The sequence below is a fragment of the Amycolatopsis sp. w19 genome (assembly GCF_051373225.1).
GTDB lineage: Bacteria > Actinomycetota > Actinomycetes > Mycobacteriales > Pseudonocardiaceae > Amycolatopsis > Amycolatopsis japonica.
On the sequence record NZ_JBPQFM010000012.1, the window covers coordinates 109948 to 222468 of the forward strand.

The following is a 112521-nucleotide window of genomic DNA, read 5'->3' on the forward strand; positions in this document are numbered from 1 at the left end:
GGACGTGTTCAACGCCGTCGCCGGTGAAGACGGCCAGCCGTACCCGACCGCGATGGAACTGGGCAGCGGCACCGGTTTCTTCCTGCTGAACCTGATGCAGGGCGGGGTGATCAAAAAGGGTTCGGTCACCGACCTCTCGCCGGGCATGGTGCAGGTCGCGCTGCGCAACGCCGAGAACCTCGGCCTCGACGTCGACGGCCGGGTCGCCGACGCGGAGCGGATCCCGTACGAGGACAACAGCTTCGACCTCGTCGTCGGGCACGCGGTGCTGCACCACATCCCGGACGTCCGCGCGGCGTTCGCCGAGGTGCTGCGGGTGCTGAAGCCGGGCGGCCGGTTCGTCTTCGCGGGCGAGCCGACGAAGGTCGGCGACTTCTACGCGCGCAAACTCGGCCAGATCACGTGGTACCTCACCACCAACCTGACGAAGATCCCGGTGCTGAACGGCTGGCGCCGTCCGCAGGAGGAACTCGACGAGTCCTCCCGTGCGGCCGCACTGGAGGCCGTGGTCGACATCCACACCTTCGACCCGTCCGACCTCGAGTCGATGGCCCGCGGCGCGGGCGCGCAGGACGTCCGCGCGGTCACCGAGGAGTTCGCCGCGGCGCTGGCGGGCTGGCCGATCCGCACCTTCGAGGCCGCCGTGCCGCAGGAGAAGCTGACCCTGCGCTGGCGTCTGTTCGCGTACCGGCTGTGGCTGCGGCTGTCCGCATTGGACAAGAAGCTGCTCGCCAAGGTGCTGCCGCGTGAGCTGTTCTACAACGTGATGATCACCGGTACCAAGCGCTCGTAGGTTGCCGTACCACTTCACGCTCGACGACGTCGCCTTCCTGCGCTCCGGCGCGGGAAGCGCGGCGCTCGCCGCATGCTCGTCCCTGCCGCTGACCGACAAGACCCGCATCGCCGACGTCGCCGCCGTACGCCGGATCGCCCCGGACCACGCGGCCGCGGTGCTGGAAACCGTGGTGCTGCGGCGGAAGTCGTCGGCCAAACTGGACTCCGCGCGTTCGTGGCTGTTCACCGGCGACGCCCTTCAACAGGCCAGCGCCACCCTGGTCGCCCGGCACCGGGCCGCACGGCTCACCGGCCGTGACGTCCATGACGTGACGTGCTCGGTCGGCGCGGACCTGGTCGAGATCGCCCGCGTCGCCGCGAAGGCGCTGGGTTCGGATCTGGACGAGGTCCGGCTGGCGATGGCGCGGCACAACGCCGCCGAGGCCGGGGTTTCGCCCGCGTTGCTCAGGGCCGACGCGCTGCGGCCGGTCAGCCGGTCTTCGGTCGTCGTCGCCGACCCGGCTCGCCGCGACTCCGCCGGGCGCCGGGCGTGGAAGCCCGCCGACTTCCTGCCGCCGCTGGACGGCCTGGTCGAGGCGTATCGAGGCCGCGAACTCTCGGTGAAATGCGCGCCGGGGCTCGATTTCTCCATCGCGCCCTGGGCGGACGAGGTCGAACTGGTCTCCCTGGACGGTCAGGTCCGCGAGGCGTGCCTGTGGCGCGGCGTGGATTCGACGGTGTCGCGCCGCGCGACGGTGTTGCGTTCGGACGGTGCACAGTGGACGGTCACCGACGCCGATCCCGACGAGATCCCCGTGCGCGAGCCGGGTGAATGGATCGTCGACCCCGACGGCGCCGTCGTCCGTGCCGGACTCGTGCGGCATTACGCGGCACGGCACGGTTTGTGGCAGCTCGACGAACGCATCGCGTACCTGACCGGCGACACTCCGCCGCCGGGAATCCGGGCGTTCCGGGTGTTCGAGCACGGACCGTACAGCGAGAAGAATCTTCGTGTACTGCTGAAAAAACACGATATCGGTCGATTGGAAATCCTCGTCCGCGGTCTCGACATAGACCCGGATGCCTTGCGGCGCAAGCTGAAACCTCGCGGAGGTGAAGAAGCTACTTTGGTTCTGACCAGAATCGGTCGTTCTGGAGTAGCGTTCCTTTGCCGCGCACAGCTGACGTGAGGAGCATTTCCATGAGCCGGTTCACCGGTCTGCTGAAACTGGCCGCCGCAGCGGCCGCCGGAGCCGTCCTCGCGGGCGGCGCCACCGCCGTCGCGAACACCGACGACGCCACCTGGCGGCGCGGTCACGAGCCCGCGAACATCGGCCAGGTCAAACTCGACGTGAAGGCCTACTACGGCGATGTCGTCGGCAGCGACGGCAAGCACGGGTATTCCGAGGGCAGCCGGTTCGTCTCCGACACGAAGCGCCAAGTCGAGGACGCCAAGCGCTATCTCTCGCGGCGGCTGGACCGCGGCGTGAAGAACCCCGCCGTCGTGTTCGACGTCGACGACACCGCCGAGGTCACCTACGGCTGGGAAGCGGACAACGACTTCGGCTTCGACCCGAAGAAGCAGCAGGAAGCGATCGACAAGGGCACGTTCGTCGCGAACAAGCCGGTGCTGGAGCTGGCGAACTGGGCCGCGCAGCGCGGCGTGAAGATCTACTTCCTGACCGGGCGCAACGAGTTCCAGGGCCCGCAGTCGCTCAAGAACCTCGCGAACGAGGGCTACCCGGCGCCGGCGGGGGCGTTCTTCAAGCCGAAGACCACCGCGCCGGACTACCTGCCGTGCGGGCTGACCTGCACCACCGTCCAGTACAAGGCGGGTACGCGGAAGCACATCGCCTCGACCGGGGCGACCATCCTGGCCAACTTCGGCGACCAGTTCAGCGACCTCGAAGGCGGATACGCCGAATTCCCGGTCAAGCTGCCGAATCCGATGTACTACCTGCCCTGAGGAGGAATATCCGCGTGTTCGGCGTCGCTGTGCCCGGTATGTCTGACAAAAAGGTGTTGAAGCCCAGCGCGGACCACCCGATCACGGTGGCGCCGAACGAGGCGCGAGTGGTCGTCACGATCGGCGGCAAGGTCGTGGCGGACAGCGCGAACGCGCTCACCCTGCGGGAGGCGAACTACCCGCCCGCGCAGTACATCCCGCGTGCCGACGTCGACTTCGACCTGCTGGAGCGGACGGACCACTCGACGTACTGCCCGTTCAAGGGCGACGCGTCGTACTACAGCATCCGCACCGGCGACGGCCTCGCCGAGAACGCCGTCTGGACCTACGAGGCGCCGCACGACGCGGTCGCCGAGATCAAGGACCACGTGGCGTTCTACCCGACGAAGGTCGACTCGATCGAAGAGCGCTGAACCCCTCACGGGAGCTGGTTGATCCGGTCCCCGTCGGCCGCGAGCGAGGTGTCGGACTCGATGCGCCAGGCCTCCAGGCCCGGCGCGTCGAGTAGCGCGTCGATCAGGGCCTCGTCACCCGCGACGAGGGTCGAATCGAAGTCGACCTCGGTGGCGACGCACCACGCGCGGTCGTCCGGCCAGAACAGGTTGGGCGACTGCGCCTCGAACCAGTTCGGCCGGGGCCGCCAGCCGAGTTCGGTCGCGGCCGTCAGTGGCCCGTGGAACAGCAGGTAGTCCCGGCCGGGATGGCGCAGGCGAGGCGCGGCGAGGTGTTCGCGGGACAGCGTCGCCTCGTCGGCCCAGCCGTAGCCCTCCCAAAGGCAGAACCAGCCGTTCGGTGTGCTCGTGTGCCGGCCGAGCACGGCCAGCAGCGCGGTGAGGCTGTGCGACGGCAGACTGCCCCGCTCTGGCGGGGAGCCCCGCCAGAGCGAACCGGTGAGATTCACCGGATCCGGGGAGCCGACGAGCGCGTGCCACTGCATGGCGGCATGGGCCCGGCGCCCCGTCTCGGCCGCGGCTTCGCGCCAGCTCGCCCAGCCGCCGCGATCACGCTCGGCGGGATGGCAGACACGCGCGTACGCGGCGTAGCCACGCGGAACCGTGCGGCCCGCCGCGCCGAACGCCCCACCGAGCCTGGGGGAGATCCACTCGGCGGGGGACGGGTCGAGCACCGGCAGCAGCACGACGGCAAGTCTTCAGCAAGATCAAGTGAAGCGCATCTTGTCGGTGGCCGGGGGCATACTGCCGGACGTGGGTGTTCCGCTGCGTCGACGGTCAGGTCGTTCGGTGTACCGCGAAAGCAGGCCGGTCGCGGCGGTGGCCGGCGTCGTCGAGAGCGTCTGGACGGGTTTGGTGGGCTGCCGTCGTCCGCTGAGGGTGTTCCCGGACGGCTGTGTCGATCTCGTCTGGGACGGGACGGTGCTGGCCGCGGTCACCACGGTGCGCGGGGTGCTGCGGCACGAGCTGCCGTCGGCGGTGTGGACCGTCGGGCTCCGCCTGCGGTGCGGCGTCGGCGGTGCGGTGCTGGGCCTGCCGATGACGGACCTTTCCGCGGGCGCCACCCCGTTGCGTGACCTGTGGGCCGCCGGGGCGCGTCGTGCGGAGTCCGAGCTGGCCGGATGCGGGACGCCCGGCGAGGCGCGGTCGGTGTTGGAAGCGTTGGTCGCCGAGAGGCTCCGGGACGTCGAGGTGGACGGGCTGTCGATCGCGGCCGCTCGCGCGTTGAGCGCGCCCGGCGCCCGCACTGATCGGGTAGCGGCTCGGCTGGGTGTGAGCGAGCGCGGTCTCCGGCGGCATGTCCGGCACGACGTCGGCGTCGGCCCCAAGGAGTTGCAGCGGGTGCTGCGCTTCCACGGGTTCCTGAAGCGGGTGGAGGCCGTGGCGCGCGACCAGGCGTTGCTCGCCGACGTCGCCGCCGATGTGGGCTACGCGGATCAGTCGCATCTCGGGCGGGAATGCCGCCGCCTGTCAGGCGCTTCGCCCGGCGCGCTCGTGCGGTCCTGGACTGGCCGAAACGTTCCAGACTGAGGCTGCCCGCCGAGGCGAAGATCGGGAAGTGCTCGAACCTTTCCGCGTCACCATCGACATCCGTACGGACGATCTCGACCTCAACGGCCACGTCCGCGGCCCCGCCTACCTCGCGTACGCCGATCACGCGCGCTGGGAATGCGTGTGGGCGGCCGGGGTGGACCCGCTGGCTTTGAAGGCGGGGAATCTCGGCCCGGTCAACCTCGAAACGACGATCCGGTTCCGCCGCGAGCTCCGCGCCCGCGCGCGGATCGACGTCCTGACCCGGTTCGTCTGGAAGCCGGGCAAGGTGTCCCGGGTCGTCCAGGAGTTCGTGGCGCCGGACGGTGCCGTCGTGGCCGAGGTCGAAAGTGTCTCCGGACTGCTGGATCTCGAGTCGCGGCGCCTGGTCCCGGAGCCGGGACGGCATTGGCGGAAATACGCTTCACGGCCGGAGGTTCTGGGCTTGCCGTGACTCGGTCACCCGCTTTTCGTAGAGGCTGGTGGGCCATTTCGCTTCAGGCGGGTCCGCGACGTGCTCGAATCCCGCGCGCTCGTAGTACCCGCGCAAGGCCGGGTTGTCCCTCGCGGTCGCCACGCGGACAAAGGTCTTGTGGTGAGCCGCGGCCTTCTCGCCGACCCAATCGACGATCCGGATCCCGAGCCCGGCCGCTTCCCGCGCCACCGCGAGGCGGCCCAGATAGTAGGCCGGTTCCGTGGTTTCGCCCCAGAGCCCGGGATCCGCCTCGGCCACCGCACAGGTCGCGACCGGCCCGCCGTGACCGACGATCAGCAGCGCCTCGCCCGCCTGGATCTGGTGCCGCACCGAATCCACGGGAAAGCGTTGCGGCCATTGGTGAATCCCGCGCGTGGCCAGCCAGGCCGCAGCTTCGGCGAGAAGGTCGAGTACGACGTCCTCCTCGCCCGCCCGAGCCGGGCGGATGGTGGCCTCTGGGGCGAGCGGCTCGGGACCGGCGAGGATCGGCATGCCTCGATGATGCCCCGGCGGTGGTTGGATGTCCGTCGTGGTCGACGAGAACCTCGTACGGAAGCTGATCGCGGCACAGTTCCCCGGGTGGGCCGGGCGGGCGATCGAACGATGGCCCTCCGGTGGCACGGTCAACGCCATGTTCCGGCTGGGCGACGACCTGGTCGTGCGGTTGCCCCTGACCAAGAGCGGCGCGAAGGACGTCGCGTTGGAACAGAAGTGGCTGCCCCGGCTCGCACCGAAGCTGCCCACGCCGATCCCGGAAGTGCTCGGGGCAGGGGTACCCGCCGACGGATACCCGTGGCCATGGTCGGTGTACCGCTGGCTGCCGGGTGAGAACCCGCGGCCGGAAGCACTCCGCTCGCCCGTGCCGCTGGCCGAAGACCTGGCGGAGTTCGTGCTGGCGATGCGCCGTGTCCCACCGGTACCCGCGCCTTCCCTCGCACACCGCGGCGGACCGCTCGCGACGTTGGACGCGGAGACCCGGTCGGCGATCGAAAGCCTTCGCACGATTCCGGAAGAGAACGTCGACTGCGACGCCGTCCTCGCGCTCTGGGAGGAGGCTTTGCGGATCCCCGCGTGGGAGGAGCCGGCGGTGTGGCTGCACGCCGATCTGATGCCGGGCAATCTGCTGGTGGATGGTGGCCGCCTTTCCGCGGTGATCGACTTCGGTTGCCTGGGTGTGGGCGATCCGGCCTGCGACCTGTTTCCGGCGTGGAACCTGTTGCCCGCCGACGCGAGAGGCGTGTTCCGGGATGCAGTGGGCGTGGACGACGCGACCTGGAGCCGCGGCCGCGGCCGGACACTTTCGCAGGCGCTGATCGCACTGCCGTACTACCGCACGACCAACGAGGCCATGGCGGGCAACGCGCGGCACGTGATCCGGGCTGTGCTGGAGGAGGTGGGGTGGGCGTGACTCCCCGACTGGCCGAGGTGACGGCCGCCGACTTCGACGCCGCGATCGATCTGAAGGTCCACCCGGCGCAAGAGCATCTGGTCGCGCCGGTCGTGAAGTCTCTTGCCGAGGCATTCGTGTATCCCGGCATCGCTTGGCCACGCCTCATTTTCGACGGCGACCGGCTGGTGGGGTTCCTCATGGCCTTCCTGGACATCGACTTCGCGGGCGACGGCACGGGCACCGACATCCGCTCCGGTCTGTGGCGCCTCAACATCGCGGCGGGCGAGCAGGGCCGGGGCTACGGCCGTTTCGCGGTCGAGGCCGTGGCCGCCGAGATCCGCCGCCGGGGCGGAAACCGCCTCACCGCCACCTGGCACTCCGGCGAGGACGGTCCCGAGCGCTTCTACCTCAGGCTCGGCTTCCGGTTGACGGGAGAGATGAGCGGAGACCAGGTCGTCGGAGAGCTGGCGTTGGATTAGGAGTGCCTGATCGGTGGGCAGGGACGAACCCCGGCCGTGAGTTCTCAAGGTGGCCGGCTGTTCGGTCTCGGAAGCTTCACGGTCCGGCCTATGTCCTGAGGTGCATGGTGTTCCTCCTTGGCGTTCCGGTCGGGTCAAGGTAGGCGGGCGGTGTGAATTCGGGGAGTCCGTCTTGGGCGATCTGGACTTTCCATTCGCTGCGGTGGATGAGTCGGTGGTGTTTGGTGCAGAGGAGTACGAGGTTGTCGATTTTGGTTTCGCCGTGGTGTCGCCAGAAAACGATGTGATGAGCCGTGCAGCGGGGTACGGGCATGTCGCATCCGGGGAAGGCGCAGCCTCCGTCTCGGAGGGTGAGGGCGTATTTCTGGGCTAGGGAGACGGTGCGTTTGGAGCGGCCGATGTCGAGGGGTTCGCCTGCGGTGCCGAGGACGCCGGGTCTGACGCGGGCGTCGCAGGCGAGGATGCGGGCGTCGGTGGCGCTGATCGGTCCGACGAGGTCGAGGTGGGCTTCGCCGATGTCGCGGATGAGGTCGTCGTAGGACATGGTGATGAGGATGTGGGTGGCTTCGCCTGCTTGGCCGGGGAGGTTCCGGCTGGTGGTCTTCAGGCGGACGTAGTCGGTGAAGGCGTCGCCGTAGCGTTCGTCCTGAGTGCGGGGATCCCGGATTCCGTCGATGGCTTTGTGGGGTTTGGCCATGGGGTCGAGGTCGGATTTGAGGCGGGCGTAGGTTTCCAGATCGAGCCTGGCTTTCAAACCGAGGGTGCCGTCGCGGTGTTTGATGAACCGTAGTTCCGGTCGGGTGTCTTTGGGGTCGTCGTTGCGGGGTTCTTTGCCGTCGGGGTCGAGTTCGTCAAGTAGGCGGCGTCCGGCGCGGGCGATTTGGCGTGGTCCCGCATGTCTGGCTAGTTCGACGAGGATCTTTTCCCCGGCCCGCACGTCCGCTTCGGGGACACTCGACGGGATGCGGGCGAGGGTCTTGATGATGGCGTCGATCTGGCCACCACCGATCGTGCCCTCCGCGGCAGCCTCGGCCGTCAGCGGAGCCAGCGGCGGCTCGGGGTCGCCACCGATCGCCGGACCTGCATGTAGAGCCAGCACTCGGTCGGCGCGGGCGGCGGCTTCCTTCTCCGACACCAGGAAATCTTCGAGTATCAGCCCCGCCAGCGTCGAATGGCCGCTGCAGCCACGGATCCCGCGGGAGTTGATTTCGGCGAGGATCGCGTTCTGTTCGGCATCCATCTGGCGCTTAAGAACTTCGAGTTCTTGTTTACGCGCGTGCAGCGTCGCCGTGTCGACGCGCCACCACTCGGTGGTCGTCTTGGGGGCTGCATCGTCGCTGGACACAAGATCAACGTTACGCCGATTCGAACACCTGTGCTATAGCGTATTCAGACTATATCGAAAGGTGTAGGGCGCCTGAAGGTAATGCGGAGGGTGTGAGTGGCCGCATTTAGTCGACTAAATGCGGCAGGGGAGAGCAAGGTGGGTGCGCGTCGGCTGGGGCCCGTGCTAACGTCGTCGCCGAGCCCCGTATGGGCCTACGCATGGAGGTAGCGGCTACTCGGCCACCAGAGACCGGCACACACCGTCTCTCCTTTCACTCATCCCCGCGTCGTGGGATGACGCCTCCATGTGGTGCGCCCGAAAACCGGGCGTATGTGTGCTCCTCCGGTGACGGTTCCGCGCCCTCCTGTCGACACGGCGATGGGAAAGGAACGCAGTGACCTTCAATGATCAAGTGGCCGAAGAATTCAGGCAGGGCAAGGGAGGCATGCTCGAGGGCTGGAAGCTGATCCTGCTCACCACCACCGGCGCCAAGACCGGTAAGCGGCGGACGAATCCGTTGGGGTATCTCGAAATCGACGGCAAGACCCTCGTCGTCGCTTCGAACATGGGGGCGCCGGCGCATCCGGGCTGGTACCACAACATCCGGCGTGACCATCGGGTCACGATCGAGACGGAGACCGAGACTTACGAGGCCATCGCGTCCATTCCGCCCGCCGCGGAGCGTGACGCGCTGTTCGCGAAGATTGCCGCCGAGGAGCCGGGATTCGCCGAGTACCAGGCGAAAACGACACGCGAGCTGCCTGTCGTGATCCTGCATCGGATCGACGGCCGGGTGCGAGGGATGGGCGACTTCCTGGTGGAAGTCCATGGGTGGCTGCGGGAGGAGCTCAGGACGTTACGCGCCGGGGTGGAAGACATCGTGGCCGGCCGCGCCGATGCGCTCGTCATGGAGAAATCCCTGAAGGCGCACTGTGTTTCGTTCTGCGAGGCGCTGACCAAACATCACACCGGCGAGGACATGGGCGCGTTTCCCCTGCTGGCGCAACGGTTTCCCGCGCTCGCGCCGACGTTGACGAAGCTGGGGGAAGACCACGTCGTCGTCGCGGCGACGCAGAAGCGGATCCGTGACCTCGTGGAGGGCTACGTGCACGGCGAGAGTGATCCGGCACGCTTGCGTGACGAGTTCGACGCCCTCGCGGGGAAGCTCGAAGCGCATTTCGCCTACGAAGAGCGGAGCGTCGTGGCCGCGCTCAATGTGACAGTGACCGGCTGATCAGGGTGGACGCCCTGGGGTTTCGGCCCCGGGGCGTGTACCGTGAGAGGTGGCGACGCCCTCGGCGTGACGCCGCGAGGCGGGCGGAAATCGTCCCCGGCCTCGCCGAAGACCGCGAAACAGCGGTCCCCCTCGAAAGGTTTCACCGTCAAAACTCACAGCACGGACAGTGCGCTGTTCAGCCACCCGCTCGCAGCTCAGGACGAGCCCCACGAGCCGACCACCCCCCAGGGTGAGCGATACATGGATCTTTTTCGCGAACCTTCTTATCCCGCACCGGAGCCATCGGCCGACGTCGTTCGTTGAGCTGACCAGTCCAACGTTTTGGGTGTCGTGTTGTCCCAGCACGCTCGCGCAGAATTCGTCGCGGACATGCCTTTCGTGCGCAGCGACGTGCCTCAGGCTCCAGCAGCCGGCACATGCCACGGCCATCGACAAGAAACGGCGACATGACCTCAGTTCTCAGACCCCCGGACAGTGACGAGCGGTAGTCGCCGCAACCCCTCCTGTCGGGGGAGAGCAGTCCCGCACCGAAAACCTTCTCGTCAAGCTGTTCGCGGTGGTGGCACTGGCGGCCTCCGTCCCCTTCGCGTGGGGCTGGGGCCTCGGCTGGGTGGACCTCGGCCTCGCCGCCGGGTTCTACTTCCTCACCGGCCTCGGCGTGACCATCGGATTCCACCGTTACTTCACCACGGTGCGTTCTAGGCCAACCGCGGCCTGCGGATCGCCCTCGCGGTCGCGGGCAGCATGGCCATGCAGGGCCCGGTCATCGGCTGGGTGGCCGACCACCGGCGGCATCACGCCTTCGCCGATCGCGAGGGTGACCCGCATTCCCCATGGCGGTTCGGCACCACCCCGGCCGCGCTGGCCCGCGGCTTCTGGCACGCCCATATGGGCTGGCTGTTCGACCGTGAGAAGACCAACGCGCGGCGGTTCGCCCCGGATCTGCTCACTGACCGTGACATCGCCCGGATCGATCGCTTGTTCCCACTGCTGACCGTCGTGACGTTGCTCGCGCCGGCCGTCCTCGGCGGCGTGATCACCTTGTCCTGGTGGGGCGCGGTCACCGCGTTCTTCTGGGCGAGCCTCGTCCGGGTGGCGCTGCTGCACCACGTCACCTGGTCGGTGAACTCGCTGTGCCATCTGATCGGCGACCGCCCGTTCGCCGCCCGCGACAAGTCCGCGAACTTCTGGCCGCTCGCCATCGCCTCGATGGGCGAGTCCGGGCACAACTCGCACCATGCCGACCCGACCGGCGCCCGGCACGGCGTCCGCCGCGGCCAGCTCGACATCTCCGCACGGCTGATCTGGCTGTTCGAGAAAGCGGGCTGGGCGACGGACGTCCGGTGGCCGAAGGCCGACCGCCTCGGTCGCAAACTCAATCCCGGCCACTCGTTGTCGCTGCGCCGTCGTACGCAGCGGGCCTGAGCCGTCAGCGGATCGCGCCCGCGATGGCGTCGATCAGCTCCGGCCCGTCGGAGAACACCGGGTCGTTGTGATCCGCGCCGGGGACTTCGATCGTCCTGGCACCGGCGGCCCGTGCCACCTCACGGCTCTGCTCGGCGGGGACGATCGAGTCCTCGGCGCCGAACACGACGGTCACCGGCGCCTTCACCCGGGCGACGGCGTCCTTCGTCGGGAACTCGTCCCGCAGCAGCCGGCGGACCGGCAGGAACGGGTAGTGCCGTTGTCCGACCGACGCGAGGTCGACGAACGGCGAACGCAACACGAGCGCGGACGGCGGACGTTCGGTGGCCAATTCGGTGACGACCGCCGAGCCGAGGCTCTCGCCGAAATAGATCATGGGCGTTCCGGCCTCGCGCGTCAGGAAATCCTGTGCGGCGCGGACGTCGAGCGCGAGCCCGTCCTCGGACGGCTCGCCGGGATTGCCCCCGTATCCGCGATAGTCCAGGAGCAGCACCGAGAGCCCGCGCGCGGTCAGCGCGCGGGCCAGCGGCGCGCGGAACGACCGGTTCCCGGCGTTGCCCGGCGCGACCAGGACGGTCGCTTTCGCGCCGGCGACCGGGAAGTACCAGCTCGCGAGGCCCAGTCCGTCCGAGGTGGTGATCGTGACGTCCCTGCCGCCGGGCAAGACCGTGGCCGCACCGGGAACCGGACCCGCCTCGGGCAGGTAGATCAGCTTGCGCTGGAAGGCGAACGCGCCACCGAAGACCACACCGACGAGGGTGACGGCCATCGCCAGCGCGATCAACACCTTCTTGCGCACGCTCAAGGCTTCGTCGGGGGCAGGCCGAACCGTGCGAACAGGTCCGCGTCGAGGAACGAGGTGAGGTCGCGGATCCGATCGTCACGAAGGGACAGCACGGTGATCGACCAGGGGGTGTGGACGGCGTCCGCCGACTCGCCGAGGTAGCAGGCGACGGCGGGCTGCCCGTTGGCGGTGACGATCTCGGTGCGCCAGCTCGGGCACCGGCCGAGCGGGACCTCGGCGGCGAAGCCGGAGACCGCCTCGATGCCGCTGTACCACTGCGCGAGCGGCGGCATGGACCAGGTGACGTCCTCCGTCAGCAGCGCCACGAGCGCGTCGGCGTCACCACGCTCCAGCGCGGAGGCGAAGCCCGCGGCGATCTCGCGCGTCCGGGTGTCGTCCAGTTTCCGCTGCTCGCCGGGCGGCGGGACCTTCTCCGCCACGATCGCCCGCGCGCGTTGCAACGCGCTGTTCACCGCCGCCACCGAAGTGTCCATTATGGACGCGATTTCGGCGGCCGGGAAACCGAGGACGTCGAAGAGCACCAGTGCGGCCCGCTGGTTGCCCGGCAGGTGTTGCAACGCGGCGACGAACGCCAGCTCGATGGCCTCGCGCCGCTCGTACCGGGTCTCCGGGCCGTCGGGGTACGGGCCGAGCCACGCCATTTCGGTCAGCGGGGCGTGTTCGAGCACGACCCGCTCGCTCGACGGGCCGAGGTCCATCGGCAGCGCGCGTTTCCCGCGCGCCGCCGCGATGTCGAGGCAGGTGCGGGTGGCGATGGTGTAGAGCCAGGTGCGCATCGAGCTCCGGCCCTCGAACCGCTCCATCCCCCGCCAGGCCCGCAGAAGCGCGTCCTGCAGGGCGTCGTCGGCGTCGTGGGCCGAGCCCAGCAGGCGATAGCAGTGGGCATGCAACTCGCGCCGCAGCGGCTCGACGAGCCGATCGAACTCCACGTCGTCGGTGCGCACGACGGCTACTTGGCGCGAAGCGCGGTGACGGCGGGGGTGAACATCGTCGTCTTGATCGCGGACAGCGTGCCGCGGTCCTTCCCGGCCAGCGGGCGCACGAGATCGGCCGCGTACTCCAGCAGCGCGGGCTTCTCGGCGACGGCGTCCACGAGCCCGAGGTCGCGCGCGTCGGTGCCGCCGAACCGCCGTCCGGTGGTCATCGACGCGATCGCGGCGGCGGGGGTGAGCTTGCCCTGGATCAACGCCGCCATCCCCGGCGTGAACGGGATGTTGATGTCCGCTTCGGGGAAGCAGAAGAACCCGCGGTCGGCCCGCATCACCCGGAAGTCGTGCGCCATCGCCAGCATCGCCCCGGCGCCGAAGGCGTGCCCGTTGATCGCGGCGACCGTGTGCACGCCGAGGGTGAGCACGCGGGCCAGCAGTTCGTGCACGTCGGCGACGTACTGCGCGGCCTTGGCGGGGTTGCTGGTGAGCCAGTCGAGGTCGAGGCCGTTGGAGTAGAACTTCCCGGAGCCGACGGTGACCAGCACCGCTGGATCCGGATAGGCGACGACGGTGTCCAGCTGGGAATGCACGGTTTCCAGCCAGGACGGCGAGAAGCGGTTCTCGTCGTCCCCGAGGTCCAGCAGGAACACCGGGGCGTCGTGGCGCAGAGTGGGCATGTCAGTCCTTCCGTGGGGGTGGGAGCAGGAGTATGGCGTGGACCGCGGCGGACAGCCGGGCCCGGGAGTCTTCGGAGATCGGCTCGCCCGCGGTGAACGCGCGGCGGAACAGGGCCGTCGGCAGGTCGACGACGCAGGTCGTCAGAACTTCGACCGCCTGCGCGTCCCGCCTGCTCCAGAGCCGTTCGGCGAGCGTGACGAGGAGCCTGACCAGGCGTTTGTCGAGCGCGAGGAGATCGCCGGCGAGGTCGTCGGGGATCTGCGGGCCGAGCAGATGCTCCTTTTTGACGGTGATGAGCAGGCGAGCCGCCTCCGGACGGCGGTCGGCGAATTCCGCCGGCGCGTCCGCCACGGCCGCGACCGCCGCGGCCGGGTCTTCCGCTTGATCGGCCAGCTCCGTCTGGAGGTCGAGAAAGGCGCCCGCCGCGCGGAGCCAGACACGGGCCAACAGTGCGCCGAGCGAGCCGAAAGCGTGGTAGATCGTCCCGTTGGACACGCCCGCGGCGGCCGCGAGGGACCGGACGGTGACACCCCGGGCGCCGACTTCGACGACGAGGCGCTCGGCCGCGTCGAGCAGCCGGTCCAGGTCGTGCACGCGGGGCCGGGGCATGCGGCGAGGATAACAGAGCGCTTGCTCTAAAACGACGAAACCCCTGTGACGCGCTTCACCCGGCGTGCTGTCACACCGGCCCGGTGGCCGGGGTCAACCCCGCGAACCACCGAGAAGCCAAGGAGAGACCGAAATGACCACCGCTCATGTCATCGTCACCGTCGTCGGAGCGTTCATGGCCGCGTTCTCGGCCGCCTCGATCTTCCTTCGCGCCAAGTGGGTCGTGCGGCCGCTGGCCGACTACGGCGTTCCCCGCGCCTGGTGGACTCCGCTCGGGGTCGCCAAAGCGGCGGGCGCGCTCGGCCTGATCGCCGGCCTGTGGGTGTCCGCGCTCGGCGTCGCGGCCGGGATCGGCCTGGTGCTCTACTTCACCGGTGCCGTGATCACCGTGCTCCGCGCGCACTGGCCGTCGCACGTCGCGTTCCCGCTGATGTACATGGCGCCTGTCGCCGCTTCACTCGTGCTGGGTTTCGCGGCCTGATGTCAGGAGTCCGGGGACCACACCGCGAGTTCGGCGCCGCCGGGCTCGCGGAAGTGGAACCGGCGCCCGCCGGGGAACGAGAACGGCTCGACCGTGACGATTCCGCCCGCGGCCTCGACGGAAGCCCTCGCCTGGGCGAGGTCGTCGGTGCGGATCGTCACCAGCGGCGCGGCCGTCTGCTGCGCGGTGTCCTGCTGGAAACCGAACGAGACCGCGCCGCCGCTCTGGACGTCGGTGTACGCCGGGCCGTACGCCGTCGCCGTCCACCCGAAGGCCTTTTCGAAGAACCCGCTCGAGCCCGCCGCCGAACTCGACGGGAACTCGACGAAGTCGATTTCGTACATGGGCCGCAAGCTACTCCGGCCCACCGACAAAACCGCGTCAGACGCTGCGCAGCACGGAAACCACGACGCCGAGCACGGTCGCGCGGTCGCCGTCGATGACGTCGTAGGCGGGGTTGCGCGGTTCGAGGTACACGTGGCCGTCGCGGCGGCGGTACACCTTGACCGTGGCCTCCTCGTCGATCATCGCGGCGACGATCTGGCCGGAGTGCGCCTCCTGCTGCTGTTTCACCACGACGATGTCGCCGTCGCAGATGGCCGCGTCGATCATCGAGTCACCGCGCACCCGCAGGCCGAAGACGTTGCCCCGCCCGGTGAGTTCACGCGGAAGGGTCATCACGTCGTCGACGTGTTCGACGGCGGAGATCGGCGTGCCCGCGGCGATGTCACCGACGACGGGGACCGGCACGGAGTCCTCTGTGGACTCCTTCGACGCGGTGCCGTGCAGGAAGGCACGCACGTCGATGGGGCGCGAGATGGAGCTGCTGCGGCGGAGGAAACCCTTCTCCTCCAACGCCGCCAGATGCTTCGACACCGAGGACGTCGAGCGCAGCCCGACCGCTTCGCCGATCTCGCGCGTGCTCGGCGAGTAGCCGTACTCCACCACCCATTCGCGGATGGTCAGCAGGATCTTCTGCTGCCGCTCCGGCAGGGAAGCGGCTTCCTCGAACAGCTCAAGATCGTGGTAGGCGGTCATCAGCGGAATGGTAGTTCGTGCAGGCCGCCGCGATCGCCGCGGTGTCCCAGTAGAACGGCCGCACCTCGGTGATGCGCCCGTCCGCGACGGTGATCGTCTGCAGGATCGGGAAATCCAGCTCACGGCCGGTCGCCCTGGCCCGGACGTGCACGTGGGTCAGGATCACCAGCGGATCGGTCTCGCTCAGGAAGCTCTGGTCCAGCATGTCGAAGACGTCCCACGTGTCGCTCATGGCGACGAAGAACCGCTCCATGCCCTCGTGGCCGCGCCAGATCCCGCCATAGGGCAGGCCGTCCGCCTGGTGCAGCACCACATCGGGGGAGAAGAACGGGGCGAGCGACGCGAAGGACGCCTTGCCGGGGCCGCCCGCCGCGAAGTACTCGGCTTCAGCCGCGTACATGCCCTTGAGTACGGACAGGGCGTCTGTTGTCGTTGTCACGACGATCACTCTGTCGCGCGACGTGACCGATCGCTGGCGGTTATCCGTCGTCGAGATCGGCCGGATGGCGGCACGGCCGGGCCGAAAGTCCGATCCCGTGGGCGTTTCCGCGAGGTTGACTCGATCGTATGAACACGAAGATCACCGCGGCGGTGCTCGCCGCCGCGACGGCCACCATCGCCCTGTCCGGTTGCGGGCTCAAGGAAGGTCTGACCGAAAAGGCGAACGGACACGTCAAGACGGTCGGCTACGCGACCGGCGCGGAGGGCAAGCGGGACAAGGACGCCCGGCTGCCGGACTGGGTTCCGGACGGGGCGGCGTCGGTCACGGAGGTCATCCGGACGACGGGTTCGGAGCGGCTCCTGAAATTCACCGGCGGCACGCTGCCCGCACTCTGCGTGCCGGGGGCGGCCGCGACACAGGCGGCCACGCTCGCCGCGCAGTGGTGGCCGCAGGGTCAGGAGGGCAGGACCGACAAGGTCTGCGGCGAATGGCACGTGCTGGTCCAGGGCTCCGACGTGTACGCGTTCAAACCGGAGACGTTGGTGAGCACGAGGTCTTGAGTCATTCCCCGGGTGTGAGCGCGTCGGCGCAGACGGCGAGGTCGTGCACCAGCCGTTCCCGGCCCGCCTCCGAAAACGGGGCGAGCATGCGGTCCTGGACCTCGCGCACGAGGCCGCTCGCGGCGCGGAGCTGCGCGCGTCCGGCGGGAGTGAGCGTGCTGGGCAGGGCGCGGCCTTGCGGCGCGGTCGTCGGCCGGGTGACCAGGCCGCGGTCCTGCAGACCGCGCAGGACCAGGTTCATCGACTGCCGGGTGACGAACACGGCCCTGGCCAGTTCCGCGTTGGACAGCCCAGGGCGCTGCGAGAGCACTTCGAGGCAGGAGTACTGCGGCACGGTCAGATCGAGGGGGCGCAACGCGGTGTCCATCGCCGTCCGGAGCGCCGTCGCCGCCCGCTTCAGCAGGTATCCCGCCGATTGGTCCAGTGGTCCGACCGTCATGTCAGCATCATGACATAACAGCGCCTGCCAGACCGGTGCCAGTGTCGTGTGCGGCGTCTGACAGCGGCCCCCGACACGCTCTGGAATGTCATTCCAGAAGCGACCGAGGGGTCACCATGAACACACCTGTCACGATCATCGGCGCCGGTCTCGGCGGGCTCACCCTGGCCAGGGTCCTGCACGTCCACGGCATCCCGTCCGAGGTCTACGAAGCCGAAGCGTCCCCGACCTCACGCCTGCAGGGCGGGATGCTCGACATCCACGACTACAACGGCCAGCTCGCGCTCGAAGCCGCCGGGCTGATGGACGAGTTCCGCGGCATCGTCCTGGAGGGCCGTCAGGCGCTGCGAGTGCTCGACACGGACGGGACCGTCCTGTTCGAGCGGGGCGACGACGGCACGGGCGGCCGCCCCGAGGCGCAGCGCGGGGATCTGCGGCGGATGCTGCTCGACTCGCTCCCCGAAGGCACCGTCCACTGGGGACGCAAGGTCGTCGGCGCCCGGGCGCTCGGCGACGGCCGCCACGAGGTGACCTTCGACGACGGCTCCACCGTCGTCGCGGGTCTCCTGGTCGGCGCCGACGGGGCCTGGTCGCGGATCCGGCCGCTGCTCACCGGCGCCGTTCCCGAGTACTCCGGCACGTCGATCATCGAGACCTACCTGTACGACGCGGACACCCGGCACGCCGCCGTGGCGAAGACGGTCGGCGGCGGATCGATGTTCGGGGCCGGGACCACGGAGGGCATCGGCATCAACGCCCACCGCGAAAGCGGCGACACCCTGCACGTCTACGTGGAGCTCGGCAAGCCGTTGGAGTGGTTCGACGCCATCGACTTCTCCGACGCCGATGCGGCCAAGGCGGGGATCGCGGCGGAGTTCGGCGACTGGTCGCCGGAGCTGACCGCGCTCATCACCGAAAGCGACATCGCACCGATCCACCGACCCGCCTTCACCTTGCCGTTCGGGCTGCGCTGGGAGCGCGTGCCCGGCGTGACCTTGCTCGGCGACGCCGCGCATCTCGCGCTGGCGAACGGGGAAGGCGCCAACCTGGCGATGCTCGACGGCGCCGAACTCGGCAAGGCGCTCGCCGCGCGTCCCGACGACGTCGAGGCCGCTCTCGCCGAGTACGAACACGCCATGTTCGTGCGCTGCGAAACGCCGATCGAGGAGGACTTCCTGCTCGAAAGCATCTTCGGCGAGAACATCCCCGAGCAGGTGCTGAACATGTTCGAGGAGCGGAAGGGCTGAGTCAGGCCTTGCCGCCGGCGAGGGCCTCCAGGCCGCGGACGATCGTTTCCGCGCTGGGGGCCCGGTCGGGGGCGACGAGGTGCTGCATCATCACGCCCGCGATGAGGGCGAACTGGACGGCACCCGCCGCCTCGGCGTCGGTGGCGGACAGCCGCTCGCCGAGGACCTTGCGCGCTTCGTCCTGGGCGTCGGCGAGCCGTTCGCGCAGTTCCGGGAAGCGGATGGCCTGGGTGGCGCTCTCCAGGACGGCGGTCCACAGGTCGCGCTGCTCGCCGAAGGAGTCGACAAGGCCCTGCCAAGTGGTGGTGAGCGAAGCGTCCTCCGGCTCGCGCAGGCGCTCGACCACTTCGGTGGACAGCTCGATCATGGCCTCGTTCATGAGGGCCTCTTTGGAACCGAAGTGGTACCCGATGGAGCCGAGGTTCGCTCCCGAGGCCGCGGTGATGTCCCGCGCGGTGGTGTGCGCGTAACCGCGTTCGATCAGGCAGCGCTTGGCTCCGTCGAGGAGGTCCTCTCGTTGTCCCATACGTCGATCCTAGCGCCCCGCTGTGACAAGCGTCTTATACAAATGTATTATACAAATGTTCAAGACGCCTCGCAGTAAGGAACCGACGATGAATCGCTACGTCCTGGGCAACTTCGCCCCGGTCACCGAAGAGATCACCGCCTTCGACCTGCCCGTCACCGGGAAGATCCCGGACGACCTCGACGGCCGCTACCTGCGTATCGGCCCGAACCCGCTCGGCCTCGAAGACGCGTCGGCGCATATCTGGACCCTCGGGGAGGGCATGGTCCACGGCGTTCGCCTGCGCGACGGCCGCGCCGAGTGGTACCGCAACCGCTGGGTCCGGTCGGCCTCCGTGGCCGACCGGCTCGGGGAACCGCGGCGCGGGCAGGTCGCCGACGAGCGCCTGGACTTCGCGCCGAACGTGCAGGTCGCGGGCCATGGCGGCCGCCTCTACGCGCTCATCGAAGGAGGTCTGGCGCCGTACGAGCTGACCGACGAACTCGACACCGTCGGGCCCGCCTCCCTCGGTGCGACGGAACAGGGTTTCTCCGCCAACGCGCACAGCAAGTACGACCACGCAACCGGCGAACTGCACTCGCTGGCCTTCCGGTACGGCGCGGATTTCGTGCAGCACATCGTGATCGGCCCCGACGGGCGCAACCGGAGCGTCACCGACATCAAGGCGCCCACGTTGCCGTACATGCACGACTTCGCGCTCACCGAGCACTACGTGGTGTTCTACGAGTCCCCGATGGTCTTCATGCCCGAGCGCCTGGCGACGGGCGTGCCGTTCGGCTGGAACCGGGAACTGCCGTCCCGGCTGGGGCTGCTGCCGAGGGCGGGCGGGACGGTGCGGTGGTTCGAGACCGCGCCCGTCATGGTCGGTCACACCTTGAACGCCTTCGAGGACAACGGAACCGTGGTGGTGGACGTGGTCGTGCATCCCCGGCCGATCGACTTCGCCGACGTCGGCGCCTCGAAGCCCGTGCTCGAACGCTGGACGGTGGATCTCGCGGCCGACCGGGCCACCCGCTCGCTGCTGCACGACCGTCCGCAGGACTTCCCGCGCCTCAACGGCCGGTTCGGCGGAAAGCCTTACCGCTACGGCTATTCGGCGGCGGCCGAGCTGTACGCCACCCCGAGCGCCACGGAACCGGACCGCCCCGACGAGGGTTTCAGCAGCGCCCTGCTCAAGCATGACCTCCTGACCGGCGTCACCGAAGCCCACGAATTCGGCCGCGACGCGAGCGCGGGCGAGACCGTGTTCGTCCCGTCGGCCCGCGCGGCCGCGGAGGACGACGGCTACAACCTGGTCTACGTCCACGACCGCGACCGTGGTGCGGCGGATCTGGTGATCCTGGCGTCGCAGGACTTCACCGGCGAGCCCCTGGCGAGGGTCCACCTGCCCGCCCGTGTCCCCTTGGGACTGCACGGCAGCTGGATCCCCGCGGCCTGACTCCGATGGCTAATCTGAGGTGATGCTGACCGGTGCGCGCGAGGTCGAGGTGTTCGAGGCGGCCCGTGGCCGGTTGGAGGCGATCGCGTATCGCCTGCTGGGGTCGGCGAGCGACGCCGAGGACGCGGTGCAGGACACGTTCCTGCGCTGGCAGTCCGCCGATCGCGAGTACGTCGAGACGCCGGAGGCGTGGCTGACGAAGGTGCTCACCAACCTCTGCCTCAACCGGCTCACGTCGGCACGGGCCCGGCGGGAAACCTATGTGGGCCAATGGCTTCCCGAGCCGGTCATCGCGGGAGACCGGATGCTCGGCCCGTCCGACACCGTCGAGCAGCGCGAATCGGTCTCCATCGCGATGCTCACGCTGATGGAACGGCTCTCGGCCAAGGAACGCGTCGTGTACGTGCTGCGCGAGGCGTTCGGGTACTCCCACGCCGAGATCGCCGAGGTCCTCGACGTCACCGAGTCGAACTGCCAGCAGATCTACCGGCGGGCCAAGCAGCATCTGGCCGCAGACCGGCGGCGGGTGGAAGTCGACACGGCCGCGGCCCGCAAGATCGTCGAGGAGTTCCTCGCCGCGGCGCTCAGCGGCCGGACCGACGCGCTGGTGCGGCTGCTGGCCGACGACGCGATCAGCGTGGGCGACGGCGGCGGCGTGCTCTTCTCGCTGCCGCGGCCGATCACCGGCGCGGTCCGGGTGGCGAGGTTCCTGCGCGGCCTCTTCAAGCCGAGCGCCGCCAAGTGGTCGTTGATCGGCGGCAAGCCCGAGCTGTTCTCCACCATCGCCAACGGCGTTCCCGCGCTGGCGCTGATGGTGGAGGGCAAGCTCGTCGGCGTCGTCTCCTTGGAGGTCACGGCCGACGGTATCGCCGCGGTCCACGCCCAGGTGAACCCCGCCAAGCTCGACCGCGCGGCGGGTCAGTGGGGCATCTCCGGGCACGGGGAGCCGCTCACCGTCCCCTGGTGACCCGGATCACAGTCCGCCGCTGTCAGGTTTCGTGTCGCTGCCCGGTTCAGGCAGCGAACACCGACCGGACAGGAGTGAGACCATGAAGCACCGAATCGTCGTTCTCGGAGCCGGATACGCCGGGGCCAACGCCGCCGGGCGGCTGGCCAAGCGGCTGCACCCCGCCGACACCGAGATCACCCTCGTCAACGCAGACGCCGAGTTCGTCGAGCGGGTCCGCATGCACCAGCTCGCGACCGGCCAGGACCTGAAACCCCGCCTGCTGACCGAGGTCTTCGCGGGTACGGGCGTGCGGGTGCGGACGGCGTGGGTCAGCGCGGTCGACACCGAACGCAAGACCGTCGCCCTCGACGACGGGGACATCGCCTACGACACGCTCGTCTACGCCCTCGGCAGCGCCGCCGCGGACAGCGGTGTCCCCGGTGTCGCCGAGCACGCCCACCACATCGACGGCAAGGGTTCCGCGCTGCGGCTGCGGGCGCGGTTCGCCGACCTCGACGCGGGCGGGACCGTGCTCGTCGTCGGCGGCGGCCTCACCGGCATCGAAACCGTCACGGAAATCGCGGAAGCCAGGCCGGATCTCGAAGTCGCGCTCGCGGCCCGCGGCGGTCTCGGCGACTGGATGAGCGAGAAGGCGCGGCGCCACCTGCGCGGGACCTTCGAGAGGCTCGGCATCACCTTGTACGAGGACACCGACATCACGCGTGTCGGGCCGGACGGCGCGACGACCGCGGCCGGCCGCGAGATTCCCGCCCAGGTGACCGTCTGGACGGCCGGTTTCGCCGTCCATCCCATCGCCGCCGCGACGACATTGGACGTCTCCGTGACAGGACAGATCGTCGTCGACGACACGATGCGGTCGGTCTCGCATCCGGACGTCTACGCCGTCGGTGACGCCGCGTTCGCGACGGGCGCGAACGGGACGCCGCTGCGGATGTCCTGCGCCTCGGGCGTTCCCACGGCCTACCGCGCGGCCGACGCCATCGTCGCCGACCTGACCGGAGGCTCGCTCCCCGAGAACAAGATCGGGTACACCGGCCAGTGCGTCAGCCTGGGCCGCCGCGACGCCGTCGTGCAGTGGGTGACCCCGGACGACCGGCCCAAGGACTCGGCGCTCACCGGCAAAACGGCCGCCCGGCTCAAGGAGATCATCTGCAAGGCCGCGGCCTGGAGCATCTCGCACCCGACGTCGATGCGTCCCGTGCGTCGCCGCCGCATCCTCCAGGCCGAAGAACTCGCCGGCGTCTGACCATCCGCACGCCGAACAAAGGAACGATCATGATCCTGATCACCGGAGCGAACGGCGTCGTGGGACGTCAGGTGAAGAATGTCCTGCTGCGCCAAGGTATCGACGTCACCGCGATCACCCGCGGCGACGGGGACCTGTTCAGTCCCGCCTGGATCGAACCGGCGCTGGAAGGGGTCGAAGCGATCCAGATCAGCCCGCGGGCGACCGGCCCCGGCCTCGAAGAGCTGCTGAAGCTGGCCGCCGGACGAGGGGTGCGGCGGGTGGTGCTGCTGTCGGCCACCACCGTCGAGTACCCGGCCGGGGAGGCGCGTTTCGCCGCCCAGTTCAAGAAAGCTGAAGAGCTCGTCACGCGCTCCGGTCTGGAGTGGACGGTCCTGCGCCTGGCGGATTTCGCCGCCAACGCGCTGGCCTGGGTGCCCCAGCTCCAAGCGGGTGACGTGGTGCGCGGCGCGTACGGCCGCGCCGCCACCTCCCCGATCCACGAAACCGACATCGCCGAGGTCGCCGCGCGAGGCCTTCTCGGCGACCTCCCGGCGGGGTCGGTGTCCACGCTGACCGGTCCGGGATCGGTGGACCAGCACGAGAAGGTGCGGCACATCGGCGCCGCCGCCGGCCGGGCACTGTCCTTTCAGGAGCTTCCGCCCGAGCGGGTACGGCAGGGAATGCTCGCGCAGGGACTACCCGAGGAGGTCCCCGACCGCCTGCTCGGTTCCCTGGCCGACTACTGCGAACGCCCCGGGCCCACGACCACCACGGTGGAAGAACTCCTCGGACGGCCCGCGCTCACCTTCGCCGACTGGGCGCGCGACAACGCGACGGCCTTTCAGGCCCAGCCGATCCGCTCGTAGAACGGCGTGATCCACGCCCGGAACCGATCACCGTGGGCTTCCCGGGCGGCGGCCACGACGGCGTCCGGATCCTCGGACGGCGTCAGGCCCCGCCCCCGGAGCCACTCGACGAACAGCTCGTGCGAGCCGCTGTGGTCGTCGTCTTCCGCCCGGTAGTAGTAGGCCGAATCGTGGTCGACCATGATCTCCGCGTCGAAACCCAGCAGCCGCAGGAAATCCGTGAAGTCGCGGGCGACGACGTGCTCGCCACCCTCGTCGCCGAAGACGACGATGGGCGCGAGAGCGAGGTCCGTCTCGTCGTCGGCTCGCCAGATGGCGTAAGTCGAGCCGCTCCCGTTCGCCTGGGCGAAGGGGATCAAGCGCGAGAGGAACGCGGAGTCGTCCAGCTCCTGGGGGAAGCTGCTCTTGTCGTCGTAGTCGTACAGCTCGAAACCGTCGGCGAGGTAGTCGCGGGTCGAGTCGTAGAGGTCCTTCAGCTCGTTCAGGACCGGAATCGGTGAGTACACGCGCTCACCCTATGTCGCGACGGGCTTCGGCGGCGTCGAGTGCGGGCGCGAGGGGTGCGAGTGCGCCGCGGAGCAGGTCGGGCAGTGAGCCGGACGGCACGACGAGCCCGCCGGCCGTACTCGGCTGGAGCCACCGCTGGAGCGCGATGCGCACCGCGGCGGTCACGCCCGCCGCGAGCACCAGGGCGATGTGCGGGGGGATGTCGCTCTGGCGTTGGGCGATCGCATCGGCGAGGGGGACTTCGAGCGCGCTCGTGGTGTCGGCGAAGGCGTCGCGCAGTGCCGGCCGGGTGGTGATCAGCAGCAGCGCGTCGCGCTGATGCTCGCCCGGGTCGGTGTACTGCTCGACGATCGCCTCGGTCACAGCGTCGGCGAGGCCGGCTTCAGCGGGCTGAGCCGCCACCGCGGCCGCGATCCGCGCTTCCCGTTCGGCGGAGATGGCGGCGACGATGGCCTGTTCGCGGCTGGAGAAGTAGTTGTTGTAGGTCCGGGGCGAGACTCCGGCGGCTTCGGCGATGTCGTCGACGCGCACGTTTTCGGGGCCACGCTCCAGGGCCAGCCGCAGCGCCGCCTCGCGCAAGGTCTTCCGGGTGGCCTGCTTCTTCTGGTCGCGCAATCCGGTCACCGGCCGAGTATTCCAGCGAACTTGCGTGAGCGCAAACTTGCGCGTACGCAAGTTTCTGCCTAGTCTCGGTCACCACATTCCGACAAGAGAGGACCGAACCCATGCGTGCCAAAGGCATCGCCTACGACACCGGCTTCGTCCGGGGCGGCGCGATCTCCCGCGAGAACTTCGATCTCGGCCTGGTGAAACGCGAGCTGGCCGTCATCCGCGACGACCTGCACTGCAACGCCGTGCACCTCGTCGGCGGCGATCCGGAGCGGCTGGAGCAGGCCGCTCACCTCGCCGCGGAACTCGGGCTGGAGGTCTGGTTCTCGCCCTACCCGCTGGAGCTGACGCCCGAGGAGATGCTGGCGTTGTTCGCCGACTGCGCTCAGCGGGCGGAACGGGTCCGGCAGGCGGGAGCGGAGGTCGTGTTCGTCACCGGCGTCGAGCTGACCCTCATGGACCACGGATTCCTGCCCGGTGCCGACATCACCGAGCGGCTCGAACGACTTTTCAGCAGGCCGGAAAGCCTGGGCGGGCGAACCGCCGAGGCGAGCGCGCGCCTCAACGACTTCCTCGGCGACGCCGTGGCGGCGGTCCGCCGGCACTTCCACGGGAAGGTCACCTACGCCTGCATCCCGTTCGAGAGAGTCGACTGGACCCTCTTCGACATCATGTCGGTCGAACTCATCCGGTCCGCGGAAGTGGCCGACCGATTCCAGGAGGGGGTGCGAGCCCTTGTGGCGCAAGGAAAGCCGGTCGCGATCACCGGCTTCGGCACGGCCACCTGGCGCGGCGCCGGCGATCAGGCGCCGCGCAGTATGGAGATCGTCGAACACGACGAGAACGGCGACCCGGTCCGGCTGAACGGGGAGTACGACCGCGACGAGGCCGGTCAGGCCGCCTACTTGCGTGAGCTGTTGGAGATCTTCGACGCCGAGGGTGTCGACGGCGCCTTCGTCTACCTTTTCGCGCTCTCCAACTACCCGCACCGTCCCGACGACCCTCGCCGTGACTTGGACTTGGCCAGTCTCGGGATCGTCAAAGTCTTCGAAGACCGCGACGGCGACACTTATCCAGGCATGCCTTGGGAACCCAAGGCCGCGTTCACCGCCCTCGCCGACTACTACCGCGGCTGAACCGGCGGCCCCGTCCCCCGGGGGGAACGGGGCCACCGGTCATGCGGTCACCTGACGTACACCGAGTAGCCGATGCCACCCGACTTGCCGCCGTCGGCCGTGTTGCCCCGCACGTGGACCGAGTAGATGCCCCGGTCCGGTGGGGTCCACGTCATCGTCCCCGTACCCGAACCGTCCGCCGGTACGGTGATCTCCTCCGTCACGGCACCCCAGTCGTTCCGGACGGAGTAGGTGTACGAGACCATGCCCGGCATACCCGGCGTGAAGGTGAACGTCCCCGGCACGCCGGCACCGCCCGACCACTCGCTTTCCGGGTATTCCTTCGACGACACGTACGGCGCGCTCAAAATGTTGAAGTAATACGTCTTCTCCTGCGAGGAGACGTTGTCGGCGGTCACCGTACGCACCCGCAGGTTGTGGTAGGCCGAGCCTTCCGGTGGCAGCGGGGGAGTCCACGCCAGCACGGCGCGCCCGTTCTCGGCGGCCGTCCGCTGGAACGGACCCCAGTCGAAGGAATACTCGAACGCCACCGCGCCCGGCTGGCGGGCGTCGAACGTGAAGGTGCCGGGGAACACCCGCCCGTTCAGCTGGAATTCCTTGGAGGTCACCGCCGGGTCATTCGTCGCCGTCCAGGTGAGGTTGCCCGTCGACGACCACACGCCCGCCGCGTTCTTCGCGCGCACCAGCATCTCGTAGTCGCCGATCCTCGGCAGGGTGTAGTTCACCGTCGCGGTGTTCCCGCTGACCGGCACGGTCCACCTCGTCGCCGGGTCCGCCGCCAGCCAGTACTCGAACTCCACGGCGTTCGGCATCGGAGTGGTGAACGTGAACGCGACGGCCGCGCCCTCCGTCGCGATGTCGCCCACGTAGCCGACCGTGGGTCGCCAAGTGTTGAGCCACAACCGTTTCTCCGTCACCGGGGACAGGCCGCCGGAAGCGTCGCGGGCCTGGACCCGCAGCAGGGTCTGCTCGGTCGAGGTGACTTCGACCGGCAGCGCGGCGGTTCCGTCGGCGTTCGCCTTGACCGTCCACTTCGTACTCTCAGCACTCGCGAACCAGTAGTCGTACTCGACGATGTGCGGCATTCTCGGTTTCGCCGTGTACGTGACCGAGGCGCCGAGGTCGACGTTTTCGGGCCCGCTCACCACCGGTGACGCGTCGACGAGGAAGCGGTACTCCCGTTCCGGCGACTTCACGCCCGAGGCGTCGGTGCTGCGCACGAACAGCACGTGATCACCGCCGGTGGCCGGCGTGATCGTCACCTCGGCGACGCCGTCCTGGCCCGCCGCGACCGTGGCGGACGCGCCGTCGTTCAGCCGGTAGTCGTACGCCACGACGTTCGGTGCCGCCGGCGCGAACCGGAACACGCCAGGCACGCCGATACCGCCGTCCGGGCCGCCCTGCGGCGGGTAGCGGTCGGACGTGACCGTCGGCCGCGTCTCCTTGACGATGAACGAGTGGTAGGTGCTGAGCGAGAGGTTGCCCGCCCGGTCCCACGCCCGTACGACCACCGAGTCCCAGCCGTTGGTGGTGGGGGTGAAGCTGATGGTGGCCGTGCCGTCGGGGCCCGCGGCGATCTCCCGCATGTCCCCGCCGAAGTCGTAGTCGTAGCGCACGACGTCGGTGGAACCGTTGGGGGAGAAGGTGAAGTCGCCCGCCACGCCGACCCCGCCGCCCTCGGTGCCCGCCGGGTACGTCGCGGAGGCGACGGCGGGCGCGTTCGGATTCGTGCGGTCGACGGTGAACCGGCACGGGCCGGTCGTGGACGACTTCGCCCCCCAGCTGTCCTGTGCGTACACCTCCCACGCGTAGGTACCGTCGGCGAGGCCCGAGGCGTCCACGTACGCCTCGGCGGCGGTGGCCGTACGCCGTTGTGACGGGTCCGCCACCGGCCACCAAGTGAACTGCCCGAACGTGGTGTCGCCGTTCGGGTCGGATAGCCGTGCGCTCAGCTTCGCCTGGTGATTCACCAGCGGTCCGGTGCCGTCCTTGGCACAGGTCTCGTCGTTGGTGCGCAGATCGGTCGGCGTCGCGGGCGGAGCGTTGTTCACCACCCGCAGCGTCGCCGGGGACTCGATCCTCCGATAGAACGCAGGGTCCGCCTCGTGGGCTTCGGCGACGCGGATGCCCAGCGTGAGGTGACGGGCCTTCTGTGCGATCGCGTCCCGCACCGCGGCGGTGACGTCGAACGTGGCGTGGTTGTCGATGCAGGTGCTGTCGGCACTCCTGGACGCGACCCGTGTCCGCTCCTCCGGGCGGCTCTGCCAGGTCGACTGCTTGGTGTAGGCGGAGGTCCGCCACACCTCGGTGGCCCGGCTGTCGCAGTTGACGTAGTGCGTCTCGCCCGCCGACAGCAGCACCGTCGTGAACGGCACACCCCGCAACGAGCCCAGGTCGAAGTTCACGTAGGAGCGTTGAAGGTGCGGTGTGGTGTCCCAGGTGCCGACCGGCAGGCTGCCGGACGGCTTGAAGTAGGCGGTGGCCGGTGTCGCCGAGTCGACGTAACCCCAGGACGTCGCGGACAGCGTCACCTCTGAACGCTGGTGATCGGTGGCCGCCGCCGTCCCGCCACCGGTGACGGTGAGCGCGACGGCGAGCGCGACAGCGGGCAACGTCAGTGATCTTCGTAAGGTCATGCTGGCCCTCCCTTGTGGCATGCACGACGTACACGCCTCAAGGGGAGGGTTGGTTGCCCTCGTCTTAAGCCGTCGGGCGGCCCGCTCCGGCGTAGTCGTCGCCCTGTTTCCGGTAGGTGTGCACCTGCACCGCCTGCCCGGTCTGCGGGGCGTCGATCATCTGCTGGTTCCCGATGTACAGCCCGACGTGGTGGATCTTCGTGTTCGGTTCGCCGTAGAAGATCAGGTCGCCCAGCTGGGGATCGGTCACCCTGTTCACGCTGTGGTACTGCGTGTGGGCGGTGCGCATGAGCTTGACGCCGGCGCTGGCGTACGCGGCCGTCGTCAGGCCGGAGCAGTCGAAACCGGGGTCACTGCCGCCGGTGCCGTTGCCGCCCCAGACATACGGCAGCCCGATCTTGTCGATGGCGAAGTTGACCGCGCTCAAGGCGGCCGCGTTCGGCGGCTGCGGGTTCTGGCCGACCGTGCCGTAGACGTTGACCGTCGCGAGCGTGCGGTGCATCAGCAGCGGCGCGGGTTGCAGCGTGCTCACGGCGTTCCACCACGTCTGGCCCTGACCGAGGTCGCGGCCGCCCGCGCACAGGGCGCGCCCGGCGGTGAGCGTGGCGTCGTCGATGTTCTGCGGGTCCGGTTTCCCGCCGTTCGCCGAAGCCTTGAACCGGTCCCACACCGACGGCGTCAGCTGCAGCGGGCCGCTCGCGTTCGCGGACGAGACGACCTTGTTGTAGAAGTCGCGGACCTCGACCGCGCCGAGCGGCTTGGTCAGCACGCCGTCGGCGTTCAGCCCCGAACCGGCGGCGCGGCCGTGATCGGAGGCGATCTTCCCGAGCGCGGCCAGCGTCACCCAGGAAAGGCGGCAGCCCGGTGTTTCCTTGCTCAGCGCCACGGTGGTCTTCGCGTACCCGGTCATCGCGCGCAGCGGGATGTCGAGCCAGCCGCTGGTCTTCGACACCCAGGCGTCGAACTCCTGCCCCATCTGCTGCGGGACCTTCGGCTGTTCCTTCGGCATTTCCGCCGGGGCGGACGACGGCGGCGGCGTGGGCGGGGCCGAGGACTCGACGGCGGCGGCCTCCGTCTTCGGCTCCTCCTTCGGCGCGAAGGTGATGGCGGCGACCAGTGCGGCACCCGCGACGACGACCGCGGCGATGATCACCGGGAGTCTGCGGCGGCGCGAGGTTTCCTGCTCCATCACCGGCCCCCGGTGATCCGGCCGAGGACGAACTCGCGGAAGGCGTCGACATCGGTGGTCAGCGCGACGTCGATGGTGCGGCCGGGCACGGCCTGCGGATCGGTGCTTCGCAGCCTTCGCCGGTCTACCAGCGTCGCGCCGCGGGCGGGGCCGAAGCCGCACTCGACGTCCACGGGGTACGACTCGACGTCGAGGATGCCCGGCCGGATCGCCTCGGCCACCGCGACCGCGTCGTGCATGACCATCCCCGGCATGCCGAGGATCGGGGTGTAGTGCTCGACGTAAGTGGGCGTCAGCGCTTCGAGCGCCGCGCCGAGCGGTCCGGACGCGGCGAGTTTGCCGAGCCAGCCGGTGTCGACCGAGCACTGATGGGTGATGTCCAGCGGGACCAGCACCGTCGGGATGTCCTCGTCGACCAGCACCCGGCGCGCGGCCTCGGGGTCGCTCCAGATGTTGAACTCGGCCGCGGTGGTGGAGTTCCCCTTGGTCACCCCGCCGCCCATGACGACGATCCGGCCGATCTTCTCGCGGATGTCCGGATGCGCCGCCAGCAGCAGCGCGATATTCGTCAGCGGGCCGATCGGGGCGATGGTCACCGGTTCGTCGGCGGCTTCCAGCAGATCCACCAGCAGGCGGACGGCGCCGCGTTCGTCGAGCGGGCGCTTCGCCTCCGGCAGGATCCCGGCGTGGCCGGACAGACCGTCCTCACCGTGGACGAACCCGGCGGGCTTGGCGTTGTCGTAGACCATCGGCCGCGCGGCACCGGCGGCGACAGGGACGTCGTCGCGGCCGAAGAGCTGCAGCAGACGGCGGGCGTTGGCGGTGGTGTGGCTCAGCGGGACGTTGCCGAACACCGTGGTCACGCCGAGCAGGTCGACGTCCTCGGATTGCGCGGCCAGCGCCAGCGCGAAGGCGTCGTCGACCCCCGGGTCGGTGTCGATGATCAGCTTGGTGCCCATGCGCGTGCTCCCCTTTGCGGTCGACGGCCTGTTCACAGGTTACGGTCACCGGTATGACGTCCATGTGGGGTGCGCCCGCGTTGTCGCGGCTCCGCGCCTGGGGCCAGGCCCGTCGTGATCCGCGTCAGGCGAAGTTCCTGACCAAGGACTCGCTGCGCTGGGTGCTGCGAAACCGCGCGTACACGCCTTGGTACCTCGTGCGGTACTGGCGGCTGCTGAAGTTCCGGATCGCGAACCCGCACATCATCCTGCGGGGGATGGTGTTCCTCGGCAAGGACGTCGAGATCCACTGCCGTCCCGGCTACGGGCGGCTGGAGATCGGCCGCTGGGTGCACATCGGCGACGGCAACGCGATCCGCTGCCACGAGGGCTCGCTGCGCATCGGCGACAAGGCCGTCTTCGGGCGGCAGAATGTGCTCAACGGCTACCTCGACATCGAACTCGGCGCGGCCACGCTCGTCGCGGACTGGGTGTACATCTGCGACTTCGACCACGTCACCACCGACATCACCGTCCCGATCAAGGATCAGGGCATCGTGAAGTCGCCGGTGCGGATCGGCCCGGACACCTGGATCGGCACCAAGGTCTCCGTGCTCAAGGGCACCCGGGTCGGCCGCGGCTGCGTCCTCGGCGCGCACGCCGTGGTGCGGGGCGAGATCCCGGACTACTCGATCGCCGTCGGTTCGCCGGCGCGCGTCGTCCGGAACCGCCAGGACGACTACGCCGCCGACGCCGCCCGCCGCGAAGCCGTCGCGGACATGGCGCGCAAGGCGAACAAGGCGCTGCAGAAGACCCTGGGCGTCGACTCGTAACTCGCGTGCTTGAGGACGTGACTCGCGTGATCAGAGACGTGACTCGCGTGATCGGAAGCCGCACACACGAGTTCCGCCTTCAATCACGCGAGTTCGGTCTCCAAGCACGCGAGTGCGGTCTCGGATCACGCGAGAGCTAGCCGCGCAGCTGTTCGCGGACCTCCATGAGCGCGAAGCCCAGGAGGTTCTGCCCGCGCCAGTAATCGGGGCGGGTGGCGTTCTTGTCCTCGCGGGCGAGGCCGCTGCCCCAGACCAGGTCCATCCTGGACGCCTCGACGATCACCTTGTCGCCCGTGCCCAGCAGGAACTCGCGCTCCTCGGCGTGCTGACGGAACTTCTCGAGGTTGCCGTCGATGACGATGTCGAAGCGGTGCCGCTCCCACACCTCGGCGTCGAAACCGGAGACCTCGCGCCCGAGGATCTTGGCGGTCTTGGGATCCGGCGCCTGACGGATGTTCGCCGCCGCCTCGTGATCGCCGAACAATTCCGCCTTGCTCGCCATCATGTAGTGCTCGGCCGTCGGGTACCGCTCGCCGCCCGCGACGAACGGCGCCTGCCACCACTGGCTCAGGCAGGCCGCGTTGACCCGGCCGCTCTTCAGCGGGGTGTGGCCGTAGAAGAGCTGGTACTCGGGCTCCGCGCCGCTGTGGACCAGCTCGCGCAACGCATCGAGACTCCGGACTCCGTCGACCTTGCTCACCATGGCGACCAGTGGACCACAGGCCACCGACAACCCTGTGAAGCACCCACTGGACCACTCTCCGCCGTGGCCGGGGGCGGTCAGTACATTCAGCATTCGTGCGAGGGATCGAAACGGTGAGCGCCCGAACGGTCGAAGAGGCCGCCAAGCGATTGGCCGGGGTGGTGACCCGCACGCCGCTCGAACCGAACGAGCGGCTTTCGGCGCGGGTGGACGCCCGGGTCTGGCTCAAACGCGAAGACCTGCAGACCGTGCGTTCGTACAAGATCCGCGGCGCCTACAACTTCATCGTCCAGCTCGACGCGGAGCACCGGGAGCGCGGCGTCGTCTGCGCGAGCGCGGGCAACCACGCGCAGGGCGTCGCGTACGCGTGCCGCCGCCTCGGCGCGAACGGCCGCGTCTACGTCCCCGGCACGACCCCCCGGCAGAAGCGCGAGCGCATCGCGACGCTGGGCGGCTCCCATATCGAGGTCATCGTCGTCGGCGAGACCTATGAAGACGCCTTCAGCGCCGCGAAGCAGGACGCGGAGAGCACCGGCGCGACGTTGGTCCCCGCGTTCGACGCGCCGGAGACGGTCGCCGGGCAGGGCACGGTCGCGATGGAGGTCGTCGCGCAGCTCGGATTCGTCCCGGACGTCATGGTGGTGCCGGTCGGCGGTGGCGGCCTGCTCGCGGGCATCGCCGCGTGGGCCGCGGAACGCGCGCCGGAGATGCGGATCGTCGGGGTCGAGCCGGCGGGCGCGACCTGCATGGCGGCCGCGCTGGCGGCGGGGGAGCCGGTGCGGCTCGAGAGCGTCGACACCTTCGTGGACGGTGCGGCGGTCGCGCTGGCCGGATCGGTGACGTATCCGCTGGTCCGCGACGGCGGTGTCGAGCTCACCGACGTCGCCGAGGGCGCGATCTGCACCGAGATGCTCGCGATGTACCAGTCGGACGGCGTGATCGCCGAACCCGCGGGTGCGCTCGCGACCGCCGCGCTGGGCACGACGGTGAAGATCGAACCCGGCCAGATCGTGGTGTGCGTCGTCTCCGGCGGCAACAACGACGTCAGCCGCTACGGCGAAGTGCTCGAACGGTCGTTGATCCACGAAGGACTGAAGCACTACTTCCTGGTGGGATTCCCGCAGGAGCCCGGCGCGCTGCGGCGGTTCCTCGACGAGGTCCTCGGGCCGGACGACGACATCACGCGGTTCGAGTACGTGAAGCGCAACAGCCGCGAGACCGGCCCGGCGCTGATCGGCGTCGAACTCGCGCGGCCCGGCGACCTGGAAGGCCTGCTGCACCGGCTGGAGGCCAGCCCGCTGCAGGTGGAGCGGGTGGAACCGGGCAGCCCGCTGTTCCACTTCCTGGTGTGACCCCTCCCGCATTTCGTCCTCTGAATGCGGTCCTTGTGCGCGCAAAGACCGCATCCAGAGGACGAAACGCGGCTAGCGGAAGGCGGCCAGATGCGTCCGGGCCCAGGTCGCGAACGGCCGTGGCTCCCGCCCGGTGAGGTCCTGGACGGCACCCGTGACCTCGGAGTCGTCGAACTCGCCCTCGGCGAAGAAGCGGAAGAAGGCGTCGACGTACTTCGCCGGCATCTCCGCACTCATCGTCACGCGGGCGTCGGCGTCCGAAAGCGGATCCAGCCGTAGCTCCCGCCCCAACAGTTCACTCAGGACGCGGAGCCGGTCGGCGGGCCGGAGCGACCCCGGACCGGTGATGGCGTACGCCCGGCCTTCGTGTCCCGGCGTGGTCAGCGATTCCGCGGCGACGGCGGCGATGTCGTACGGGTCGATCGCCGCCACCGGCACGTTCGCGAACGGCTCGCGCACGACGTCCCCCGCGCGAAGCTGCGCGACCCATTGGAGCGAATTCGACATGAACCCGCTCGACCGCAGGAAGGTCCACGGCAGCTTCGAAGCACGCACCGCAGCCTCGGCCGCCATGTGCATCCCGGCGACGGCGTTGTCCGCGTGCCCGCCGACGACCGAACGGGACGACAGCAACGTCACCTGCTCGACACCCGCGTCCCGCATCACCGCGAGCGCGCCGGGCATGTCCTCGTAGCCGCCGAGCAGGAAGACCGCCCGGACACCTTCCAACGCGGGTTTCAGGCTCGTCGCCTCGTTGAGATCGCCCACCACCGCTTCGACGCCGTCCGGCAACGGCCGCGGTGTGCGGACCAGCGCTCGGACGGGATGCCCGCCGCGCGCCAGGATTCCGGTCAGTTCCGAGCCGACGTTGCCGCCTGCCCCGGTCACCAAGATCATTCGGTTCTCCCCAGTGCGGTGGCCGCCGTCACGCCGGCGGCCGTCGACGGCAACCCTGCCAGGGAGATCAGGACGGCTCAAGGCGCCTTCGGCACCGCCGGGTACGGGACGAAGGTGCTCGTGTTCTCGTCGACGGTGAGCTGCTTGCCGATCGTCGGGAACGCGCGCTGCGAACAGGCCGGACGTTCGCAGACTTTGCAACCCATGCCGATCGGGGTGGCCGCGGCGCGGTCGTCGAGGTCGAGCCCGGTCGAGTAGATCAGCCGTTTCGCGTGCCGCAGTTCGCAGCCGAGGCCGACGGTGAACGTCTTGCCGGGGCTGCCGTAGCCGCCGATGTTGCGCGAAACCGTCCGCGCGACCCAGAAGTAGCTCTTGCCGTCGGGCAGGGTCGCGATCTGGGTGAGGATCTTGCCCGGCTGGGTGAACGCCTCGTAGATGTTCCACAGTGGACACGCGCCGCCGACGCGGGAGAAGTGGAAACCGGCCGCGGACTGGCGTTTCGACATGTTCCCCGCCCGGTCGACGCGCACGAACGAGAACGGCACGCCGCGGTTCTTCGGCCGCTGCAACGTCGAGAGCCGGTGGCAGACCGTCTCGAAGCCGACCCCGAAGTGGTCGCACAGCCGTTCGATGTCGTAGCGGAAGCGTTCCGCGGTCGACAGGAACGGTCCATAGGGGAGGATCAGCGCGCCCGCGAAGTAGTTCGCGAGCCCGACCCTGGCCAGCGAACGCGCGGCGGGACCGGAGAACGCCCACGAATCGGCGAGTTCGGTGATCAGGTCGTCGTATTCGAGCAGGGCGATCTGCGAAGCCATCCGGAACGCCTGCTGCCCGACGCGCAGGCTCGGCGCCAGCCGCAGCACCCGCGGCCCGGGTTCGTACCGGTGCTGTTCGCCGTTGGCCTCGTCGATGCCTTCGCTGGTGACGTCGACGCCGTAGCGCTGGATCAGCGTTTCCTTCAGCGCCGCGAGCACCTGGCCACGCTGCAGCGGGATGTCGTGCGCCATGCGTTCGGCGCGTTCGTCCAGCTCGGCGACGTAGTTCTCCCGCTCGTAGAAGAAGTCGCGGACCTCTTCGTGCGGCAACGAGCCTGCCGCGCTGCCGTGCATGCCCAGCCCGTTTTCCGTGGTCAGCGCGGCGGTGTTCTCCACGGCGTTGCGATAGCTGCGGTGCAGTTTGACCAGGGCCTGGGCGATCGTCGGCAGATTCGTGGCGAGGTCGTTGAGCTCGCTCGTCGTGACGTCGACCCCGAGGACCTCGTCGAGCAGCGCCTCCTTCACGTCAGCGACTAGGCGGGCGGTGTCGTTGTTCGCGAAGAACTCGGTGTCCACACCGAACGCCTGCGTGATGCGAAGGAGCACCGGGACGGTCAGCGGACGCGAGTTGTGCTCGATCTGATTGAGATAACTGGGTGAGATCTCCAGCACACGAGCGAGATCGGCCTGGCTCATCGACCGGCTTTCGCGCAGATGCCGCAGCTTCGCTCCGGCGAAGGTTTTGTCCACTGAGGCCTCTCTGTCCGCAAGGTTTCCGGGCCTGAACGATTCAGTGAACGGTCAAGCCCGTGGATTTTGCCTCTGGTTGCGAATCTGCGATTCGCAACCTTTGCAAGATGCTACGGAAGCTTCGCAGAAATTGGCAAATTGGAGGCCTGGATCGGATTTCCCCTGTCATGTCAGGGTCGGATCAGGAAAGGCGATCACTCGCAAACTTCGCAACACCGGGAGAATCCGATGACTCAGCACGCGCAGCAGCTGGAGCAGGCGGCCGCCGAACTGGCCAAGCAGTGGGAGACCGACCCCCGCTGGGCGGGCGTGAAGCGTTCGTACTCCGCGGCTGACGTGGTCAAGCTGCGCGGCAGCGTGGTCGAGGAGCACACGCTCGCTCGCCGCGGCGCCGAGAAGCTGTGGGACCTCCTGCACAACGAGGACTACGTCCACTCGCTGGGCGCCCTGACCGGTAACCAGGCCGTGCAGCAGGTGCGCGCCGGCCTCAAGGCCATCTACCTGTCGGGCTGGCAGGTCGCCGCCGACGCCAACCTCTCCGGCCAGACCTACCCGGACCAGAGCCTCTACCCGGCCAACTCGGTGCCCGCCGTCGTCCGCCGCATCAACAACGCGCTGGGCCGTGCCGACCAGATCAACTGGGCCGAGGGCAACACCGACATCGACTGGTACGCCCCGATCGTCGCCGACGCCGAGGCCGGCTTCGGTGGCCCGCTCAACGCCTTCGAGCTGATGAAGGGCATGATCGCCGCCGGTGCCGCGGGTGTGCACTGGGAGGACCAGCTCGCTTCCGAGAAGAAGTGCGGTCACCTCGGCGGCAAGGTGCTGATCCCGACCAAGCAGCACGAGCGCACGCTGAACGCCGCCCGCCTCGCCGCGGACGTGCTGAACGTGCCGTCGCTGATCGTCGCCCGCACCGACGCGCAGGCCGCCACGCTGATCACCAGCGACGTCGACGAGCGTGACCGCAAGTACGTCACCGGCGAGCGCACCGCCGAGGGCTTCTACAACGTCACCAACGGCATCGACCCCTGCATCGACCGCGGTCTGGCCTACGCCGAGTACGCCGACCTGCTGTGGATGGAGACCTCCAAGCCGGACCTCGAGGTCGCCCGCCAGTTCGCCGAGGCGATCAAGGCCAAGTACCCGGACCAGATGCTGGCCTACAACTGCTCGCCGTCGTTCAACTGGAAGAAGCACCTGGACGACGCGACGATCGCGAAGTTCCAGCGCGAACTCGGCCACATGGGCTACAAGTTCCAGTTCATCACCCTGGCCGGCTTCCACGCCCTGAACTACTCGATGTTCGACCTGGCGCACGGTTACGCCCGCGAGGGCATGACCGCCTACGTCGACCTGCAGGAGCGCGAGTTCGCTTCGGAGGACCGCGGTTACACCGCCACGAAGCACCAGCGCGAGGTCGGCACCGGCTGGTTCGACAACGTCGCGACCGCGCTGAACCCGGAGAGCTCGACCACCGCGCTCGCCGGTTCCACCGAGGCCGAGCAGTTCTGATCCCTCGCATGTAGATGCCAGGTGGCGGTCTCCGGACTCCCAGCGGAGACCGCCACCTCCCATCCCTTCTATCTCTCTCGCGAAGCCCAGCGGAGGCACACCATGGTTGAGAAGCTGAACTACCGGATCGACGTCTGCGGACCCGCCGGTGACCGGTTCGCCGAGATCCTCACCCCGGCCGCGCTGGACTTCGTGGCCAAACTGGACAACGCGTTCGCCGGCCGCCGCCGCGAACTGCTCGACGCGCGCCGACTGCGCCGCGAGAAGCTGCAGTCCGGTGAGGAGCCGCTGGGCTTCCTGCCCGAGACGCACGCGATCCGCGACGACAGCAGCTGGTCGGTCGCCCCGGCCGCGCCCGGTCTCGAAGACCGCCGCGTCGAGATCACCGGCCCGACCGACCGCAAGATGACGGTCAACGCGCTCAACTCCGGCGCGAAGGTCTGGCTCGCCGACTTCGAGGACGCGACGTCGCCGACCTGGCACAACGTGATCGACGGGCAGCTCAACCTGTTCGACGCGATCCGCCGCAACATCGACTTCACCACCGAGGCAGGCAAGCGCTACACGATCGGCGACGACCCCGCGACGATCGTCGCCCGCCCCCGCGGCTGGCACCTGGTGGAGAAGCACATCCGCATCGACGGCCGCCCCGTTTCGGCGAGCCTGGTCGACTTCGGCCTCTACTTCTTCCACAACGCGCGCCAGCTGCTGGCCCGCGGCAGCGGCCCGTACTTCTACCTGCCGAAGCTCGAGAACCATCTCGAAGCGCGGCTGTGGAACGACGTCTTCCTGCTGGCGCAACGGGAACTCGGCATCCCGCGCGGCACGATCCGGGCCACCGTGCTGATCGAGACGATCACCGCCGCGTTCGAGATGGAGGAGATCCTCTACGAACTGCGCGAGCACATCGCCGGGCTGAACGCCGGCCGCTGGGACTACATCTTCAGCGTCATCAAGAACTTCTCCTCGCACGGCGCGGACTTCGTGCTCCCGGACCGCGCGCAGGTGACGATGACCGTCCCGTTCATGCGGGCCTACACCGAACTGCTGGTGCGCACCTGCCACAAGCGCGGGGCGCACGCCATCGGCGGCATGGCCGCGTTCATCCCGAGCAAGGACCCGGAGATCAACGCGACCGCGCTGGAGAAGGTCCGTCAGGACAAGGAACGCGAGGCGAACGACGGTTTCGACGGCTCGTGGGTCGCGCACCCCGGCCTCGTCCCGGTCTGCCGCGAGGTGTTCGACAACGTCCTCGGCGGCTGGCCGAACCAGCTCGGCAAGCTGCGTGAAGACGTCGTCGTGACGGCCGAGGATCTGCTCGACGTCGCCAGCGCGGGCGGCGAGGTCACCGAAGCCGGTGTCCGCGCCAACATCAACGTCGCGCTGCGCTACATCGACGCTTGGCTGCGCGGCACCGGCGCGGCGGCGATCCACAACCTGATGGAGGACGCCGCCACCGCCGAGATCGCGCGCTGCCAGGTGTGGCAGTGGATCCGCAACGGCACGAAGCTCGAAGACGGCACCGCGCTCACCCGCGAACTCGCCGTGTCCTATTTGGACGAAGAGCTGGCGTCGGTGCGGGCCGAACTGGGCGAGGACACCCGGCTCGGCGACGCCTACGAGATCTTCACCGAGACCGCGCTGGGCGAGAAGCTGCCGAGCTTCCTCACCACCGGTGCGTACGCGCGATACCTGACCACGCACTGATCGAGGCTCCGGCCGCCCCTACCTGACGCGGGGCGGCCGGGTTCCACACCGGTTTGGGACGGTGTGGCCCAACGGGTCCGGTGGCGGAGGCTCCCCGCCACCGGACCCGCTTCACGCGCGCGCTCTGCCGGTAGCGCTGTCGGGCGTGCGCCTCGCCGCGGGGACCCCGCTCACCCCCACACCGCAGTGGGCGGGGTCTCCGCGGCTTCAATCACGCGAGTTCCGGCTTCAATCACGTGTGGTACGGCTCCGAGCGCACTCACGGGACCGGACGAACCGGTCACGGACCGCGATTAGGTAGGGGTACCTGGTGATACCCCCGTTGTTTCGGCGGCGGGTCGCGCGGATGCTCGGCGCCGGGCGGGAAATCCGCCCGTTTCCCCGAGGAGCCAGCATGAAGAAGCAGTTGAGAACGCTCTTGGCCGCGACCTTCGCCGTCCTCGCCGTCGCCCTCGCCGCCCCCGCGGTGTCCGCTTCGGCCGGGGTCTCGGTGCAGCCGGACTGTGTTCGGCCCTGCCACTTCTGATCTTCGCCACCTAGAGCAGCTCCGGGGGTCGCGCCCCTCGCGACCCGCGACGCTCGTGAAGGGGGATCCGGGTCCCCCGACGTCCCGGATTCCCCTTCGCCCCCGCAGCGGTAGCGCGTGAAGGCCCCCTTCCCTCGGCTCAGCCGAGGAAACTCGACCTTCACGCCTCGCCGAGTACATGAAGGCCCCCTTGCTTGCGCCAGGCGCAAGCAAGGGGGCCTTCATGTACTGCGGGCGGTTTCGCGTGACGGGAGGGACGACTCACGTGACCAGACGGACGACGCACGTGTCTGGATGGACGACACGCGTGGCGTCCGTCCAGGCACGCGAAAGTGCCGAATTCGGTCACCCGACCCAGGCCTGTCCCAGCGCGTTTAGTCCTCTGAATGCGATCAGGGCTCGAAGGCGTTACCCGTCGCGATCTTCGGCCGACCCAGTTCCACCGGCTCGGCGACGCGAGCCCGCCGGTAGACCGCCACGGTCGCCTCGGCGATCCGGCCCCAGTCGAAGTCCGCCGCCAGCCGCGATTGCGCGGTCAGCGCCCGCCGGGCGGCGGCGACCTCGTCGTCCAGCACCGCCTCGACGGCGTCCCCGAGGGCGTCGACGTCGCCGGGGCTGAACGCCAGGCCGGTCTCGCCGTCGACGACGACCTCGCCGAGCCCGCCCGCGGTCGAAGCCACCAGCGGCGCCTTCGCGGCGGCGGCCTCCAGCGCGACGATCCCGAACGGTTCATAGCGGCTGGGCAGCACGACGGCGTCGGCCGCGGCCAGCACTGCGCGCAGTTCGCGGTCCGACAGATGCCCGACGAAGTCCACCGCGCGCCGGACGCGCAGCTTGCGGGCCTGGTCGACCAGTTCCTCCAGATGCCGTCCCTTGCCGGCGACGACCAGCCGCGTCCCCGGTTTGGCGCGGCGGATCCGGGGGAGCGCGGCGAGCAGATCCTGCACGCCCTTCTCCCATTCCAGCCGTCCGAAGTAGAGCAGCAGCGGCGCGCCGGAGGGGCTGTAGACCTCGCGCGCGTGCGCGACCTCCTCCGCGGGCACCTGCCAGGTGCGTTCTTCGATGCCGTTGTGGATCACGGTGACCGCGTCGCCGTCGACCTCGAACAGATGCGCCACCTCGCGGCGCATGGCCTGCGAGCAGGTGATCAGCGCGTCCGAGCGGTTCGCGAGCCACCACTCGACGGAGTGCACCTGCTGGTTCAGCGGATGCGACAGCCAGCCGGAGTGCCGTCCGGCCTCGGTGGCGTGGATCGTGCCGACCAGCGGCACCCTGGCGGCCTCCGCGATCGCGATCGCGGGATGGGTGACCAGCCAGTCGTGCGCGTGCACGACGTCCGGCTGCCAGCCGCGCAGCAGGTCGGTGGCGGCGCGGACCATCGCGTGCCCCATGGCCAGCGTCCACGCGACGAGGTCCCGTTCGAAGGTCACGTGCATCGGGTCTTCGGCGACCCGGATGATCCGGACGCCCTCGACCACGCGATCGGTCCTCGGGTGGGTCTCGGCGTCGGTGCCCGCCGTGTGACGGCACAGGACGACCACGTCGTGCCCCTGCCGGGCGAGATGCCGGGCCAGGGCGTGGACGTGCCGTGCGAGTCCGCCGACGACCACGGGTGGGTACTCCCACGACAACATCAGCACGCGCATGGGTGGAGGTTACTCGTGAGTCGGTCGGCGCCGGGACGGGGCGATCACCCCCACAGGTGACGCCGATCGAGGGCGACGGGGCGGCGATCTTTGCCGCCATCGGGTCGATGACGTCTTCGGTGAACGCGGCCGGACCGGCCTTCGAGTCCGTCGAACCGGTGCTCTCGACGCCGTGGTCCGCGCAGGTCGGACCCGGCGACGCGCTGCCGAGTACCCGCGTCCCCGGCTGGTCCGCGAACGCTGGCTGAACCTCAACGGCGTCTGGGAGCACGCGGGCAGCGGCGCGCCCCGCCGCGACGGGGTACGGCGAGCGGATCCTGGTGCCGTTCCCGCCGGAGTCGGCCCTCTCCGGCATCGGACGGCGGGACGAAACCCTCTGGTATCGCAAGGTTTTCCACGTCCCGTCCGGCTGGGACGGTCAGCGGGTGCTGCTCCACTTCGGCGCCGTCGACCAGTCCGCGACGGTCTGGGGCAACAACCAGGAAGTGGCCGTCCACGAAGGTGGGTACACGGCCTTCAGCGCGGACGTCACCGACGTCCTGCGCCCGTCGGGATCGCAGGAACTCACCGTCCGCGTGACGGATCGGACCGATGCCGCGACGCACTCCGTCGGCAAGCAGCGGAACGACCCGAAAGGGATCTTCTACACCGCCGCGTCGGGTATCTGGCAGACCGCCTGGCTGGAGCCGGTGCCGTCCGCGCACATCCGGGATCTGCCGCTGACCCCCGATCTCGATGGGGTGACGGTTGTGCCCAAGGTCACACGTGGCGCCCGGGTGGAGCTGATCGTCAGCGAATCCGGCGGCGCGGAGGTGACACGCGTCGATCGGGACGGTCGCAGACGCCCAGTGCAGGCCGCGGATCGCGCTCAACGGCCGGATCACCTTCCTCCACGGCCCGCTCGACCAGGGGTATTGGCCCGACGGGATCTACACCGGTCCCGGAGGCGCGGGCGCGGTTCGAAGCCGAGCTGACCGAGATGATCGAGCAGCTGCGCGGGGTGACCTCGATCGGCGGGCTCGGCCTGGTCGTCGACGGGCATCGCCGGCCGGGGGAGCCGCAGGCCTACGAGATGACGCCGGCCCCGGCACAGCTGACCAAGCGCTATGCCGAGGTCGGCGAGCACCTCGAACGGATCGTCGCCGGAACCGGCCTTTCCGGCGCGATCTACACGCAGACCACCGACGTCGAGAACGAGGTCAACGGCCTGCTCACCTACGGCCGGCGGGTGGTGAAGGCGGACGCGGAGTCCGTCGCCACCCGCAATCGGGCGGTCATCGAGACGGGTCAGTCCGGCTGAGCCTCCACCGGACCGCCGGAGTCGCGGACCCGGACGGGCACTCCGAGCAGCTGAGAAGGCAGCCGCCCGGAGTCGTGACCGGGGGTCATCCACACGTCGATCGTGGGTGCCCCCTCGGCCTCGCCCTGCCCGACCCCGACTACTCCGGGGACGTCGTCGAGCCATCGGGACGCCGTCACGAGGGCGGCATCGACATCCGATACGTCTTCGGCCACTACGGATGCACCCTGATCCCAAGCGACGCTTCGACCAGCGAGATCCGGTTGATCACCGTGACCACCGGCGAACCGGCGAACAGCAGGCCGACGGCGTTCTCGCTCAGGTCCGCCACGAGACTGCCCGAGTCGCCACCGGCCGACATGTCGGTGGTCAGCAGTTGCTGCGCGAACCGGGCCACCCTGCCTCCGCCGTAGTTCACGTCGACGGTGGCGTTGATGTTCGTGATCCGCCCGGTCGTCCAGTTCGTGGTCCGGCCGGTCTTCTGCACGAGCGTGCCGACCGCGGGCGCCACGTTGGTGCCCTTGAGCTCGCCGACCCAGAAGATCCGCCGGTCGAGGTCGTGGAACTGGCCTTCGGCGATCGCGGCGTCGACGAAGTTCAACGGCACCGGCTGCCCCGGCTGGATGAACTTGATCGGTACGAACCGGCTCAGCCTGGCGATGACGTCGGTGGGGACGACGCCGCCGTCGAACGGGCCGGGCTGCAGGATCGGGTCGCCGATGGCGGCGGCGTTGGAGTTCGCCAGCACGTGGTTGTTGCTCAGGATGTAGTACCTCGGCGGTTTGCCGGGCAGCGCCGTCGCGTCGTAGACCGCGGTGCCGTAGGTGCCGGCGGTGATCTTGAAGTGGCCGACGCTCAGCCCGCCGAACGCCGGGCGGAACCGCTTGGCGAGGGTGAACGGACCGACCTGCTCACGGGCGAGTTCGTCGGGGCGGGCGAGTGTCGGAGCCTGGGGCTCGTCGACCATCGTGGCGGCGCCGTTCACCTTGGGGGCGGCGACGCTGCGACCGGCCTGGAGCACCCCGACCTCCTGGACGTCGGTGGGCACACCCGACAGCGCCGCCGGGACGAGGTCGTCTTCACGCAGCATTTCGTGCGGCATCTTCGTGTCGACCAGGACGGTGATCGCCTTCTCGCCGGTGTCCCTGCCCCCGGACCATTTGGTACCGAGCGCGACACCCACCACGTTCTGCCGGTTCAGCAACGCCTCCTCCTCGGCCGCCTGCACGCTCGCGAGGGAGAGGAAATCGTCCGGGATCATATTGTTTTCGATCATGTCGGCCACACTTTTCTGGTTGTCGGCGTTGACGAAGTGCGGGACTCCCGACGAAAGAGTCTTCCCCTCCTGCGGCGGGTGGCGCCATAGTGCAATCGGGTACGGCGCTTCACTATGAGACGTCAAGATTTCCCTTGTGTGGCAAGGGTTTGTGATCGCTCAACCGGACATCGCCCCGGTGTCGCCGCCGTTGAGGGACTTTGGTCACCGATCCGCCGGAAAAGGAAACGGGCGGGCTCGCCGGATCACTCCGGCGGGCCCGCCCGTTCGCGAAAAGCGGGAATCAGCCGATCGTGGCGTCGATCGCCTTGGTGATCGTCTCGTCTTCGGGTTCGGTGCGCGGGCGGAATCGTCCCACCACTTCACCGGACGGGGCGACGAGGAACTTCTCGAAGTTCCACTGGACGTCGCCGGCGGCGCCCTCCGCGTCGGCCGCCTTGGTCAGTTCGGCGTAGAGCGGGTGACGGCTTTCCCCGTTGACATCCAGCTTTTCGAACAGCGGGAACGAAACGCCGTACGTCGTCGAGCAGAAGGTCTGGATCTCCTCCGCGGTGCCCGGCTCCTGGCCCGCGAACTGGTTGCAGGGGAACCCGACGACGGAGAAACCCTTGTCCGCGTAGCGTTCCTGGAGTTTTTCCAGCCCGGTGTACTGCGGCGTCAGCCCGCATTTCGACGCCACGTTCACCACCAGCAGCGTCTTGCCTTCGAGCGCGCCGAGCGTCGTGTCCTCGCCCGCGAGCGTCTTCAGCGGGATGTCGTGGATCCCCATGATGCCCCTTTCGTCATTTCCTCAGCAGATCACGCGCGTCGACGTGACCGAACGGTCCGTCGTCGCGCCGGAACGCGGCCGCGGTCTCCCGCGCGCGGTCGAGTGCTCCTTCCCGGAGCAGCCCGGCGAGCGTGTCGAACCGTTCCGTGTGCACTTTCGCCCGCCGCCGCGCGTAGTCGGCGGCGGAGTCCTTGGTGACCATGAACGCCCAGTCGCTCGAAAGCGCCAGCATCGCTTCGGCGACGGCCTGGTCGCGGACGGAGTCGCGTGTCGTCGTGTCCATTCCGGCGACGAGGTCGAGCATCCGGTCCTGCAACGCGGTGTTGTCCCGCACCATGTCGGCGACCTGCTCGCCGTCCCAGACCCGCCAGTCCTTGCCCGAGCCCCACGACGACGCCGGGAGGTCGACCTTCCCGCCGAGGTGACCGGCTTCGAGCGCACCCTTGAGCGTCGTGACGCGGACGCCGGCCTCGGGCAGCGCGCGCAAGACGCCTTCGAGCCACGCCGGGCCCTCGTGCCACCAGTGTCCGAACAGTTCCGTGTCGTACGCGGCGACGACGAGCGACTCGCGGCCGTGCTCGGCCTTGAGCGAACGCAGGCGGGCGACGACCGTGTCGACGAAGTCCTGGACGTGACCGCCGAGGGTGGCCGTCGCCATCGCCGGGTCGTACGGCGCCTTGTCCGGCGGCTCGACGGTCTTGCCGGTCACCCGCGAGGGTTTGAGGCCGACCTCGTGCGCCCAGGTGTGGAAATCGCGATAGGCGGCATGGCCGGGATATCCGGCCTTCGGCGACCAGACGCGGTAGGTGACTTCGAGATCGCGGCCGAAGCACACGACGTCGGAATCGCCGACCGTCCGCGCCGCCGAGGTGTCACCGTGCAGGGAAGGCCCGTCGACCATGAACCGCCGGACACCCGCGGCGGCGTAGCCGGTCTCCATGCCGGGCGCGTAGCCGCATTCGGGCGCCCAAATGCCTTCGGGACGCCGTCCGATCCGCAGCGCGGTGTCGGCCAGGCCGCCCCGCAGCATGAAGTCGCGGACCGCCGGGTCGAGCAGCGGCTGGAACGGATGCGCCAGCGGCCCGCCGAGCAGTTCGATCGTCCCGTTGTCCACAAAGGACCGAAGGATCGGGGAGAAGCCGTGACGCCAGCGGGTTTCGAGCTCGTCCGAGGCCTTGAGCGCCGTCCGGTACTCGCTCGCCGCGAGGTCGCGCAGCAGCGGATCACCGCGCCACAGCGTGGACGCGTGCCAGGAGCGCAGCTGCCAGTGGCCGAGCCAGTCGTGGAAGGCGTCGATGCAGTACGGGTCGTCGAGCTGGGCGGCGAGGATCGGCGTCATCCCGAGGGTGAGGACGTCTTCGCGGCCCTCGTCGGCGAAGCGGCGCAGGAGATCGACCATCGGCAGATAGGAATGCGCCCAGGCCTGGTAGAGCCATTCCTCGCCGACCGGCCAGGATCCGTGATGCGGCAGCCACGGCAGGTGGCTGTGCACGACGAGGCAGAACGTGCCCTCGTACTCGCTCATCGGCGCACCGCCACGGCGACCAGGTCGAGGCTGGCGTCGAGGTCTTCGCCGTGGATCGCGAAGTCCGCGGCCTGGATGCCTTCGACGTCGGCCAGCAGTTCCGCGGGCCAGGTCGCCTGTCCCGGCATCTGCCCCATGACGACGTCGAGCTGGGCGTCGATGATCGAACCGCCGTACTTGGCGTCGAGCCTCGCGACGCCCTCGCCGTGGTGGAGCCCGTGCAGGGTCTCGACCTCGAAACCGGCGTCACGCAGCAATCCGTCCAATTCGGACGGTGCGAGCTCCCTGGTGTGGAACGGGTTGAGCGGGGTGTCGCTGTCGGGGGTGAAGGTCAGCCGGTTGGGCGTGGTGACGATCAGCCGTCCGCCGGGGGAGAGCACGCGGCGGCATTCGGCGAGGAAGGCGCCCTGATCCCAGAGATGCTCGATCACCTGGAAGTTCGCGACGACGTCGACCGACGCGTCCCGCACCGGCAGGAACACCAGGTTCGCCCTGGCCACGCCGATGCCGGGGTAGCGGCGGGCGACGTGCTCGGTGGTGGGGACGTCGTAGTCGAGGGCGAGCACCCGCTCGGCCACGGTGGCGATCAGCCCGGCGCCGTAGCCCTCGCCGCAGCCGGCCTCCAGCACCGTCTTGCCCACGCACAGCGGCAGGAGCTTTTGATACGCGGCCTCGTGGCGCCGGAACCAGTAATTCTCCTCGGCGATGCCCGGCACGGTGCGTTCACCGGTGAGGTGCAGCGCTTCGGCCCTGGTGGCTGGGGTGGTCACGCCGCGACCCTACCGGCCGGTCACTTCGGCCCGCGTGTCACGTTTCGCGGCGCCACGCAGTCCAGGAGGTATGCAACGGACGTTCACCCGCGTACTGCTCGTCGTCTTCGGCCTCATCGAACTGCCCGTCGGGCTGTGGCCGCTGTTCAGCCCGGAGGGCTTCTACCGGGACTTCCCGGGGTTCCGCACCGGCTGGGTGGCGATGGACGGCCCCTTCAACGAACACCTGATCCAGGACTTCGGCGGCCTCAACCTGGCGCTTTCCGCGATCCTGATCGGCGCCGCCGTGATCGGGACGACCGCCGTGGCCAGGTTGGCGGCGCTCGCCACCTTCTGCTTCGGGTTGCCGCATTTCCTCTACCACCTGGGGCACGTCTCGCATTTCGAGCCGGTGGACCAGGTGCTGATCATCGTGACGACGGCGCTGGGCGCGGTGCTCCCGGTGGTGCTGGCGCTGATCCCCTCGAAGCGGACTACACCGGCGACACCGTGATGCCGATGGCACCGGGCCCGAGGTGGGCGCCGAGGATCATGCTGGCGTCCACCAGAGTGCTGTCGACCATATGCGGCAGCCGTGCCCGCAGCCGCCCGCCGATCTCGAGGTCGCGTTCGTCCGGGCCGAACCGGGTGATGGCGACCTCGACGTCCCGGTCGCCCGCGCATTCCACCGCGAGGTCGACGAGTTTGTTGAGCGCCCGCCGCTGGCCCGGCACCCGGGTCAGCGGGGCGACCTCGCCGTTCTTCAGCGTCAGCAGGGGTTTGATCGAGAACGCGGAGCCGAGGAACGCCTGCGCCGCGCCGATCCGGCCACCGCGGCGCAGGAACTCCAGCGTGTCGACGTAGAGGATCTCCCGGCTGCCGCGGAAACGGCGTTCGGCCGCGTCGATGACGCGAGTGGCCTGCCCGCCGGCGGCGGCGACCTTGGCCGCCGAGGTCGCCGCGAAACCGAGGCTCATCCCGGTGGTCCCGCTGTCGAGGACGTGCACCGGGATGTTCACCTGCTGGGCGGCCTCGCGGGCGGTGTTCACCGTCTCCGACATCCGTCCCGAGATGTGGACGCTGACGATCGCGGAGGCGCCCTTGCTCGCGGCGTCCTGGAACGCCCAGAAGAACGCGGCGACCTCGGGCGGCGCCGTCTTCACCGGCGTCCCCGCCCGCAGATGGCCGATGATCTCCTCGCGGTCGTAGCGATTCTCCTCGTCGAACTGCTCTCCGACCTGCAGTTGGACCTGAACGACGCCGATTCCCCAGCGTTCGGCGACCGGGGCGGGAAGGCAGGCGGTCGAGTCCGTGATCACGGCGACAGGGCCGGGCATGGAACGCATGGTGGGGCAGGTTATCCCTTCACCATCTCCGGGAGTACCCCGGAATACGGCCGTTCGGGTTAGTCGGCCGGTTACACTCACTTCCGGGTGAATTACCTGGACGATGGTCCCACTAAAACGTGCATCCAGGTGAATGAGGTCACCTCGGCGGGCCGCGGCGCTGAAATGGCCCTAATCTACCGGCCAGTAGAGCTGTTGCCCCGTGGCCGACGCCGGCCACTAACGGGAGGTCGAAGTAGACCCATGACGAACATCGTTGTCCTGGTCAAGCAGGTACCGGACACCTACTCGGAGCGGAAGCTCTCCGGTGCCGACAACACTCTTGACCGCGAATCCGCCGACGCCGTGCTCGACGAGATCAACGAGAAGGCCGTCGAAGAAGCACTGAAGATCAAGGAAGCCGGCGAGGGCGAGGTCACCGTCGTCTCGGTGGGTCCCGACCGCGCGACCGACGCGATCCGCAAGGCGCTGTCCATGGGCGCCGACAAGGCCATCCACGTCTCCGACGCGGCCCTTCACGGCTCCGACGCGATCGCCACCGCCAAGGTGCTGGCCGCCGCGATCTCGAAGGTCGAAGGCTTCGACCTGGTCATCACCGGTAACGAGGCCTCCGACGGCCGCGGTGGCGCCGTGCCGGCGATCATCGCCGAGCTGCTCGGCCTGCCGCAGCTGACCCACGTGAACGAGCTGACCGTCGACGGCACCTCGATCAAGGCCGACCGCTACACCGAGGACGGTGTCACGCACCTCGAGGCGAACCTGCCCGCGGTGGTGAGCGTCGGCGAGAAGATCAACGAGCCGCGCTACCCCTCCTTCAAGGGCATCATGGCCGCCAAGAAGAAGCCGGTCGAGACGCTGACCGTCGCGGACCTGGGCGTCGACGCGGCCGAGGTCGGCCTCGGCAACGCGTGGTCGTCCGTGCTCGAAGCCTCCCCGAAGCCGCCGCGCACCGCCGGTGAGCGCGTCGAGGACGAGGGTGACGGCGGCAGCAAGGTGGCCGCCTACCTGGTCGCGCAGAAGCTCATCTGAGACAGGTTTCGAGGAGGAATAGGGAAATGGCTGAAGTACTCGTCCTCGTCGACCACGTCGACGGTGAAGTCAAGAAGGTCACGCTCGAGCTGCTGACCGCCGCTCGTGAACTGGGTGAGCCGTCCGCGGTCGTCGTCGGCCCGACCGGCACCGCGGCCAAGGCGAAGGAAGCCCTCGCCGCGCACGGCGCCGCCAAGGTGTACGTCGCCGAGGGCGACAACGCCACCGGCTTCCTGGTCACCCCGAAGGTGGACGTCCTCGCCGCGCTCGCGGAGCGGACCTCCCCGGCCGCCGTGCTCGTCGCGGCCAGCGCCGAGGGCAAGGAGGTGTCCGCCCGTGTCGCGGTCCGCCTCGGCTCCGGTCTGCTGTACGACGCCGTCGGCGTGAACGGCGACGGCAGCGTCGACCAGTCCATCTTCGGTGGCGCGTTCTCCGTGAAGTCCAAGTCCACCAAGGGTGTCCCGGTCATCTCGGTCCGCCCGGGCGCGGTCGAGGCCGCCCCGGCCGAAGGTGCGGCCGCCGAGGAGACCGTCGAGGTCCCCGCGGGTGACCCGGCGAAGTCCGCCAAGATCACCGGCGTCGAGCCGATCGTCGGCGGCGACCGGCCGGAGCTGACCGAGGCCTCGGTCGTCGTCTCCGGTGGCCGCGGTGTCGGCTCGGCCGACAAGTTCGACGTCGTCGAGGCGCTCGCCGACTCGCTCGGTGCCGCCGTCGGCGCTTCCCGCGCCGCCGTCGACTCGGGCTACTACCCGGCGCAGTTCCAGGTCGGCCAGACCGGTAAGACGGTCTCGCCGCAGCTGTACATCGCGCTGGGCATCTCCGGCGCGATCCAGCACCGCGCCGGTATGCAGACCTCGAAGACCATCATCGCGGTCAACAAGGACGCCGAGGCGCCGATCTTCGAGATCGCCGACTTCGGTGTGGTGGGCGACCTGTTCAACGTCGCGCCGCAGCTGACCGAAGAGGTCCAGAAGCGCAAGGGCTGAGTCCTTCGTTCGAAGAGGGGCCGTCCGGGATTTATTTCCCGGGCGGCCCCTTTTCCGTGACCGGGAAGTGACTTCCCACCCTGAGAGAAGCCTGAGAACCCGCAATTAACGGAACGTGCACTAATCGGCCATCGGGCGCATTGTCGTTGGTACCCCTCCAGGGGTAGACCTGGGTCATGACGACGTCACAGCTCCTCGTCAGTACTGACCAGGCAGGTGTCGAACTCCCGGCCGACGCGCCGCGTTACTCCCTTCTCGTGGCGAACGGAAACGAAGAAGTCGTCGCCGCGCAACGCCTCCGCCATCGGGTGTTCGCCGAGGAAATGGGAGCGACGCTCAATTCCCTCGAACCCGGCCTCGACGTCGACTACTTCGACGAGTTCTGCGATCACCTCGTGGTGCGCGACGACAACACCGGCGAGATCGTGGGCACGTACCGGATGTTGCCGCCCGATCGGGCCGCGCGGGCGGGAAAGCTGTATTCCGACAGCGAATTCGATCTCACCGCGCTCGATTCCCTGCGCCCTTCGCTGGTCGAGACGGGCCGTTCGTGCGTGCACCCCGACCACCGCAGCGGCGCCGTGGTGAGCCTCGTGTGGGCGGGGATCGGGCGCTACATGCTGCTGGCCGGGCACCGGTATCTCGCGGGCTGCGCGTCCGTGCCGCTGACCGACGGCGGGATCTACGCGGCGGGCGTCTGGGATGTCCTGCGCGCCAAGCACTACGCGGAGGAATCCCTTCGGGTGACGCCGCTGAACCCGTGGCCGAACGAGACGATCGAGCGGCCCTCGCGTGCGATCCTTCCGCCGCTCATCAAGGGCTACACCCGCCTCGGGGCGAAGATCTACGGGCCGCCCGCGCTGGACGCGGATTTCGGTGTCGCGGACTTCTTCGTCCTGCTGGATCTGCACAACGTCGACGAGCGGTACCTCAAGTTCTTCCTGGGAGAGCAGGGATGAGTCACGCCTGGATGCCGAAATCGCCGTGCGGCGACGGCTGCCTGACCGAAGGGGCGCCGACCGTGGCGTTCCCGCGGCGGGTCCTGCGCTTCAGCGCGGCGATCGGCGTCATCTTCGGTGCCTTCCTGAGCGCGCCGCTGGTGCTCGTGCTGCGCGGCAAGCCCCGGGAACGGTTGGTACGCCTGCTTTTCGCCGGGATCCTTCGCTCGTTCGGGGTGAAGCTGCGCGTGCTCGGCGACGAGCGGTTCCGCGCCGTGCCCGGCCGTGGCGCGCTTGTGGTGAACAACCACATCTCGTGGCTGGACATCATCGCGGTCAACGCCGTCCAGCCGATGCGGGCGCTCGCGAAGAAGGAGGTCGGCGCCTGGCCGGTGCTCGGCCTGCTGGTGCGCCGCGGCGGCAGCATCTTCCTCGACCGGGAGAACCTGCGGAGCCTTCCCGCGACGATGGACGAACTCGCCGGCGCCCTGCGCGGCGGATCACTCGTCAGCGTGACCCCGGAAGGCACCACGTGGTGCGGTCTCGGCTCGGGCCGGTTCCGCCCGGCGACCTTCCAGGCCGCGATCGACGGCGGTGTCCCGGTGCGGCCGCTCGCGTTGCGGTTCCGGCTCGCCGACGGGCGGGAGACGACGCAGCCGGCGTTCATCGGGCCGGAGTCGCTCATCGCTTCGCTGCGGCGGGTCGCGGCTCTGCGCGGCCTGGTGCTGGAGGTGCACGTGTGCCCGGAGATCGCGCCGGGCCGCGCTTCGGACCGGCGGGAACTGGCCGCGCTGGCGGAATCCGCCGTGCAGGCGGCTCTCGGCCGGGTGCAGATCCCGGCTCAGCGGCGCCGCCGCCCGGTGGCCTCCGCTCCGGTCGTCGCTCCCGCTCCGGCCGCGCCTTCGACGCCCTCCGCTCCCGAGGCGGTCTCGCAGTAGCCAGGCTGTCCGAACGTCCTTTTCGCGACACGTGCCCGAGGTGGTCGTGAGTGGCAAGTGTCGTTCTAACGACCCGAAACACTCACGACCCCCTTCGCGCACCACCCGACTTCAGCCCTCGGTCGCGAAAGTCCCTCTCAGCACCTCACGCGCGCTAGGAAAGGTCCTTTCCTTGCAAATTTCGCAAGGAAAGGACCTTTCCTGGCATCCGGGGTTGACACAGCTCGGTATCACTCCAGCGTCAGCGTGATCTTCCCGCCCGCGTGCCCGGTCGCGCTTTCCCGGTGCGCCGCGGCGGCATCGGCGAGCGCGTAACTCGACCCCAGCTTCAGCTTCAGTCCTCGCGCGACGAGATCCTCCAGCACCGCGGCGGTTTCCGAACCGCCCGCCGAGAACTTCAGTCCCTGCGCGTAAGCCGCCGGGTCCGCGATGGTGATCAGCCGGTCGGGTGAGCCGAGCAGCTCGACGGAATCACCCAGGACGCCGAAACCGGCGGCGTCGAACACCGCGTCGACGCCGTCCGGCGTGGCCGAGCGGACCCGCGAGACCCAGCCGTCGCCGTACTGGACCGGCACCGCGCCGAGCGCCTTCACCTCGTCCAGCGACGAGGCCCCGGCGAGCCCGATGACCGTGGCGCCCAGCGCGACGGCGGCCTGCGTCGCGATCCGGCCGACCTGGCCGCTCGCGCCGTGGATCACCACGGTCTCGCCCGGCTTGACCTCGAGTTCGCCCAGTACCCGCAACGCGGTTTCCCCGGTGATGGGCAGCGCGGCGGCTTCGGCCCACGAAAGCCCGGCGGGTTTGCGGATGACGGTGCTCGCCAGCGCGTACTCCGCGTACGTGCCGGTCTCCGACCAGCCGAAGACCTCGTCCCCGACGGCGAAATCGGCGCCTTCGCCCACCGCGTCCACCACGCCTGCCAGTTCCAGGCCGAGGATGTGCGGGAAGTCGACGGGCCGGACCTCCGCCATGGCGCCGGACCGGATCTTCCAGTCGATCGGGTTGACGCCGGCGGCCTTGACCGCCACCCGCACCTGGCCAGGGCCGGGCTCCGGCAGCGGGACCTCGGCAAGCCGCAGGACGTCCGGTTCGCCGTACTGGGTGATCGTGATCGCTCGCATGTTCACTCCTATCGGATTTCTTCGCTGCGATCAGTCAACCGGCGCCCGGACCCCGCCCGAACCAGTCGGACGAGCAGTGTTCACTAGCCGGGAGAGCAGCGTCCCCGAGCCGGGACGCGCCTACTGTGGACTCATGGATCCGCTGCACGTCCTGAGCCAGGTCGAGTACATGCTCGCCGCTCCGCGCCCCGAACTCCTGCCGCGTTTCTCGGCGACGGCCGCGACCGTCCTGCCGCATCGCGCCGCCGCGATGGAGACCGGCGACTGCTCGCGTCTGCCCATCAAGGTCGACGGCGACCCGGCGATCACCGGCGCGGTCACGAGTGCTGAGCTGCGGCGGCTCGCCGCGCTCGGCATTCCGGGTCAGGCCGTGGTGGCCGAAGAGACGCTCGGCGGGAAGCGCCGGAAACTCGTCGTCCTGACCTCGGCGCCGGTGATCGGCAAGGGCGCGATGATCGCGCTCGTCCCCACCGAGGACGAGCCCGCCGACGGCGCGCTGGAGATCGTCGCCAAACTGTGGGACATCGTCAGCGTGAACGCCGCGCAGCGCGCCACCGACCCCGAACCCGCCGTCCTGGAGAGCAACATCGCGGCGGCGACCGCGCGGGCGCGGGCGATCACCGATCTGGGGCAGACCCACGCCACCACCCTGACGTCGCTGCTTTCGGTACTGCGGTCCCGCAGGCTCGGCGACGCCGCCGCCCGGCAGACCGCGACCGACCTCGCCGCGGCCGCGCTGGTCGAACTGCGCTCGATCGCCGACCGCGACCAGGAGCTCTCGGCGGAACCGGCGTCGGAGGCGTTCGGCACCCTCGTCGCGCAGCTGGATCCCTTGGTGCGCCACAACGACGTGACCGTCGACCTCGCCGGACCCGACGACGAACGGCCGCTCCCGCAGGACATCGCGCACACCGCCCGCACGGTCTCGCGCGGTCTGGTGCTCGCCGCGCTGGAGCGGGGCAGCACCCGGGTCCGGGCGTCCTGGCGGATCGACGGGCAGGACCTCCGCGTCACCGTGCGGGACGACGGCCCGGACGTCGCCCGCGCCGTCCCCGCCGCCGGTCTCACCGAGCGGATCACCCCGCTCGGTGGCCGCTGGGAGGTCGACGCCGTCCCGGACTGGGGCGCCACGATCACCGCCGTCCTGCCGCTGGGCGTGCAGGAGACGCCGGAACTGCGCCCGCTGGACCGGCTGAACCCGCGGGAACTCGAAGTCCTCGCCGGGATCGCGCGCGGGAAGCGGAACCGGCAGATCGCCGACGAGCTGGCGCTGACCGAGCACACGGTGAAGTTCCACGTGCGGAAGATCCTGGGGAAGCTGGAGGTCACGTCGCGCGGTGAGGCCGCCGTGCTGGCGCGTGAGCTGCGCCTGGAGTCCGTCGGCGCTTGACCTCCACCGAACTGGAGGTTGCAGGCTCGTCGTATGACGTTCACTGGGGGCAAGGCCGAACCGAAGGGTGTGCTCTGGACACCCGAGCACCGCGTGACCACCATCGGGCTGCTGCTCATGGTCACGCTCATCGCGTTCGAAAGCATGGGCGTCGCCACCGCGATGCCGACGATGGTGGCCGACCTCGACGGTCTCGCCCTCTACGCCTGGCCGTTCACCACCTTCCTGGTGGCCAGTGTGGTCGCGACCGTCCTTTCCGGACGCCTCGGCGACCGCAAGGGCCCGGCGCCCGCGCTGCTGGCCGGGACCGCGCTGTTCGCCGCCGGGCTGCTGGTCGCGGGGCTCGCGCACGACATGCCGCTGCTTTTGCTCGGCAGGGCGTTGCAGGGCTTCGGTTCCGGGCTCCTGCTGGTCTCGGTGTCCCTGCTGATCGCGCTCACCTTCACCGACCGGGAACGTCCGGTGATCTACGCGGCCAACGCCGCCGCGTGGGTGCTGCCGGCGGTGATCGGTCCGTCGGTCGCGGGCGTGGTGACCGTCAGCGTCGGCTGGCGCTGGGTGTTCCTGGGGCTGATCCCGCTGACCGGGATCGGGCTCGCCCTGCTGATCGTCGTCACGCGCAAGCTGCCCCGGCACGAGCCCGCCGGGTCCGCGCGCCGCGCCGGGGTCGTGCCCGCGGTGGTCGCCGCTCTCGGCGTCGCCGCGCTCACCTGGGCGGCGCAGCATCCGTCCCTCGTGGCGCTGGCCTACGGCGGGGCCGGCCTGATCGCCCTCGCGTACGCGCTTCGCAAACTCCTGCCCGCCGGGACGTTGTCGTCGCGGCCGGGGTTGCCCACAGTGATCGCTTCGCGCGCGTTGATCGCGGGCGCGTACGCCGGGATGGAGGCGTACCTGCCGCTCACGATGACCGAGGTCCACGGTTACAGCCCCGCGCTGGCCGGGCTGCCGCTGACGGTGACCGCGCTGGGCTGGTCGGCCGGGTCGATGCTGCAGGGCCGCATGCTCGACTGGTCGCGCGAGGCGTCCCTGCGGACCGGGTTCGCGCTGGTCGCGGCCGGTCTGGCGATCTTCGTCTTCGTCCCGCTGCCCTCGTTCCCCGGCTGGATGGCGTTCGTGGCGTCGGCGGTCGGCGGCTCCGGGATGGGGATCGCGATGCCCGCGATCTCGGTGCTGCTGCTCCGGTACTCGCCGGAGGCGGAACGCGGGTTCAACACCTCGGCGCTGCAGCTCGGCGACTGGGTCGGATCGGCCCTGACCATCGGTTTGGGTGGCGTTCTGCTCGCTTCGCTGGCGTCGGCGAAGGAGCCTTCGGTGGCGATCGTGGTGCTGTCGGTCGTGCTGACCGGCATCGCGTTGCTCGGGGTGCGGGTGACCGGCCGGTGGCCGTCGGATATGAGCGCCGCCACCCGCTGATGAGGGTGGGCTTGGTCACGCCCCGGAACGGGCTACCCTGAAGGATGCGATGACCTATCTCGACCACGCGGCGACCACCCCGATGTTGCCCGAAGCCGTAGCGGCGATGTCCGAGGCGCTGTCCACAGTGGGCAACGCCTCCGCGCTGCATTCCTCGGGACGCCGCGCCCGCCGCCGGGTCGAAGAAGCCCGCGAGGTGATCGCGGAGGCGCTGGGCGCCCGGCCGTCCGAGGTGATCTTCACCGCCGGTGGCACGGAGAGCGACAACCTCGCGGTCAAGGGCATCTTCTGGGCCCGCAACGGCGAGGACGCGCAGCGCCGACGGGTGCTGTGCAGCACCGTCGAGCACCACGCTGTCCTCGAGTCCGTCGAGTGGCTGGAGCAGCACGCGGGCGCCGAGATCGGCTGGGTCGAGGTCGACGAGGCGGGCCGGGTCACCCCGGAGTCGCTGCGCGCCGCCATCGGCGACAGCCCCGAGACGGTCGCGCTGGTCACCGTGATGTGGGCGAACAACGAGGTCGGCACGGTCAACCCGATCGCCGAACTCGCCGCCGTCTGCGCCGAGCACGAGATCCCCCTGCACACCGACGCCGTCCAGGCCGTCGGCGCGGTACCCGTCGATTTCGCCGAAAGCGGCGCCGCGGCGCTGACCCTCACCGCGCACAAGCTCGGCGGCCCGTACGGCGTCGGCGCGCTGCTGCTCGGACGCGATACGGCGTGCGTGCCGGTGCTGCACGGTGGCGGCCAGGAGCGCAGCGTGCGCTCGGGCACGCTCGACGTCCCCGCGGTGATCGCGTTCGCGACGGCGGTGAAGGTCACGGTCGAGGGGCGCGAGGAGTACGCGAAACGCGTCGCCGAACTGCGCGACGACCTGATCGAGGCGGTCCGGCGCGAGGTGCCGGACGTGGTGCTCAACGGCGGCGAGGGCGAACGCCTGCCCACGCACGCCCATTTCACCTTCCCCGGTTGCGCGGGGGACAGCCTGTTGATGCTCCTGGACGCCAAGGGCATCGAATGTTCCACCGGATCGGCGTGCACGGCGGGTGTCGCGCAGCCGAGCCACGTCCTGCTGGCCATGGGCGCCGAACCCGCGGCCGCGCGCGGGTCGCTGCGGTTCTCGTTCGGGCATACCTCGGCGCCGGAAGACGTTGAAGCGGTTTCGAGGGAGATCGCGGGCGTCGTCGACAGGGCGAGGCAGGCGGGACTCGCCGGAATGCGCAAGCAGACGCAGAAGCAAGAGGTGTGAGGAAGATGCGCGTACTGGCCGCGATGAGCGGGGGAGTGGACTCGGCGGTGGCCGCCGCGCGCGCCGTGGACGCCGGGCACGAGGTCGTCGGCGTGCATCTGGCGCTGTCGGCGAAGCCCGGCACGCTGCGCACCGGATCCCGCGGCTGCTGCACGATCGAGGACTCCGGGGACGCTCGGCGAGCCGCCGACATCCTCGGCATCCCGTTCTACATCTGGGATTTCGCCGAGCGCTTCACCGAAGAGGTCATCGAGACCTTCGTCGGTGAGTACGCCGCCGGCCGGACGCCGAACCCGTGCGTCACCTGCAACGAGAAGATCAAGTTCGAGGCGTTGCTGGACAAGGCGATGGCGCTCGGCTTCGACGCCGTCGCCACCGGGCACTACGCCCGTCTGTCCCTTGTGGACGGTGTGCCGGAGCTGCGGCGCAGCGTCGACTCCGGCAAGGACCAGTCCTACGTGCTGGCCTCGCTCACCCCGGAGCAGCTGAGGCATTCGCTGTTCCCGCTGGGTGATTCGTGGAAGACCGACGTCCGCGCCGAGGCCGCGAGCCGCGGTCTGTCGGTGGCGAAGAAGCCCGACAGCCACGACATCTGCTTCATCCCCGACGGTGACACGAAGAGCTTCCTGGAGAAGCGGCTCGGGCAGCGTCCGGGTCAGCTCGTCGACGCCGAGACCGGTGCCGTGCTCGGTGAGCACACCGGTGTGCACGGTTTCACCGTCGGCCAGCGCAAGGGCCTCGGCATCGAGGCGCCGGCGCCGGACGGGCGACCGCGTTACGTGCTTTCGCTGGAGCCGGTTTCGGGCACCGTGAAGGTCGGTTCCGCGCGGGATCTCGGTGTGAACGTGATCGAGGCGGACCGCCCGATCTGGCCGAGCGAGCGGCCGCTGGACGGGCCCACGGAATGCGTCGTCCAGGTGCGTGCGCACGGCGGGATCGTCGAGGCCGTCGCGGAGGTTTCCGGTGACTCGGTGAGCATCCAGCTCCGTGAGCCGCTGCGCGGCGTCGCGCCGGGGCAGGTCGTCGTGCTGTACCGCACCGATGCCGCCGAGGGCGACCTGGTGCTCGGCAGCGCGAAGATCTCCGGGACTCGCTAACCCTCTCCCGCATTTCGTCCTCTGAATGCGGTCCTTGCGCGTGCAACGACCGCATCCAGAGGATTAAATGCGGGCAGGGGCTAGCACTTCAGCTTGAAGCCGGTGTGCGTCGCCTCGAAACCGAGGCGTTCGTAGAACCGGTGCGCGTCCTCGCGTTTCACGTCCGACGTCAGCTGCACGAGAGCGCAGCCCCGCCGCCGCGATTCTTCGATGGCCCACGTCATCAGCTCGCCGCCGAGACCGGAGCCGCGATGGCTCGCCCGCACCCGGACCGCCTCGATCTGCCCGCGCAGCGCGCCTTTCCTGGCCAGGCCGGGAATGATCGACAGCTGGAGCGTGCCGACGGCCTCCCCGCCGTCGTCGGCGACGATCAGCAGTTGCGCCGGATCGGCGTCGATCTGTTCGAAGGCCTTCAGGTACGGCGTGAGGTCGTCGGCCGAATCACGGGTGCTGCCGATCTGGTCGTCGGCGAGCATCCGGACGATCGCCGCGACGTCTTCCCGGCGCGCTTGACGGATGATCATGACGCGTAGTGTCGCACCCCGTCGGTTTCGGTCGAGGTGAGTTTCCCTTGGGCTACCAGCAGATCCAGATGCGAACCGGTCTCGAGGACGGCGAGCATCTGGTTGAACGGGTCCATGTCGGGCAGCTTGCGCTGCTTGCGCGTCCAGCCCAGCCGCAGGGCGACCTCGTACGCCGTCGTGACGTCCGCGGAGATCTCGGCGCCCATGACTTCGAGCCGGTCGTGGTGGTGCTCCAGCAACTCGTCCACGCGGGCGTGGACGCTGTCGGTGACGGGGCCGTGCGCCGGGAGCATGCGCCGGTCCGGCATCTCGCGCACCAGACGCAGGGAATCGAGGTAGTCGCTCAGCGGCAATTCGGTGGGCACCGGCTGGAAGCCGATGGACGGCGTGATGTGCGGCAACACGTGGTCGCCCGAGAACACCAGCCCCGCCTCGTCGTCGACGAAGACGACGTGCCCGTCCGTGTGGCCCGGCGTGTGCACGACGTCGAACTCGCGGCCAGGCACGATCGCGCGTTTCCCGGGGACGAGCCACTCGTCGGGCTGCTCCCACAGATGCGCCTCGGTGTGCCGGACGCCGCCGAAGGCCTTGGCGAGTTCCTCGACGACGGAGTCCGCGCCACAACTCTGGAGCAGGCCGACCTGCGCCTCCATCGGGAAACGATCCGGATCGCCGGAGCGCACCAGCGATGGCTCTTCCCGTTTTCCGAGCCCGAGTTTGCCGCCGAACTCGCGGCGCAGCTCCACGGCCAGCGTGTAGTGATCGCGATGCACGTGGGTGATCAGGAACTCGTCGATGTCGCCGAGATCGGCACCGAGTGCCTTCAGCCCGCGCGAAAGTCGTTCACGTGCCGACTCCAGCGCCCAGCCCGAGTCCACGAGGACCAGGCGGGTGCCGTCGGTGACGACGTAGACGTTGACCGCGCGCAGCGCGTCGTGCGGCAAGGGCAGCGGGATCCGATGGACCCCCGGCGAAACCGTGTAGACGCCTGGCTCGGCCCAGTCCCGTTCGCCGTCTTCCGGCAACGGCTCCATGGTGACCTCCGTCCCGGACGCACTCCGGTGTGCCGCCCAGTCCCACCACTTTGTGCCGCCGGAAGCCGAGTGTCCACTTGAGCGGGGTGAGACCCCGGTCACTTGGCGTTTGGTCCACGTTGCAGGGCCACGCGGATCAGTGCGGAACATGCCGGGCGATGTCATCGCCGGAGCCATCCGACTGGACAGCCGCGGCGATGAATCGCCCAGGTCAGTGCTGGTACAAGGTTGTCAGGCCGGACAGCGCCGGCATGCCCGGGGTTACCACGTGGTTCGCCGTCAGTGTCAGCTCGAATCTGACTCTGACGGTGAACCGGTTACTACGGCCCTTTCGTGCCATGGGCCTTCACCTTCCACCCCCTGAAGTACTGCGCGGGCATTATTGCGCTCGTGCAAGTCCAAAACAGGAGCGAGCCCCGTCGGGTGATGCCCCCAATGTGGCATGGGAGACGCTGATCGTCCCCAATGCCACATTGGGGACACGGGCGGCCCTCACGAGCCCCTCAGCCCTTGTCGTCCTGCTTCAGCGCGGTGTCGATCGTCAGCGCCGAAGCGACCACCATCGACGCCAGCGGATCCCGCAGCGGCCGGTGGATCTCGACGACGTAGTTGTCGGCGGTCGTGAACGCGGCCTTCACGAAACCGCCCCAGGTCTTGGTGATCCGCGCGATCTCGACGTCGGCGTGGTCCTTGATCACGAAGTTCCACGCCCGCCAGTTCTCCGCGAAGATCCCGCCGACCTTCTGGCCGTTCACCACGAAACCCAGCCGGATCTTGCCGAAGACGTTCTCCTGCACGATCTCCCCGATGGGGGAGTCGTCGGCCTTCGTCACCAGGAACCGGGATTTGAACACCTTCGCGGGCCGCGTCACCTTCAGCACGGTGCTGTGGTTCGCGTCGCGGATTTCGAAGCGGTGGGTCAGGAACTGGTCGTAGTTCGTGAGCAGCCGGATGGCCTTCTTCAACGTGCTCTGCCCGACCTGGACGACGCCGCCGAGGCGGTTCCCGTTCTGGTCGAACACACCGAACTCGTTCGACATCTCGATGAGTTTCGCGCGCTGGTTGACCACCAGCACGGGTTCGGAGAACAGTGTTCCGCCGCCGACCACCCCGGTGGCCCGGCCTTGGGTCCCCCGCGCCGCCTGCGCCCGGATCTTGTTCGGGTCGGCCGCGCCTTCGATGTCCAGCTCGATCATCTCGGCGTCGTGCGACGGCCGCGTGTTCGCGGTCCAGGCCTGCCCGTCCCACCACCGGTACATCCGGGGGTTCTGCTGGTCGGGATACCAGCCGGCGGGCTGTGGAGAGCTCGTCATGGCAGGTCAGCGTAATGCGCTCGGTGCCGTCTCGGGCTCGTCGACGGCAATTGCGTCGAATGTCCGTGTCCTCGGCGTGCCCCGCCTCCCCGCACACTCGGACCAAGGGGAGAATCCGGGTGTGAACGAACGACCTTGGCCCCTTGGCGCGGCCACCGCGATCGGTTCCCTGCCCGGCACCGATCCGGTCGAGGCCGCTTCGATCGTGTTCGGTGAACTGCCCGAATTCCCCTGTATGCCCGAACTTCCCGCCCGCGGCGTCGGCGCCGACATGATCGGCCGGACGGCGGCGTTGCTGGTCGACCTCGCGGTCGAAGTGGTGCCGAGCGGCTACCGCGTCGCCGCCCGTCCCGGGCACGACCACCGCCGGGCCCTCGACCTGATGAGCTGGGATCTCGACGCCGTCCAGGAGGCGAGGGAGAAGGCAGGCGCCGCGCCGCCCGCCTTCAAGATCCAGGTCGCCGGGCCGTGGACGCTGGCCGCGAACATCGAACTCCCGCGCGGGCACCGGGTCCTCACCGACAGGGGCGCGTTGCGTGATTTCGCCGCTTCGCTGCTCGACGGACTGGCGGAGCATGTCGACGAACTGAAGTCGCGTATCGGCTCGCCCGTCGTGATCCAGTTCGACGAGCCGTCGCTGCCCGCGGTCCTCGCCGGTGATCTCCCGACGGCGTCCGGCTACGGCACCGTTCCCGCCGTTCCGGCGCCGGAGGCCCGTGAACTGCTGTCGACGGTGATCTCGGGGGCGGAGCGCATCACCGGTCAGCCGGTCGCGGTGCACTGCTGCGCCGAGAAGCCGCCGATCTCGTTGCTGCGCGCGGCGGGGGCGAAAGCGATCGCGTTCGACTTCGCCTTGCTGAAGGGCGCTTCGCCGGCGCTGCTCGACGAAATCGGCGAGACGCTGGACTCCGGCACGACGCTGATGCTCGGCCTCGTCCCCACCGCCGACCCCGGCGTGCCGGTGGAACTGCGTGAGGTGGTCTCGCCCGTGCTCAAGCTCGTCGACCGGCTCGGCTTCCGCCGCGAAATCCTCGCGCAACAGGTCGTGCCGACGTCGGCGTGCGGCCTCGCGGGTGCCACTCCCGAGTGGATGCGCCGCGCGCTCACGCTCAGCCGTGAGTCCGGCAAGGCTTTCACCGAACCGCCTGAAGGCTGGTGAGCGGCGCGGTAGCGTGCCCGTCATGCGTCTGTTCCGCCGTTCCCGCAAGACCGAGGACGTTCCCGACCCCCGCACCGCCTGGCCGGAGCAGCCGGTCCCCGAGGACGCGGCCGCCGCGGCGGCGACGTTCTGGGAGGCGTGGTTCGCGCTCCTGCCGGAGGTCAGCGCCGCCCTCGGCGACCGTGAACCGCATCGGGTGGAACACGACCTCTGCACCATCGTCGAGGCGCTGCATCCCCGGCTGCACTTCTCCCTCGATCGTGGGCACCGGGCGATCTACTCGCTGGTGCTGACCGGCCAGGAGGATCCGGAACTGCGCCCGTACACCGACGCGTGGAAGGCCGCGGCGCCGCCGGAGGACGCGATCTGGGAGTACCACGACTCCGTGCCGCCCGTCCCCGATCCGAGTGAAGTCACCGTCAACCTCGGCGAGACCCGCATCGCGCTCGCCGACGTCCGGGTGACCGCGAAGGTGGACGAATCAGCCGGACGGGTGGACGTGACCGTGTTCCATCCGCTGATCGAAGAGCTGGCGCCGGAGACCCGGACGACCATGACCTTCCTGCCGCTGGACGCCACGCTGGGTGAGCGTGTCGCGGCCGAACGCCTCGGCAAGGTCGAACTGGTGACCGAGGCCCAGGACGGACAGCTGACCCTGCTCGAACTACGCGAAATGGTCGGCGGACTCGGTTCACCGGAGCCCGGAAATGTCGGTACCCCCGACTAGGGTTACCCCCGTGAGCAGCGAACTTCCCGAAAACATCGAGTCCGCACAGGACGTCACGGACGTGCCCGCCGACGTCCGTGAAAGGCATGCCCTGCTGGCGGAGGAGATCCGCGGCCACCAGTTCCGGTACTACGTGCTGGATTCACCGATCGTGTCCGACGGCCAGTTCGACGAGCTGCTCAACGAACTCCAGGCCATCGAGGACGAGCATCCGGGGCTGGTGACGCCGGAGTCGCCGACGCAGAACGTCGGCGGCACGTTCTCCACCGAGTTCGTCGCGCACGACCACCTCGAGCGCATGCTCAGCCTCGACAACGTCTTCGACACCGAGGAGTTCGAGGCCTGGGTCGAGCGGGTCCAGAAGGAGATCGGCGCGACGAAGTACCTCGCCGAGCTGAAGATCGACGGGCTCGCGATCAACCTGCTGTACGAAAACGGCCGCCTGACGCGCGCGCTGACCAGGGGCGACGGCCGCACCGGCGAGGACGTCACGCTCAACGTCCGCACGCTGGAGCAGGTGCCGGAGCGGTTGACCGCGACGGACGGGTTCCCGGTGCCCGCACTGGTCGAGGTTCGCGGTGAGGTCTTCTTCCGCGTCGAGGATTTCCTGGCGCTGAACGCGAAGATGGTCGAAGCGGGCAAGGATCCGTACGCGAACCCGCGCAACACGGCCGCCGGTTCGTTGCGGCAGAAGGATCCCAAGATCACGAAGTCGCGCAACCTGAGGCTGATCTGCCACGGCCTCGGCAAACGCGAGGGTTTCGAGCCGAAGCGCCAGTCCGAGGCGTACGACGCGCTCGCCGCGTGGGGCCTGCCGGTCTCGCCGCACAGCAAGGTGCTGACGTCCGGCAAGGAGCTGCTGGAGCACATCCGGTACTGGGGAGAGCACAGGCACGACGCCGAGCACGAGATCGACGGCGTCGTCATCAAGGTCGACGAGGTCGCGTTGCAGCGCCGTCTCGGCACGACGTCGCGCGCGCCGCGCTGGGCGATCGCCTACAAGTACCCGCCGGAAGAGGCGATCACCACGCTCCTGGACATCCAGGTCAACGTCGGCCGCACCGGGCGGGTCACCCCGTTCGCGGTGATGGAGCCGGTGAAGGTGGCCGGGTCCACGGTCGCGATGGCGACGCTGCACAACCAGGAAGAGGTCAAGCGCAAGGGCGTGCTGATCGGGGACAAGGTCGTCATCCGCAAGGCGGGCGACGTCATCCCCGAGGTGCTCGGCCCGGTCGCCGACGCGCGCACCGGCGAAGAGCGCGAGTTCGTCATGCCGTTGCGCTGCCCCAACTGCGACACCGAACTGGCGTACCAGAAGGAGGGCGACATCGACATCCGTTGCCCCAACGCGCAGTTCTGCCCCGCGCAGCGGAGGGAGCGGCTGTTCCACCTCGCGAGCCGGAACGTCTTCGACATCGAGGTGGTCGGGTACGAGGCCGCGGTGGCACTGCTGGACGCCGGCGTCGTGCACGACGAGGGCGACATCTTCGACCTGGACGAGGAGAAGCTGCTCCAGGTCGAGCTGTTCCGCACCAAGGCGGGGGAGCTGTCGGCCAACGGGCGCAAACTGCTGGAGAACCTGGAAACCGTCAAAGATCGTCCACTGTGGAGGGTCATCGTCGGGCTGTCGATCCGGCACGTCGGACCGACGGCCGCGCAGGCGCTCGCGCGGGAATTCGGTTCACTGGAACGGATCGAGAACGCCTCCGAAGAGGAGCTCGCCGCCGTCGACGGTGTCGGCCCGACCATCGTGCGAGCCGCGAAGGAGTGGTTCGAGGTTGGTTGGCATCGTGAGATCGTCGAGAAGTGGCGCGCGGCGGGCGTGCGGATGGAGGAGGAACGCGACGAATCCGTCCCGCGCAACCTCGAAGGCCTGTCCATCGTCGTCACCGGCTCGCTGAACGACTACTCCCGAGACGAGGCCAAGGAGTTCATCATGGCCCGCGGCGGGAAGGCGGCCGGTTCGGTGTCGAAGAAGACGGCGTTCGTCGTCGTCGGCGACGCGCCGGGCACGAAGTACGACAAGGCCGTGCAGCTGAAAGTGCCGGTGCTCGACGAGAACGGCTTCCGTGTGCTGCTGGAAGACGGGCCCGAGGCCGCGGCCGAGCTCGCGCTGCCGACCGGCGAGGAGGACAGCGGTGAGTGACCTGGAGATCCGGCCCGTGCGGCCGGAGGAGCTGACGGCCGTCGGCGAGCTCACGCTGGCCGCGTACTCGGCGGAGCGGAGCCTCGTCGACGGCGTGGGCTACGCCACCGAACTGCTCGACGCCGCCCGGCGGGCGGAGCTGGCGGAACTGCTGGTCGCGGTGGACGGGGACGGCACGCTCGTCGGCACGGTCACCATCGCCCACCCGGGGACGCCCTTCGCCGAGCTGTCCCGCGAAGGCGAGCTGGAGTTCCGCATGCTCGGGGTGCTGCCTTCGGCGACCGGGCGCGGTATCGGCGAGGCGCTGACCAGGGCGGTCATCGCGCGGGCGCGGGAACTCGCCGTCGCGAGGGTGGTGCTGTGCAGCCTGGAGACGATGACGCGGGCCCACCGGCTCTACGAGCGGCTCGGCTTCGTGCGGCTGCCCGAGCGGGACTGGGAGCCGCATCCCGGGGTGACCCTGATCGCGTACCGCCTGGAGCTCACCTAACCCCCGCATTTAGTCCTCTGAATGCGGTACTTGCGCGTGCAACCACCGCATTCAGAGGACGAAATGCATGAGGTCAGCTGTCCAGCACGACCGCGACGATGCCGGCGAAATGCGCCAACCGCGCCACCTCGGCGGCCCGGAAGTTCGGCCCGCCCGGCCGCGCGACCAGCAGCGCCTTGCCCGGCTTCCCCAGCGGCGTCGCCGCGAGCTCGGTCCCCAGTTCCTTCCACGTTTCCGGCACCCAGGCCTCCTCGGCGTCGAGGATGGTGGCGCGTTCCAGCGGCAGCCACGGCAGGTCGGTGATCGGCGTCTCGGGCGCGGCGTTGGACGACGCCAGCCGGATCGCGCCGGCCTCGGCGTGCTCGACGACGACGGCCCAGCCCGCCCGGATGATCCTCGGCACACCTTCGGCGAGGATCTCCAGCCCCGAAGCGGGCTTCGCGGCGATCTCCTCGACCAGTTCGAGCTCACGATGGGTGTCCAGCACCCCGGCGTATGGCCGGACGGCGTCGACCTCGACCCCGTCGACGCTTTCGGCGGCGGTGATCAGCGCGTCCGGCAGCCTGCCGGAGGGGATTTCGACGACGAGGTCGTCGATGGCGACACCGCCGCCCCGTTCGACGACGTCCACGCTCAGGATGTCGGCGCCGACGGTGCCGAGCGCGGTGGCGACCGCGCCGAGGGTCCCCGGGGTGTCCGGTAATTGGACCCGGATCAGGAACGACACACGCGCCCCTCTCGCCTCAGGCGTCCCAGCCTCGCCGTGGAACGCGCTACGCCGGGCGCCGATTGTGACAGACCGGACGAGGTAATGGGACCCGACGTCCGGGGCGCGGGATAACGAACCAGGCACTCCTTACCCGACATGGGAGCGCAGGCCGCGGCATAACCCAGTCGAGTTCGCCGACGCCGCCACCATAGACTTGCAGCTTCCGACAGAACCCGCACAGCACACCCCGGGAGTCACCCGCGTGCCCAACATTTCCCGCGACGAGGTCGCACACCTCGCCAAGCTGGCCAGGCTTGCCGTCACCGAAGAGGAGCTGGACGTCTTCGCAGGCCAGCTCGACCAGATCCTGGACTCGGTGGCCAAGGTGAGCGAGGTCGCAGGCGAGGATGTCCCGCCCACGTCGCACGCCGTGCCGCTGACCAACGTGTTCCGTGAGGACACGGTCCGACCGGGGCTGACCCAGCAGCAGGCGCTGGCCGGTGCGCCGGCCAGCGAAGAGGGTCGTTTCCGGGTGCCGCGGATTCTGGGAGAAGAACAGTGACCGAACTCATCAAGCTCACCGCCGCCGAGCTGGCGGAGAAGATCCAGTCCCGTGAGGTTTCGGCCGTCGAGGTCGCCCAGGCCCACCTGGACCGGATCGCCGAGGTCGATGACCACATCCACGCGTTCCTGCACGTCGACACCGAGGGCGCGCTCGAAGCCGCCCGCGCGGTGGACGCCGACGTCGCCGAGGGCAAGGCGCCGAAGTCGGCCCTCGCCGGTGTCCCGCTGGCGCTCAAGGACGTGCTGACCACCAAGGGCATCCCGACCACGGTCGGTTCGAAGACCCTGGAGAACTGGATCCCGCCGTACGACGCCACCGTGACGCGCAAGCTGCGCGAGGCCGGTGTCGTGGTGCTCGGCAAGACCAACATGGACGAGTTCGCGATGGGCTCCTCCACGGAGAACTCCGCGTTCGGCCCGACCCACAACCCGTGGGACCACGCCCGCATCCCGGGCGGTTCCGGTGGCGGCTCCTCGGCGTCCATCGCGGCGTTCGAGGCCGCGATCGCGATCGGCACCGACACCGGCGGCTCGATCCGCCAGCCCGGCGCGGTCACCGGCACCGTCGGCGTGAAGCCGACGTACGGCGGTGTCTCCCGCTACGGTCTCGTCGCCTTCTCCTCCTCGCTCGACCAGGCCGGTCCCTGCGCGCGGACGGTGCTCGACGCCGCCCTGCTGCACGAGGTCATCGCCGGGTACGACCCGATGGACTCGACCTCGATCGACGCGCCGGTCCCGCCGGTGGTCGCCGCGGCCCGCCAGGGCCTGACCGGTGACCTCAAGGGCGTCCGCGTCGGCGTGGTGAAGGAATTCGCCGGCGACGGCTACCAGCCGGGCGTGTTGCGGTCGTTCGAGGCCGCCGTCGAGCAGCTGCGCGCGCTCGGCGCCGAGGTCGTCGAGGTCTCGTGCCCGAACTTCACCTACGCGCTGCCCGCGTACTACCTGATCGCGCCGAGCGAGTGCTCGTCGAACCTCGCCCGGTTCGACGCCATGCGCTACGGCCTGCGCGTGTCCGACGACGGCGCGCACAGCGCCGAAGAGGTCATGTCGCTGACCCGCGAGAAGGGCTTCGGTCCCGAGGTCAAGCGCCGCATCATGCTCGGCACGTACGCGCTTTCCTCGGGCTACTACGACGCGTACTACGGCTCGGCGCAGAAGGTCCGCACGCTCATCACGCGCGATTTCGAAGCCGCGTACGAAAAGGTGGACGTGCTGGTCTCGCCGACCACGCCGACCACGGCGTTCAAGATCGGCGAGCGCGTCGACGACCCGATGGCGATGTACCTGGCGGACCTCTGCACCATCCCGTCGAACCTCGCCGGCAACGCCGCGATGAGTGTCCCGAGTGGACTGTCGCATGAGGACGGCCTGCCGGTCGGCCTGCAGATCATGGCCCCGGCGATGGCCGACGACCGGCTGTACCGCGTCGGCGCCGCCTACGAGGTCGCGCGCGACGCCGCCAACGGTGGCTCGCTGGTGCACGAGGTTCCGGAGCTGGGAGGAAAGAAGTGACCGCCGTGGTTGAGTTGATGGACTACGCCGACGTCATCGAGCGGTTCGACCCGGTGCTGGGCCTCGAGGTGCACGTCGAGCTGAACACGAACACCAAGATGTTCTGCGGCTGCGCCAACGAGTTCGGCGGCGAGCCGAACACCAAGGTGTGCCCGACCTGTCTCGGCCTGCCCGGTTCGCTGCCGGTCGTGAACGGCAAGGCGGTCGAGGGTGCGATCCGCATCGGCCTCGCGCTCAACTGCGAGATCGCCGAATGGTGCCGGTTCGCCCGGAAGAACTACTTCTACCCGGACATGCCGAAGAACTTCCAGACCTCGCAGTACGACGAGCCGATCGCCTTCAACGGCTACCTCGACGTGACGCTGGACGACGGTGAGGTCGTGCGCGTCGAGATCGAGCGCGCGCACATGGAGGAGGACACCGGCAAGTCGCTGCACGTCGGCGGCGCCACCGGGCGGATCCACGGTGCCGAGCACTCGCTGCTCGACTACAACCGCGCCGGCGTGCCGCTGATCGAGATCGTCACCAAGACGATCGAGCACACCGGCGGCCGCGCCCCCGAGGTCGCCCGCGCGTACGTGAGCGCCCTGCGCGACCTGCTGAGCGCGCTCGACGTCTCCGACGTCCGCATGGACCAGGGTTCCCTGCGCTGCGACGCGAACGTTTCGCTGATGGCCAAGGACGCGACCGAGTTCGGCACGCGCACCGAGACCAAGAACGTCAACTCGCTGCGCAGCGTCGAGCGCGCCGTGCGCTACGAGATGACCCGCCAGGCGGCGATCCTCGCCGAGGGCGGCTCCATCAAGCAGGAGACGCGGCACTTCCAGGAGGCCGACGGCACCACGTCGTCGGGCCGCACCAAGGAGACCGCCGAGGACTACCGGTACTTCCCGGAGCCCGACCTGGTCCCGATCGCGCCGTCGCGCGAATGGGTCGAGGAACTGCGCAAGACGCTGCCCGAGATGCCGTCGGAGCGCCGCAAGCGCATCCAGCAGGAGTGGAACCTGACCGACGAGGCGCTGCGCGACCTGCTCAACGTCGGCGCGGTCGACCTGGTCGCCGCGACCGTCGAGGCGGGCGCGACGCCGGACGAGGCCCGCAGCTGGTGGGTCAACACGCTGGCGCAGGAGGCCAACTCCCGCGAGATCGAGCTGGCCGAGCTGGCGATCACCCCGGCGCAGCTGGCCGAGGTCATCGCGCTGGTCAACGCCGGTGAGCTGACCAACAAGCTGGCCAAGGAGGTCGTGCAGGGCGTGCTCGCCGGAGAGGGTTCGCCGTCCGAGGTCGTCGAGAAGCGTGGCCTGAAGGTCGTCTCCGACGATTCCGCGCTCATCGCGGCGGTCGACGAGGCGCTGGCCGCGCAGCCCGACGTCGCCGAGAAGATCCGCGGCGGCAAGGTGGCCGCGGCCGGGGCGATCGTCGGCGCGGTCATGAAGGCCACCAAGGGCCAGGCCGACGCCAAGCGCGTGCGCGAACTGATCGTCGAGCGAGTCGGTGCCTGATCTCGCTTTGAAGAAGGTCACCTGGCGTGAGTGGCTCGGCCTCGCGGCCGGGCTGCTCGCGCTGGTGGCCTTGTTCCTTCCGTGGACGACGCTGACCGCCTCGCGCTCGGAAATCGAAGACGTGCTGAGGACGTTGCCCGCCACCGACGTCACGCGCGACGCGTGGCGTTCCGGTTTCCTCGCTTGGGCGCCGCTCTTCCTCCTGTTCCTGCCCGGCCTCGCGGTCGTGCTGTTCGGCCGTGTCGACGCCGTCCGACGGGCGGGCCTGCCGCATCTGTGGCTGATGGCGGCCATCGGCGCGCTGCTGCTGATGGTGCTCGGCTGGACCACCCTCGACTGGCAGTTCGACGCCGACCAGCGCGGGATCCTTTCCGCCGCCGGTATCGAAATCGGGACCGGCCTCGGCCGCCATCTCGGCCTGGTGGCCGCCGCGGTCTCCGTCGTCGTGGCGTTCTTCGACGTCCGGCGCCTGCGTGCCGAGACCCGCACCCGTCGTCCCTGAGTCCCCCTCTCGCATTTAGTCCTCTGAATGCGGCGTTGAGAAAGCGCTTTCTGAACGGAGGTCACCGTGTTCCCGCTTCCTGGCGGTATCGGACTTTCCCATCTGTGCGCCTACGAATGGGAAGCCGCGGACGGGGTGTGCGGCGGCAGCCCGCATCTGCATCTCGCCTGCACCGAGGCCTACGTCGTCACCGGCGGACGCGGCGCGGTGCAGACGCTCGACGTCGGCGGCTACCGGGAGACCGAACTCGAAGCCGGTGTCGTCGCGTGGTTCGCGCCGGGCACCGTCCACCGGATGGTGCAACGCGACGACCTGCGGATCACCGTGCTCATGCAGAACAGCGGGTTGCCCGAAGCGGGTGACGCGGTGTTCACCTTCCCGCCGCCGGTTCTCGCCGACCCGGACGTGTACGCGAAGGCCGCCGCGATGCCCGTCGACGACGACGCGGCCCGTCGTCGCCGTGACCTCGCGATCGAGGGCTACCTGCCGATCCGGGACGCGCTCGTCGCGGGAGATCCCGGCCCGCTCAGGGAGTTCCATCGCGCAGCCGCCGCGTTGGTCGCGCCGAAGGTCGAGGCCTGGCTCCCGCGCTGGCGATCCGGTGCGCTGGCCGCCGCCGAGTTGACCGGCGAGCATTTGAGGGCGCTCGCGAACGGCGACGCGAGCCACTTGGAGCAGTCCGGCGTGCGGGTCGCCGGTCCGTCCGAAGAGGACGGTTACGGGATGTGCGGGAGGCGGACGGAGTACCGGATTGACATGTGACCATTTGGTCACCTATTTTGTCCTGCATGACCACTTCACGCAGGACACTCGTCACCGTGCTCGTCGCGGTCCTTCTCGGCGCGCTGTTCACCGTCGCGCCCGCGGCCGCCGGAGAACGCCGGCGGACCCACGAGGGCACCATCGACGGCGCCGATTACCTGGTCAAAGTGCCGAAACGCTGGAACGGCACGCTGGTGCTCTACAGCCACGGGCTCTACGTGGACCCGTGGGCGCCGAAGCAGATCATGCTGGCCACCAGACCCGAGACCGAGTCTTGGCTGCTGGACCAGGGTTACGCGCTGGCCGCGTCGAACTACAAGGGCACCTTCGGGCACGCGATCGAGGAGGCCTTGACCGACCAGATCGCGCTGCTCGATTGGTTCGAGGCCAACGTGGGCAAGCCGCGGCGGACCATCACGAGTGGAATGTCCATGGGCGCCGTGATCTCCCTGAAGCTGGCCGAGAACAACCCGGGCCGGTTCGACGGTGTCCTGGCGCAGTGCGGCGAGTACGACGCGCACGGCACGTGGAACAGCGCGCTGGACATGCTCTTCGCACTCAAGACGCTGCTGGCGCCGGACGCGGACATCGACCTGGTCCGGCCTCGTGACCCGGAGGCCTCGAAGGCGGCTCTCGAAGCGGTCGTCGCCGAAGCACAGAAGACCGACGCGGGCCGGGCGCGGATCGCGCTGGCCGGAGCGCTGGGCACCGTCCCGGGCTGGGCGCTCGCACACGAGCCGGAGCCGACGGCACTGGCCGACCGCCTCGCCCAGCAGGCGATGTGGGTCACCGGCGCCTACCTGTACGGCTACGGACCGGGCGCGCGTCCCGAAATCGAGCGCCGGGCAGGCGGGAACCCGTCGTCGAACACCGGGATCGACTACCGGCGTCAGCTCGCCCGGTCCACCGGTCTCGACCTGGTCCGGCAGGCCTACCGGACGGGCGGCGTGGATCTGGAAGCCGACCTGGACCGGCTCGCCGCGGCTCCGCGGATCTCGGCGGATCCGAAGGCGCAGGCGCACATGGAGCGCCACACCGTCGCGCGCGGCACCACTCCGTCGCCCGTGCTGACCACGCACACCACCGGTGACGGCGGCGCCGTGGCGGGACAGGCCCGCTGGTACGGCGACCAGGTCCGGCGCAACGGCGATCCCGCTCTGCTGCGGCAGACCTACGTCGCCCGGGGTGGTCACTGTTCGTTCAACGCGGCCGAGGAGATCGTCCTGCTGCGCACCCTGCTGTCCCGGGCGGAGACCGGCCGCTGGCCGTCCACCGAACCGCGCAGGCTCACCGCCGCCGCGAACGCGCTGGGGGACGGCTACCGGCTCGTGCCGGAGCTGTTCGACCCGAACGGCAAGGAGAAGGCGATGCCGCCGTCGTTCACGCGGTTCACCCCGGCGCCGCACCCGCGGCCGTCCAGCTAAGGGCCGCTCAGTCCTTGCCGCCCCCGCCGGAACTGGCCGACGGCGTGATGATGACGACGCGGTCGTCGCTCGAAACCGGGGAACCGCCGTCCTTGTTGACCGTCCCGGCGAGCGCGATCTGCGGGTTGACCATGCTCATCGCGGACAGCCTGCCGAAGGTCTTCGGCGGCTTGCCGACCTTGCCGTCCATGACGACGTTGGGCTTGCCGGTCACCGCCCCGTCCGGGGTGACCGGCAGGTTCTGCAGGTTGCCCGCGATGGACGTGGTGATCGAGAGATACCCGGTGGTGCCGACGAAATCCGCGCACCCCGCGACACCGGGTTTGTCGGTCCAGCTCCAGGCCGGCGTGGTCAGCGGCTGGCCACCGCGAAGCCGGTACAGGACGTCCTTGTCGGCCAGCCGGTCGGTGAGCCACACGCGGGAACCGGCCTGGTCGCGGCAGATCCCGCCGGGGGAGTGCACGCCGGTGGAGAAGACCGCGGAACCCGCCGTGGGATTGCCCGGCGCCGGTTTGCCGGAGGTGTCGATGCGCAGCACCTTCCCGGCCAGCGACGCCGGATCGGCCGCGAGCCCGGGGTTGCCCGCGTCGCCGGTGGCGACCAGGAGCGCGCCCTTGGCGTCGGTGCCGATCGCGCCGCGGTTGCCGGTGGCCCCCTTGGGGATCCCGGTCAGCACCGGTTTCGGCGCCTGGCCCTTCGCCAGGCGGACGACCCGGTTGTCGGTCGGCGTGGTGATGTAGGCGAAGACGAGCTGGTCTTCGGCGAAGCCCGGGGAGAGGGCGAGCGAGGTGAGGCCGCCGTCGCTGGAGCCGTCCACGGGGACGATCGCCCAGTCGGCCGGGTCCTTCTCCGCGGCGGCGAGCAGGATCCGGCCGCTTTTGCGTTCTCCGGCGAGCGCGCTGGGCGCGGTGCCGTCGCCGGGGATCGCGGCCACGGCGGCGACGGTGTCCAGGCAGGTCGCGATGACGGCCTTGTCGAAGTCCTTGCAGCCCTGCGGCGGCGGGACCGGCGTCGGTGCCTGGTTCGGCCCGTTTCCCCGGCCGGGGCCGGCGTCGCCCGCTTCACCGCCGGGCCCGATCTGCGGCGGGACCTCGGGGGACGGCGGGTTGACCGGGGTGAACTTCTGCCCGGCGGCGGTGTTGTCGAATTCGGCGCACCCGGAGAGCATCATCGCGCCGCAGGCCAGGATGGCCAGCGGCGCGGTCCATTTCCACCGGTACCGGGTACGCACGGGCCCAGCCTAGGCGGGCGTACGTGAGCCACGGGTAAGAGCTCCTCGATACCGTTGTGATCATGACTGTGACCGTTCTCGTGCCCGACGAAGAGGGAGTGGCCGCGCTTTCGGAGATCGAGGGCGTGCGTCCGGTGGTGTACCGCCGCGGGGAGCCGGTGCCCGCCGAAGCCGCCGAGGCCGAGGTCCTCGTGACCGGCGAGGGGCCCAGCGAGGAACTCTGGCGCGAACTGCCGAACGTCAAGCTCGTGCAGCTGCTGGCGGCGGGCGCCGAGGACTGGGTCGGCAAGGTGCCGGACGGCGTGCTGCTCTCGACCTGCCGCGGCGCGCACGGCGGAAGCTCGGCCGAGTGGGTCGTCGCGGTCCTCTTGACGATCTACCGGGACCTCGGCGGTTTCGCCGACGGCCACCGGCGGAAGCACTGGGAACGCCGGATCACCGACACCCTGCAGGGCAAGCGGGCACTCATCGTCGGCGCGGGCGACCTCGGCAGGCATCTGCGCCGTCGGCTGGAGACGTTCGACGTCCGCTGCACGATGGTGGGCGCGACGGCCCGCGAGGGCGTCCACGGCAACGACGAACTCCCCGGCCTGCTGGCCGAACACGACATCACCGTCCTGATGGTGCCGCTCACGCCGCATACGCGGGGCATGGTCGACGCGGGGTTCCTGGCCGCGATGCCGGACGGCGCGATCCTCGTCAACGTGTCGAGGGGCCCGGTCGTGGACACGGACGCGCTCGTCGCGGAACTCGCGTCGGGACGGCTGCGCGCCGCCCTCGACGTCACCGACCCGGAGCCCCTGCCCGAAGGGCACCCGCTGTGGGACGTGCCGGGACTGCTGCTGACACCGCATGTCGCGGGCGCCGTCAGCGGGCGGCGGCAGCGCGCCTACGCGGTGGTGGTCCGGGAACTGAGCCACTATCTGGGCGGGGAGCTGCCGAAGAACCTGGTCCACGGCGAATACTGAGCATCGTGGCGAATCTTCGTGTCGGGTGCGCGATGTGGACGCACAAGGCGTGGGCGGGCCGGTTCCTCCCGCGGTCGCTGCCCGCCGGGGAACGCCTGCGGGCCTACGCCGGCTGGTGCAACGCGGTCGAAGGCAACACGACCTTCTACGCGACCCCCGCGAGGGAAACCGTCGAGACGTGGGCGCGGCAGACCGGGCCCGGCTTCCGGTTCGTCGTCAAGCTGCCCAAGGTCGTCACGCACGAGAAGCGGCTCGCCGGTGTCGAGACCGAGATGCGGGCGTTCCTGGACGCGATCGAACCCCTCGGCGAACGGGCGGTCCTGTGGACCCAGCTGCCCGGCTCGTTCGGTCCGCCGGACGCCGAGGTTCTCGGTCGCTTCCTGCGCCGCCTCCCCGCCGGTCTCCGGCGCGCCGTGGAGGTGCGTCACCCGGCGTTCTACACCGAAGCGACCTCGCTGCTGGAGAGGACTCTCGCCGACGCGGGCGCCGAGTGGGTGCCGTTCGACACCGAGGTCTTCTTCGCGAGTCCGCCGATCAGCGAGGCCGAACAGGACGCCTGGGCGAAGAAGCCCCGGTTGCCGCGGCGGACGCGGGCGCTGACCGACCGGCCGATCGTCCGCTACCTGGGCCGGGACGCGACCGAGGAGACCGTCGCGGGATGGCGGCCGTGGACCGAGGTGGTCGCCGGATGGCTGCGCGAGGGCCGGTCGCCGACGGTCTTCGTGCACACCCCCGACAACGACGACGCACCGGCGCTCGCCCGCCGCTTCCACGACGACGTGCGTGCCTTGGTGCCCGGGCTCGACCCGCTGCCGGAGCCCGAACCGGTCGAGCCCGCGACCTTGTTCTGAGCCGCTCCGGCGGTTCGGTCGCCTGACGGGCCGGTTTCCCCTACCCTTCGCGCGTGAGCGATGACTATCAGACCAGCATGATCTCGGACGTGGCCGACGCCGACAGCGGCCCCGGCCCGGCGGAGACCAGGGGCGGGATCGATCTCGGTCTGCTCGTCCTGCGAGTGGTGCTCGGCGTGACGATGGGCGCGCACGGGCTCCAGCACCTCTTCGGTGCCTTCGGCGGCCCTGGGGTCGGCGGCTTCGCCAGGGCACTCGGCGACTTCGGCTACACCAGCCAGACCACGCTGCTTTCGTGGATCACCGGGATCAGCGAGGTGGTCGGCGGCGCGCTCGTGCTGGTGGGCCTGTTCACCCCGGTCGGCGCCGCCGCGCTGCTCGGCGTCTGCGCGAACATCGTCTACGTGAAGTTCGGCGGCGGGTTCTTCCAGAAGCAGGGGCAGGGCTTCGAGTTCGAGCTCCTGCTGGCCGCGGCCTCGCTGACCGTCCTGCTCGCGGGCTCCGGGCGGATCGCGCTGGACGTCAACACCCCGTGGCGGAAGCGGCCGCTTTCGTTCGGGCTGATCGGGTTGCTGCTGGCCGCGGCCGCCTCGGTCGTGGTGATCGTCCTCTGCCGCTGACCGCTCGCATTGAGAGGACTAAATGCGCTCGTTGCGCATTTAGTCCTCTGAATGCATGCTCGTGGCCTACTTGTTCGGGTCCCGGACGGCGCCGGTGTCGGCCGAAGTCGCCATCCGCGCGTAGGCCCGCAGCGCGGCGGTGACCTTCCGGTCCCGCGAGACCGGCTGCCACGGCCGCTCGCTCGCCTCCATCTTCGCGCGCCGCTCGGCGAGCACGTCCTCGTCGACGAGCAGTTCGAGCCGCCGCTCGTGGACGTCGAGCAGGATCCGGTCGCCGTTCTGGACCAGGCCGATCGCCCCGCCCGCGGCGGCCTCGGGCGAGATGTGCCCGACCGAGATGCCCGACGAGCCGCCGGAGAACCGGCCGTCGGTGATCAGTGCGCATTTCTTCCCCAGCCCCGAGCCCTTGAGGAACGCCGTCGGGTGCAGCATCTCCTGCATCCCCGGGCCGCCCGCCGGGCCTTCGTAGCGGATCACCAGCACCTCACCGGGCTGGATCTCCTTCTTGAGGATGGCCGAAACCGCCTCCTCCTGGCTTTCCAGCACCCGGGCCGGGCCCTCGAAATGCCACAGTTCCTCGTCGATGCCCGCCGACTTGATGACGGCGCCGTTCTCGGCGAGGTTGCCGCGCAGGATCGCGAGCCCGCCGTCCTTGGTGTAGGCGTGCTCGACGTCGTGGATGCAGCCGCCGGCGGCATCGGTGTCCAAAGAGGACCAACGGTTCTCGGTGGAGAACGCCTCCGTGGTGCGGACTCCGCCCGGAGCGGCGTGGAACAGTTCGATCGCCCGCTCCGACGGCTCCTTCGCCCGGATGTCCCAAGTGGACAGCCACGACTCCAGATCCGGCGAGTGCACGGAGTGGACGTCGGTGTTCAGCAGCCCGCCGCGGTGCAGTTCGCCGAGGATCGCCGGGATTCCGCCGGCGCGGTGGACGTCCTCCATGTGGTAGTCCGAGTTCGGCGCGACCTTCGACAGGCACGGCACGCGACGGCCGATGGCGTCGATGTCGTCGATCGTGAAGTCGACCTCGCCCTCCTGCGCGGCGGCGAGGATGTGCAGCACCGTGTTGGTCGAACCGCCCATCGCCATGTCGAGGGCCATCGCGTTCTCGAAAGCCTTCTTCGACGCGATCGAGCGCGGGAGCACGGACTCGTCGTCCTGCTCATACCAGCGCTTGCACAGCTCGACGACCGTGCGCCCGGCGTCTTCGAAGAGCGCCTTGCGGGCGGCGTGCGTGGCGAGTGTGGAGCCGTTGCCGGGCAGCGAGAGCCCGAGCGCCTCGGTGAGGCAGTTCATCGAGTTCGCGGTGAACATCCCCGAGCACGAACCACAGGTCGGGCAGGCCGAGCGCTCCACAATGGACAGCCCGTCCTCGTCGACCTCGCTGCTGGCCGACGCGGCGATCGCGGTGATGAGGTCGGTCGGCGCCTGCGCGACCCCGCCGACGACGACGGCCTTCCCGGCCTCCATCGGTCCACCGGAGACGAACACCACCGGGATGTTCAGCCGCATGGCGGCGTTCAGCATGCCCGGGGTGATCTTGTCGCAGTTGGAGATGCAGACCAGAGCGTCGGCCTGGTGCGCGTTCACCATGTACTCGACGGAGTCGGCGATGATCTCGCGCGAGGGCAGCGAGTAGAGCATCCCGCTGTGCCCCATGGCGATCCCGTCGTCGACGGCGATCGTGTGGAACTCGCGGGCGACACCGCCCGCCTCCTTCACCGCGTCCGCCACGATCTCGCCGAGGTCCTTGAGGTGCACGTGTCCCGGCACGAACTGGGTGTAGGAGTTCGCGATGGCGACGATCGGCTTGCCGAAGTCGCTGTCGGTCATTCCGGTGGCGCGCCAGAGCGAGCGCGCGCCCGCCGCGTTGCGGCCGTGGGTGGTGGTCCGGGAACGGAGTTGAGGCACGGCTGACTCCAAGGTTCGGGATGGGGACCAGGGCGAACGAGCGCCAAACTGGTCCTACCAATCCTACTCCCCGGAAGCGTCGCGCTTTTCCGGAGCCTCGGCCAGGTCGTCGGTCAGCCCGGAGGGATCGGCCATCCGGCCCGCGCTGACCAGCGAGATCACCGGAAGATGACGGGTGCGCACGGCAGGCAGGGCGACCTTGGTCTCGTCCTTCAGTACCGCCTGCACCTTCGCCTTGTCAGTGATGGCGAGGCCCTTGAGGGAGGTCCACGGCAGATCCTTCCGCCCGAACATCGTCCGTACCTCCAGTCCCTCGGCCGTCGCCGTCGTGCGGGTCCGGATGACGAACACCGCCAGCGCGATCGGGAAGAGGTAGAGCCACTGGAGATACGGCACGTCGCCGAACGCGACAGGCGTCACACAAACGACGAGGAAAGCGATCGCCAGCAATGCCGTGTTCGGGATTTTGAAGACGGCCTTGCGGTCCTCGTTCGCCTGTTCCCGCTGCTTTTCTTCTGCCACGTCAAAGATGGTGCACCGCCGCCTCCGTGGCCCCGAACGCGGGTCGCACCACGCGCCGAAGGTGTCCAGCATGCGGAATCGCCGTCCCGCAGAGTTGACACTCTTGACGGCGACCGGCTAGCTTCACTCTCGTGACAACGCAGACCGGCCTCGTACTTCCCAAGCGCGTCGACGCTTAGGGAAGTCTCCGCTGCGTCGACGCGCGACCCTCGTGCGACCACTCCGGTCGGCGGGGGTTTTTTGTTGCCTGGATAGAGTTTCACTGCCGAACCAGCCAATGAATACCCGAACGAGTGACTAGACAAGACGAGGCAAACAGCGATGACTAGTGCCACCTCGCGAGCTGATGCGAACTCCGGTACCTCCGGTGCCCGACCCAAGCCGGCGCCGCCCGCCGGGACCCCGGTGCGGGTCACGGGCGCGCAGTCGCTCGTCCGCTCGCTCGAGGCGGTGGGCGCGGAGGTCGTGTTCGGTATTCCCGGCGGCACCATTCTCCCGGCGTACGACCCGCTGCTCGACTCGACGAAGGTCCGCCACGTCCTGGTCCGTCACGAACAGGGCGCCGGCCACGCCGCCACCGGGTACGCGCAGGCGACCGGCAAGGTCGGGGTGTGCATGGCCACCTCCGGTCCCGGCGCGACCAACCTGGTCACCCCCCTGGCCGACGCGAACATGGACTCGGTGCCGGTCGTCGCCATCACCGGCCAGCAGTCCCGCGCGCTGATCGGCACGGACGCCTTCCAGGAAGCCGACATCTGCGGCATCACGATGCCGATCACCAAGCACAACTTCCTGGTCACCGACCCGGCGGACATCCCGCGCACCATCGCGGAGGCGTTCCACCTCGCCTCGACCGGCCGTCCCGGCCCGGTCCTGGTGGACATCCCCAAGGACGTCCTGCAGGAGATGACCTCCTTCTCCTGGCCGACGGAGCTGCGGCTGCCGGGCTACCGGCCCACGCTGCGCCCGCACGGCAAGCAGGTCCGCGAGGCCGCGCGGCTGATCAGCAAGTCGCGGCGCCCGGTCCTCTACGTCGGCGGCGGCGTGGTCAAGGCCGACGCGTCGCGCCAGCTGATGGAACTGGCCGAACTGACCGGCATCCCCGTCGTCACCACGCTGATGGCGCGCGGCGCGTTCCCCGATTCGCACCCGCAGCACCTCGGCATGCCGGGGATGCACGGTTCGGTCGCCGCGGTCGCCGCGATGCAGCGGGCGGATCTGCTGATCGCCCTCGGCGCCCGCTTCGACGACCGCGTCACCGGGCAGCTGTCCTCGTTCGCGCCGGACGCCGCCATCGTCCACGCCGACATCGACCCGGCCGAGATCTCCAAGAACCGCAAGGCGGACGTGCCGATCGTCGGCGACTGCGCGGAGATCATCACCGAGCTGATCGAGGCCGTCCGCGCCGAGACCGACAAGTCCGCGAAGCCGGACCTGAAGGACTGGTGGACGCAGGCGAGCGCCTGGCGCGACGACTACCCGGCCGGGTACGAGTGGCCCGAGGACGGGACGCTGTCCCCGCAGTACGTCATCGAGCGCATCGGTTCGCTCGTCGGCCCGGACGCGGTCTACACCGCGGGCGTCGGCCAGCACCAGATGTGGGCCGCGCAGTTCGTGAAGTACGAGAACCCGCGCACCTGGATCAACTCGGGCGGCCTCGGCACGATGGGCTTCGCCGTCCCCGCCGCGATGGGCGCCAAGTTCGGCGTGCCGGACAAGCAGGTCTGGGCCATCGACGGCGACGGCTGTTTCCAGATGACGAACCAGGAACTGGCCACCTGCGCCATCGAAGGCGCGCCGATCAAGGTCGCCGTCATCAACAACGGCAACCTGGGCATGGTCCGCCAGTGGCAGAACCTCTTCTACTCCGAGCGGTACTCCAACACCGATCTCGGTACCCACAAGCACCGCATCCCCGACTTCACCCTCCTCGCGGAGGCGCTCGGCTGCGCCGGGCTCCGCTGCGAGACCAAGGAGGACGTCGACGCCACCATCCGGCGCGCCATGGAGATCAACGACCGCCCCGTCGTGATCGATTTCGTGGTGGGGAAGGATGCCCAGGTGTGGCCCATGGTGGCCGCGGGCACCGGTAACGACGAAATCATGGCCGTGCGCGGGATCCGCCCGCTCTTCGACGACGACGAAGTCGCCGCCGAGGCGGAAATCAACGCCGCCGCAGAAGGAGACGCCCGATGAGCGTGCACACCCTGAGCGTTCTGGTCGAGAACAAGCCCGGTGTCCTCGCGCGGGTTTCCGGACTGTTCTCCCGGCGTGGTTTCAACATCGAATCCCTCGCCGTCGGGCCCACGGAGAACCCCGAGGTGTCCCGGATGACGATCGTGGTCGCCGTTGAAGAGCTACCGCTCGAACAGGTGACCAAACAGCTCAACAAGCTGGTCAACGTCATCAAGATCGTGGAATTGGAAAAGTCCACAGCCGTGCAGCGTGAACTGCTGCTCGTGAAGGTCCGGGCCGACAACACCGTGCGCAGCCAGGTCCTCGAAACAGTGCAGTTGTTCCGCGCGAAGGTGGTGGACGTGTCTCCCGAGGCGCTCACCGTCGAAGCCACCGGGACCTCGGACAAGATCGGTGCCCTGCTCCGGATGCTGGAGCCCTATGGCATCCGTGAACTGGTCCAGTCCGGCATGGTCGCGGTCGGCCGGGGCTCCCGCTCGATCACCGCCACCTCCGCCCGATAACTTTGTTTGTAAGTCAGGAAAGGAAGTAGTACCCCTCATGGCAGTGGAAATCTTTTACGACGACGACGCGGACCTTTCGATCATCCAGGGTCGCAAGGTCGCCGTGATCGGCTACGGCAGCCAGGGCCACGCGCACTCGCTGAGCCTGCGCGACTCCGGCGTCGACGTCCGCATCGGCCTGCCCGAGGGCTCGAAGTCGCGGGCCAAGGCCGAGGAGCAGGGTCTCCGCGTGCTCACCCCGGCCGAGGCCAGCGCCGAAGCCGACCTGATCATGATCCTCGCGCCGGACACGAAGCAGCGCTTCATCTACGAGCAGGACATCGCGCCGAACCTCAAGGACGGCGACGCGCTCTTCTTCGGTCACGGCTTCAACATCCGCTACGACCTCATCAAGCCGCCGTCGAACGTGGACGTCGCCATGGTCGCCCCGAAGGGCCCGGGCCACCTGGTCCGCCGCCAGTTCGTCGACGGCAAGGGCGTCCCGGCGCTCATCGCGGTCGAGCAGGACGCCTCCGGCAACGCGCAGGCGCTCGCGCTCTCCTACGCGGCCGCCATCGGTGGCGCCCGCGCCGGTGTCATCAAGACGACCTTCACCGAGGAGACCGAGACCGACCTCTTCGGCGAGCAGGCCGTGCTCTGCGGTGGCGCCTCCGCGCTGGTGCAGACCGGTTTCGAGGTGCTCACCGAGGCCGGCTACGCCCCGGAGATCGCCTACTTCGAGGTGCTGCACGAGCTGAAGCTGATCGTCGACCTCATGTACGAGGGCGGCATCGCGCGCCAGCGCTACTCGATCTCCGACACCGCCGAGTACGGCGACCTGACCCGCGGCCCGCGCGTCATCTCGCCGGCGGTCAAGGAAGAGATGAAGAAGATCCTCGGCGAGATCCAGGACGGCACGTTCGCCCGCGAATGGGTCGCCGAAGACGAGGCCGGGCGGCCGAACTTCACCAAGCTCGAGGAGCAGGGCAACCAGCACCCGATCGAGGAGACCGGCAAGAAGCTGCGCGACCTGATGTCGTGGGTGGACCGGCCGATCACCGAAACCGCCTAGTTGTGGGCTGAAGGGGCCCTTCACCGCATGCGATGCGGTGAAGGGCCCCTTCGTTTTGCATATCGGAAAGCGATAGCGTGGACACCATGAGTGAGCAGCCGGTGGACGACAAGGCGCATATCCGGCCCGATCTGGACTTGAGTGACGCGGTGTGGATCCGGGGCGAACCGGAAGGCGCGAACCTCAAGGACGCCGTCGAGTACGCGCTGGTGCCGCACGCCGACGGGGTCACCTACACCGCGATGCGCCGGGTCGTCGAACCCGACGGGCATCTGCTCGTGTTCACGCCTACTGAATGGGACGCGTTCCTGAAAGGCGTCCGGGACGGCGAATTCGACCTGCCTGCCTAGAGCTGGGAGATCAGCTCGTCGAGCCGGCCGGTCGCGGCCGCGATGGCGAGATGGTCGACGTAGTCCCGTGATTCGACGATCAGCCCGTCCCGCACCCGCAGCACGAAGATGTTCGAAACGCGGAATTCCGCGCTGCCGCCCGCCGTTCCCTGGTAGTCGAACTCGCCGATCACGACCTCGGGGTCGAGGGTCTCGTGGATCGCCAGATCCCGGACCTGGAACCGGACCGCGCCCCGCTCGCCGAACTTGAAATGCTTACGCAGGTCTTCCCTCGACTTCAGGGTCTCCGACCCGGGCAGAAACGGGTGCGTGACCTGGGTTTCCTCGGCGTAGAGCTCCGGCAATCCTGACCAGTCGCCGTCCGCGACACCGTAGGCGAGCCGCTCGAAAACGCCGCGCGGGCTCTTCGGATCCGCCGTCGGCGCGGGGCGCGGCGGCACCGGTGTGAGCTCGCGCTCCGCGGTTTCGAAGCCCTTCTTCAGATTTTCCAGGCCATTCTGTGCCGCGATGAGCGGCAGGTAGTCGTGGTAGTCGCGTGAATGGACGATGAGCCCGTCGCGCACGCGGAGCAGCTGGATGTTGGCGATGTCGAAGGACTTCCCGGTGTCCAGCGCCTCGCCGACATTGCGGTACTCGGCGACGATCACCTCCGGGTCGGTTGTCCCGTGAATCAGGACATCCGCCCTGTCCATGCGCACGTTCAGGCCGCCGCCGAAGTTCTTCCGTAGGGTCTCGCGGCCCTCGTACCTGGACGGAACCGGTGGTCGCTGCGGGTTTTCGACGACGGCGTCTTCGGCGTAGAGCGCGAAAATCTCGTCCCAGCGCCGGGCGGTGATGCGTTCGGAAAGCGCGTTGAAGACGTCGCGGGGTGTGGTCATGAAGGTCTCCCAGCAGGACATAAACGGAGTCTGTAGTCCGCCTTTGACGATACGGACTACAGACTCCACTTGTCCACCGGTCATTCCACGACGGAGAGCACGACCTTCCCCGTGGTCTTGCCCGCCGCCACGAGTTCTTGGGCCTTCGCGGCCTCTTCCAGCGGGAACACCGTGTCGATGGTCGGCTTGAGCCGCCCGCTGTCGACGAGTTCTGTCAGCGCGAGCAGACCGGTGCGGTCCGGTTCGGCGAGGGTGAACCCGGCGGTGACTCCGGCGGCCTCGGCCAGTTCCGGCATCCGCTCGTCGTTCGTGCGGGTGAGCTGGACGAGCCTGCCGCCGCGGCGCAGCGTCTTGAGTGACCGGGGCCCGTACTCCAGGCCGATCGTGTCTAGGACGACGTCGACGTCGCGGACCTCCTCGGCGAAATCCGTCGTGCGGTAGTCGATGAGTTCGTCCGCGCCGAGACCGCGGAGGAACTCGTGTTTGGCCGCGCTGGCCGTCCCGATCACGTACGCGCCGCGCGCCTTGGCGATCTGGACCGCGAGATGCCCGACGCCGCCCGCCGCCGCGTGGATCAGGACCCGTTGCCCTGGCCGGATATCCGCCGTGTCGACGAGGCTCTGCCAGACGGTCAGTCCCGCGAGCGGGAGCGCGGCCGCGTGCACATGGTCCAAAGTGGACGGCTTGCGCGCGAAGTGACGGCTCGGCGCGGCGACGTATTCGGAGTACGCGCCCGCCTGGAACGGGAACGACGGCATGCCGAAGACCTCGTCGCCGGGGGAGAACAGGGAAGCGCCCGCGCCGACCTCCTCGACCACGCCGGACACGTCCCAGCCGAGGATGAACGGCGGATCGCCCATCGGGCCGATGCCGCCGGTCTCGCGGGTCTTCCAGTCGACCGGGTTGACGCCGGCGGCGTGCACCCGGACCAGGATCTGGGTCGGGCCCGGGGTGGGTCTCTCGACGTCAACGAGTTCGAGGACTTCGGGGCCGCCCAGGCGGTTTTGGCTGATCGCTCGCATGGGTCCATTGTTCGGCGAGCGTCGTACTTTCGGCGAGGGTCCGGCGGGCCAGGGGGCGTCAGGATCGGGACACGCTATCGCGGATGTCATGAAAGTGCCGTTCCTGACGTTTTTCGTCCTGAACGGCCCTTTCATGACACTCGGGGGACCGGCGGCAGTGCCATGAAAGGTCCTTTCCTTGCGAAATTTGCAAGGAAAGGACCTTTCATGGCGTTCGGGGCAGGGGCGGGCGCGGCCGGTCGGGCGCCTCCGCGACCGTCCCGCCCGTCGCGGGGTTGCGAAAGCCACTTTCGCAACCTTCAACGTTGCGAAAGTGGCTTTCGCAACACCTACGGCGGGGGACTTTCGCAGGTCGGTCTCAGGGCTCAGGCGCCCCGCAGCACCGCCAGGATCTCGGTCTGCCCGAAGTGCTCGGCCCACCCCAAGGCCGACGACGAGTACAGCGAATCCTCCAGCGAAGGATCTGCTCCGACGTCGAGCAACGCCCGCACGGCGTCCACATGCCCGCCCTGCACGGCCAAGTGCAGTGCAGTGACACCCTCCCCATGCGAAAGCCCGCCGAACGTCCCCCGGTGGTCGACCGAAGCACCCAGCTCCGCCAAGGCCTTGATCGCCGAAGCCTTCCCTTGGGCGGCGGCCCACGTCAGCGCCGTGCCCCGGTAGACGTCGGCGTCCACGCGGGCACCCCGCTCCACCAGGGTGCGCACAGCTGAGGACCGGTCGTTCCGCGCGGCCCACGAAAGCGCCTCGTCGACGATCTCGGCCGGATCCTCGCTCGGCCGCCATTCCGGGAAACCGCTGTGCGGCCGGTGGAATTCGCGATGCGCGCCCGCCGCGGGGGCGAGCGTGCCGTCCGGCGCGAGCAGTTCGTCGAGCAGGTCGGCCCGGCCGAGCCCCGCCGCCACCCGGAGGTTGCCGGGCGCGAGGCTGCGCGAAGCCAGCAGCTCCGCGGCCTCCCGATGGCCCCAGAACAGCGCGACCACCAGCGGTGTCCCGCCGTCGCCCCGGGCCGGGACGTCGATGGGGGCGCCCGCGTCGAGCAGCATCGTGACCAGCAGCGGCAGCCCGACGTACCCGGCCTGGTGCAACGCCGTCCAGCCGTGCACGTTGGCGGACGCCGGATCGGCGCCGTGGTCGAGCAGGATGCGGCACAGCCGCTCGTCGCAGGTCGCGGCGGCCATACCGAGCAGATCGTTCCCGTTCTTCCCGTGCGCGTGGACGAGGGTGGGCAGGTCGCCGATCAGGCGCGCGAGCCCTGCCAGGTCTCGCGCGTCGATCAGTTCCCGTGCGTTCTCGAAGGCGAGCTCAGCCGGTGACGTCACGCTCCCGCACGCTACCCCCGACCCCCGACAGAACCCGCCATTCGGCCAGCGGGATCCGCTCGTCCCCGGTCAGGACCTGCAGGCAGACATGGTCGGCCCCGGCGTCCAGGTGCGCCTGGACCCGCGCGGAGATCTCGTCCTCCCCGACGGCGACCAGCGCGTCCACCAGCTTGTCGGAGCCGTAGTCCGCCTCGGTGAACCCGAACCGCCGCAGATTCGCCCGATGGTGGGCCGCCAGCTCCAGGTACATCGACACGTGCCGCCGCGCGATCTCCCGGTCCGATCCCAGCACGACGGCCTGCTCGACGGCGAGGAATGACGAGGGCCCGATGGCCTCCCGCGCCAGCGCGGTGTGCTCTACGGGGACGAAGTACGAATGCGCCCCATCGGTGCGTTCCGCGGCCAGGGCGAGCATCTTCGGTCCCAGCGCGGCCAGCAGACGCCGGCGCAGGGAGTCCGGTGTGGACAGTTCGGTCCGGTCCATTTCGTCGAGGTAGCCGCGCATCCCTTCCAGTGGTTTCGCGCCCGGAAGGTGCCCGCCGAGGCCGAGGACGAACCGGCCGGGATACGCCTCGGCGAGGGTTCGTTCGGCGGCGGCCGCCGCGACGGGTGCCCGATGCGAGAACCGCGCGATGCCGGTGGCGACGGTCATCCGCGAGGTCGCCGCGAGCAGCAGACCCGCCTGCGTGAACGCCTCCCGGCCCAGGTACTCCCCGAACCACAACGTGTCGTAGCCGAGCTCCTCGACTTCCGCGGCCGCCTCGCGGACTTCGCCGATTTCCTTGCCGTCGAAAGAAAACGTCCAGATGCCGACGCTCATCGGGTCACCGCCGTCAAGGCGGGGGCGAGCCGTTCCAGCTGGTCCACGATGGACGTGAGATCGTCCCCGACCGGATTGACGAGCACGGTGTCCGCTCCGGCGTCGACGAGTTCCTCGATCCGCCCGGCGATCCGCTCCTCGTCGCCCCACGCGGTCAGCCCGTCCACGAGCCGGTCGCTGACGTCGTCGATGTCCGCGTCGGTGTAGCCGAGCCGCTTCCAGCCCTTGAAATAGTGCGGGATGCCGTACTGCTTCATCAGCCCGATGTCCCTCGCCACGCTCTTCCGCGCCTGTTCGCGGTCGCCGAGCAGAACGGAATGGGTGGGGATGAGCAGCTTGTCCCGGCCGAGGATTTCGCGCGAGTACGGCGTGTGCTCGAAGGGCTGGGCGAACGGATGCGCCCCGTCCGTGAGGTCCCGCGCGAGTTCGAGCATTTTCGGCCCGACGGCGGCCAGGACCCGCGGGAAGGGGACGGGGGAAGGGAATTCCTCCGCCGCCGCGGCCATGGCCGTGAGGTAGTCACGGGTCTGGTCGAGCGGCCGGTAGTCCGAGCCCGCCTTCGCCGCCTGATAGGAGTGGCCGATCCCGACGCCGAGCACGAAGCGGCCGGGGAACGCCTGCGCGAGTGTGCGCCCGCCACTGTGGGCGGTGTACGCGGGCCGCGACCAGATGTTCGCGATCCCGGTGCCGACCACCACTCGCTCGGTGGCCGCGAGGGTGATGGCGCTGTAGGCGAACAGCTCCCGGTTGCCGGGCCCCTCTCCACCCCAGACGGTGCGGTAACCCAGCTCTTCCAGGCGCCGGATCGCCCGCCGTTCTTCGTCGGGTGTCGGCGTGAACATGCCGACCGGCAGCCAGACACCCACCGGGCCCAGCCGCTCCCGGGTTTCTTCGATCAGGTCCATCACAGTCTCCCCAGCTAACATGAGGCAGCCTCCGCTTACGTCGTCCGACTATACGGAGGCTGCCTCCGATTTGTCGAGACTAGGCTTTGGAGCGCGATGGACACCGAGAAGAAGCCGCTGCGGGCGGACGCCCGGCGCAACTACGAGCGCCTCCTCGAAGAGGCGAGGCGCGCCTTCGCCGCGAACGGCGTCGAGGCGTCGCTGGAGGAGATCGCGCGCCGGGCCGGAGTCGGGATCGGAACGCTCTACCGGCACTTCCCGACGAGGGAAGCGCTGGTCGAGACGGTGTTGCGCGAGGGGTTCGACGCGCAGGCCGAGGCGGCTCGCGAACTGCTGGACTCCCCGGAGCCGGTGGAGGCGTTGAAGGCATGGTTCGCCGGGATGGGTGAACAGTCGGCGCGCTACCGGGGGCTGCCCGAGCTGATGGTCGACGTCCTCAACGACGAGACCTCGCCGCTGTACGCCTCCTGCCACGCCATGCGTGACCAGGTGTCCCAACTGGTGGAAAGGGCGAAGGCCTCGGGGGAGCTCCGGGCCGACGTCACAGTGCACGAATTACTGGTGCTGCTGCACGCGCTTTCCTGGGCCAGCGAACACCTTTCGGGTGACAAGGGCCTCGAACGGCTCCTCGATCTCGTTTTCGCGGGATTACGGGCGAGTTAACAATCCCCTGTCACCAGGTCTAAACTGCGGCGCAACCGGGCACAACGGCGTGACCGTCAACAGTGAGTCGCAGGCACAGACCAGATAGTGGGAGCCGTATCGTGACCAAGCCGAACAAGCCCGTCGTCCTCATCGCCGAGAAGCTCGCGCCCTCCGTGTTGAGCGTCTTCTCCGACGAGGTCGAGGTCCAGCATGTGGACGGCACGGACCGCCCCGCGCTGCTCGAAGCCGTGAAGACGGCGGACGCGCTGCTCGTGCGGTCCGCGACGAAGGTCGACGCCGAGGTCCTCGGCGCCACCACCTCGCTCAAGGTCGTCGCCCGCGCCGGCGTCGGGCTGGACAACGTCGAGGTCCCCGCCGCCACCGAACGCGGTGTGCTGGTGGTCAACGCGCCGACCTCGAACATCGTCTCCGCCGCCGAGCACGCCGTCGCGCTGCTGCTCGCCGTCGCCCGCCGGGTCCCGGCCGCGGACCAGAGCCTCCAGGGCGGCGCGTGGAAGCGCAGCGCCTACTCCGGCGTCGAGATCCAGGGCAAGACCATCGGTGTGGTCGGCCTCGGCAAGATCGGCCAGCTGTTCGCGCAGCGGCTCGCCGCGTTCGACACCAAGATCATCGCGTACGACCCCTACGTCTCGGCCGCCCGCGCCGCGCAGCTCGGCATCGAGCTGGTCACGCTGGACGAGCTGCTGGAGCGCGCCGACGCGATCTCCATCCACCTGCCGAAGACGCCGGAGACCAAGGGCCTCATCGGCGCCGAGGCGCTCAAGAAGACCAAGCAGGGCGTCATCATCGTCAACGCCGCGCGCGGTGGCCTCATCGATGAGCAGGCGCTGGCGGACGCGGTCAGCTCCGGCCACGTCGGCGGTGCCGGTATCGACGTGTTCGTCACCGAGCCCACCACCGAGAGCCCGCTGTTCGGCCTGCCGAACGTCGTCGTCACCCCGCACCTGGGCGCGTCGACCGCCGAGGCGCAGGACCGCGCCGGCACCGACGTCGCGAAGTCCGTGCTGCTCGCGCTGCGCGGCGACTTCGTGCCGGACGCGGTGAACGTCGCGGGCGGCGGCACGGTCGGCGAGCACGTCCGGCCGTACCTCTCGCTCACCCAGAAGCTCGGCACCGTGCTGACCGCGCTGAACCCGAAGGCCCCGGCCTCGGTCACCGTCGTGGTCAAGGGCGAGCTGGCCGCCGAGGACGTCAGCGTGCTGCCGCTCGCGGCCGAGCGCGGCGTGTTCTCCGGCGTCGTCGAGGACCAGGTCACCTTCGTGAACGCGCCGCGCGTCGCCGAAGAACTGGGCGTCCAGGTCGAACTGGTCACCGAGACCGAAAGCCCCAAATTCCGCAGCCTGGTCACCGTCCGCGCGGTCCACGCCGACGGCACGACCCTTTCGGTGTCCGGTTCGGTCACCGGCAAGGACGAGGTCGAGAAGCTGGTCGAGGTCAACGGCCGTCACTTCGACCTGCGCGCCGAGGGCAACGTGATGCTGCTCGAGTACCCGGACCGCCCGGGCATCATGGGCCGCGTCGGCACGCTGCTCGGCGAGGCCGGCCTCAACATCGAGGCCGCGCAGATCAGCCAGACCACCGACGGCGCGGACGCGGTGATGCTGCTGCGTGTCGACCGGTCCGTCGACTCGCACCTGCTGGAGCCGATCGGCGCCACCGTCGGCGCGCACACGATCCGCGCGGTCAACTTCGGCTGACCTGCGGGAATCGCACTGACGAAAGCCGCGTCCACGGACGCGGCTTTCGTTATGTGCCAACAAGTTGTTTGCGCTCTTCGCAAGTAGTCGACCACGCGCGAAGAGCAAGATTCAATAACGGTGAAAAATGCCTACTGAAGTCGGGCTGGTCCCCGGATAGGTTCTTCCGGCGAGGCCGAACCATCGCGCCGTCAAGGGCACGGCGCGGCGCCGGGGCTCACCGTCGGGGGTGTGTTCGAGCGGCAGGCAGGTTCCGAGTCGAGGCCTCGAGTGAGGGCACTTACTCATGAACAGATCCCGCGTACCCCGATGGGCCATCCGCTCATCGGCCGCGGTCTTCGCCGCGTTGCTCGCGACGTCCGTGACCGGGGCGACCGCAGCCGCGCAGGATGTCCCCCTCGCGGACGGTGTCACGCCGGCGAAGATCGACCGTAACGGATTCCAGGGGAAGGTCGAGCCGAAGCTCAAGGCCGCCCAAGGGCAGATCACCGCCTTCGTCGAGCTGGCCAAGCAGCCCGCCGTCGACGCCTTCAACGCCGAGCAGAACAAGGGCGCGGGCAAGGAGAAGGCGAAGAAGGCCGCGAAGGACGCCAAGGCCGCCGCGGCCGCGACGGTGAACTCCGTCGTCGGTCAGCTCAAGGCCGCCGACGCCGGCACCCAGCTGGTCACCCAGACCGCCAACGCGGTCGCCGGCGCGGTCGTCACGGCCGACGCGGCGAAGATCCGCGAGCTGGCGAAGCGGCCGGACGTCGTCTCGGTCAAGAAGGTGGTCCCCAAGACCCGCACCAACTCCAGCGCGGTCCAGCTGACCAACACGCTCGCGTCGTGGCAGCAGACCGGCCGCTACGGCGACGGCATCCGCGTCGGCGTGATCGACGACGGCATCGACTACACCCACGCCGACTTCGGCGGCCCGGGCACGGCCGAGGCCTACAACGCGATCAACCGCGACCAGGCCACCCCGGCCTTCCCGACCGACAAGGTCGTCGGCGGTATCGACCTGGTCGGCGACGCCTACGACTCGGGCAGCGACGACCCGGCCCTCAAGACCCCGAAGCCGGACCCCAACCCGCTCGCCTGCGGCCACCACGGCACGCACGTCGCGGGCACGGTCGCCGGTTTCGGTGTCGACGAAGCGGGCAAGACCTTCACGGGCGACTACAAGAAGCTCAACAAGAAGAAGATCGAAGCGATGCAGATCGGCCCGGGCACCGCGCCCAAGGCCCTGCTGTACGCGATCAAGGTCTTCGGCTGCGACGGCTCGACCAACGTCACCTCGCAGGCGCTCGACTGGTCGCTCGACCCGGACGGCGACGGCGACTTCACCGACCACCTCGACGTGGTGAACCTGTCGCTGGGCGGCGACTTCGCCACCCCGGACGACCCGGACTCGCTGTTCGTGCGCAAGATCGCCGCGAACAACGTCGTCCCGGTGTTCTCCGCGGGCAACGGCGGCGACCTCAACGACGTCGGTGGCGCGCCGGGCAACACGCCCGAGGCGCTGACCGTCGCCAGCAGCCGTGACGCGTCCGTCCTCCGCGACGCCGTCGAAGCCGTCGCTCCCGACGGCGTCAAGGGCGCGAAGACCGGCCAGTTCAGCCAGAACTACGCGACCTACGACACGCTCGACGTCACCGCGCCGGTGGTCACGCTGTCGGCCGACAACGCCGCCGGCTGCAAGCCGTACTCCGACGCCGACAAGGCCAAGGCCGCGGGCAAGATCGTGTTCCTCGAATGGGACGACAACGACGCGACCCGCGCCTGCGGTTCGGGCGCCCGTTCGAACAACGCGCAGGCGGCCGGTGCCAAGGGCGCGCTGTTCTCCTCGACGCTGGAGCACTTCTCGGCGGGTATCGCGGGCAACGCGGCCCTGCCGACGTTCCAGCTGACCGGCAGCGCGACCGCTTCGGTCCGCCCGGCGGTGGCCGCGGGCACGCTGCAGATCCGGATGACCGGCAAGGGCCGCGTGTCCGTGCCGACCACCGATCAGTCCATTGTGGACACCCCGAGCTCGTTCACCTCGCGTGGCGGGCGCGGCCCGGCCGTCAAGCCGGACGTCGCGGCGCCCGGTGACTCGATCTCGTCGGCGCTGGCCGGCAGCGGAGCGGGCCGCCTGGTCATCTCCGGGACGTCGATGGCGGCTCCGCACACCTCGGGTATCACCGCCCTGATCCGTCAGGCGCACCCGGACTGGTCGGTCGAGGAGGTCAAGGCCTCGGTCATCAACACCGCCGGCCACGACATCCACGACGCTTCGGGCCGGGTCTACGGTCCGCAGCGCGTCGGCAGCGGCCGGATCGACGCGAAGGCCGCGCTGGACAACCAGGTCCTGGCCTACGTCGTCGACAACCCCGGCTTCGTCTCGGTCAACTTCGGCGTCGTCGAAGCGGGCGGTCCGGTCACCCTGACCAAGACGGTCAAGGTCGTCAACAAGGGCATCAAGCCGGTCGAGTACTCGGTGGGCTACGAAGCCGTGAACTCGCTCCCCGGTGTCGAGTACACAGTGGACAAGCCGACGGTGAAGCTGAGCCCGCGCGGTATCGCGCTGGTGAAGGTGACCCTGAAGATCGCCGACCCCAAGGCGCTCCGCAAGGTCATGGACCCGACCATGGCGGCCACGCAGGTCGGCCTCGCCCGGCAGTTCGTGGCGGACGCCTCCGGCCGGATCGCGTTCACCCCGAAGAGCGGCACGACCGTTCCGCTGCGGCTCTCGGTGTACTCCGCGCCGAAGCCGGTCTCGTCCATCAACACCCCGGGCAACGTCAACTTCGGTGCCGGCCAGAACCAGGCCGTGCTGAACCTGACCGGCAAGGGCGTGGACCAGGGCTCCGGTGCGCAGCGGTACCGCTCGCTGATCAGCGTGCTCGAACTGCAGGCGGAATCCCCGCAGCTGCCCGAGTGCGACGGCGACGTCACCACCGACTGCACGCTGAATCAGACCGCCAAGGGCGCCGACCTGCGCTACATCGGCGCGGCGTCGACCGCTCCGCTGGCCAAGGCGCAGGGTGAGCCGGAGAACGCGCTGCTGGCCTTCGGTCTCACCACCTGGAGCGACCTGGCCAACCTGGGCAGCAACACCTCGCCGTTCGTGGACATCGACACCACGGGCGACGGGCAGCCGGACTTCGAGACCTATGTGACCAAGGTTACGTCGACCGACGTCCTCGTGGCGGTCACCGTGGCCCTGAAGCCGGGCTTCCCGCAGGTGGACATCCAGCCGATCAACGGCCAGCTCGGCGACGTCGACACGAACGTGTACGACACCAACGTCGTCGTGCTGCCGGTGAGCATCGCCGCGCTGGGGATCGACCCCAACGCCGCGTCGCACAAGATCAGCTACACGGTCGGGACCTCCGGGTTCTACGCGGCACCGGGTGCGGACTCGTCGACGATCGACTACGTCGGCACGCCGCTTTCGTTCGACGCCTTGGCTCCCGCGTACACGGTCCAGGGCGGCGGCGACTCCGCGCTGGGCTACGTCGCGAAGCCGGGCACGGCGCTGGTGGTCAACCGCAACGCGGCCGCGCAGGACACCGTGCTGGGCCTGCTGGCGATCGAGCACCACAACGCCTCGGGCAACCGGGCGAACGTGGTGAAGATCCAGACGAACGCGGGTGGTGGCAACACGGGTGTCGACCGGCCGGGCAACGGCGGGCGGCACACCGGACGTCAGCCGATCGGTGTGGGCTGACGCGATAGTGCGATAACCGGCGTTCGATGAGGTGAGGGACGCCCTGGCGGCATGCTTTGCGCCAGGGCGTCCCTTCTTGTTTTCACTCTTTCGGCTGTCTCGCTCTGTGGGAGGTTCCGGCATAAGGGTGGTGCGGCTACGGCTACCGGGCTACGGCCGGTAACCTTCCGCTGCTGGCGTTTTCTTGCGGATGGGCCATCCGGACTGCCGGTGGCCTGGTCTACGGAGGTGTGTGGATGCGGCTCGCGGTGATCCCAGGAGACGGGATCGGGCCCGAAGTGGTCTCCGAGGCGCTCAAGGTGCTCGGTGAGGTCGTACCGACGGCGGAGATCACGAACTACGACCTCGGCGCCGCCCGGTGGCACTCCACCGGCGAGCTGCTCCCGGAGTCGGTACTCGGTGAACTCCGTCAGCACGACGCGATCCTGCTGGGCGCGGTGGGCGACCCGACGGTGCCGAGCGGCATCCTGGAGCGTGGCCTGTTGCTGCGGCTCAGGTTCGAACTCGACCACCACGTGAACCTGCGCCCCGCCCGGCTGTACCCGGGTGTGCGCGGACCGCTCGCCGAGGCGGGCGAGATCGACATGGTCGTCGTGCGTGAAGGCACCGAAGGCCCGTACGCGGGCAACGGTGGCCTGCTGCGCAAGGACACCGAGAACGAGATCGCGACGGAGGTCAGCGTCAACACGGCGTTCGGCGTCCGGCGCGTGGTGACCGACGCGTTCAACCGGGCCGAGGCGCGGCCCCGCAAGCACCTGACGCTCCTGCACAAGACGAACGTGCTGGAGTACGCGGGCTCGCTGTGGTCGCGGATCGTCGAAGAGGTCTCGCTGGAGCACCCGGAGGTGACGGTCGCCTATTCCCATGTGGACGCCGCGACCATCCACCTGGTGACCGACCCGTCCCGGTTCGACGTCGTGGTGACGGACAACCTGTTCGGCGACATCATCACCGACCTGGCGGCCGCCGTGACCGGCGGCATCGGGCTGGCGGCGAGCGGGAACCTCGACATCACCCGGCGGAACCCGAGCATGTTCGAGCCGGTGCACGGCAGCGCGCCGGACATCGCCGGCCAGGGTCTCGCCGACCCGACCGCCGCGGTGCTCTCGGTCTCGTTGCTGCTGGACCACTTGGGACAGAAGGAAGCGGCGCGGCGGATCGAGGCCTCGGTGGCCTTCGACCTCGCGACCCGCGACCAGGCGTCGCCCGGTGCGACGCACGCGATCGGTGACCGGCTGGCGGCCCTGGTGTCGTCGAACGTGCGCCCGGTCACTCAGTAGTAGCTCTGGGACGAAGGGGCCCTTCACCGCATGTCACGCGGTGAAGGGCCCCTTTGTCACGTTGGCGACCTGGGAGTGTGTTGCGAAAGCCACTTTCGCAACCTTCAACGTTGCGAAAGTGGCTTTCGCAACGCCTGCCACCCGGGAATGTGTCCCGAAGTGTGGAACCTTTCGCCCGGCCTGTGGACGCCCGGCGAAGCGTGTGCCATGATGCGTCCGTGACCTCCTGCACCATCATTATCGCCGAGCGCGCCGGATAACAGCTCCACAAGAGCCCCCGGCGCGCAACCTCTCGCACCCATGCGGGAGGTTTTTTTGTTGCCTGAACACGCTTTGCCACCACCGCGAGGAGATTCCCGTGACCCGCAAGGAGCCCGCCGATACACCGCTCGGCGACGCCTTCCACCTGTACGACACGACGTTGCGCGACGGCGCGCAGCGTGAGGGGATCTCCTACTCCGTCACGGACAAACTGGCGGTGGCGAGGCTGCTCGACGATCTCGGGGTCGGGTTCATCGAAGGCGGATGGCCGGGCGCGCTGCCCAAGGACACGGAATTCTTCGCCCGCGCCGCTTCGGGCGAGCTGAAACTCCGCCATGCCGCGCTCGTCGCGTTCGGCGCGACGCGGAAGGCGGGCACCAAGGCCGAGCAGGACCAGCAGGTGCGGGCCCTGCTCGACTCGCAGGCACCGGTGGTCACGCTCGTGGCCAAATCCGATCTGCGCCACATCGAACGCGCGTTGCGGGTCGACGTCGACGAAGCGTGCGAGATGGTGCGCGACACCGTCGCGTTCCTCGTCGGTGAGGGACGTCGCGTCTTCCTTGACGCGGAACACTTTTTCGACGGCTACGCGTTCTCTCCGGACACCGCGCTGAAGGTGCTCGACGCGGGAGTGAACGCGGGTGCCGACGTCGCCGTGCTGTGCGACACCAACGGCGGGCAACTGCCGCTCGGACTCGCGGAAACCGTCCGCGAGGTCAAGGAAAGGACCGGATTCCGGCTCGGAATCCATTGTCAGGACGACACTTCCTGCGCGGTGGCGAATTCCGTCGCCGCCGTGCAGGCCGGCGTGACGCACGTCCAGTGCACCGCCAATGGTTACGGCGAGCGGGCGGGTAACGCCGATCTTTTCGCCGTGACAGGGAATTTGGTGACCAAGCTCGGTATGGAGGTGCTCCCGACCGGAGGCGCCGCCGAGCTCACCCGGGTCTCCCATGCCCTTGCCGAAATCGCGAACATCGCCCCCTACACCCACCAAGCTTACGTAGGGGCGTCGGCCTTCGCCCACAAGGCGGGACTGCACGCGAGCGCGATCAAGGTGGATCCGTTGCTGTACAACCACATCGATCCAGCTTCTGTCGGCAATGACATGCGGGTACTGGTCACCGAGATGGCCGGCAGGGCCAGCCTGGAGCTCAAGGGACGTGAGCTCGGGGTCGACCTTGCCGGCCAGCCCGAGGCGCTGACGAGCGCCGTGAAGAAGGTGAAACGCCTCGAATCCGAAGGCTGGTCCTTCGAAGCCGCGGACGCTTCACTGGAACTGCTGCTGCGGCGGGAGGTCGACGGCCCGCAGAGCGACGTCCTCGACGAACCGCCGTTCGAACTCGAGTCGTACCGGGTCGTCCTCGACCACCGGTCCGACGGCGAGGTCGTCTCCGAGGCGACGGTGAAGGTGCACGTCGCCGGGCAGCGCGTGATCGCGACCGCCGAGGGCAACGGGCCCGTGCACGCGCTCGACGCCGCCCTGCGCGAGGCGCTCAGCCCGCATCTGTCCTGGTTGGACAGTGTCGAGCTGGCCGACTACAAGGTGCGGATCCTGCCCGGCCATCCGGGCACCGACGCCGTCACCCGCGTGCTCGTCGAGACCAGCGACGGCGAGCGCGAGTGGACCACCGTCGGCGTGCACGGCAACATCGTCGAGGCGAGCTGGCTGGCGTTGTGCGACGCGCTCGTGCACAAGTCCCTCAGCGAGGGCCCGGCGTGAGGAGTCGTACAGTGGGGGAGTGCGTCTAGCCCGAATTGCTCATCCCGGTGGTGTCGCGTTCGCTTCGATCGAAGGGGACGGCGACGACGCCCAGGTACTGGAAATCGCCGAGCACCCCTTCGGCAACCCCAACTTCACCGGCAAACGCTGGCCGCTCGCCGACGTCCGGCTGCTCGCGCCGATCCTGCCGTCGAAGGTGATCGCGGTCGGCCGGAACTACGCCAAGCACGCGGCCGAGTTCGGCAACGAGGTCCCGCAGGACCCGATGCTGTTCATCAAGCCGTCGACCACGGTGATCGGGCCGAACGTGCCGATCCGCCGTCCGCGCGGTGTCGGCCGCGTCGACTTCGAGGGCGAACTGGCGATCGTCATCGGCCAGCCGGTCAAGAACGTGCCCGCCGCCCGCGCGGCGAGCGCGATCCTCGGCTACACCGTGGCGAACGACGTCAGCGCGCGTGACCTGCAGAAGTCCGACGGCCAGTGGGGCAGGGCGAAGGGTTTCGACACCTTCTGCCCGCTGGGCCCGTGGATCGAGACCTCGCTCGACGCGGCCGATCTCGCGCTCAAGTCCGAGGTGGACGGTGTGCTCAAGCAGGACGGCCGGACGTCGGACCTGGTGCACAAGATCCCCGAGCTGGTCGAGTTCGTTTCCGGCGTGATGACCCTGCTGCCCGGTGACGTCATCCTGACCGGCACGCCCGAGGGCGTCGGCCCGATCGAGGACGGCCAGTCCGTGTCGATCACCATCGAGGGCATCGGCACCCTGACGAACCCGGTTCAAGACATCTGACGTTCGATGAAGGACTCCTTCATTGCAAATTTTGCGATGAAGGAGTCCTTCATTGCATCCGGAGGCTAACCGGCCGGTTCCATCGCCCGCCGCGCGAAGGCCGGGGCGTGTTCGGGCCGCAGCCCCAGGCCCAGCAGCCGCGCGGGGATGTAGGACAGCCCGGGGAACCGGCTGAACAGCTTCACCATCGGCGCGGGCGGGCCGTTGCGCTTGCCGGCCATCACCGGCCCCATCACGTTCTTGTGCAGCATCCGCTGCAGCCCCTGCACCAGCATCGTGGGCGCGAGACGGCGCTTGCGGACCTTCGCCAGATCCGCCACCGACGGCCTGCCGCGGCGCAGCGGTTCGGCGAGCAGGGTGGCGGCCGCGACCGCGTCCTGCACCGCGAGGTTGATGCCGACCCCGCCGACCGGCGACATCGCGTGCGCCGCGTCACCGATGCACAGCAGCCCGTCGAGATGCCACTTCCGCAGCAGGTTCATCTTGACGTCGAGGAATTTGACGTCGTCCGTCGTCTTCAGCTCGTCCACGCGGTCGGCAAGCTCGGGCAGGATCGCGGCCACGTTCTCCCGGAACGCCTCGATGCCCTTGTCGCGCAGGTCCTGGCCCTTGGGGCTGAGGTAGGCGATCTGGAAGTAGCCCTTGCGGGGCAGCGGCACGGCGAAGCGGCGATCCCGCATCTTCGGGGTCAGCATGCCTTCGCGTTCGCCGTCCCGCCGTGAGATCCGGAACCACCACGCGTCGAACGGGATGGGGTAGTCCTTCGTCATGAGCCCGGCTTCGCGGCGGGCCAGCGACCAGCGTCCGTCGGCGGCGATCACCAGGTCGGCGCGCAGTTCGCCGGTCTTCCCGTCGGCGTCGCGGTAGCGGACCCCGCTCACCCGGCCGTGTTCGAAGATCAGCCCGGTCATCTCGGTGCTCTGCCGCAGCGTGAACGTGGGTTCCTTCGCGCCGGCGTCGGCGAGCAGGTCCAGGAAGTCCCACTGCGGGACCATGGCGATGTACGGGTGCGCCACCTTCAGCCTGGTCAGGTCGGCGAGGCGCATCATCGTGCCGTCCTCGGCGGGGAAGCCGGCGTAGGCGATCTCGCTGTGCGGCAGGCTGAGGAATTTCTCGCTCAGGCCCAGCTCGTCCAGCAACGTCAACGTCGACGGGTGCACGGTGTCGCCGCGGAAGTCCCGCAGGAAGTCCTGGTGCTTCTCCAGCACGGTGACCTCGACCCCGGCCCTGGCCAGCAGCAATCCGGCGACCATCCCCGCGGGGCCACCGCCGACGACCACGCAGTTCGTACGTTCGTTCATCCGTCCCACCCCTTCGAACCCTTATTCATCACTTGTTGAATAAGCTCAGGATGCACTCCTCCGACGGGCGCGTCAAGCGCCATCCGGGCGGATACGCTGTTCGGGGTATGGCGCAGGTCTCACCGGACCGTGTGAGCCGGCGGACGTCGAGGCAAGTGTCCAAAAAGGACTTGAGAGGTCCGCGACCGTCCCGGAAGGACGGCGATCGCGGAAATGCCCTTGTGGACGGTCTCGTGACCCAAGCGGGACAAGGATTTCGTTGTCATCACAGGGTGTGCGCGCCGAGAATCGGATGGGGTGCCGCGTATCGACATTTCACCCGGCCGCCCGCGTTGGCCGTTGTCCGGTAACTAAAACACGTCATCTCACCAACTGGGAGTAGAGTGCCCGCGCCGGAACAGAGCAGCCTTAATCACCTCATCGGCAGAGTCGCGATCGCGCTGAGTGCCCTAGCCTCACTTGGTGGATTTCGCTCTCGTGCCCCGGACCTCGTCACGAACCACGCCGGACGCTCCGGACGGAGCCCCGTGGGAGCCCCCGGAGTTACGGTTGGTGTGCCTCGACATCGATGACACGCTGATCGACTGCACGGCGGCGATCCGCCTCAGCCTGAGCGCCCTCACCGGTCAGAACGACCTTTGGCCGCTGTGGGATCTCATCACCGAAGAGCATGTCGCGCTGGTGGTCGCGGGCGAAATCGATTACGCGACCATGCATTACAAGCGTACGGAATGTTTCCTCGCCGAGATCGGCATTTTGGCCGACGAAGAGCAGGTCAGCGGCTTCGAAAGACGCCGTCGTGAAATTCTCACCCGTTCGTGGCAATTGTTCGAAGATGTCCTCCCATGCCTTGAATGGCTGCGGGCCGCCGGTGTTCTCGTCGCCGCGGTCACGAACGCCTCGGGCGCGCATCAGCGCAAGAAGATCGCCGACCTCGGCCTCGCCCGGTTCTTCGATCACGTGGCCATCGCCGGTGAACTCGGAGTAGCCAAACCCGACCCGGCGATGTTCCACTCGGTCTGCCTCGGCCTCGGCTGCGACCCGGCGCAGGCCGTCCACGTCGGCGACAAACTCGACACCGACGCCATCGGCGCACGCGACGCCGGCCTGGGGGCCGTCTGGCTCGACCGGGACGGCATCGCCGAGCGCGCCCCGGCGGGCGTGCACACCATCTCGGGCCTCGACGAGCTGCCTGAGCTGCTCGTTTCCGAGTTCGCGAAGCTCGGCGTGCCCGCTCAGCGCGCTACTGAGACCCCCGCTTTCACGGTGCGGAACAGCGTGCTCTAGTATTCTTTCTCGTGCGGCACCGAGCCGGTCAAGATCGGAACGGTACCTCACTGGGGTATGGTGTAATTGGCAGCACGACTGGTTCTGGTCCAGTTAGTCTAGGTTCGAGTCCTGGTACCCCAGCTGGAGAACTCTCCGGAGTGAAACACAGAGTGACCCCCCTGCGAAGGTGGGAAACCCGGTCTGGTAAGTTTCTCCACAGCAACACAGCAGGTGAACAACTGAAAATCTCCTCCTGAAGGAGAAGATCCTAGCCCCCGTCGTCTAGCGGCCTAGGACGCCGGCCTCTCACGCCGGTAGCGTGGGTTCGAATCCCATCGGGGGTACACCGCGAAAAGCGTCGATCATTTCGATCGGCGCTTTTCGTTGTTTCGGGAGCCGACATGGCGTCGGTGATCCTTTCTCCTGCTTCCGCGATCGCGGTCACTTGACCTGCCGGCAGTTTAACCTCGATCGTCACGACGTCGCCGGGACCGTTCAGCTGCACGGTGAGCTGTGTCACCTCGAAGAGCGTCTGAAGCCTTGGCGAAGTGTCGTCCACAGTGGCCAAATCGGCTTCCGGAATGGACGTACGGTCAGGTCCAGGCCCTCGCCGGGCAGGCGGAGGAATCCCTGGGGCGGCCGTCGCGATCGACAACGAACGCGGCATGCGACCTGGCCGCCGCGGGCATCAGGCCGACAGCGGCGAAAATCCCCTCTGGGATCTGCCGATCCATCACCTCTAGCCGAGTTTCGTCCGCGCGGCGCCGGTCAGCCGTAGGGTGACGCGCCTGACCGCGAGCACCGACGCAGTCGCCTGGGCACGCCAGCGGGAGTGCATCGTGTGTCCATTGTAGACAGACAGTGTCGGTGCGCTGTGTCGGGCGACGGCGTCGGGGATCGGGGACAGGCCGGCCGCGGCGCGGATATGGACGAGTCTGCGCACGCAGTCCAGGCGCGATGTCGCGACTTGTGCTCTCGCGATCGCTAGTTCGTCGATGAGTGCGATGGTCTCGCCCTGTTTGATCAGCTGTCGCCATTGCGGGTCCTGCAGCAAGGTGTCGAAGTACTCCCTGATCGTGATCAACGCCAGTACGAAGGCGGTGAGGTCCGGTGGTACGGAGGTGAGCAGGGCAGGAGGATGCGTCAACGCGGTGATGCGGAGGTCGGCGGTGTCCGCCAGGACGGTCCTCATCTTGAAAAGGTGGACTTCTTTGTCCGCCTCGCCTTTCTCTCGTGCTTTGACGGCGGCGGCGTCGACGGCTTCGGTGAGATCGTTGCGTACCAGGTCGAGGATGGCCGTGGTGACGGGGAGATCCTCCTCGGCCATGCGGCGGAGTTCGACCGTTCTTCTGGCGGCCCGGATCAGATCACGAGGCAGGCCGCCGGAGATGGCGTGGCAGAACAGCGAGGCCACCCGGGGGAACTTGACCGTGCGACCGAGCAGCAGGTTGATCGAATTCGCCGCGGTGAACGGGACCATCCTGATCACGTCGTCGAAAGACGAGTCGAACACGTCCCGCACCGGCACCCCGCGGAGGGCGAAGCTCGCGAGGGCATCCTCCGAGACCGACACGACGAAGTGGGTGTTCGGCAGGTGGAAGAGATCCTTCAGGCCGTTGATCGCCTCGACGGCCTGTTCGGGAGAGGCCATCTTGTCTAGCTCGTCGATGGCGACGACGATCGGGATCTCCGAGATCTGGTTGAACCGGTCCAGGAAATTCCGGAGGTCGGCCACCCGATCGGGATGGCTACGGTCTCGTTCGGCGTAGCCGGTCTGTTGTTCGCTGTCGGTATGGATTCCGGGGAGGAGCTTCAAAGTGAGCTTGTCCTTTTCGCTCACGTTGGCACTCCAGGTGAGTTTCCGGATCTCGCGGTGGGCGAGGTCGGCCTGGTCTTCGGGAAGCTTTGCCGCGCGCCGGTCCGCCCGTGATCTCGCCATGTCGATGAACAGACAGCACACGGCCGTTCCCACCAGCGTGACGCCGAGGAACCCCGAGACGGACACGGGGGGAAGTGTGGCGTCGAGGAGTTCGAGGGCGAGCAGCCCGTAGCCTAGGAGGAACAGGCCCATCACGACCAAGCGTCTGACGTTGCGACTTCGTCGCCTGACGAGAAGTTCGGGGTCCGCGTAGTGCACTCGCGCGTCGCGAAGCACCGCTCGGGCGATCTCTTCGTGCACTGTCCGCACGAAATCGGCGGCCTGGTAGTACACCGGTGATTGGACGTAGACGCCCACGCGTCGCTTGCTGTGTCCATCGTCCATCGAATTGGTCGACACTCTGCGCAGCACGGTGCTCTTGCCCACGCCCCTGGGGCCCGCGACACCGATGGCCGAAGTCGGGTGCAGGTCGATGAATTCCTCGACCTGGCGCAGCCCTGTCGCGGGGACCGTATCCGCCGAATCGAGTTCGACCAGCGCAGGGGCTTCCGGCCGGGTGAGCACCGTGCCGGTGGTCGATCCTGGGCCGTCGAGTGCGTTGACCGCTTCGCGGACGAGGGCTTCGGTCTCGGTCTGGGCTCGTCTCGCCAGGTTCGCCTCGGTGTTGTTCACATCGCGGTGTGCCGGCGAATACCGATGCCTACGGGCGTTCGCTCGTCCTATCGCGCGGAGCCCCAGGTTCGCCACGACGGCCGCGATCACAGTGGCCGCGCCGAGCAGCAGAGCTGTGGGGGAACCGGCCACTGTCGGGAAGAGCGCCCATCTGATGTGTGTCCACGGCCAATCGACTTCGGTCGCCGACTGGAGCAGCAGGATGAGCAGCACACCGAATAAGGCATTGATGGCCAGCCACACCCAGCGGAGCCGCTGCTCCAGACCGAGGAGCGCCAGATCGTCCTTTCTCGCCGCCGACAGCGCGTCCCGATGCGCCGCTAGCTCTAGACGTGCCGCCGCCCTGAGCCGCGGTAGCTGAGCGAGGACCGACTTTTCGATTTCGATCTCGTCGACGTCGAGGCCTCGAAGGTCCGCTCTCGTCAGCGTCTGTTCGATCATGCTCCGAACTCGCTGTTCGGTGAGCCACGATGTGCTCTCGTCTTCCGTGCTCACCTGGCCTCCGCAAGGGTTCGCACATCAGTCGAGCCGATGCGGGGAAGCGTTACGCGGACCCCCTGCGGTGACGCTGTCTGACGACCAACGACCGGACGGCGAGGACGGATCAGGGTGTGCCGCGAGAGGCGGCGGCAGACCCCGAGCTGATTCCTTAGTCGGCGGTGCGGAGTTCGTCGTTCTGGCGCTGGACCTCGTGGAGCCGGTCTTCGAGGGAGACGATGCGGCAGGCGGCGTCGATGGCCGTGCCTTGGTCGACCAGTTCCCGTACGCGGGCGGCGATGCGCAGCTGGTGCCGGGAGTAGCGGCGGTGTCCGCCCGCCGAGCGTTGGGGGGTGATCAGCCCGGCTTCGTCGAGGCTGCGGAGGAAGTTCTGGGTGGCGCCCAGCATGTCCGCGGCGCGGCCCATCGTGTAGGCGGGGTAGTGGTCGTCGTCGAACTTGTCGGCCCCGCCGGAAACGGCAGCGGGGGTCTCGCGTTGGTCAGGAATCATTCCACCTCCACATCACAAGGGACCCCGGGCGCCACATGCGGCGCCCGGGGTCCCAGGGGTCGGGTTTCACCATTGCCTACCGGCCGTGAGGCCGGTGTCCTGCATCCGCGGTGTCCGTCCGAGAGGCGGACGATGCGGAGATCGCTGATTCGTAACCGAGAACCACCTTCCAATCCGATGGGCCTGCGGTACCCGCGCGGCATTACTGCCCAGCCGCCGCGGGCGATCCAATGATGCTCCCTTTCCCTTCTATCCTGTGTTTCTCTCTTACCGGGTACTGCTTGTACTGCGATTTCCTCGACGGTCACCGGCTGGAACCCTTCCACTGATCGGTCCCAGCACACGTGACGTCGCTGGCCACTGCCCGGAGCCCTTTCCTGGATCGGCTCCGGCCACCTGACCGGTCCTGCGTTCATTGCACTTGCACTGTTCGCCGGGATCGGCCTTGCTGTTCACGTCCTACTTCCCGATCCCGGTACTGCTCCGGCCACCAGTCGAAACCTGTTCACCGATTGGCTTCGTCCTGCCTGGCCGTCTTGTCTCACTTCGCGGGTAGTTCCGTCATCTCCCGCGCCTGCTTGACGTTGTCTCTCTCGGTACGAGAAGAACGCTACACCCGCCCGAAGTTGAATGTCTACCCTCGCCGCCATAGATTTTCTTCTGTCGCGGCGTGGAGGAGCGCCGGCGTGGCAGATCCGCAGGTCGATGCGGGGGCGGCGACGAACGACATCACTCGAAAGGGCAGGCGGGATGACCGACTCGACCGCACGGCAGGACCCATTCGGCCTGAGCGGGGTGCGCGACCAGGAGGAGTACGTCGTCGCACTGAAGCGCTTGGCCGAGCAGGGCCGCCGCGAACGCTGTGTCGCGCTGCTGTCGGAGGCCGAGGCTCACGTCGTCGCGGAACTGCTGGGCCAGTACGCCCTCCACGATCCCGTCGGACATCTCAACCAACTCGCCGCCACACTCGCGGCGCGCCTCTACAGCCGCCTCGGCGTTTGAAAGCACGGGCGAGCGTTCTGGCCCGGGCCTGCGCATGGACAATCTCCAGTCCGGGCGCATTCCTAGGTGCGCGCGAGTACTCGGTAGGGGCGCACGACCGCTTCGACGAACGCCGTGACCTGTTCGTCGACGTGCGCCTTTTCCTCGGCGTCGTTCTCGACGAGGAAAAGGCGGTTGGCGATGTTCTTCTGTGCCTTCAGGAGTGCGAAGTCGTCCCTGCTGTACAGGGTGTCCGCGGCGTTGCTGGGCAGCCGATGCTCGTCGGACACTTCGAGACTGATCGACTGGCCCGCCACGGAGATCTTCGGTGGCTCGCCCCGTCTGGCCAGCCGGGCGGAGCGCTTGGTGTCGGAGGCGCGGACGTGGATGATCTGCGACGCCGCCAGGACCTCGTCGCCGAACACCTGGAGCGCTCCGATCGTGTCGGCCCTGGCGAACTCGACGATCGTGATCGGGTTGCTGCGGCGGTTTTCCCAGACGCGGTGGCCGAGTGTGTGCAGGGCCGGCCGGAGATCGTCCTCGCGCTCCACTTGGAACGCGCCGCCCTGCTGGGCGCTGAAGCCCGCACCGCGACCGTCGCCGAAGAGCATCAAGGCGTGGAGGAATTCCTCGAACGCGTAGACGTAGTCGTTCAGTTCGTCGACCTGCATCCGCCACCGCCGAAGCTCTTCGGCGAGGGCTCGGCGGACCAGGGACTTGCCTGCACCCGGCAGGCCGGTGACGAAGACGACCGGCGCGCGGTGGCGGAACGCCAGATGTCGCAGGATCGCGTCCTCCGCCTTGGCGGGCAGCTGGTACGCCGCGCGCTGCTCCCGGATCCGGTCCGCGAGGCCGGAGTCGGGCCCGGCGAGGAGTTCCCCGGCCAGGAACGATTCGAGGGGTTCGGACTCGCTCCACGTCTCGTCGAAGTGGCTGCGGAACACCTTCGCGGCGGAGATCTCGTCCAGCCGTTCGGGCCGGTCCTTCCCGCCGTTGCGGCGGTTGAGCACCGTGTGGTGTTCCGAACCGGAGAACAGGTGGTACGACAGGTGATCCGCGGTCAGTGCGCGGGACACGCGAACCTCGATCCCCGCTGCGAGCAGCTCGGCTCCGGCGGTCAGGGACGCGGGCTCGGTGCGGGTGATCACCCGGACGCCGCGGCGGCCGTTGAGCTGCCTCCACGATTCCTGGATCTCGACGAGCACCGGGGAGCCTTGTGCCGGCAGCAGATTCGGGACCAGGGCGTCGAGCCGGTCGACGTTGTCGTTGTTGGAGATGACGAGCATCTCCGCCAGGTAGTTCCGCCGGGTCATCCGCTGGGAGAGCCCGGTCGGCAGGCGGGTGCGCCGCCACAGGAACCTGACGGTCGCCACGATGAGGGCGACGGACACACCGCTGGTCACGGGAACGAGGAGCTGACTCCAGTTCATCGGGTCACCTGTCCGCGGTGTTGTCGGGACGCCTAAGCTGAAGTTTAGGCAAGACGAACTTTCATTTCAAGTACGGCGGATTCTCGCAGGTGGCACAATATATCGGCTAGCGATATATTGTGCCCATGGTTGGTCGAACGATGACGGAGCAGGCGTTCTTCGTCCTCACCGCGCTGGTGGACACGCCGCGTCATGGGTACGGGATCGTCGGCGAGGTGGGGGATCTTTCGGACGGCCGGGTGAAGCTGAAGGTCGGCACGCTGTACGGCGTGCTGGATCGGCTGGTCGCGGACGGTCTGGTCGAGCCGGATCGGGAGGAGGTCGCCAACGGGCGGCTCCGCCGGTACTACCGGCTGACCGAGGACGGCCGCACGGCGCTCGCGGCCGAGGTCCAACGGCAGGCTTCGAACGCCCGCGCCGCCTCGGAACGGCTGCGCGCGTGGCGGCCGGCGGACACCGGAGGTCTGGCGTGAACCGCCTGGAGGAGCGATACCGGCGGGTGCTGCGGCTGCTCCCCGCCTCCTATCGTCAGGCGTGGGAGGAGGACATGGTCGCCACCTTCCTGCACAGCGAGATGCCGGAGGACGCCGAGGACGCGGAGTTCGCCGTCGACCACGGCAGGCCGAGCTGGCCGGAGGTGGCGAGCGTCGTGGCGCTGGCGGTGCGGCTGCGACTGGGAGGCGACGGCGCGCCCCTCCGCTACCTCGTCTGGGGTGAGACGGTCCGGCGGCTGGCGCTGGTGGGGTTGCTCGTGCAGGCAGTGGCCGCGCTGGCCGGTATCGGGGCGTGGCTGTGGTCTCCCTCGATGACGAATCCGATCGCGGCCGACGTGCAGGCCCTGCTCGGCTTGGTCTGGGTGGCGGCTTATCTGTGCCTGGTGACCGGCCGGCGGCGCGCGGCGCGGTGGCTCGCGGTGACGGCGCTGGCTCAAGCCTCGGTCTTCTTCGGAGTGGATCTCGTGGCCGTCGAGGGTGCGTACGGGCTGTCCGGGACCGTCGGACTCCTGCTGGAGGTGCTGCCGGTGGTGGCACTGGTCGCGTTCCATCGGCAGGCCCCACCGGTGAAAGCGCGGCCGTGGCTCGTCGCGCTGCTTGCCGGCGTCGGCCTCCTGACGGTCGCGATGTCGGTCACCTATGTCAGCGTTCCGGCGCTCGTGGACTGGCCGGGCGTGATCTGTGTGGCGGTTTTCGTCGCCGCGGTCGTCTACTTGAGCGTGCCTCGCCTGGGCTGGCGGAGTGCCGCGGTGTCGTGGTCGACGACGCTCGCTTCGCTCGCGCTGGTCGCCCTCGTGCAGCGGGTCGTGACGCTGCTGGACTACCTCCGGCTCGCGGCCCGCACCGCGGAACTGGACATCATGACCGCGATCGCCGCCGGGCAGACCGTGGCGGTTCTGGCGGTAGCGGTGCCGCTCGCGGTGCTCGCCGCCAAGGCCGTGCGCGCGCTGCCGCCGGTCGCGGCCCGGTGATGCGCACGAAGGGTTGACCTGGCCGGGGAGTGACCGGGGCGAAGGCTCCCTTCACCGCATTGGACGCGGTGAAGGGAGCCTTCGCGTCACGGATTTCGAGATCCCGCTCTCGCGCGCGGACCGGCGGGGATGGTCCTCGTCGTTTCGTGGCCACGCGCGGACGGGCACGTCCGGCGTTTGCTGGCCGAGGTCATGAACGCGGCCGATCACCATCTCCACGGGATCCCCGATCACGACTGACCACAGTGGACGGTCCGGACGCGATGCGGTCCCTTTTGCCCGCCGGATTCCAGCGGTATGGTCGGACGAAGGCGACCGCGGCTGCGGCGGGAGACGATTTGCTGGACATCATCGGTCTGAGTGAAACCGACGTCGAGGTCTACGATGCCTTCGCCGGCACCGGTTCGCTGACCGTCGCCGAAATCCGGCGGCGAACCGGGATTCCGCAACAACGGCTGCTCCGCGTACTGGGCGCGCTGACGGAAAAAGGTTTGCTCGTCAGGCTTCCCGGCCGGGCGGAGGCGTATTCGGCGGTGCGGCCGGAGATCGCGCTGGAGGCGATGCTCCGGCTGAAGGAACAGGAACTCGCGAGCGCGCGGCTGGTCGCCGACCGGTTGCGCGAGCGGTACCGGGCGACGTCCGGCGAACGCGCGGTCGATCTCATCGAAGTGATCCACGGCGACGCGCTGATCGCCGAGCGGGCGGATCAGCTGCTGCGCTCGGCCGAGCGGGAGGTCGCCTTCGTCGACAAACCGCCTTACGCGCGAACGCCGAGTGTGCTGCATCCCGCCGAACGTGATCTCCTTGGCCGGGGGGTGCGCTTTCGCGGGGTTTACGAGCGCAGTGCGCTGGAAATGCACGACCTGTCATCCGACCTGGAAGCAGGTCTCGCGCTCGGCGAGGAGGCCCGCGTGGTCACCAGCGCCCCGCTCAAGATGATCGTGGTCGACCAGCGCGTCGGACTGGTGCCACTGCGGTCCGATCTCCCCGAGGTCGGCGCGGCCCTGGTGATCCACCCGTGCGCGCTGCTCGACGCGCTCGGCGCGGTCTTCGCTTTCCTTTGGCAGAGCGGGCTTCCGCTGCGCCTGCCCGGTTCGGCCGAACTGGCGGACGTCGCCCCTTCCGACGACGCCCGCCTGCTCGCCTTGCTGACCACCGGCCTGCCGGACCGGAGCATCGCCAAGCAGCTCGGCATGAGCTACCGGACCTTCCAACGACGGCTTCGCGACCTCATGACCGCGCTCGGCGCGACCACCCGGTTCCAGGCCGGGCTTCAGGTCGCCACGCGGGGTTGGGTCACCTTGCCGGCGGCCCAACCCCCGATCGAGGACGACGTCAGCGAGCGCGCGGATTCGCCTTCGCCACGTCCGTGAGCGCGTAGGCCCGCTGGACCGTCTGCGTCACGGTGTTGCCCGAGCTGTCCCGTGCTTCCGAGCGCAGCCAGACGAACCCGTCGGTCGCCGCGAGTGGCGGGTGGGCCACCGTCACCGACCAGAGCCCGTTCGCACCCGGCCGGACGGTCGCCGCCGTCCACGTGCGCCCGCCGTCCGTCGACGCCGACACCTGCAGCCGCGTCACCGGTCCGCCGCCCCGCGCGCCGCTGTGCGAGCCGGCGGACACGTCGAAGGTGAACGGGCGCCCGGCCGGGGCGCGGCCGCCGAGATCCAGCGGCAGCCGGTGGTCCAGCTGGATGAGCGGCTGGAAGGAACACGACTTCCCCGCGTTGTGGCAGGAGAAGCCGAGCGGTGCCGCGGCGTCGGACCGTGCCGAGGCGAACGTCCACGACGTGTCCGTCCTCGGGGCGTGCTGGAACAGCGCCCCGCTCGGGATGCCGACCTGCGCCGGGCCGGGCATCACGTCGGTCACGTCCAGCCGGTAGGTGGCGGGGGTCGGCGCGAGCCGGAACTCCGGGATGAGCGCGAGCGGATCGTCCGCATTGGACCGCGGGATCTCGGCCCCGTCCCGGTACAGCCGTGCCGTGGTCGCCGCGAAGTACCGCGCGTTCTCGTAGGGATTCGCGTAATGCCCGCCCACCCCGGTCGTGCCGTCCATCCACTGCAGGCCGGGGAGGAACAGGTCGGGATCCGTGCCACCACGGCACATCGAGCACAGCACCGCCCAGCCGGAGGCCGTCGCCGGGTACCGGGCCGGATGATCGGCCGGCAGTTCCACCGTGCCGCTGTGCAGTGGCGCGCGGAACCAGAACTCGTCCGGTCTCGACCGCTCGCCCGCGCGGTAGACGTTCTGCGCGTTCATGCTCAGTGCGGCGCGACGACCCGCGGTGTCGTTGCCGGACAGGGTGACGACCCTTTTCCAGACCAGCCGATCGTCCGCCGGACCGGTGTATTCGGTCCAGGAGCCGGGAACCGGGATCTTCGTGCCCTGCACCGCTTGTGTCTTCCACAGGCCGGTCGGGAAGGCGTACCAGTTCTTCTGCCCGGTCAGTCCCGGTTTTTCGGCCTGGTACCCGGTTTTCGTGGCGACCAAGGTCTTCCGGTCGACCCGCCGGACGAGCTCCTTCGGCACGCCGTTGGCGTCGAGGTAGCTGAGGTTGTACATCGCGTCCGGAGCCGCGCGCACCAGCAAGCGCACCGAAACGGCACCGGCGGTCCGCAGCTTTTCGCCTTCGTCCCAGCCGAGGGACAAGGTCGGCACCACCGCGCTGCCGAGGCCCGGAACGCTCAGCGAACCCGGCGAACCGGCGTAGGGGATCAACGCCGCCCCACCCGCGGCGGACACCGCGCGTGCCGCGTTCGCGATGCCCACGGAGACCGCGCTCACCGGATCCGGTGCCCCGGCCGGGACCGGAATCCTTACCAGGACGGCCTTTCCGCGGACGTCGAGACCGGTGAGATCACCCGCATCACCGAACACGACCGGCAGCGTTCGCTCACCGGGCGACTTCGCCGTCAACGTCGGCACGTCGTACGCCGGGTTCAGCACGGCCGAACCGCCACCGACGATCCGCATCTCGACCGCGGTCTGGGACAGTGTCGCGCTGTCCTGCAACGAAATCGCGCCCGCCGAGGTGGCGGCCGAGGGGGTCACGCGCACCTCCCAGCCCGCGCCCGAGGCCAGCCCGGCTTCACCGATGTAACCGTTCACACCGGCTCCGCCGGGGATCACGCGCCTCAGCATCACCGTGCGGTCCCGCAGATCGGTGGGAGTGGGCGTGATCAGCCCCGCCGGGACGGCGTTCGCCGCGTTCAGCGCGATCTCCGCCGGGCCCGTGACGGCGACCTGCGTCGCGCTCATCGCCGACCAGCGGCGCACCGTCAGCCCGCGCTCCATCGCCCAGCCGAGCGCCGAATAGCGTCCGGCGGGCACGAGCACCCGGCCGACCCCGTCGACCAGGCCGACCTGCTGGCTGACCTGGTCGAGGAACGGGTCGTTGCGGTTACCCGCACCGGCCGCGTCGTCGATCAGCTGAGCCGACGCGGACTGAGCGGGCCCGCCCGCCGAGTCCCGGACCCGGATCGTCACCGGGAACAGTTCGGCCGCGTTGTAGGTGCTCACAGGAGTCCGCACCGCGTTGGCCCCGTCCGCGGTCGTGGCCACCACGGCGCCACCGTAGACACCCGCCGTTCCTTCGTTCGGGTTCACGGCGAGGTCGACGGTGGTACTCGACTTCGGCGGGATCGACAGATCCGTCTTCGCCAGGCGCATCCCGGTACCCGGCGCGGCGCCGCCGTCCCAAGGTCGCACGGTCAGCTTCAGGTTCAGGTTCAGCGGCTGGTCCCCGGCGTTGGTGTAGGACAGCTGCCGGACGACCTGTGCCGAGGCGTTGGTCGTCCGCTCGTTACGGCCGAAACTAGCGACGGCGGTGCCGGTCGCCTTCTGCGATACGGCCCGCGCGACGTCGAGGATTCCGGCGCCCTGCTCGAACCAGCGAAGGCCGACGTCCTTGGCCGTGGTGACGAGGGTGTTCTTCAGTGCCTGCCCGGTCAGCCCCGGTCGCTGCTGCAGCAGGATAGCCGCGGCGCCCGCGACATGCGGTGTCGCCATGGAAGTGCCCGACGCGGCGGTGTAGGAGGCGTCCACCGGTTCGCCCAGCGCCGTGTCCGCGGCCCTGGCGGCGACGATCCCGACGCCGGGCGCGGTGATCTCCGGTTTGACCGAGGCGTCCCGCAACCGCGGGCCGCGGCTGCTGAACCACGCGATCTTGTCCTCCCGGTCGAGCGCTCCGACGGTGAGCGCGGACGTCGCCGCCCCCGGTGTCGTGACGGTCCGGTCGCCCGGTCCGGAGTTCCCGGCCGCGACCACGAACAGCGTGCCGGACTTCGCCGAAAGCGAGTCGATCTGCTCGCTCATCGGGTCGGCCCCGTCGCTGACGCCGGCACCGAGGCTGAGGTTCACGATCTTCGCGCCCTGCGCGACGGCCCAGTCGATCCCGGCCATCACCTGTGCGGTGTCACCCTCGCCGGAAGCGTCGAAAACCTTGGCCACCACCAGATTCGCGTCCGGTGCCACACCCTTGTACCGGCCGCCCGAGGCCGCGCCGGTACCGGCGACGATCGACGCGACGTGCGTGCCGTGGCCGTGGCGGTCCACGACGTCGCCTTCTCCGCTGAAGTCCGCGGAGGCGACCGTCTTGCCCGCCAGGTCGGGATGGTTCTCGTCGATCCCGGTGTCCACCACCGCGACCGTGCTTCCCTTCCCGGTCCACCCGCCGCTCCACGCCGACGGCGCACCGACCCGCGCGGTGCTCTTGTCCAGCGTCACCCGGACCTTCCTGTCCAGCCGGACTTGCGAAATCCCTTGGTTCAGCACGGGTTTC

General features: G+C 69.2%; 104 protein-coding genes, 2 tRNA genes and 2 pseudogenes (2 of these 108 cut by a window edge). 63 read left to right on the forward strand and 45 right to left on the reverse strand.

The genetic code is table 11. From position 1 onward, the window contains the following. The 4 genes in view from ACSMFO_RS23385 to ACSMFO_RS23400 are tightly spaced (at most 38 nt apart) and all read left to right on the forward strand, a layout consistent with a single transcriptional unit that may run on beyond the window. Window positions 1-793, forward strand: partial view of a class I SAM-dependent methyltransferase gene (locus ACSMFO_RS23385; protein WP_073848159.1) — the 3' portion only. It extends 170 nt beyond the left edge of the window; the window shows 793 of its 963 coding nt (coding positions 171-963); its start codon lies off the left edge, out of view; its stop codon occupies window positions 791-793. 1 nt (window position 794) lies between these two features. Beyond that, complete coding sequence (locus ACSMFO_RS23390; RefSeq protein WP_436460507.1) at window positions 795-1964, forward strand: THUMP-like domain-containing protein; 1170 nt, start codon at window positions 795-797, stop codon at window positions 1962-1964. An 11-nt stretch (window positions 1965-1975) separates the two neighbouring features. Then, the gene (locus tag ACSMFO_RS23395) at window positions 1976-2740 is read left to right on the forward strand and encodes an HAD family acid phosphatase (RefSeq protein WP_016336615.1); all 765 of its coding nucleotides are present in this window, start codon (window positions 1976-1978) and stop codon (window positions 2738-2740) included. A gap of 38 nt (window positions 2741-2778) precedes the next feature. After that, window positions 2779-3153, forward strand: coding sequence for a DUF427 domain-containing protein (locus tag ACSMFO_RS23400; RefSeq protein ID WP_038509252.1), 375 nt, complete (start codon window positions 2779-2781; stop codon window positions 3151-3153). Window positions 3154-3158: 5 nt separating this feature from the next. Here the strand turns inward: ACSMFO_RS23400 and ACSMFO_RS23405 are convergent, their stop codons facing one another. Beyond that, entirely contained in the window at window positions 3159-3878 is a 720-nt protein-coding gene (locus ACSMFO_RS23405) for a hypothetical protein (protein WP_436460508.1), read from the reverse strand. Between the two features lie 67 nt (window positions 3879-3945). On the opposite strand from ACSMFO_RS23405, the gene ACSMFO_RS23410 reads away from it, so the two are divergent. Together ACSMFO_RS23410 and ACSMFO_RS23415 are read left to right on the forward strand one after the other, a co-directional pair. Next, the gene (locus ACSMFO_RS23410) at window positions 3946-4722 is read left to right on the forward strand and encodes a helix-turn-helix domain-containing protein (protein WP_436460509.1); all 777 of its coding nucleotides are present in this window, start codon (window positions 3946-3948) and stop codon (window positions 4720-4722) included. A gap of 28 nt (window positions 4723-4750) precedes the next feature. Next, the gene (locus ACSMFO_RS23415; protein ID WP_436460510.1) at window positions 4751-5176 is read left to right on the forward strand and encodes an acyl-CoA thioesterase; all 426 of its coding nucleotides are present in this window, start codon (window positions 4751-4753) and stop codon (window positions 5174-5176) included. Here ACSMFO_RS23415 and ACSMFO_RS23420 read toward each other — a convergent pair. Next, a complete protein-coding gene (locus ACSMFO_RS23420; protein WP_436460511.1) occupies window positions 5147-5689 on the reverse strand; it encodes a GNAT family N-acetyltransferase in 543 nt (180 codons plus the stop codon). The two genes, ACSMFO_RS23415 and ACSMFO_RS23420, sit on opposite strands and share 30 nt — an antisense overlap. Before the next feature lie 28 nt (window positions 5690-5717). On the opposite strand from ACSMFO_RS23420, the gene ACSMFO_RS23425 reads away from it, so the two are divergent. Further along, complete coding sequence (locus ACSMFO_RS23425) at window positions 5718-6605, forward strand: aminoglycoside phosphotransferase family protein (RefSeq protein WP_436460512.1); 888 nt, start codon at window positions 5718-5720, stop codon at window positions 6603-6605. Beyond that, window positions 6602-7066 (forward strand): GNAT family N-acetyltransferase, encoded by a 465-nt coding sequence (locus ACSMFO_RS23430; protein WP_073848406.1) that lies wholly within the window; start codon window positions 6602-6604, stop codon window positions 7064-7066. The genes ACSMFO_RS23425 and ACSMFO_RS23430 overlap by 4 nt, the downstream gene beginning before the upstream one ends. An 88-nt stretch (window positions 7067-7154) precedes the next feature. On the opposite strand, the gene ACSMFO_RS23435 is transcribed toward ACSMFO_RS23430, so the two are convergent. Next, window positions 7155-8411, reverse strand: coding sequence for a DUF222 domain-containing protein (locus tag ACSMFO_RS23435; RefSeq protein WP_436460513.1), 1257 nt, complete (start codon window positions 8409-8411; stop codon window positions 7155-7157). Between the two features lie 427 nt (window positions 8412-8838). Between ACSMFO_RS23435 and ACSMFO_RS23440 the strand changes: the two genes are divergently transcribed. Together ACSMFO_RS23440 and ACSMFO_RS23445 are read left to right on the forward strand one after the other, a co-directional pair. After that, window positions 8839-9627: a nitroreductase/quinone reductase family protein gene (locus tag ACSMFO_RS23440; protein WP_436460590.1), complete on the forward strand. Its 789-nt coding sequence runs from the start codon at window positions 8839-8841 to the stop codon at window positions 9625-9627. Between the two features lie 506 nt (window positions 9628-10133). Further along, window positions 10134-11055, forward strand: a pseudogene (locus ACSMFO_RS23445) (acyl-CoA desaturase). Window positions 11056-11059: 4 nt separating this feature from the next. Here ACSMFO_RS23445 and ACSMFO_RS23450 read toward each other — a convergent pair. Genes ACSMFO_RS23450 through ACSMFO_RS23465 form a run of 4 tightly spaced genes read right to left on the reverse strand, consistent with a single transcriptional unit; the run spans window position 11060 to window position 14076 of the window. Then, window positions 11060-11854 (reverse strand): alpha/beta hydrolase, encoded by a 795-nt coding sequence (locus ACSMFO_RS23450; RefSeq protein ID WP_436460514.1) that lies wholly within the window; start codon window positions 11852-11854, stop codon window positions 11060-11062. 2 nt (window positions 11855-11856) lie between these two features. Then, on the reverse strand, window positions 11857-12804 hold the full coding sequence (locus tag ACSMFO_RS23455) for a sigma-70 family RNA polymerase sigma factor (protein WP_436460515.1): 948 nt from the start codon (window positions 12802-12804) through the stop codon (window positions 11857-11859). 5 nt (window positions 12805-12809) lie between these two features. Next, the gene (locus ACSMFO_RS23460; RefSeq protein WP_038509263.1) at window positions 12810-13466 is read right to left on the reverse strand and encodes an enoyl-CoA hydratase-related protein; all 657 of its coding nucleotides are present in this window, start codon (window positions 13464-13466) and stop codon (window positions 12810-12812) included. 1 nt (window position 13467) lies between these two features. Then, entirely contained in the window at window positions 13468-14076 is a 609-nt protein-coding gene (locus tag ACSMFO_RS23465) for a TetR/AcrR family transcriptional regulator (RefSeq protein WP_436460516.1), read from the reverse strand. A 133-nt stretch (window positions 14077-14209) separates the two neighbouring features. On the opposite strand from ACSMFO_RS23465, the gene ACSMFO_RS23470 reads away from it, so the two are divergent. Continuing rightward, window positions 14210-14557: a DoxX family protein gene (locus ACSMFO_RS23470; protein ID WP_436460517.1), complete on the forward strand. Its 348-nt coding sequence runs from the start codon at window positions 14210-14212 to the stop codon at window positions 14555-14557. A 2-nt stretch (window positions 14558-14559) separates the two neighbouring features. Here the strand turns inward: ACSMFO_RS23470 and ACSMFO_RS23475 are convergent, their stop codons facing one another. The 3 genes from ACSMFO_RS23475 to ACSMFO_RS23485 are packed head-to-tail and all read right to left on the reverse strand — an operon-like array spanning window position 14560 to window position 16034. After that, entirely contained in the window at window positions 14560-14901 is a 342-nt protein-coding gene (locus ACSMFO_RS23475) for a VOC family protein (protein WP_436460518.1), read from the reverse strand. Between the two features lie 37 nt (window positions 14902-14938). After that, window positions 14939-15595 (reverse strand): transcriptional repressor LexA, encoded by a 657-nt coding sequence (gene lexA, locus ACSMFO_RS23480; RefSeq protein ID WP_240600460.1) that lies wholly within the window; start codon window positions 15593-15595, stop codon window positions 14939-14941. After that, the gene (locus ACSMFO_RS23485) at window positions 15573-16034 is read right to left on the reverse strand and encodes a nuclear transport factor 2 family protein (protein ID WP_436460519.1); all 462 of its coding nucleotides are present in this window, start codon (window positions 16032-16034) and stop codon (window positions 15573-15575) included. The genes lexA and ACSMFO_RS23485 overlap by 23 nt, the downstream gene beginning before the upstream one ends. Before the next feature lie 128 nt (window positions 16035-16162). On the opposite strand from ACSMFO_RS23485, the gene ACSMFO_RS23490 reads away from it, so the two are divergent. Then, the gene (locus ACSMFO_RS23490) at window positions 16163-16597 is read left to right on the forward strand and encodes a hypothetical protein (RefSeq protein ID WP_037341829.1); all 435 of its coding nucleotides are present in this window, start codon (window positions 16163-16165) and stop codon (window positions 16595-16597) included. Between the two features lies 1 nt (window position 16598). Here the strand turns inward: ACSMFO_RS23490 and ACSMFO_RS23495 are convergent, their stop codons facing one another. Continuing rightward, complete coding sequence (locus tag ACSMFO_RS23495) at window positions 16599-17036, reverse strand: MarR family winged helix-turn-helix transcriptional regulator (protein ID WP_350578633.1); 438 nt, start codon at window positions 17034-17036, stop codon at window positions 16599-16601. 116 nt (window positions 17037-17152) lie between these two features. On the opposite strand from ACSMFO_RS23495, the gene ACSMFO_RS23500 reads away from it, so the two are divergent. After that, window positions 17153-18283 (forward strand): FAD-dependent oxidoreductase, encoded by a 1131-nt coding sequence (locus ACSMFO_RS23500; RefSeq protein ID WP_436460520.1) that lies wholly within the window; start codon window positions 17153-17155, stop codon window positions 18281-18283. Between the two features lies 1 nt (window position 18284). Here ACSMFO_RS23500 and ACSMFO_RS23505 read toward each other — a convergent pair whose 3' ends face one another. After that, window positions 18285-18809, reverse strand: a complete 525-nt coding sequence (locus ACSMFO_RS23505; RefSeq protein ID WP_360125317.1) for a TetR/AcrR family transcriptional regulator — start codon at window positions 18807-18809, stop codon at window positions 18285-18287. Window positions 18810-18897: 88 nt separating this feature from the next. Here ACSMFO_RS23505 and ACSMFO_RS23510 point away from each other — a divergent pair, with 88 nt between their 5' ends. The 4 genes from ACSMFO_RS23510 (at window position 18898) to ACSMFO_RS23525 (ending at window position 23311) form a co-directional block, all read left to right on the forward strand. Next, window positions 18898-20247: a carotenoid oxygenase family protein gene (locus tag ACSMFO_RS23510; RefSeq protein WP_436460521.1), complete on the forward strand. Its 1350-nt coding sequence runs from the start codon at window positions 18898-18900 to the stop codon at window positions 20245-20247. Window positions 20248-20269: 22 nt separating this feature from the next. After that, entirely contained in the window at window positions 20270-21214 is a 945-nt protein-coding gene (locus ACSMFO_RS23515; protein WP_436460522.1) for an RNA polymerase sigma-70 factor, read from the forward strand. Between the two features lie 82 nt (window positions 21215-21296). After that, the gene (locus ACSMFO_RS23520) at window positions 21297-22463 is read left to right on the forward strand and encodes an NAD(P)/FAD-dependent oxidoreductase (RefSeq protein ID WP_436460523.1); all 1167 of its coding nucleotides are present in this window, start codon (window positions 21297-21299) and stop codon (window positions 22461-22463) included. Between the two features lie 29 nt (window positions 22464-22492). After that, on the forward strand, window positions 22493-23311 hold the full coding sequence (locus tag ACSMFO_RS23525; protein ID WP_436460524.1) for an NAD(P)H-binding protein: 819 nt from the start codon (window positions 22493-22495) through the stop codon (window positions 23309-23311). On the opposite strand, the gene ACSMFO_RS23530 is transcribed toward ACSMFO_RS23525, so the two are convergent. Together ACSMFO_RS23530 and ACSMFO_RS23535 are read right to left on the reverse strand one after the other, a co-directional pair. Continuing rightward, window positions 23287-23817 carry a hypothetical protein gene (locus ACSMFO_RS23530; RefSeq protein ID WP_436460525.1) on the reverse strand — a complete coding sequence of 177 codons (531 nt, stop codon included), beginning with the start codon at window positions 23815-23817 and terminating at the stop codon, window positions 23287-23289. The two genes, ACSMFO_RS23525 and ACSMFO_RS23530, sit on opposite strands and share 25 nt — an antisense overlap. A 4-nt stretch (window positions 23818-23821) precedes the next feature. Further along, window positions 23822-24442, reverse strand: a complete 621-nt coding sequence (locus tag ACSMFO_RS23535) for a TetR/AcrR family transcriptional regulator (RefSeq protein ID WP_436460526.1) — start codon at window positions 24440-24442, stop codon at window positions 23822-23824. A gap of 101 nt (window positions 24443-24543) precedes the next feature. Here ACSMFO_RS23535 and ACSMFO_RS23540 point away from each other — a divergent pair, with 101 nt between their 5' ends. Continuing rightward, window positions 24544-25563, forward strand: coding sequence for a hypothetical protein (locus ACSMFO_RS23540; RefSeq protein ID WP_436460527.1), 1020 nt, complete (start codon window positions 24544-24546; stop codon window positions 25561-25563). 47 nt (window positions 25564-25610) lie between these two features. On the opposite strand, the gene ACSMFO_RS23545 is transcribed toward ACSMFO_RS23540, so the two are convergent. The 3 genes from ACSMFO_RS23545 to ACSMFO_RS23555 all read right to left on the reverse strand — a co-directional run bounded on the left by ACSMFO_RS23545 (window position 25611) and on the right by ACSMFO_RS23555 (window position 30347). Next, window positions 25611-28199: a CBM96 family carbohydrate-binding protein gene (locus ACSMFO_RS23545; protein WP_436460528.1), complete on the reverse strand. Its 2589-nt coding sequence runs from the start codon at window positions 28197-28199 to the stop codon at window positions 25611-25613. Between the two features lie 64 nt (window positions 28200-28263). After that, window positions 28264-29388: an NlpC/P60 family protein gene (locus tag ACSMFO_RS23550; RefSeq protein WP_436460529.1), complete on the reverse strand. Its 1125-nt coding sequence runs from the start codon at window positions 29386-29388 to the stop codon at window positions 28264-28266. Further along, window positions 29388-30347: a nucleoside hydrolase gene (locus ACSMFO_RS23555; protein ID WP_038509296.1), complete on the reverse strand. Its 960-nt coding sequence runs from the start codon at window positions 30345-30347 to the stop codon at window positions 29388-29390. The genes ACSMFO_RS23550 and ACSMFO_RS23555 overlap by 1 nt, the downstream gene beginning before the upstream one ends. A 53-nt stretch (window positions 30348-30400) precedes the next feature. On the opposite strand from ACSMFO_RS23555, the gene ACSMFO_RS23560 reads away from it, so the two are divergent. Then, window positions 30401-31159 (forward strand): acyltransferase, encoded by a 759-nt coding sequence (locus ACSMFO_RS23560; protein ID WP_007031648.1) that lies wholly within the window; start codon window positions 30401-30403, stop codon window positions 31157-31159. Window positions 31160-31295: 136 nt separating this feature from the next. Here the strand turns inward: ACSMFO_RS23560 and ACSMFO_RS23565 are convergent, their stop codons facing one another. Beyond that, entirely contained in the window at window positions 31296-31862 is a 567-nt protein-coding gene (locus ACSMFO_RS23565) for an NADAR family protein (RefSeq protein WP_174492005.1), read from the reverse strand. Window positions 31863-31957: 95 nt separating this feature from the next. Between ACSMFO_RS23565 and ilvA the strand changes: the two genes are divergently transcribed. After that, complete coding sequence (gene ilvA / locus ACSMFO_RS23570; RefSeq protein WP_436460530.1) at window positions 31958-33214, forward strand: threonine ammonia-lyase IlvA; 1257 nt, start codon at window positions 31958-31960, stop codon at window positions 33212-33214. Window positions 33215-33286: 72 nt separating this feature from the next. Here the strand turns inward: ilvA and ACSMFO_RS23575 are convergent, their stop codons facing one another. Further along, entirely contained in the window at window positions 33287-34111 is an 825-nt protein-coding gene (locus ACSMFO_RS23575) for an NAD(P)H-binding protein (RefSeq protein ID WP_436460531.1), read from the reverse strand. Window positions 34112-34188: 77 nt separating this feature from the next. Next, window positions 34189-35616: a short-chain fatty acyl-CoA regulator family protein gene (locus tag ACSMFO_RS23580; protein WP_436460532.1), complete on the reverse strand. Its 1428-nt coding sequence runs from the start codon at window positions 35614-35616 to the stop codon at window positions 34189-34191. 228 nt (window positions 35617-35844) lie between these two features. Between ACSMFO_RS23580 and aceA the strand changes: the two genes are divergently transcribed. The 3 genes from aceA (at window position 35845) to ACSMFO_RS23595 (ending at window position 39364) form a co-directional block, all read left to right on the forward strand. Continuing rightward, window positions 35845-37131: an isocitrate lyase gene (gene aceA / locus ACSMFO_RS23585; protein ID WP_072030536.1), complete on the forward strand. Its 1287-nt coding sequence runs from the start codon at window positions 35845-35847 to the stop codon at window positions 37129-37131. 102 nt (window positions 37132-37233) lie between these two features. Further along, a complete protein-coding gene (gene aceB / locus ACSMFO_RS23590) occupies window positions 37234-38838 on the forward strand; it encodes a malate synthase A (RefSeq protein WP_038509306.1) in 1605 nt (534 codons plus the stop codon). Window positions 38839-39232: 394 nt separating this feature from the next. Then, window positions 39233-39364, forward strand: a complete 132-nt coding sequence (locus ACSMFO_RS23595) for a hypothetical protein (RefSeq protein WP_255431241.1) — start codon at window positions 39233-39235, stop codon at window positions 39362-39364. Between the two features lie 392 nt (window positions 39365-39756). Here ACSMFO_RS23595 and ACSMFO_RS23600 read toward each other — a convergent pair whose 3' ends face one another. Continuing rightward, window positions 39757-41010, reverse strand: coding sequence for a glycosyltransferase family 4 protein (locus ACSMFO_RS23600; protein ID WP_038509310.1), 1254 nt, complete (start codon window positions 41008-41010; stop codon window positions 39757-39759). A gap of 107 nt (window positions 41011-41117) precedes the next feature. On the opposite strand from ACSMFO_RS23600, the pseudogene ACSMFO_RS23605 reads away from it, so the two are divergent. Further along, window positions 41118-42310 (forward strand): annotated as a pseudogene (locus tag ACSMFO_RS23605) (sugar-binding domain-containing protein). Here the strand turns inward: ACSMFO_RS23605 and ACSMFO_RS23610 are convergent. From ACSMFO_RS23610 to ACSMFO_RS23630, 5 genes are all read right to left on the reverse strand, one after another. Further along, window positions 42298-42525, reverse strand: coding sequence for a hypothetical protein (locus tag ACSMFO_RS23610; protein ID WP_073848128.1), 228 nt, complete (start codon window positions 42523-42525; stop codon window positions 42298-42300). The pseudogene ACSMFO_RS23605 and the gene ACSMFO_RS23610 overlap by 13 nt on opposite strands. Next, window positions 42525-43586, reverse strand: a complete 1062-nt coding sequence (locus ACSMFO_RS23615) for a serine protease (RefSeq protein ID WP_174492006.1) — start codon at window positions 43584-43586, stop codon at window positions 42525-42527. Before ACSMFO_RS23615 ends, ACSMFO_RS23610 begins: the two co-directional genes overlap by 1 nt. A 283-nt stretch (window positions 43587-43869) precedes the next feature. Further along, on the reverse strand, window positions 43870-44355 hold the full coding sequence (locus ACSMFO_RS23620) for a glutathione peroxidase (RefSeq protein ID WP_063277513.1): 486 nt from the start codon (window positions 44353-44355) through the stop codon (window positions 43870-43872). Between the two features lie 13 nt (window positions 44356-44368). Beyond that, window positions 44369-45880 carry a 1,4-alpha-glucan branching protein domain-containing protein gene (locus ACSMFO_RS23625; protein WP_436460533.1) on the reverse strand — a complete coding sequence of 504 codons (1512 nt, stop codon included), beginning with the start codon at window positions 45878-45880 and terminating at the stop codon, window positions 44369-44371. Continuing rightward, on the reverse strand, window positions 45877-46650 hold the full coding sequence (locus ACSMFO_RS23630) for a methyltransferase domain-containing protein (protein ID WP_436460534.1): 774 nt from the start codon (window positions 46648-46650) through the stop codon (window positions 45877-45879). The genes ACSMFO_RS23625 and ACSMFO_RS23630 overlap by 4 nt, the downstream gene beginning before the upstream one ends. 70 nt (window positions 46651-46720) lie before the next feature. On the opposite strand from ACSMFO_RS23630, the gene ACSMFO_RS23635 reads away from it, so the two are divergent. Then, the gene (locus ACSMFO_RS23635) at window positions 46721-47143 is read left to right on the forward strand and encodes a hypothetical protein (protein ID WP_037341876.1); all 423 of its coding nucleotides are present in this window, start codon (window positions 46721-46723) and stop codon (window positions 47141-47143) included. Here ACSMFO_RS23635 and ACSMFO_RS23640 read toward each other — a convergent pair. Continuing rightward, on the reverse strand, window positions 47124-47975 hold the full coding sequence (locus ACSMFO_RS23640; RefSeq protein WP_436460535.1) for a DegV family protein: 852 nt from the start codon (window positions 47973-47975) through the stop codon (window positions 47124-47126). The genes ACSMFO_RS23635 and ACSMFO_RS23640 overlap by 20 nt on opposite strands. A 243-nt stretch (window positions 47976-48218) precedes the next feature. Here ACSMFO_RS23640 and ACSMFO_RS23645 point away from each other — a divergent pair, with 243 nt between their 5' ends. From ACSMFO_RS23645 to ACSMFO_RS23660, 4 genes are all read left to right on the forward strand, one after another. Beyond that, window positions 48219-49004 (forward strand): electron transfer flavoprotein subunit beta/FixA family protein, encoded by a 786-nt coding sequence (locus tag ACSMFO_RS23645; RefSeq protein ID WP_038509322.1) that lies wholly within the window; start codon window positions 48219-48221, stop codon window positions 49002-49004. Window positions 49005-49030: 26 nt separating this feature from the next. Continuing rightward, window positions 49031-49990, forward strand: a complete 960-nt coding sequence (locus ACSMFO_RS23650; protein ID WP_037341881.1) for an electron transfer flavoprotein subunit alpha/FixB family protein — start codon at window positions 49031-49033, stop codon at window positions 49988-49990. A gap of 176 nt (window positions 49991-50166) precedes the next feature. Then, on the forward strand, window positions 50167-50949 hold the full coding sequence (locus tag ACSMFO_RS23655) for a GNAT family N-acetyltransferase (RefSeq protein WP_038509324.1): 783 nt from the start codon (window positions 50167-50169) through the stop codon (window positions 50947-50949). Next, window positions 50946-51866 (forward strand): lysophospholipid acyltransferase family protein, encoded by a 921-nt coding sequence (locus tag ACSMFO_RS23660; RefSeq protein WP_436460536.1) that lies wholly within the window; start codon window positions 50946-50948, stop codon window positions 51864-51866. Before ACSMFO_RS23655 ends, ACSMFO_RS23660 begins: the two co-directional genes overlap by 4 nt. A 230-nt stretch (window positions 51867-52096) precedes the next feature. Here ACSMFO_RS23660 and ACSMFO_RS23665 read toward each other — a convergent pair whose 3' ends face one another. Continuing rightward, complete coding sequence (locus ACSMFO_RS23665; RefSeq protein ID WP_436460537.1) at window positions 52097-52987, reverse strand: NADP-dependent oxidoreductase; 891 nt, start codon at window positions 52985-52987, stop codon at window positions 52097-52099. 133 nt (window positions 52988-53120) lie between these two features. Between ACSMFO_RS23665 and ACSMFO_RS23670 the strand changes: the two genes are divergently transcribed. Genes ACSMFO_RS23670 through mnmA form a run of 4 tightly spaced genes read left to right on the forward strand, consistent with a single transcriptional unit; the run spans window position 53121 to window position 58133 of the window. Beyond that, window positions 53121-54377: a helix-turn-helix transcriptional regulator gene (locus tag ACSMFO_RS23670; RefSeq protein WP_400563158.1), complete on the forward strand. Its 1257-nt coding sequence runs from the start codon at window positions 53121-53123 to the stop codon at window positions 54375-54377. A gap of 33 nt (window positions 54378-54410) precedes the next feature. After that, window positions 54411-55790 carry an MFS transporter gene (locus ACSMFO_RS23675; protein WP_436460538.1) on the forward strand — a complete coding sequence of 460 codons (1380 nt, stop codon included), beginning with the start codon at window positions 54411-54413 and terminating at the stop codon, window positions 55788-55790. Window positions 55791-55839: 49 nt separating this feature from the next. Beyond that, the gene (locus ACSMFO_RS23680) at window positions 55840-57036 is read left to right on the forward strand and encodes a cysteine desulfurase family protein (protein ID WP_436460539.1); all 1197 of its coding nucleotides are present in this window, start codon (window positions 55840-55842) and stop codon (window positions 57034-57036) included. A gap of 5 nt (window positions 57037-57041) precedes the next feature. Then, the gene (gene mnmA, locus ACSMFO_RS23685) at window positions 57042-58133 is read left to right on the forward strand and encodes a tRNA 2-thiouridine(34) synthase MnmA (RefSeq protein WP_436460540.1); all 1092 of its coding nucleotides are present in this window, start codon (window positions 57042-57044) and stop codon (window positions 58131-58133) included. An 80-nt stretch (window positions 58134-58213) separates the two neighbouring features. On the opposite strand, the gene ACSMFO_RS23690 is transcribed toward mnmA, so the two are convergent. The 3 genes from ACSMFO_RS23690 to ACSMFO_RS23700 form a co-directional block, all read right to left on the reverse strand. Further along, window positions 58214-58657 (reverse strand): N-acetyltransferase family protein, encoded by a 444-nt coding sequence (locus tag ACSMFO_RS23690; protein WP_436460541.1) that lies wholly within the window; start codon window positions 58655-58657, stop codon window positions 58214-58216. Beyond that, a complete protein-coding gene (locus ACSMFO_RS23695) occupies window positions 58654-59691 on the reverse strand; it encodes an MBL fold metallo-hydrolase (RefSeq protein WP_436460542.1) in 1038 nt (345 codons plus the stop codon). Before ACSMFO_RS23695 ends, ACSMFO_RS23690 begins: the two co-directional genes overlap by 4 nt. A gap of 503 nt (window positions 59692-60194) precedes the next feature. Beyond that, on the reverse strand, window positions 60195-61004 hold the full coding sequence (locus ACSMFO_RS23700; RefSeq protein ID WP_400563156.1) for a phospholipid scramblase-related protein: 810 nt from the start codon (window positions 61002-61004) through the stop codon (window positions 60195-60197). 121 nt (window positions 61005-61125) lie between these two features. On the opposite strand from ACSMFO_RS23700, the gene ACSMFO_RS23705 reads away from it, so the two are divergent. The 4 genes from ACSMFO_RS23705 to ACSMFO_RS23720 are packed head-to-tail and all read left to right on the forward strand — an operon-like array spanning window position 61126 to window position 65526. Further along, complete coding sequence (locus ACSMFO_RS23705) at window positions 61126-62163, forward strand: methionine synthase (protein ID WP_436460543.1); 1038 nt, start codon at window positions 61126-61128, stop codon at window positions 62161-62163. A gap of 22 nt (window positions 62164-62185) precedes the next feature. After that, complete coding sequence (locus ACSMFO_RS23710) at window positions 62186-62890, forward strand: hypothetical protein (protein ID WP_073848117.1); 705 nt, start codon at window positions 62186-62188, stop codon at window positions 62888-62890. A gap of 10 nt (window positions 62891-62900) precedes the next feature. Beyond that, complete coding sequence (ligA, locus tag ACSMFO_RS23715; RefSeq protein ID WP_436460544.1) at window positions 62901-65036, forward strand: NAD-dependent DNA ligase LigA; 2136 nt, start codon at window positions 62901-62903, stop codon at window positions 65034-65036. Beyond that, window positions 65029-65526: a GNAT family N-acetyltransferase gene (locus ACSMFO_RS23720; RefSeq protein WP_436460545.1), complete on the forward strand. Its 498-nt coding sequence runs from the start codon at window positions 65029-65031 to the stop codon at window positions 65524-65526. Before ligA ends, ACSMFO_RS23720 begins: the two co-directional genes overlap by 8 nt. A gap of 73 nt (window positions 65527-65599) precedes the next feature. Here ACSMFO_RS23720 and ACSMFO_RS23725 read toward each other — a convergent pair whose 3' ends face one another. Next, window positions 65600-66253, reverse strand: coding sequence for an amino acid-binding protein (locus ACSMFO_RS23725; protein WP_037341914.1), 654 nt, complete (start codon window positions 66251-66253; stop codon window positions 65600-65602). A 244-nt stretch (window positions 66254-66497) separates the two neighbouring features. On the opposite strand from ACSMFO_RS23725, the gene gatC reads away from it, so the two are divergent. The 6 genes from gatC (at window position 66498) to ACSMFO_RS23755 (ending at window position 72501) form a co-directional block, all read left to right on the forward strand. Then, window positions 66498-66797, forward strand: a complete 300-nt coding sequence (gatC, locus tag ACSMFO_RS23730) for an Asp-tRNA(Asn)/Glu-tRNA(Gln) amidotransferase subunit GatC (protein ID WP_005162012.1) — start codon at window positions 66498-66500, stop codon at window positions 66795-66797. Then, window positions 66794-68311: an Asp-tRNA(Asn)/Glu-tRNA(Gln) amidotransferase subunit GatA gene (gatA, locus tag ACSMFO_RS23735; protein WP_038509349.1), complete on the forward strand. Its 1518-nt coding sequence runs from the start codon at window positions 66794-66796 to the stop codon at window positions 68309-68311. Before gatC ends, gatA begins: the two co-directional genes overlap by 4 nt. Further along, on the forward strand, window positions 68308-69813 hold the full coding sequence (gene gatB, locus ACSMFO_RS23740; protein WP_360085241.1) for an Asp-tRNA(Asn)/Glu-tRNA(Gln) amidotransferase subunit GatB: 1506 nt from the start codon (window positions 68308-68310) through the stop codon (window positions 69811-69813). Before gatA ends, gatB begins: the two co-directional genes overlap by 4 nt. Next, complete coding sequence (locus ACSMFO_RS23745) at window positions 69806-70315, forward strand: hypothetical protein (protein ID WP_436460546.1); 510 nt, start codon at window positions 69806-69808, stop codon at window positions 70313-70315. The genes gatB and ACSMFO_RS23745 overlap by 8 nt, the downstream gene beginning before the upstream one ends. A 66-nt stretch (window positions 70316-70381) precedes the next feature. Then, complete coding sequence (locus tag ACSMFO_RS23750; protein WP_436460547.1) at window positions 70382-71077, forward strand: cupin; 696 nt, start codon at window positions 70382-70384, stop codon at window positions 71075-71077. A gap of 26 nt (window positions 71078-71103) precedes the next feature. Beyond that, window positions 71104-72501 (forward strand): alpha/beta hydrolase family protein, encoded by a 1398-nt coding sequence (locus tag ACSMFO_RS23755; protein WP_436460548.1) that lies wholly within the window; start codon window positions 71104-71106, stop codon window positions 72499-72501. Between the two features lie 7 nt (window positions 72502-72508). Here the strand turns inward: ACSMFO_RS23755 and ACSMFO_RS23760 are convergent, their stop codons facing one another. After that, window positions 72509-73732, reverse strand: a complete 1224-nt coding sequence (locus tag ACSMFO_RS23760) for a PQQ-dependent sugar dehydrogenase (RefSeq protein WP_436460549.1) — start codon at window positions 73730-73732, stop codon at window positions 72509-72511. 62 nt (window positions 73733-73794) lie between these two features. On the opposite strand from ACSMFO_RS23760, the gene ACSMFO_RS23765 reads away from it, so the two are divergent. The 3 genes from ACSMFO_RS23765 (at window position 73795) to ACSMFO_RS23775 (ending at window position 76171) form a co-directional block, all read left to right on the forward strand. After that, window positions 73795-74700 carry a 2-hydroxyacid dehydrogenase gene (locus tag ACSMFO_RS23765; RefSeq protein WP_436460550.1) on the forward strand — a complete coding sequence of 302 codons (906 nt, stop codon included), beginning with the start codon at window positions 73795-73797 and terminating at the stop codon, window positions 74698-74700. Window positions 74701-74732: 32 nt separating this feature from the next. Beyond that, window positions 74733-75551, forward strand: coding sequence for a DUF72 domain-containing protein (locus tag ACSMFO_RS23770; protein WP_436460591.1), 819 nt, complete (start codon window positions 74733-74735; stop codon window positions 75549-75551). A 77-nt stretch (window positions 75552-75628) separates the two neighbouring features. After that, complete coding sequence (locus ACSMFO_RS23775; RefSeq protein ID WP_436460592.1) at window positions 75629-76171, forward strand: DoxX family protein; 543 nt, start codon at window positions 75629-75631, stop codon at window positions 76169-76171. A gap of 66 nt (window positions 76172-76237) precedes the next feature. Here the strand turns inward: ACSMFO_RS23775 and ilvD are convergent, their stop codons facing one another. Further along, on the reverse strand, window positions 76238-78082 hold the full coding sequence (ilvD, locus tag ACSMFO_RS23780) for a dihydroxy-acid dehydratase (protein ID WP_360085256.1): 1845 nt from the start codon (window positions 78080-78082) through the stop codon (window positions 76238-76240). Window positions 78083-78145: 63 nt separating this feature from the next. Continuing rightward, the gene (locus ACSMFO_RS23785; RefSeq protein ID WP_436460551.1) at window positions 78146-78604 is read right to left on the reverse strand and encodes a PH domain-containing protein; all 459 of its coding nucleotides are present in this window, start codon (window positions 78602-78604) and stop codon (window positions 78146-78148) included. 405 nt (window positions 78605-79009) lie between these two features. On the opposite strand from ACSMFO_RS23785, the gene ACSMFO_RS23790 reads away from it, so the two are divergent. From ACSMFO_RS23790 to ACSMFO_RS23805, 4 genes are all read left to right on the forward strand, one after another. Next, window positions 79010-80800 (forward strand): acetolactate synthase large subunit, encoded by a 1791-nt coding sequence (locus ACSMFO_RS23790; RefSeq protein ID WP_435826444.1) that lies wholly within the window; start codon window positions 79010-79012, stop codon window positions 80798-80800. Further along, window positions 80797-81303: an acetolactate synthase small subunit gene (gene ilvN / locus ACSMFO_RS23795; protein WP_005162051.1), complete on the forward strand. Its 507-nt coding sequence runs from the start codon at window positions 80797-80799 to the stop codon at window positions 81301-81303. The genes ACSMFO_RS23790 and ilvN overlap by 4 nt, the downstream gene beginning before the upstream one ends. 37 nt (window positions 81304-81340) lie before the next feature. Next, window positions 81341-82354 carry a ketol-acid reductoisomerase gene (gene ilvC / locus ACSMFO_RS23800; RefSeq protein WP_016336537.1) on the forward strand — a complete coding sequence of 338 codons (1014 nt, stop codon included), beginning with the start codon at window positions 81341-81343 and terminating at the stop codon, window positions 82352-82354. An 86-nt stretch (window positions 82355-82440) separates the two neighbouring features. Continuing rightward, window positions 82441-82704, forward strand: a complete 264-nt coding sequence (locus ACSMFO_RS23805) for a DUF397 domain-containing protein (protein ID WP_038522647.1) — start codon at window positions 82441-82443, stop codon at window positions 82702-82704. Here ACSMFO_RS23805 and ACSMFO_RS23810 read toward each other — a convergent pair. The 5 genes from ACSMFO_RS23810 to ACSMFO_RS23830 all read right to left on the reverse strand — a co-directional run bounded on the left by ACSMFO_RS23810 (window position 82701) and on the right by ACSMFO_RS23830 (window position 87651). Further along, window positions 82701-83582: a nuclear transport factor 2 family protein gene (locus tag ACSMFO_RS23810; protein WP_436460552.1), complete on the reverse strand. Its 882-nt coding sequence runs from the start codon at window positions 83580-83582 to the stop codon at window positions 82701-82703. The genes ACSMFO_RS23805 and ACSMFO_RS23810 overlap by 4 nt on opposite strands. 80 nt (window positions 83583-83662) lie before the next feature. After that, a complete protein-coding gene (locus ACSMFO_RS23815; RefSeq protein ID WP_436460553.1) occupies window positions 83663-84604 on the reverse strand; it encodes an NADP-dependent oxidoreductase in 942 nt (313 codons plus the stop codon). Window positions 84605-84969: 365 nt separating this feature from the next. After that, the gene (locus ACSMFO_RS23820) at window positions 84970-85926 is read right to left on the reverse strand and encodes an ankyrin repeat domain-containing protein (RefSeq protein ID WP_436460554.1); all 957 of its coding nucleotides are present in this window, start codon (window positions 85924-85926) and stop codon (window positions 84970-84972) included. Beyond that, complete coding sequence (locus ACSMFO_RS23825) at window positions 85910-86746, reverse strand: TIGR03620 family F420-dependent LLM class oxidoreductase (RefSeq protein ID WP_436460555.1); 837 nt, start codon at window positions 86744-86746, stop codon at window positions 85910-85912. Before ACSMFO_RS23825 ends, ACSMFO_RS23820 begins: the two co-directional genes overlap by 17 nt. After that, the gene (locus tag ACSMFO_RS23830) at window positions 86743-87651 is read right to left on the reverse strand and encodes a TIGR03620 family F420-dependent LLM class oxidoreductase (protein ID WP_436460556.1); all 909 of its coding nucleotides are present in this window, start codon (window positions 87649-87651) and stop codon (window positions 86743-86745) included. The genes ACSMFO_RS23825 and ACSMFO_RS23830 overlap by 4 nt, the downstream gene beginning before the upstream one ends. A 96-nt stretch (window positions 87652-87747) precedes the next feature. Here ACSMFO_RS23830 and ACSMFO_RS23835 point away from each other — a divergent pair, with 96 nt between their 5' ends. From ACSMFO_RS23835 to ACSMFO_RS23860, 6 genes are all read left to right on the forward strand, one after another. After that, a complete protein-coding gene (locus ACSMFO_RS23835) occupies window positions 87748-88314 on the forward strand; it encodes a TetR/AcrR family transcriptional regulator (protein WP_436460557.1) in 567 nt (188 codons plus the stop codon). A gap of 101 nt (window positions 88315-88415) precedes the next feature. Continuing rightward, window positions 88416-90014: a phosphoglycerate dehydrogenase gene (gene serA / locus ACSMFO_RS23840; protein ID WP_436460558.1), complete on the forward strand. Its 1599-nt coding sequence runs from the start codon at window positions 88416-88418 to the stop codon at window positions 90012-90014. 286 nt (window positions 90015-90300) lie between these two features. Then, entirely contained in the window at window positions 90301-93705 is a 3405-nt protein-coding gene (locus ACSMFO_RS23845) for a S8 family serine peptidase (RefSeq protein ID WP_436460559.1), read from the forward strand. Between the two features lie 236 nt (window positions 93706-93941). Beyond that, window positions 93942-94985 (forward strand): 3-isopropylmalate dehydrogenase, encoded by a 1044-nt coding sequence (locus tag ACSMFO_RS23850; protein ID WP_007031599.1) that lies wholly within the window; start codon window positions 93942-93944, stop codon window positions 94983-94985. Between the two features lie 358 nt (window positions 94986-95343). After that, entirely contained in the window at window positions 95344-96969 is a 1626-nt protein-coding gene (cimA, locus tag ACSMFO_RS23855; protein ID WP_037341950.1) for a citramalate synthase, read from the forward strand. Window positions 96970-96988: 19 nt separating this feature from the next. Next, a complete protein-coding gene (locus ACSMFO_RS23860; RefSeq protein ID WP_037341952.1) occupies window positions 96989-97759 on the forward strand; it encodes a fumarylacetoacetate hydrolase family protein in 771 nt (256 codons plus the stop codon). A gap of 65 nt (window positions 97760-97824) precedes the next feature. Here the strand turns inward: ACSMFO_RS23860 and ACSMFO_RS23865 are convergent, their stop codons facing one another. Continuing rightward, a complete protein-coding gene (locus ACSMFO_RS23865) occupies window positions 97825-99060 on the reverse strand; it encodes an FAD-dependent oxidoreductase (RefSeq protein ID WP_436460560.1) in 1236 nt (411 codons plus the stop codon). A 552-nt stretch (window positions 99061-99612) separates the two neighbouring features. On the opposite strand from ACSMFO_RS23865, the gene ACSMFO_RS23870 reads away from it, so the two are divergent. The 3 genes from ACSMFO_RS23870 to ACSMFO_RS23880 all read left to right on the forward strand — a co-directional run bounded on the left by ACSMFO_RS23870 (window position 99613) and on the right by ACSMFO_RS23880 (window position 100673). Further along, a complete protein-coding gene (locus ACSMFO_RS23870) occupies window positions 99613-100347 on the forward strand; it encodes an HAD family hydrolase (RefSeq protein ID WP_360085437.1) in 735 nt (244 codons plus the stop codon). A 51-nt stretch (window positions 100348-100398) separates the two neighbouring features. Continuing rightward, window positions 100399-100470: transfer RNA gene (locus ACSMFO_RS23875), tRNA-Gln, on the forward strand. Window positions 100471-100600: 130 nt separating this feature from the next. Then, window positions 100601-100673 (forward strand) — tRNA-Glu (locus tag ACSMFO_RS23880). Between the two features lie 395 nt (window positions 100674-101068). On the opposite strand, the gene ACSMFO_RS23885 is transcribed toward ACSMFO_RS23880, so the two are convergent. Together ACSMFO_RS23885 and ACSMFO_RS23890 are read right to left on the reverse strand one after the other, a co-directional pair. Continuing rightward, window positions 101069-103375: a P-loop NTPase fold protein gene (locus ACSMFO_RS23885; RefSeq protein ID WP_436460561.1), complete on the reverse strand. Its 2307-nt coding sequence runs from the start codon at window positions 103373-103375 to the stop codon at window positions 101069-101071. A gap of 154 nt (window positions 103376-103529) precedes the next feature. Then, window positions 103530-103868 carry a MerR family transcriptional regulator gene (locus ACSMFO_RS23890; protein WP_436460562.1) on the reverse strand — a complete coding sequence of 113 codons (339 nt, stop codon included), beginning with the start codon at window positions 103866-103868 and terminating at the stop codon, window positions 103530-103532. Window positions 103869-104618: 750 nt separating this feature from the next. On the opposite strand from ACSMFO_RS23890, the gene ACSMFO_RS23895 reads away from it, so the two are divergent. Continuing rightward, entirely contained in the window at window positions 104619-104870 is a 252-nt protein-coding gene (locus ACSMFO_RS23895; protein ID WP_360123787.1) for a hypothetical protein, read from the forward strand. Between the two features lie 62 nt (window positions 104871-104932). Here ACSMFO_RS23895 and ACSMFO_RS23900 read toward each other — a convergent pair whose 3' ends face one another. Then, window positions 104933-106279: a hypothetical protein gene (locus ACSMFO_RS23900; RefSeq protein ID WP_436460563.1), complete on the reverse strand. Its 1347-nt coding sequence runs from the start codon at window positions 106277-106279 to the stop codon at window positions 104933-104935. Window positions 106280-106404: 125 nt separating this feature from the next. Between ACSMFO_RS23900 and ACSMFO_RS23905 the strand changes: the two genes are divergently transcribed. From ACSMFO_RS23905 to ACSMFO_RS23915, 3 genes are all read left to right on the forward strand, one after another. After that, complete coding sequence (locus ACSMFO_RS23905) at window positions 106405-106752, forward strand: PadR family transcriptional regulator (protein WP_350597519.1); 348 nt, start codon at window positions 106405-106407, stop codon at window positions 106750-106752. Beyond that, window positions 106749-107744: a hypothetical protein gene (locus ACSMFO_RS23910; RefSeq protein WP_436460564.1), complete on the forward strand. Its 996-nt coding sequence runs from the start codon at window positions 106749-106751 to the stop codon at window positions 107742-107744. Before ACSMFO_RS23905 ends, ACSMFO_RS23910 begins: the two co-directional genes overlap by 4 nt. Before the next feature lie 338 nt (window positions 107745-108082). Further along, complete coding sequence (locus ACSMFO_RS23915; protein ID WP_436460565.1) at window positions 108083-109117, forward strand: helix-turn-helix domain-containing protein; 1035 nt, start codon at window positions 108083-108085, stop codon at window positions 109115-109117. Here the strand turns inward: ACSMFO_RS23915 and ACSMFO_RS23920 are convergent. Then, on the reverse strand, window positions 109080-112521 hold the 3' portion of the coding sequence (locus ACSMFO_RS23920) for a S8 family serine peptidase (RefSeq protein WP_436460566.1). 602 nt of this gene lie beyond the right edge of the window; the window shows 3442 of its 4044 coding nt (coding positions 603-4044); the start codon falls outside the window, past its right edge; its stop codon occupies window positions 109080-109082. The genes ACSMFO_RS23915 and ACSMFO_RS23920 overlap by 38 nt on opposite strands.

Bases quoted from the DNA above. Each gene is read 5' to 3' on its own strand.
- ACSMFO_RS23755 (WP_436460548.1), top strand. From the start codon at position 71,104: ATGACCACTTCACGCAGGACACTCGTCACCGTGCTCGTCGCGGTCCTT.
- ACSMFO_RS23640 (WP_436460535.1), bottom strand. From the start codon at position 47,975: ATGCGTTCCATGCCCGGCCCTGTCGCCGTGATCACGGACTCGACCGCC.
- ACSMFO_RS23540 (WP_436460527.1), top strand. From the start codon at position 24,544: ATGCGTGCCAAAGGCATCGCCTACGACACCGGCTTCGTCCGGGGCGGC.
- ACSMFO_RS23765 (WP_436460550.1), top strand. From the start codon at position 73,795: ATGACTGTGACCGTTCTCGTGCCCGACGAAGAGGGAGTGGCCGCGCTT.
- ACSMFO_RS23700 (WP_400563156.1), bottom strand. From the start codon at position 61,004: ATGACGAGCTCTCCACAGCCCGCCGGCTGGTATCCCGACCAGCAGAAC.
- ACSMFO_RS23830 (WP_436460556.1), bottom strand. From the start codon at position 87,651: ATGGACCTGATCGAAGAAACCCGGGAGCGGCTGGGCCCGGTGGGTGTC.
- ACSMFO_RS23835 (WP_436460557.1), top strand. From the start codon at position 87,748: ATGGACACCGAGAAGAAGCCGCTGCGGGCGGACGCCCGGCGCAACTAC.
- ACSMFO_RS23815 (WP_436460553.1), bottom strand. From the start codon at position 84,604: ATGCGAGCGATCAGCCAAAACCGCCTGGGCGGCCCCGAAGTCCTCGAA.
- ACSMFO_RS23525 (WP_436460524.1), top strand. From the start codon at position 22,493: ATGATCCTGATCACCGGAGCGAACGGCGTCGTGGGACGTCAGGTGAAG.
- ACSMFO_RS23425 (WP_436460512.1), top strand. From the start codon at position 5,718: ATGTCCGTCGTGGTCGACGAGAACCTCGTACGGAAGCTGATCGCGGCA.
- ACSMFO_RS23845 (WP_436460559.1), top strand. From the start codon at position 90,301: ATGAACAGATCCCGCGTACCCCGATGGGCCATCCGCTCATCGGCCGCG.
- mnmA (WP_436460540.1), top strand. From the start codon at position 57,042: ATGCGCGTACTGGCCGCGATGAGCGGGGGAGTGGACTCGGCGGTGGCC.
- ACSMFO_RS23655 (WP_038509324.1), top strand. From the start codon at position 50,167: ATGACGACGTCACAGCTCCTCGTCAGTACTGACCAGGCAGGTGTCGAA.
- ACSMFO_RS23500 (WP_436460520.1), top strand. From the start codon at position 17,153: ATGAACACACCTGTCACGATCATCGGCGCCGGTCTCGGCGGGCTCACC.
- ilvC (WP_016336537.1), top strand. From the start codon at position 81,341: ATGGCAGTGGAAATCTTTTACGACGACGACGCGGACCTTTCGATCATC.
- ACSMFO_RS23495 (WP_350578633.1), bottom strand. From the start codon at position 17,036: ATGACGGTCGGACCACTGGACCAATCGGCGGGATACCTGCTGAAGCGG.
- ACSMFO_RS23905 (WP_350597519.1), top strand. From the start codon at position 106,405: ATGGTTGGTCGAACGATGACGGAGCAGGCGTTCTTCGTCCTCACCGCG.
- ACSMFO_RS23520 (WP_436460523.1), top strand. From the start codon at position 21,297: ATGAAGCACCGAATCGTCGTTCTCGGAGCCGGATACGCCGGGGCCAAC.
- aceB (WP_038509306.1), top strand. From the start codon at position 37,234: ATGGTTGAGAAGCTGAACTACCGGATCGACGTCTGCGGACCCGCCGGT.
- ACSMFO_RS23440 (WP_436460590.1), top strand. From the start codon at position 8,839: ATGCTCGAGGGCTGGAAGCTGATCCTGCTCACCACCACCGGCGCCAAG.
- ACSMFO_RS23515 (WP_436460522.1), top strand. From the start codon at position 20,270: ATGCTGACCGGTGCGCGCGAGGTCGAGGTGTTCGAGGCGGCCCGTGGC.
- lexA (WP_240600460.1), bottom strand. From the start codon at position 15,595: ATGACCGCCTACCACGATCTTGAGCTGTTCGAGGAAGCCGCTTCCCTG.
- ACSMFO_RS23695 (WP_436460542.1), bottom strand. From the start codon at position 59,691: ATGGAGCCGTTGCCGGAAGACGGCGAACGGGACTGGGCCGAGCCAGGC.
- ACSMFO_RS23665 (WP_436460537.1), bottom strand. From the start codon at position 52,987: ATGCGAGCGATCACGATCACCCAGTACGGCGAACCGGACGTCCTGCGG.
- ACSMFO_RS23595 (WP_255431241.1), top strand. From the start codon at position 39,233: ATGAAGAAGCAGTTGAGAACGCTCTTGGCCGCGACCTTCGCCGTCCTC.
- ACSMFO_RS23470 (WP_436460517.1), top strand. From the start codon at position 14,210: ATGACCACCGCTCATGTCATCGTCACCGTCGTCGGAGCGTTCATGGCC.
- ACSMFO_RS23635 (WP_037341876.1), top strand. From the start codon at position 46,721: ATGCAACGGACGTTCACCCGCGTACTGCTCGTCGTCTTCGGCCTCATC.
- ACSMFO_RS23895 (WP_360123787.1), top strand. From the start codon at position 104,619: ATGACCGACTCGACCGCACGGCAGGACCCATTCGGCCTGAGCGGGGTG.
- ACSMFO_RS23825 (WP_436460555.1), bottom strand. From the start codon at position 86,746: ATGAGCGTCGGCATCTGGACGTTTTCTTTCGACGGCAAGGAAATCGGC.
- ACSMFO_RS23505 (WP_360125317.1), bottom strand. From the start codon at position 18,809: ATGGGACAACGAGAGGACCTCCTCGACGGAGCCAAGCGCTGCCTGATC.
- ACSMFO_RS23710 (WP_073848117.1), top strand. From the start codon at position 62,186: ATGCGTCTGTTCCGCCGTTCCCGCAAGACCGAGGACGTTCCCGACCCC.
- ACSMFO_RS23510 (WP_436460521.1), top strand. From the start codon at position 18,898: ATGAATCGCTACGTCCTGGGCAACTTCGCCCCGGTCACCGAAGAGATC.
- ACSMFO_RS23620 (WP_063277513.1), bottom strand. From the start codon at position 44,355: ATGGGGATCCACGACATCCCGCTGAAGACGCTCGCGGGCGAGGACACG.
- ACSMFO_RS23890 (WP_436460562.1), bottom strand. From the start codon at position 103,868: ATGATTCCTGACCAACGCGAGACCCCCGCTGCCGTTTCCGGCGGGGCC.
- ACSMFO_RS23565 (WP_174492005.1), bottom strand. From the start codon at position 31,862: ATGGTGAGCAAGGTCGACGGAGTCCGGAGTCTCGATGCGTTGCGCGAG.
- ACSMFO_RS23770 (WP_436460591.1), top strand. From the start codon at position 74,733: ATGTGGACGCACAAGGCGTGGGCGGGCCGGTTCCTCCCGCGGTCGCTG.
- ACSMFO_RS23690 (WP_436460541.1), bottom strand. From the start codon at position 58,657: ATGATCATCCGTCAAGCGCGCCGGGAAGACGTCGCGGCGATCGTCCGG.
- ACSMFO_RS23850 (WP_007031599.1), top strand. From the start codon at position 93,942: ATGCGGCTCGCGGTGATCCCAGGAGACGGGATCGGGCCCGAAGTGGTC.
- ACSMFO_RS23675 (WP_436460538.1), top strand. From the start codon at position 54,411: ATGACGTTCACTGGGGGCAAGGCCGAACCGAAGGGTGTGCTCTGGACA.
- ACSMFO_RS23645 (WP_038509322.1), top strand. From the start codon at position 48,219: ATGACGAACATCGTTGTCCTGGTCAAGCAGGTACCGGACACCTACTCG.
- aceA (WP_072030536.1), top strand. From the start codon at position 35,845: ATGACTCAGCACGCGCAGCAGCTGGAGCAGGCGGCCGCCGAACTGGCC.
- ACSMFO_RS23670 (WP_400563158.1), top strand. From the start codon at position 53,121: ATGGATCCGCTGCACGTCCTGAGCCAGGTCGAGTACATGCTCGCCGCT.
- ACSMFO_RS23680 (WP_436460539.1), top strand. From the start codon at position 55,840: ATGACCTATCTCGACCACGCGGCGACCACCCCGATGTTGCCCGAAGCC.
- ACSMFO_RS23575 (WP_436460531.1), bottom strand. From the start codon at position 34,111: ATGATCTTGGTGACCGGGGCAGGCGGCAACGTCGGCTCGGAACTGACC.
- ACSMFO_RS23810 (WP_436460552.1), bottom strand. From the start codon at position 83,582: ATGACCACACCCCGCGACGTCTTCAACGCGCTTTCCGAACGCATCACC.
- ACSMFO_RS23660 (WP_436460536.1), top strand. From the start codon at position 50,946: ATGAGTCACGCCTGGATGCCGAAATCGCCGTGCGGCGACGGCTGCCTG.
- ACSMFO_RS23650 (WP_037341881.1), top strand. From the start codon at position 49,031: ATGGCTGAAGTACTCGTCCTCGTCGACCACGTCGACGGTGAAGTCAAG.
- ACSMFO_RS23395 (WP_016336615.1), top strand. From the start codon at position 1,976: ATGAGCCGGTTCACCGGTCTGCTGAAACTGGCCGCCGCAGCGGCCGCC.
- ACSMFO_RS23490 (WP_037341829.1), top strand. From the start codon at position 16,163: ATGAACACGAAGATCACCGCGGCGGTGCTCGCCGCCGCGACGGCCACC.
- ACSMFO_RS23475 (WP_436460518.1), bottom strand. From the start codon at position 14,901: ATGTACGAAATCGACTTCGTCGAGTTCCCGTCGAGTTCGGCGGCGGGC.
- ACSMFO_RS23865 (WP_436460560.1), bottom strand. From the start codon at position 99,060: ATGAACGAACGTACGAACTGCGTGGTCGTCGGCGGTGGCCCCGCGGGG.
- ACSMFO_RS23545 (WP_436460528.1), bottom strand. From the start codon at position 28,199: ATGACCTTACGAAGATCACTGACGTTGCCCGCTGTCGCGCTCGCCGTC.
- ACSMFO_RS23460 (WP_038509263.1), bottom strand. From the start codon at position 13,466: ATGCCCACTCTGCGCCACGACGCCCCGGTGTTCCTGCTGGACCTCGGG.
- ACSMFO_RS23400 (WP_038509252.1), top strand. From the start codon at position 2,779: ATGTCTGACAAAAAGGTGTTGAAGCCCAGCGCGGACCACCCGATCACG.
- ACSMFO_RS23560 (WP_007031648.1), top strand. From the start codon at position 30,401: ATGACGTCCATGTGGGGTGCGCCCGCGTTGTCGCGGCTCCGCGCCTGG.
- ACSMFO_RS23615 (WP_174492006.1), bottom strand. From the start codon at position 43,586: ATGATCGAAAACAATATGATCCCGGACGATTTCCTCTCCCTCGCGAGC.
- ACSMFO_RS23550 (WP_436460529.1), bottom strand. From the start codon at position 29,388: ATGGAGCAGGAAACCTCGCGCCGCCGCAGACTCCCGGTGATCATCGCC.
- ACSMFO_RS23420 (WP_436460511.1), bottom strand. From the start codon at position 5,689: ATGCCGATCCTCGCCGGTCCCGAGCCGCTCGCCCCAGAGGCCACCATC.
- ACSMFO_RS23900 (WP_436460563.1), bottom strand. From the start codon at position 106,279: ATGAACTGGAGTCAGCTCCTCGTTCCCGTGACCAGCGGTGTGTCCGTC.
- ACSMFO_RS23775 (WP_436460592.1), top strand. From the start codon at position 75,629: ATGATCTCGGACGTGGCCGACGCCGACAGCGGCCCCGGCCCGGCGGAG.
- ACSMFO_RS23465 (WP_436460516.1), bottom strand. From the start codon at position 14,076: ATGCCCCGGCCCCGCGTGCACGACCTGGACCGGCTGCTCGACGCGGCC.
- ACSMFO_RS23555 (WP_038509296.1), bottom strand. From the start codon at position 30,347: ATGGGCACCAAGCTGATCATCGACACCGACCCGGGGGTCGACGACGCC.
- ACSMFO_RS23600 (WP_038509310.1), bottom strand. From the start codon at position 41,010: ATGCGCGTGCTGATGTTGTCGTGGGAGTACCCACCCGTGGTCGTCGGC.
- ACSMFO_RS23805 (WP_038522647.1), top strand. From the start codon at position 82,441: ATGAGTGAGCAGCCGGTGGACGACAAGGCGCATATCCGGCCCGATCTG.
- ACSMFO_RS23625 (WP_436460533.1), bottom strand. From the start codon at position 45,880: ATGAGCGAGTACGAGGGCACGTTCTGCCTCGTCGTGCACAGCCACCTG.
- ilvN (WP_005162051.1), top strand. From the start codon at position 80,797: ATGAGCGTGCACACCCTGAGCGTTCTGGTCGAGAACAAGCCCGGTGTC.